Here is a 109,953-nt window from a genome sequence, read left to right as displayed (position 1 = left end):
CCCAAGAGCGGCACCGGACAGGTGTCCGGATCCCACAGGTCCCCGACCGGGACCGGCACAGCCCCAACCCGGGCCGTCGCCTGCTCGAGCGCGAGCTCACCGGTCGAGGCGTTGCCAGGCAGCAGCGAGACGGCATCACTCATCGACGCCCCCATCGGTCAGCGTAATGGCGGTGCAGTAGGCGGCCGTTTTCTTGTCGATCAAGATCGAGGCGGTGGGCGCCGTGAGCTCGACCCGCGACACGCCCGGCTGGTGCAGCGCCGCATAAATGCCACTCAGCGTCACGTCATGGCCAAGCCGGAGCTGCGCGGCCGTGTAGGCTTCGATCGCCTCCTGCGCTTGCACCATCACCACCGATCGGTCCGGACCGCTGTGGAAGTAGAGCGTCGCCAAGACGGCGTAATTCTGGATGGTGGCGCCGCGAACGGTGACGATGTCCGTCAGCGGCCGGACATCGTCCGATGACAGCAGCGCATCGACCGCCGCGATCAGGCTCGCGGGCGCCGTACCGTCTCCGGTCCGCGAGAGCACCGACACCAGCACATCGCCCGGCGTCTCGGAGAGGACCGAGGCGTCCAGCACATCCGGATCGGCCGAGAGCGCATGATACTGGTACGCCTTCACCGGCCCGGCCGTGCTGTAGCCCTCGAGCGACAGCTGGATCCGGCGCCGAAAGTCGCGGTCCGCCTCATAAGTCGGCGGGATGGGCGGGATCACGGTGTCGTCGCCCGCGCCGATCAGCAGCCGCGATACACCGAACAGCGCCCCCAGCTGGTCGAGGTCGGCGCCGGTGGCATAGGCCAACATCACCGCCTTCGCGCCATCATTCACCCGCTGCCGGATCAGCACCTCGCGGTAGGCCGCCACCTCGAGCACCTTATAGGCCGGGTCGCTTTCGAGCAGCGCGTCGAACTCGGGCGCCCGCGCGCGCAGGTCCGCCAGCATGGCAGAGAAGATCGCCTCGAAGTCGAGCGGCTCGACCGCTTGCGGCGCCGGCAGCTGCGACAGGTCAACAGGCGTGAACGAGCTCGCCATCAGGTCACCTCAATTCCATCGATCACGATCAGCTGGCCCTCGGGCACGTAGCTGGCCTCGAGCGACAGGCTGACGCGGCCCACCTCGACCTCGGCCGAGATCTGCTCGACACGAATGCGCGGCTCCCACCGCGCCAGCGCCTCGGCCGTGGCCGCATAAATCTCTAGGATGGTCGCGCGGTTCATCGGCTCATCGACCAGGCGATAGAGCCGGCTGCCGTACTCGCGCCGCATCACGCGCGTGCCGACAGGCGTCGTCAGGATGTCGCGCACCGACTGCCGGAGATGGTCAGCCCCCGCCAGCGCCTTGCCCGTGTGTGCATCAATGCCGATCATGGCGCGAGCATCGCCGCGCGGTAGCGCGTAATCCTCTGGCGGGTTCCCCGTGGCAGCCGCCTATACTCGTAGCGAGTGGCAGCGCCATTTCTCTAATTACCCAGGCGGAAAAGCGGGAAGCACCCTATCACAATCCCAAGGATCGAGCGCCTTGGATGCAGCGGTCGCGATGACGAGCAGACAGTGTGTGGAGGGGGTGGATTTGCGCAAATGGCGCCAGTCTGGAATTGTACTGCCAAAGCAGGTTCCAGATTTTACACTTCCAAGCCACGAGAACTGCATGAGAGATACGACAGCACCCACCATGCACGGCCGTGGCCCGAATTATAAGATGCGTCAGCATGTAGGCCAACCAGAAGCTAGTGAAGCTCACTGCTGGTCCGGCAGGTGCGGCCCGCCCCGGAGGGCGGGCCGCCATTTGTCTTAGCGGAACAGGCTCAGGATGTTCTGCGGCGCCTGGTTGGCGATCGAGAGCGACTGCGACGCCAGCTGCTGCTGGACCTGCAGCGCCTGCAGACGGGCCGCTTCCTCTTCCATGTTCGCATCGACCATCGCGCCGACGCCGGCGTCGAGGTTGTCGGAGAGCTTGGTCAGGAACTCCTGCTGACGCTCGATCGACTTTTCGGACTGACCCAGCGAAGTGGCTGCATCGACCGTGGCCTTCGTTGCTTCGTCGGCCTTTGCCAGGGCGGCGGCGAGGAACTCATCACCATCGACGAGGGTAGCGTCGCCGTCGGTTTTAGTTGTGTCGCCAGCGTAGGTTGCAAAGTTGGCGGCGATTGAATTGAAGGTTTCCAGCTGCTTGTTGAGATCCACCGGCGAAACGGTGATCTTCGTGGTCTGCAGCGCGCCAGCAGAGTCGCGGCTGATGCCGGTGATGATCTCGCGATCGGCAGCTTTGGAGCTGGGGGTAGCGGAAACGGTGAATACACCCACGCTATCCATAGCTTCTGCGACCGCCGGAGTCGTGCCGTCGGCGGCCTTCTTGCCGGCGTTGACTAGGTCATCGCCGTTGAAGGTCGACTGCGACATGATCGCGCCCATGTCGGCAACAAGACGCTTCAGGTCGGCTTCGATTTCGCCGAGACCGCCCTTGTTCTCCATTGCGAAGGCGACCTTGTCGCGGAATTCCGTCGCCAGGTCCGAGAACTGCTCGGCGCCGAGACGCGCGGTCGCGACCGAGTTCTTGGTCAGGGTCAGGCTTTCGTTGACCGCTTTGGTCATGCCGCTGTCGCCCTTCATCGTCTCGGAGATCGCGAAGTAGGCGGCATTGTCCTTGCCCGAAGACACTTTCAGACCGGTCGAGATGCGGTCTTGGGTGCTGTTCAGGTTCGAGTTGATGTTCCGCAGGGTCGAGAGGGCGGACATCGCGGAGCTGTTGGTGAGGATTGAAGACATTTCAGTTCTCCAGCGTTCTAACTGTTCGATCGTCTTTCTGACGAAGTCGGCATGACCGCCGCGGCGAATATCTCTAAAACCATGGAATGAGGCCTGTTTGTGGCGACATGACAACTTTCTGAGGGTGAGCAACTGCGGATGGCCAAAACCCCACATATGCCACAGTTGCCAAGGCACTCGCCTCTCTCTTCACTGGGCAGTAGTCGAGGGGTCAAACCGGTGGCGAGGTGTTCGGTTCGCCGTGCTGGTGGATGTGGGTCTTTCCGATATCGGTCCCGTCATGTTTGACGGCCCCGCCCGTCTGCGCGAGACCGGCCGACGAAAGCGTCACTGTCGTGCCCCCGGCCGAGAGCTCGATCAAGCCGTTCTTGATGACGAACCGCGCGTCGCCAACATGCACCTCGACCGCCTCCGCCTCGCTCGACGGCGCAGGCTCTGCGGCTGTGAAGGCAGAGCCCAGGATCACGCCCTGCGCGGTATCACCCGACTCGGACAGGACCCAGACGAGCTCGCCCACGATAGGCGGCGCCCAGATCTTCGCGGCGCCCGCCCGCACCGCCATGAAGGGCAGCCAAGCGGAGCGCGTCTCGCCGCCGAAGCTGACCTGCGCGCGCGCCTGCGCCGGGTTGACCGCGATCACCCGGCCCGAGCGCGCAATGCCGGCACCGCGGCGCTCGGCCTCTGCCGCCTGGAACGTCATGCCCCGCCCTCGACTGACTGATAATCCGCGACATGGTCGGGTCCGGTCTCGGGATCGATGCCGACCAGCACATCGGACGGTAGGACGCCCTCCTCGAATACAGACGCGCCGAGATGCAGCACCTGCTCCCACTCCACCGCCCAGACCTCGTATTGGTCGAGCGCGGGATCGAACGGGTCCGGCGCGATGAGCGTCACCCGCGCCGGCTCCACCGGAAGGCCCCAGCGGTTGAGATGCACCACATGCGCCAAGGAAGTCGCCGCCTTGCGGACCTGCCGCTGCAGGTCCGGGGTGGACATGCCGAGGATGACATGCGCCCGGAAGCGGGCGACCACCGCCAGCTGCTCGGTGCCGGGATCGGCATCGGGCGCCGCCTCGAAATCCTCGAGTTCGACCAGGACGGCCGGGAGCGGCAGACCGGATCGGCTCGTGGGATAGGACTGCACCGACCGGAACTGCGGCATCGCGGCCGAGACGGCACTGGCGATGGCGGTGTGCAGCGTGTCGAGGTCGAGCTCGGTGTCAGCGTTCATTTCCCGACCTCATAGATGGTCCGCGCGCGAATCTCATGGCGAAAGTTCTGCATGAAGACGCGTTCGAGTTCGCTGAACACCTCGTCTTCGACGAATGTCTCGGCTTCATCCAGGATCCCCAGCCTTGCTTCCGCGATTGGGTGGCGTGTCGGCCCGGTGCGCCGCATGACGGTGCGCCGGCCCTTCCTGTTTCGACCGACGAAGCCGCCAGTCACCTCCCGACCCGCCATCTCCGCACCGCTGGCCGTTCGTCTGGGCCGCCCCTTGAACGCCGAGGCACGCAGGTCGTTCAGGCCGAACCACATCCGCACCTCTCCGAGCTGATTGCCCTTCTTGAACCGAAAGCCATGCAGACGCTTGCGCAGCTCGGTCGCCGAGCGCAGGTCGAGCCGCTCGCGCAGGCCTTTGCGCGCCATGGTCCTCATCCGCGACGCGGTCCGCCGCAGCGCCCGGCTGTATGCGAATTCCAGCTGCTTCTCCGAAGCGCCGAACTCGTCGGCAATGCGCTTTAGGTCGGAGCCGTTGAAATCAAAATGCAGCATCGCCGGCCTCCTGCCGGGCGAGCTCAAGCACCGCCATGCCGGTGCCGTCCGTCTGCGGGCTGGTCAGCACCACGAAGCTCGCGCCATCGATCATCGCAACATCGCCCCGGCCGAGGCCCGCCAGATCCGCCTCGCGCGCCGTGAAGCGCGGCCGCGTGCTGTCGAGCTCGTACTCGCCGATCTCGGCATTCAGGAACGCCTCGTCGAAGATGCCGGTGACGGAACGGGAAACGCCTCCCTGCGGCGTGACGGTCGCCTCGGTGGCGAACTCGTCGAGCTGCAGGAAGGCGCCCAGATCGTCCCATGCGGGCCGGGTCGGCATGGATTACTCCTTGCCGCCGGCCGACTTCTGCTCGTCCGCCTTCTTGGCTGCGGGCTTGTCGGCCGCAGGCTTGTCGGCGCCGCCCTTGGCGATCTTGATCTTGCCGCGCTCGAGCAGCGGCTTCGCGTCGCGCTCCTCGAGCGTGACCTTGTTTTTCGGCGTGCGGATCTTGCCCTCGTGAACGAAGGCAGAGACGACATCGAACTGGTGGGTCTTGGACATGCAGCAGGTCTCCGGTGAGGTGGGGTATGGCGGCGGCCGGGATCATCCGGCCGCCGCAGTCAGGGATCAGCTGGCGTCGGAGCCGTAGCAGAAGCTCTCGGCGCGGCGCACGGCGAAGTCGACGTCCTGCATGGTGACGATGCGCAGACGGCCCTTCTTCGAGTTCGAGTAGGGGTCGACGGTGATGTCGAGACCGCCCCACATGCCGATGATCAGGTCGGCGAAGTTGCCGAAGAACAGATCGCCCGCTACCACCTGGTTGGTCACCTCCGAGCGGTAGCCGTTCACGGTGCCGCCGTTCTCCCAGATGAACTGGCCGGTGCCTGCCTCCTTCGGCGTGGTCTTGAAGTGACCGCGCAGGCCCGAGCCCATCACGTAGGCCATCGAGTTCACGTCCGCGTTGTCGGCCGCGATCTCGCTCTCCATCGCCACGACCTCCTGCCAGGTCGGCTTGAGGACACCGCCACCGGAAACCGCGCCGCCGAAATCGACCGCGTTGACGCCGGAGGTGTTCTTGATGCCGAGCGGCTGGTTGCCGGCGCCGGTGCCATAGAAGCCCGCCTTGTCGATGGTCAGCGCCAGGGCGGTCGCGAGATCGCGGCGCACCAGCGCCTCGACGTCGAGGCTCGACTGCTTCAGCAGCTTGCGGGTGATTTCCGAGAAAGCCGCCACGGTCTTCGGCGACATGCCGAACTGGCTGAGCTCGAGGTTGTCCTCGGGCGCATCGTCATCCTCGCCGATCCAGTAGCCGGAGGCCCCGCTCGCCTGCTTGGGGATGTCGACGTTGCCCACGAGGCCCGCCAGCGGCGTCGCCAGGCGCATCAGCACCGCGCGGTTGCGCAGCATGTCGACGAAGGACTGCGACAGCAGGTTGGTGGCCACCGCGTTGCCGCCCGTGTCGCCCGCGGCGGTGCCCGTGGTCGAGGTGTTGAGCGCACGGTTGAGCACATCGGGCGGCACCATGATGCCCTCGGCCGAGCGGCCCATCGCCTGGGCTGCGGCCTCGCTGGCCTCGAACTCGAACGCGGCGGCCTCTTGCGCGCGGCGGTTGGTCGGGTCGGCCAGCGCCTGGATGGCCCGGACGAAGGAGAACTGCCCTGCCTCGCGCTCGGTCAGGCCGATGTTCGAACGCTCCGAGAGCGGCGAGGCGGACCGCTCGCCATTCATGTGGTCGAGCAGCGCGCGCTGGAACTCGGCGGCGGACTGGCCGTCGCGCACGAAATCGCGCGCCAAGTCGGCCGCGCCATACTGCTCGCCCATATCCATGATCTCGCGAACGCGGGCGCGTTCGGCTTCCGAGCCGGTGCGCTGCATCTGGCGTTCGCCCTCACCCGCCTCTTCGAGCACCTCGAGGGTTTCGACGATGTTGCCATCGTCATCGACTTTCGCGCGCACCAGGTTGCCCGCGCCATCCCGAAGGATCTTCGTTTTCATCGCATCACTCCGCTGTTGCGACCCTGCGGCGGGCATGCCGTCCGCGTCTTCAGTGTTCCGATCATCCGACGATGCGGCGCGCCGTTCCTCTGGCGGGTTCCCCGCGCCGGCCGCACGCCCGACACCCACCGAGGCATCCGCCGGGATCGAGACGATCGACACCTCGATCGGCTCCCAGTCGGTGATGGTGACAAGGTCCGCCTGCCCGGCGCGCTCCTCGATCTCGAGCTTGTGGACCAGGTAGCCGACCGAGACGTGCTTGCGGATGCCGTCGCGGACATCATCGAAGATCTCCTGCGCCCGCGCCGACTTGCCAAAGCGAACCACCGCGCGGCCGCGCCGGTCGCCGTCAATCCGGGCGCTTTCGATCACCCCGATCTGGTCGCGGCGGTTGTGGTCGAGCAGCAGCGGCGCGCCGTCGAGCAGCCGCTCCATACGCGCCGCGCCCGGCTCGTGGCTCAGCACCTCGATGCCGAACCAGCGCTCGACCTCGATCTCGGACGAAAAGGCGAGCTCTACGGTCCGCGCCTCGGTGTCGATCTCGCGAACCTCGGCCATTCGCACCAGGGGCGCGTGCCCATCAGTACCACCGGCGTTGATCTGCTCGGGCGTGACGCCGCGCGTTAGAACCCGCCCCACGATCTCGCGGGCCGATCCCGCCTTGTCAGGCGTCGCCGCCCGGTCCGGCGCCTTCGCCGGCTGCTGCTCTCGGTCCATGGGAGCCCCCTTCCGCTTTCTTGGTAATGACGGCCGCGATCACCTCTTCGGGGATGCCGGCCGCGCGCATGTCCTCGATGTCCCGCGCGATCTCGCGCCAGACCGTCTGCGGGTCGAGCCCGCGGTCGCGGATGATCTGGCTGGGCGCGATGAGCAGGTTGTCCTTTGCCGCGACGGCCGCCTTCACGTCCGCGTTCGGGTCGATCCAGTCCCAGCGCCGTGGCTGCCAGGAGCAGGCTGCGAACTTCCCGCGCTTCGCCGCCGGCAGTGGCTTGCCCCCGATCGCGATCTGCCCCGCCAGCAGCGCCCGCGAAATCCATAGGTCATAGACCGGCTGGATCAGCGCCTCGACCAGCCACTCCTGCAGCTCCTTCCAGTATTCGCGCTCGTCGAGCGTGCCCTGCCGGATGGACGAGAAGTTCACGCCTTCGAGGTCGGAGGCGAGGTTCACGTAGGAGACGCCGAGGCCCGAGGCGATGCCGCGCAGCTGGCTCTTCGAGAACGCCGCGAACTCGCCCGAGGGATAGTTCGGATCGTGGCTCTTGAAGCGCAGGCCCGCCGGAAGCTCGTGATAGACCCCGGCCTCGCTCTCGATCTCGACATCTGCGTCGTCATCGAGCTCGGGACCGTAGCCCTCCTCCCATTCGAGGAAGCCTTGCTTGTTCGCGGCCTCGCGCGCATTGACCAGCGCCGCCTTCTCGAACTGCCCCAGCTGCTGCATCCGCCACAGCGAGGTCGCCATCCACGGGATGCCGCGCTTCTGGCCGACCATGTCGGTGACGAAACCATGGATCACCTGATCGGCCGGGATCCGGACGAAGGAGCGGCCGCCGTAGCTGTAGTCCGACTCTTCCGCCGCGGTCGTCGTGAACAGATACGCGACCGGGCGTCCCCAGCGGTTGAACTCGATCCCGTGCCGGATGAAACGCCCACCCGGCAGGCTCACCTCGTCCATGTCGACGGGGCAGCGCTGCGCATCCAGCAGGTTCACCGCGAAGCCCCACGGGCCCGCATCGCGCCCCGTCACGATCTGCACGAAGAACTCGCCATCCCGCGCCGCCGACTGGATCGCCACTTTCTGGATCTGGCGCCAAGACATGCGGCCCGTGACATCGCAGTTCTCGCGCCGCCCCCACGCTGCCCAAGACGCCTCGATCGCGTCGTTCGCCGCCCGATCGAGCGTGCCGTCGCTGTCCTTCGCCTGCGCCTGCAGCTGCACCCCGCGCGGGCCGACGATGTTCTGGCTGGCCATGCGCAGGAAGGATCGGCCGTAGTCGTTGTTCGCCGCCTGCTCGCGCGAGCGCGCCACCAGCACCCGCTGGTTGCGGCGCACCACGTCATCGGCCGTCAGCGGCATCGTGCCCCAGCTGCCGGTCAGGCGATCGGACTGGCCGGCATCATAGTGCCGCACCGCGACCCGGGCACCGCGCGAGCGACCACGGCTGACCTTCGGGATGTTGGTCGATCCCTCGACCACGGGCTCGACGCGCGCCTCGGCCTCGCGCTTGCGGAACAGCGGCATGTCAGAACCTCACGAGATGGCGGCGGGCGGCCCCGCGACCGCGCTTCGCCATGCGCTGCGCCCGCACCTCGGCGCGGTACCGGCTGCGCAGCTGCATCAGGTCGCGGATCGGCGTGCGGGTGAGCTCGCGGTTGTTGATGCGGTAAGACTGCTGGTCGATGCTGGCGCGCCCCTCGATCACCGCCTCGATGGCCTCGAGCACGCGCTCGGCATGCGACCGGCTGTCGAAGCCGGCAGCCGCGGCCGCCAGATCCTCGAGGATCCGGACCTGCCCCTCCTCGACCAGCTGCACGTCGGTGCCGTCCGTCGCCCGGACCTGGTACCAGTACGCACCCGGCACCCAGCCGGAAGTGGTCGCGGCATCGGCCGCGATGCGATGCTCCCCGCCCTCGCCCGTGCCGTCGACGTCGATCGAGGCCGGGCCGCGCAGCGCCAGCGACAGCGTCCAGCCGGGTGCCGGGTATTCGGGCACCGAGAGCACCGCCTCGAAGGTCAGCCCCGCGGAGATCTGGGAAGGAATGGACGCCACCGCCTCACCTTGTGCCTAGCTGCGGCGGCGCCTCTTGGGACGCCAGACCCGCTTTCCGGCAGTCTCGGGCACGGGCGGCGTTGCATCCTCTGGCGGGTTCCCCGTCTCGCTGCCCGCAGGCGGCACAGCGGCGGGTGCCTCGTTCTCGGTGTCTTCCTCTCCGGCGAGTCCTGCTGTCAGGCGCGCGAGGTTCGGGTTCACCAGCTTCAGCGCGGCATAGGCGTAGACCCGGCAGTCGAGCGCCTCGTTGCGGTCGCGGGTCTTGTGCCACTCCCGCACCGAGAAGCCCTTCACCTTGCGGGTGCGCAGCGCCTCGGCCGTGGCCTGGGCGAACCACTCCGGCGCGCGCGTGTCGGGCACATGGCAAAAGCCCGGGCCGGGGTCCGCGATGGCGAAGCGCTTGGCCACCACCAGCTTCGCCTCGTCGACACCCACCGGGAACAGCGGCACCGGCCGCGTGCGCCGCGACTTCTTGCGGCTTGGCGCCGAGACGATCGGCCGACCCCAGCCGCCCACGCCCTTGATGGCGAAGAGCCGGCGCGCCGTCTTGCCCCGGGCATAGTCATAGGCGGCCGAGGTCAGTCCCTCGCTGCCGCCGGTGTCGAGGCAGGCGCCGGAGATCCCGAGCTGCGCGCCGCTCTCGTGCTCCCAAGTCTCGGCTAGGACTGCGTCGAGCTCGGCCCAGACCTCCGGCCGGAGCGGGTCGCCCCAGAGCACCCGGTAGTCGATCGACCAGCTCTCCTCGCCCAGGCCCCAGCCGACGATCTCGACCTCGAGGCGATCCTGCTGCATGTCGATGCCGGCGGTGAGCATGGCCGCCCCGCGCGGCACCGGTGCCGCGAAGGCATGCGCCCGCTGCATCAGCGCGGCCCCGTCGACCTGGTCGCCCTCCTCCTCCCAGGTCTCGGCGAGCGACACGTTGACGAAGGTCTGCAGGTCCCCCTGCGCCTTCTTGTCGAGGAACGACTGCACGATGTCGCCGAGCTTGCGAAAGCAGCTGTAGAGCTCGTTGAGGTGGTAGGAGGCGTGGCCCCGGAACGGCTTCTCCGCTTTCCAGCCGGCGCCTGCGCGCTCGGCGCTCCGGATGGCCGCGATGCGCTGCGCATCGGTCCAGACGCTGCCGCAGTCCTCGCAGACATAGCCCGCGGTCTCGGGGCGGTGCTCGCCCGCCTCGTCCTTCGACCAGCTGACCTGCCCCCATTTGAGGTGCTGATGATGCCCGCAATCGGGACATGCCACGTGGAAGCGCCGGCGGTCCCCGGCCTCGAACGCATCCTCGATATGCGAGGCGCCCTTGAAGGTGGGCGTCGAGATCTCCATCAGCAACCGCTGGTCGCCGAAGGTCGCGGCCCGCTGCCACAGCAGCGACACCGGGTGACCCTCATGGGTGCGGTCGTAGCCGTCGGTCTCGTCGCAGACGATGAACGGCGCCGAGCGCCCGCGCATCGTCTTCGGCGAGCCCGACCAGGAGAACATCAGGAACCCGCCCGGGTAGGACTTCATGCGCTGGTTGTTCACCCCGTCGCGCCCGCGCGGCTTGGCGATCAGCTCCTGCAGCGCATCGTTGGCGTCGACCAGCGGGTTGAACTTGGTCTCGAGCCAGGTGTGCAGGTCGCCTTGGCTCGGCTGCATCATGATCTGGCTGACCGGGTTGTGCTCGATCCTGTAGGACTGGGCGCAGAGCGCCAGCAGCGTCTTGCCGACTTGGGCGCCCCACATCAGCGAGATCCGCGAGCAGGCCGGGTCGGCCGTCATGTCGAGCGGCTCCCGCTGGTAGGGCGCGTTGTCGAAGCGGATCGGCCCGGGCACCGCGTTGCCGATCGGGATATGCACCGCGCGCTCGGCGTATTCCGACGGGCTCAGCCGCGGCGGCGGGCGCAGGAACGCCCCGGCCCGGTGCGCCGCGCGCACCAGCGCCGCGCCGTTGGCGAAGGGCGCGAGATCCGTCACCCCCCCTCGCTCTCGTCCTCGTCCAGCTCGAGATCGTCCTCGTGGATGAGGGTCTCGTCGGCGAGCGCCGTCAGCGCCTGGTCGATCTCGTCGAGCAGCACCGCCTTGACCCGCGTCTCGTCGCTCTCGCCGATCAGCCGGCGCGCGGCGCGGCCGGGCACGACATTGCGCAGGCCGGCTCGCACCTCGCCGAAGGCCTTGGCGAGCGCGCGCTCGAACTGCTCGACCGGCACCACCAGATCCTTCGCCTTGGCGAGATCGAGCTCGACCGTCTCGGTCTCGGCCGCGAGCTTGCGCCGCTTCAGCTCCTCGGTAGAGGCGAGCCGCGTGTCGGCCATCTGGTGGCGGATGTCCTCGTCACGCCAGGTTCGCACCTCGGCCGAGTTGAACTTCCACTGCCGCCCACGCCCGCCGCGTTCGACCACCGGGCAGCCGCGCCGCACCCACTCGTCAAGGGTGGGCATGGCGACGCCGAGGTGCCGGGCCATCTCGGTGCGGTTCAGCACCTCGCCGCGCTGGATCCGGTTGCTCATGCGAGCCGCCCCCACCGGCCGATATAATAAAGACCCGCGTTTCCAGCGGGCTCGCACAAATGAATTTTGGCGAGTGCGCCTACCCTCATGGCGTCATCCCCTCGAAAGGACCCATTTTCCGGGGGGTTTGCAGCGCGGCGGGCAGCGCCTCGCGGTCGCACGCCGCGAGGAACGCATCGTAGGCAGCGCTGATCTCCGCCCGGGTCTGCTCGGTGTCCCGATGCGAGCGCGAGGGCAGCGCGCCCGCCCATGCCTCGCACAGCGCGGCCTCAGTCTCGGTAGCCACGGTGGTCCTCGGGATCGAGCACCCCGTAGTCACGGCCGCGAGCAGCATCGACGCGGCGACGAATGTCAGCCGCGCGGTCCCGGTCGATCTTTCGCGCTTCATCCTGAGCCCTTTCCCTGCCCTGCCGCGCGCCGCGCGCCCGCTCGAGGCGCAGCGCCCCAAGCACCGCCACGGCGCCGAGCACCACCGCGCCGATCCAGCTGCCGACGCGCGAGAAGATGCGCGGGATCATTCCTGCCCCGCGCGGATGGCGCGCCACGCCACGATACCGAGGCCCACGACCGCGAGGGCAGTGAAGGCCCACGACACGGCCGCATCGGGCAGCATCGGCGCCGCCTCGGTCACGACACGCTCGGCCGCCACCGCGATCGCCGCGACGCCAGTGCCTTCCGCAACCGCCTTCTTGGTGCGCTTGGGCTCGGGCTCGGAGGCAAACCGGGTCGCACGCTTGGGAAAGGGACGCCCCCAGGACCGAGGCCGCCCCGTGTCGATGTGCATGAAGCCCTTGTCGGGATAGTAGCCGAAGCCGGTGAACCCGACCGCGCGCGCCGCGGCCTCGAACTCGGCGGGATCATGGTTATCCATCCGGATATCGAAGGCTCGGCCTTTTAGGTGCTCCGAGAGCTTCGCGCCGCCTACGCGCCGGTTGTGGTCAGGGTCGCGGTAGGCGGAAGTGACAAGCATGGGGCGCCCGAGATGCGTCCGCAGCGCCTGCAGACGGTCCATGGCGTCAACGTCGAGCACCAGCGAGCCGTCGCCCTTCGACGCCATCTCGGCAGGCTTGAAGTTTTCCCACGGCCAAGACGCCGCCGACACCCGCGACCAGTGGGCGGCCTTCAACTTATCAGACATTGTCGTCTCCTTTCTCACGCGAACGCCACCGAGCCCGCAGCGCCAGCACAGCGCGCGAGAAGGCGGCACGGTCGGGGTACCAAGGCGCTTCGAGCAGCGACCAATGCACGCGCTCCTCGCGCGGGATCAGCAGCCACAGCAGCACCAGCAGGTGGTAGAGGCCGCGCAGGAACACGGCGGAAAAGGCGGCGTTGATCGCCGTGCCAGTGAGCGCGAACCATTCGGTCCACGCGCCCGGAGCAACCAGCCCCGTGGCGATCAGGGGTGCGAACTCCCAGTAGAGCGAGCGCGCCACGTAGGCCGCCACGATCAGGAACACGCCGGCCGACAGCCGGTAGGTCGCGCTCATGGCGCTACGCGCCCGATGGCCAGCCCAGAAGCCTCGCAGGATCATGCACGCCATGCCCACGCCCAGCGCCGCCAGGGCAGCTGCCAATGCCTCAATCAGTCCCAAGCTGCCGCTCCTGCTTCATCTGGTTGACGAGTTGATCGATGCGCTGGGCGCGGCGCTTGACGCCTTCCACGTCCTCGCGGCGCCCCGTGGCCAGCGCGACGCGCTCGGCTTCGGCAGCGGCCCGCTTCTGCGTTCCGATGAGACACGCCAGGAATTCACGGATCACGGCGCCCCTCCCGCTCGAGCATCCGGGTCAGGGCGTCGAGGGACGCGTTCGAGGCCTGAGCGAGCTCACGCGTCTCCCGCGAGTGCTCGCGCTGGTCCTGCAGCCGTCCCTCGTTCGAGGCGACATAGGCGGCCCACAGCTTCGCCACGGCATAGACCAGGGCGATGATCACCGCCCCGGGCAAGCCGTAGGTCTCTACGAAGGAAGTGGCGTCCACACCCGGCACCGCATGCGCCCCTGCTGCTGCATCGCGGGACGCCTACGGTCAGGCGACCCCTTGGGCAGCACCATGCCCAGCGCGCTGGGCGTGATCCTCTGGCGGTTCCCCCGTACGGAGGATCTCCCGCACCCGGTAGACCGACAGCCCGATGTACTCGGCAATCTCTGTCGCGCTCATGCGCTGGGCGGCGCGCAGGTACCGGATCGAGTGCTGACGCCAAGCGCGTTCGAGATAGCGCAGGTTCGATGTCTGAAGGATCTCGCCCCCGAAGTGCCGCACCAGGCGGCGCGCATCGGTCCACCCCAGCACCTCGACCAGCTGGTGATCGAGTGGCAGCCGCTTCGGAACGTAGAAGCAGACCCGCCAGCTGCGCCCGGTGGTGTCCCGCATGGCGCGGATCAGGCGGATGGTCTGGTCGCGGCCGATCACCTCGGCGATCTCCCCCGCCACCCCTTCCAGCGGGAGCGCAGGCGGCGGGGCAAAGGCGATGGCGGGCGCAGCGGCGCTGCTCGGATGGTTCATGTCTGTCCCTCATGGGCGCCGATCTGCGTCGGCTTTGTTTCCACCGGCTCTGTCTGCCGGCTTCTCGTTGCTCAGCCGCCCAGCGCGGCGATCTGGGCACGGTCCATGGTCTCGGCTCGGATGCGGCTGATGCTGATCCCGGGATCCAGCCGTTCCCGCACCCGGGCGATGGCGGCGCGCGTCTCAGGGTCGGCCTGGTCAACGCAGCCCAGCGCATGCAGGATGCTGGTATGGTCCCGGGCAAAGGCCTCCCCGAGCTCTGTGGTCGAGCGGCCCGTGACCTGCTTGGCGATCCAGATAGCGGCATGACGCGGGCGGACCGCGCTGGGCTTGCGGCTGTTCCCACGGATTGCGGCATCGGTGACACCCCACTCCGCAGCGCAGGCGGCGATGATGGCCGCCACGGGGTCGCGGCGCTGGGCAGCCATCGGGTTCGCCCGCTCGCCAAGGATGTTGGCCATGTAGCTCACGCTGCGCCCTCCTCGGGGTCATCCCGCATGCCGGCCCGCATCAGCGGGTTGGCGCGGCGCGCGGCGCGCAGGGCCTGCATCTCGCCACTGTCGGCGGCTACGGTCTCGGACCAGTGCCGGCGCGGGGTATCGGCGGCATCAAGGTCGAGTTCCTGGACGCTTCCCGCCATGGGGCGCTTGCCCACGGCACCGAAGCGCTTGGGTGTGAAGCCACGGCCCGCAAGGATCCGCGCGGCTTCCTCGGGGCTGCAGCGGCGTTTGCGGCGGGCACGCTCCTCGGCGGCGCGCTCTTCCTCGGCACGGCGGCGGCGAGCCAGCTCATCGGCAATCGGCTGCAGGCGGCGCTGCGCGAGCATGCGGATCTCGGCAGGCGACGGGCGGCGGGCGATGGTACGGTCGGCGTCATCGAAGCCGCCCTGCACCGCCCAGGCCGGGAGATCGCTCAGGGCGCGGGCGAAGCCGTCGAGTGTGCGGGCCATCTCGGCTTCGGAGCGCTCGGGCTGGTAGTGGAAGCCCAGCGTGGTGCGAGCACGGCGCTGGATCTCGGCCGCCTCAGCGCGCCCACGGGTCGCTCGGATCAGGTCCTCGGTCGATTTCACCCGCGGCGAGGCGATGGAGGTATTCGTCGTGGCGTTGGTCGAAAGTTCCGTCCCGGTCATGGCTGTGGCCTTTCTTGCGCTTGGGGGTGTCGGTCGGGCTGAGGGGTTCGGCAGCGAGGCGGCGGAGTTCGCCTGCAAAGCGCGCCATTGGCTTGTCGAAGAACTTGAAGCTGTTCGGAGGGCCGTCTGGCTTGCGCGCCATGGTCTCGGCGATGACGGCCAGCACTTGGTCGAGCGATATGCCGAGATCAGTCGACCAGCGCTTGGCGATGGCCATGTCGATCTCGGTGCCAATCTGGCGACCGCTCGGGCCGGTGATGCCTGAGACGGGATCGACGCCCATGGCCGCGAGCAGCTGCTCCCGGATGGAGGCAACCGAGGTCGGCTCATCCGCCTGGTCGCGTGCGCTACCACCACCATGGTTAAAGGATGGTTCTAGGGTGGTTTGGGGTTCACCCTGAACCGGGTAGGGGGTTCCCTGTGAACCGGGTTCAGGCTCACCCTGATACCGGTCGCACGGTGAACCGGGTTCACCCTGACACCGGTCCCCTTGTGAACTGGGTTCGGGCTGAGCTTTTGTCGCCGGGGTCGACCGCCCTTCCCCGCCCGATTCCGGCTTTCTGAACTTGGTGCTCGGAGCCTCGACCTCAGGCAGGTCCGAGAGCGCGTCGAGATCGATGGCATACTCGACGGTCGCGCCATTCTCGCAGGCCCGACGTCCGCAGCGACCGATCAGGCCCTCGGTCTCGAAGTCGCGCATGATGCGCTTGACCGAGGAGAGGCTGAGCTCCGTCTCGGCCGCAATGGTGCCCTTAGACGCCCAAATGCCCGAGCCGTCGTCGGAGGCCTTGTCGGCGATGTAGACGAGCACGGCCTTGCGTGATGGCGAACCCGCCACGCGGCTATAGGCTAGTGCGGAGACCTTGTTGCTCATGACCGCGCCTCCAACGTGATGATGGTTTCTTCCCGCTCGCCCCAGAGCTTGCGCTTGCGCACGTCCGCAACCTGCTGGTCATCGGCGAAGGCGATGCGGTTCAGGCCGTCGAGGATGGCCTTTTCGATGTTGTCCAGGTCGGGCTTCTGCGTGTGCAGGGTACCCAGCGCGGCGGCACGACGCTTCTTCGACCAGGACTTGGCCGGGACGAACACGGCCTCGAGCGTCATGGTGACCGGCCCTTCGAGCGGCGTCCGGATCTTCTGGGCGGCAAGCTCGCGCACGGTCTGCTCGAACGACACGGTGGCACCGGGCGTGTAGGCATGGCGCGAGCGAGGGTCGAATTTGGGGCGCTGTTTGCCAAAGGGCTTGCCGGGGATGACGATGGTGATGCGGTCAGCCATGGTCACCGTCCTGCAGCTCCATGCGGACCTCACCGCCGCACACTATGCATGCGAGGGCCCTGCCCAGCGCGAGAGGCCAGAACGCCGCCTTCGCGAAAGCCGCAACGGCGCCGCAGCCCCGCGCCCGGTGGATTTCCTCGGCTGCGACCGCGCCGCCCGTCCAGATGAGGATTGCGAGCAACTCCATCACGACATGCCCAGCGCGGCTTTGTACATGTCGAACATCGCCTCTTCCTCGGCGATGTCGTCGGCGTCGCGCTTCCTGAGCGCGATCACCTTGCGCATGACCTTGGTGTCGTATCCGCGCCCCTTGGCCTCCGCCATCACCTCCTTGATCTGCTCGGCGAGCTCCTTCTTCTCCGCCTCAAGGTGCTCCACCCGCTCGATGAACTGGCGGAACTCTTCACCTGCGGCGTTCTCCGCCCTCTCCCGCACCGCCACGTCCTCGGGCGTTTCCTTCATGCGGGGCTGGGAGGCCTTGGGATTGAGCGCAGGCGGTAGCTCGGTCAGCAAGACAGTGCGCTTGCCGATCCGATCGGCCGCGCTGACAACGCCCAGCGCTTCCAGCGAAGCGATGAGCTCGGCCGCGCGATGCGGGCCGACGACACAGTGCAGGCGCACGTCCTTCGGCGTCACGCGCCCAGCACGGATGACATGGGCGGCAGCGCTCCGGATCATCGGATCGACGACAGCGGCGGCAACGATGTCTTCCTGTGAGGGGGCGATGGAGAGGTCAGTCATGGTTCCTCCGGGGATTGGACAGTAGGCCGGGCGAGCCCCGGCCGTGGCATTGGGATGCGGTTCAGTCAGCGCGGCTCTGTTCGAGATGTCGCGCGATGGCGGTGGGGGATGCCGAGAAGACGGACACAGGCCGGCCCCTCGGCTTCACAGAGGGAGGCGCTGCGCGAACCTTTGCCTTCGGCCGGAGCACGAGCTCCCGGGCAGCGACGTTCGAATACCCGCCCTGGACGACCAGGATCTGGATGTCGGCGCGCTGCTCGTCGGTCAGATTGTCGGCCCGTTCGTTCGGACCAAGCCGACCGGGGGTGAACTCGATGCCCGCCTGGGCAGCGCGGCGGGAGACGGTGTTGTCGCCCACGCCATAGCGGCGAGCCGTTTCAATCTGGGTCAGCCCGGCCTGCGCCGCTGCGCGAAGCTCGTCGTCACTGATCTTCTGGCGTTGCGGCATCAGCGGGATCCTTTCTGCATCTGCTCACGGCGGAGCGCGAGCGCATGAAGTTCGTCGGTGGTGAGGCGGTGACCGGTCCACGAGCAGCCAAATTCAAGGCCGTTCAGTTCGGCCAGCGACTGCGCGACCTCGATCTTCGCCGTGAGAGACGGGGCGTATCCGGCATGCCGAGAGGGCATTGCGGGGTCAGCGGCCGCACCGGCCACGGGGAACAATTTTGCGCACTCAGGAGTTGAATGAGCACTGCTAGCCTTGGGAGGTAGATCCGGCAGCAGCGCATGGTGCCCCAGATCGCGTGGACCCGACCTGAGGCGACGTTCCTCCGGCCTACCGTTAGCCGGGGGAACATCCTGCATAGCACCCTTACATATGGATGCCGTGGTACCGAAGCGCCCTAAGGCAGTTCCGATGGTCATTGGCCCGCCTCGATCCCGAGTGCCGCGAGCTTCTCTTGGTAGAACGCCGCGTCGCTGTCGGCCTTGGCACGTACGTCCAACGTCTCTTTCAGGGCCCGGCGAAGCACTTCGGGATCGTTGGAGTTCTCGGCGGCCGCCTGAGCAGTCACGGCTTCGGTTGCCTCGCGAAGCGTGGAGAGGTGGCAAACCTCCTGAGGGTCCAGCGCGCCTTGGTCCTGAAGTTCGCGATTGCGCATGCGAGTAAAGCAGTAGTTGCCGGTGGCATCCTCCAAGGCCCACACCCATGCGATCGGGACGGCTAGATCGCCACTTTTGATCTTGGTCAGAGTGCCCTGCGAGATCGGACCAACGCGGGCCTCAATATGCCCGGCAGCGGCGGCCTCCTTGCGGCAAGCGCCGAGCAACTCGCAGAACATATCGGTCAGCGTATCGCAGTAGATCTGCGCGTGAAGCGGCTTACGCATTGGAAACGAATTTTCCTTGGCTGAAGCCCTGCCTCGCGCCACCATCGCGGTATGAGGCAGACGCAACCCATTGATTTGACGGGAAGGCCCCTAACCGAGCAGGGCCAAACGGTTTACGACGAAAGTCCTAGTCGCAGGGCGCAGGGTGGCGCGGGCTGGGCGTATGAGTCATGCGGGAGGCTCAGGCTTGGGCGGTGGGCATTAGTATGCGACGCGGAAGGGTACGCGGGGCGTCTTGGGGGCGGGGCCGCCCGAGCTAGTAGCCGTAGGGCCGGAGGGGTTTTCGCGCATCATGGCGCGAACCTTCTCAATTGTGCTGGGACGGGCTTCTCCGCCTGCGCGAATGCGCGAAACGAAGCCCGGATCGCAGAGATAGCTCCTGCCGAAGGTAGACGGCTTCGTGCCGGTCCGACTCAGGTAGGCTTCGATCTCGTTTCTAAACTGCTGCATCATCATAATACCCATGATGTAGGTTTTATCCTACCTGCGCAAGAGGATTTAACCTATTTGCCCTCGGATGCTGCGTGTAGGAAATTACCTACATGGATACAGGTGACATGATCGCGCAGAGAATTGAGGCCCTGATCGCTGAGCGCGGTATGAACAACCGAGCGGTAGCGTTATCCGCAGGCATGAGCGCCACGGGTGTCCGCGACATCATCACCCGGAAGACTAAGAATCCGACCTTCGCTAATCTGCTGAAGATCGCAGAAGTGCTGGGTGTCTCGGTGCATGAGATTGTGGGCGAGGCCCCTACCCGCCGCACCATCGCCATCGCCGGCAGGGTCGGCGCTGGCGCACACGTCCCGGTCTTCGACGCCTACGGCAAGGAAGGCGACGGCCCTCAGGTCGAAGCGCCGCCTGGCCTGCCGCCATCCGGCATCGTCGCGGTGGAGGTCGAGGGTGACTCGATGGAGCCAGTGTACAGCGCGGGCGACCTGCTGTTCTACACGCGGGCTGTCGCCGACGGGGTGCCGACTGAAGCCATCGGCCGCCGCTGTGTCTGCGAGTGCGAGAGAGGGCTCGGCTGGGTCAAGCAGGTGAAGCTGGGCAGCGAGCCCGGCCTGTTCAACCTGATTTCGCTGAATCCGGGTGCCGAGAACCAGCACGATGTGAGGTTGAAATGGGCAGCGCCAGTGCGGCTGCACTGGCCTGCGGATCTAGCGAGGAAATCCTAATGCAAGACCCGCCCCGGATCGAAAGTCTGCCCGCTGAGGACGTGTTCAATGGAGCCCTTAAAGTTGTGGCCTGCATCAGCGAGGCACTCGAATTGACACCGACGCAGCGGCACTACGCTGCCCTTGCCCTCGAAGCTAATGCGGGCGAACTGGACTCAGATCCAACTTATGCTCGCTTGGCCCGAGCGGTGGCGCTGCAACTGCGCGAGGACGGGCAAGAAGGCCGAGCATGACTTGGCGTCCACCTCGCCCCTTTCGCTTGGCAACGCTTGCCGGTGTCTTCCTGCTATCCGCTATGCCGGTCATCGTAGGCCTCTCGCTGATCGAGGAATGGCGCTACGTGCCGGTGTTCCCGCTCGCTCTGATTGCGTTTGGCCCGCTGACGGTGCTGAGCCTGTTCGTGGCGCTGACGCCGGTGTTGGAGGGGTGGTGGTTAAGAAAGCGGCGGGGGCGGGGTGACGGTGAAGGCGGACACCGGGTTCGGGCCCCGGACCCCATATTCCGCCTAGGCCCCGCATCCTCGAACCATCGGCGCAGGGATATCACCCGCTGCGCTGACACGGGTGGTATAGCACAGAGAAGGTCCAGAGTATAGGTTTTTTCCTATAGCTGGATTGACGTAGGAATTAACCTACACTACAACTCTCCCTAATAGCCGCACCCCGCGGCCCACAGGGAGACCCGCTCCATGATCACCCCACGCACCACCCTCCGCCGCGCCGCGTTCCTCGTCGGGGACGCCGTGTCACTGCTGGCCTTGCGACTGAACGTCGGCCTGACGGTCGCCGGACTGATCGCAATGAGGCCTGCATGACCCATATCGCCGACATCCCTCGCGTGAGCACCGCGACCCACTGGGACAACGTGCGCGAACGGATCAACGACATCGTCGCTCCGGCACCCGGCACGCCGCGCCGCGCCCTCGACGCGTTCGGGGCGCTGACCACTACGGTCCTCGCCGGGGTGCTCTGGGTTCTCGGCGTGGCCGTGGTGGCCATGGCGATGCACCACCTCGCCACCTTCGGCCTTCCCTTCGGTGGGAGGAACGGGTGATGCCCCACGCCTTCGATGAACTCCCGGCGTTGGTCGAGCGCCTCGGGCAGATGGACGAGAGCGAGCGCGCCGATGCCATCTGGCAAGCCGTGCACGAGTCCGAGGCCGGTCATTGGACGGGCAAGCGCGGCCGTGTGATCGTCGAGCTGCACGGCATTGTCGTCTCGGCCGACACCGACGCCGAAGCCGCACGTGCCTGGTACCACAAGGCGCTGATCTCGAAGCGGGTGACCGAGTGCGGGAGGGCAGCGTGATGGCCAAGAACAAGCTGTCCGACCTGAACGACCACCTATTCGCCCAGATCGAGCGCCTCTCCGACGAGGACATGACCCCCGAGAAGCTCGCGGCGGAGGCTCAGCGCGCCGAAGCCATCGTCGGCCTCGCCGACCAGGTTGTGCGCATCGCCGACACCAGCCTGCGGGCCGCCACCCTCTTCGCCAAGCACGGCAAGGAGGTGCTGCCCATGCTGCCGAAGATCGGAGGGCCGTCCGAATGAGGAGGCAACCCATCAGCTACAGCGAGTACGAAGAGGTCTGGATCAAGGTCCGCTCTCACCTCCCGCGCCACGAGCTGCATCAGCTGTTCTGCGAAACGTTCCGCCGCGAGGACGTCAGCCAGGCCAACCTCACCGCGCTCTGCAAGCGGCGCGGCTGGCTGACCGGGCGCACGGGCCGGTTCGAGAAGGGCACCAAGCCAGTGAACAAGGGCAAGACGATGCCATTCAACCCGAACAGCGCGGCGACGCGCTTCAAGAAGGGCCAGCGCCCGCATACCTGGCGCGGCGCCGGTCACGAGGCGATCGACCCCAAGGAGGGCTACGTCTGGATGATCGTGGCCGAGACCAACCCGTATACGGGCGCGCCGACCCGTCGGGTGCTGAAGCACAAGTGGCTCTGGGAGAAGGCTCACGGCCCGATCCCCGAGGGTCATGCCCTGAAGTGCCTGGACGGCGACAAGACGAACTGCGCGCCGTCGAACTGGGAAGCCGTGCCCCGCGCCCTGCTGCCCCGCCTCAATGGCCGGTTCGGACGCGGTTACGACCAGGCGCCCGAGGAACTGAAGCTCACCATCCTGGCTGTCGCCAAGCTGGAGCATGCCGCGCGGCAGGCACGGAGGAAGCGGCGCGGCACGAAGAAGGAGACCGCAGCATGAACGCCCCGACCATGCGTGTGCCTATGCAACCCCTCTACGTCCGACCATCTCGAGTGCAGGAGTGCTTCGGGATCCACCGATCGACGCTTTACCGGTGGGTTGATGCCGAAGCCGAGCGCGCAAAGCTAGAGCGACGCGAGCCGAAGCTGCGTCTCTACAAGCGAGGCGCCGCAACCTTTGTAAGGACGTCTGAGCTGGAAGACTACATCACCTACTGCGAGCTGGCGGGATGACGCCCCTCCATGCAAAAATATTCAGTACGTGAATAGTTATTGAATATTCTTGACGTAAATTGACGCGCTGGGTACATGTGATGACAGATGATCGACAGAAGGCGAATCGGACTTGGATCGAGACAATGCACTTCACACCGCGCGCGAGCTTTTCGAACCAGCCTTATGGGCCCTGCTTAACGAGCTAGAGAAAGCGACCCTTGCCGACCTCGCCCGTGTCCAACACATGGACTTGGTAAATTCGAGAGCCATAGGCTCGGTTCTTAATGGTGCGCTTCCAGCTGCCGCGGCGGCGGTGGAGCTAGAAGATCGCGGGCTGGAAGTCAGTTACGTAAAAGATGGGCACTGCAACAAACTATCTGGCACGATCACTTTTGAGGGAGAAGAGCGGAACGTTAGCTTCGAACTTCACCTATCCGGTCCGAAAGGTGGGACATCCAAGTCCTCTCATCAGTATGCGAAATGCGACTTTCAAGTATGCGACATAGAAGAGCAGAGCTCTCTGTTCCCATATGACGTCGAAGCTCCGAAAGATCTGCTGTTTTTCGTTGCATGCCATCTAAGTGGAACTGGGGCATCCATCGCACGGGCGTTCATAAAGTTTGCGGACGGTATCGATCAACGAATGTTAGAAACTCATCGCCCGTTGACGGATGCAAGAATAGAGCGCGAAGCTACTACAAAAACCGACCAACGAGTGGGCGCGAAGTTGAAACTAAAAGAAAGCAAGAGGAAAGAAAAAGAGAATGGCAGCACGACCAATCAATGGAGAGATGCTGCTCCTGGCTCGAAATAGACGCCGTATTACTCAAACGGAACTGGCTCGTGAGACTGGAGTTGCACAAGCGGCAATTTCTCGGATCGAGAATGGAACTCGAGACGGGCTATCGCAAGAAGAAATTCAGTCGATAGCTCGCTTTCTTGAATTTCCTATTAGCTTCTTCTATGAGCAAGACCCTCTCTACAGAACACCAATGAGTCTTCACGGGGCGGCATTTCGAAAAAGATCATCCGTATCAGCGAAAGACCAGAACGTAGTTGTAGCCCTCGCAAACCTATACGTAATGCACTACAGGAGACTTTTGGAGGCGGTAGATATAGAGCCACAATATCCACTACTTCAGTTTGAAATAATTAATGACAAGTCGAGCGTCAGCGAGAATGCGAACGGTGTAACATCAGCAAGTGAAGCCGCTCGAAAAATTAGATCATCTTGGCAATTGGACAGTGCACCGATCTCAAATCTGATCCAGTTAGTTGAGGCGACTGGGGTGCTGGTCGCAGAAGGCGACTTTGAAAGCGCTGATGTAGATGGCGTGACACTACGACCACCAGGAATGAAGCCAGTTATACTTCTTAACAAGAATCGACCTGTAGACCGCAAAAGATTTAGCCTAGCTCACGAATATGGACATGTTGTCCTACACACTTTCCCGCACGAAGCAATGGAACATGAGGCAAATGAATTTGCCGGGGAGCTTCTTATGCCTCGCTCCAGCATTCTACCTGACCTCAAAAGAGAATTAAGCATTCCAAGGCTAGGTCAACTAAAGTACAAATGGCGAGTATCTATGTCTGCTCTGATATATAGAGCAAAGATTCTTGGGGCAATTTCCGACCAAACAGCCACAAAACTATACAAGAAGATGAGTGCATTTGGATACCGAAAGCAGGAGCCATTAGAGTTCGACATCCCCCCTGAGTACGGAAAATCAGCACCCCAGCTTGTTGAGTTGCATTTAAAAGACCTTGCGTACTCCATCGAGGAGATCGCGAACGCTGTTAGAATAACACCTGTTGAGTTTGCCAACATGCATGGCATTCCCGTATCGGACATCCAAGGAACGCCACGCACAAAGCCAAAACTGAAGCTTGTAGCAAATAGCGGTTAGTTGCCCCGAAGCGCCTGACGTCGCCCCTAACGGGCGGCGTCACATTCCTCAAGATTGGGCGCTACGCGGATGCCAGATTGCCCCGTGGCAAGTCGGCACTTACTGTACCGAAACCGGACAATAATCCGAATACTGCAACTACTGCTCCGCCTGCTATCCCGAGGCAACCCTTCACGACGAAGTTGGATGTCCCGATGGTTTCCTCGCTCACCATCTGAAGCTCATCAAAGAGATGCCGTCAGCCTTCTATCCTTGTCGCGCTCCTTTGCTAGACTGCTCTACCATCGAAGGCCGCTTGCCCTTTCTGAATGCCCTTAGATCGCATCACGGGAAATTGTCACACTTCATCGACTCTAGAAGCTCTTGGAATTTCGGATTTTTTGAAAGGGTATACCCATCTTCAATTGCCTTCGCTGATTTGAGCGCAATTTCCGCACAGGCCTTTGCGAGAATTTGGGAGGGGGAGGTCACTTCAACCTTATCTCCAGGGATAACTGTGTCGGCCGCCATCTCACCACTAGATTCTGTGGGGGATGCAAGCAGCACCTGCATACGCGCCTCCAGAGATCGAACCCTGTCGTCGAACTGGAATACTGCATATGCTCCACCGGATACGATTCCGAGAATTGTGAGCCCGCTTGCGATATTTCCTATCGTCATAGATTTTATAAACTCCTATCTGAATTTCGCGGTCCGATGGCCCGCTTGTCGCACATGATGAACCTTCTGATCGGATGCCATGCGACGCACAATTGGTGCAGTATCTGAGCCTTGGCTCATAGCATGGTGGGAAGATCCGACCCTGACCGCAGGGGAACCTATCAAGACCGGCGTGCAGGCCGTCCTCGAAACCTTCTAACCCAAACTCAGCGTAACGAACGGCCCATCCTGACTTCTGAGCCGCTCCGCCTTCGACATCGCCCACCACAAACTGCGTGGGGGGCCAGCTGGGGGACTGGCAGCTCCCAGCGCGAAAAGTCTAAGGATTTCAGGAGATATTGGTGCGGGTGAAGGGACTCGAACCCCCACGCCTTGCGGCGCCAGAACCTAAATCTGGTGCGTCTACCAGTTCCGCCACACCCGCATGTCTCTCATGGGGAGCGGAACGGCCCCCCGGAAATCTCGGCGCTGTCTAGCAAAGCCCGAAGCGGCGCGCCACGGGAAAAAATGCCGACTGCCGCAGCGGCCTCAAAGTCCCATTTCGCGCATCACGGCGGGCAGCATCTCGGGCAGGTCCTCGGCGATCAACCCCGGGCCGAAACGGCGCGCCGCCTCGACATGCAGCCACGCCGCCTCCTGCCCCGCGGCGAAACCGTCGCGGCCGCGTGCCATCAGCCCCGCCGCGATCCCGGCCAACACGTCGCCCGCCCCTGCGGTGGCAAGCCATGGCGCGGAGCGACCATGAACCGCGGCATTGATCACCGCGCGCCCATCGGGTGCCGCGATCACCGTATCCGGCCCCTTGAGCAGCACCGTGCAGCCCAACCGCCCCGCCGCCTCGCGCGCCGCATCGAGCCGCGAGTAGGCCGGGCCGCTTGCGACCGGCCCGCTCATGCGGTCGGCGATGTCAGACACCAGACGCGCGAATTCGCCATCATGCGGCGTGAGCAGGCATCCCTCATGCAGCGCAGCCCGCAAAGCCGCATCCCCAGCCACGAGCGTGAGCGCGTCGGCGTCGAGCACCGTTGACCGCTCCGCCGCAAGCGCCCGCCCCACCAGTTCGCCTTCGCGCATGCTGGTCCCGAGACCCGGGCCGAGCAGAAGCGCGTTCAGCCTGGAATCCTCCAGCAATTGCTCCAGCGCCTCCGCATTCCGCAGCGACCGCAGCATGATCGCGTCCAGCCGGGCCGCGTTTTCCTGCAGGGCCGCAGGCGGGCAGGCCAGCGTCACCAGCCCCGCACCGCTCCTGAGCGCGGCCCGAGCCGCCATGCGCGCCGCGCCGCCGCGCCCAACCCCGCCGGACAGCACCAGGGCGTGGCCGTGACCGTATTTGTGACCTGCGCGCTTGCCGAACCGCTCAGGTCTGCGGGTAAGCCTGACGCTCCCGCCCTCCTCCGGGAGGCCGATGCCGCGAATATCCAGCATGCCGCAACGGGTCGGGCCTTCGGCAAGAATATGGCCGCGCTTCGGTGTATGAAAGCTCACCGTGAGATCGGCGTCGAAGCATCGCTCGCCGATCACGCGCCCGCTGTCGGAACACAGGCCGGATGGCAGGTCGATCGCCAGCACTCGCTGCGCCCCGGCCTTCAGCACCCGGTCGAACTCGGGGCCGAGCGGCCGCGCAAGCCCGATGCCGAACAGCGCGTCGACCACGAGGTCGGCTCCCTCGACCGACTCTCCTGCCCGGTCCCACTCCTCGATGGCCCCCATTTCCGACCAAAGCCGCGCCTGCCCGGCGGCATCCGCATGGCGTGTCGGGGCCAGCGCGTGAAGCCGGACCGTCCAGCCGCGCATGGCCAACTGCCTTGCCACCGCATAGCCGTCACCGCCATTGCCGCCCGGCCCGCACAGCACGCAGACGCGCCCTCCGGATGAGAGCTGCGGCCAATGCTCGAACAGCGCGGCAATCACGGCAGCCCCCGCCCGTTCCATGAGCACCGCGCCTGGTGTGCCGGCCGCGACGGCCCGCGCCTCTGCATCGCGCATTTCACTGGCAGTCAGAACCGCCATTCCGTCGGGACTGCTCACGGAACGAGCGGTTTCCGGGATGTCGGCCGGGCAAGAATTTTCAAACTGCATCGAATACACCCATTATGCACAAATTTTAAGCACAGATCTGGAATTTCGGCATTGGCTCCATTCCGGGCCGGGAGCGGCGATTGAGGTGGCCGGGGCGTCATGGTTTCACCCCTGAGAACGCGGATGCAAGGGAGTCGCGCGACATGAAGAAGATCGAGGCGATCATCAAGCCGTTCAAGCTCGACGAGGTGAAGGAGGCGCTTCAGGAGGCCGGCGTGCAGGGCCTCTCCGTTGTCGAGGTGAAAGGCTTTGGACGCCAGAAGGGCCATACCGAGCTTTATCGCGGCGCCGAATACGTCGTCGATTTTCTGCCCAAGGTGAAGATCGAGGTGGTTCTGCCCGACGATCAGGTCGAGCGCGCGATCGCGGCCATCGTCGATGCCGCGAAGACCGACAAGATCGGCGACGGCAAGATCTTTGTTTCGCCCGTCGAACAGGCGATCCGCATCCGCACCGGAGAATTCGGCGACGACGCGATCTGAGCCGCGCGCCGCGGGGGGCAACCCCTTTTCACGAACACGAGATAAACAAGGAAAGCATTGAGATGGACAGCTCCAAGCTTCTGAAGATGATGAAGGACGAGGAGGTCGAATACGTCGACATCCGTTTCACCGACCCCAAGGGCAAGCTGCAGCACGTCACGGTGGTCGCCGACCTCGTCGACGAGGACTTCCTCGAGGAAGGCTTCATGTTCGACGGCTCCTCGATCGCCGGCTGGAAGTCGATCGACCAGTCCGACATGAAGCTGATGCCCGCCAATGACAGCGCCTATATCGACCCGTTCTACGCCGAGAAGACGCTGTGCCTCCACTGCACCGTGGTCGAGCCCGACACCGGCGAGCCCTATGACCGCGACCCGCGCGGCACCGCGTTGAAGGCCGAAGCCTACCTGAAGTCGAGCGGCATCGGCGACACCGCCTATATGGGCCCCGAGGCCGAGTTCTTCATCTTCGACGACGTCCGCTTCGCCGTGACCTCGAACAAGGTCTCCTTCTCGGTCGACGCGATCGACGGCGCCTGGAACACCGACACCGAGTACGAGGTCGGCAACACCGGCCACCGTCCGGGCGTCAAGGGCGGCTACTTCCCGGTCAACCCGATCGACGACGCGCAGGACATGCGCGGCGAGATGCTCTCGACCATGAAGCGCATGGGCATGAAGGTCGACAAGCACCACCACGAGGTGGCGTCGTGCCAGCACGAGCTGGGGCTGATCTTCGGCACGCTGACGCACCAGGCCGACGAGATCCAGAAGTACAAATACGTGATCCACAACGTGGCCCAGGCCTACGGCAAGTCGGCGACCTTCATGCCGAAGCCGATCTCGGGCGACAACGGCTCGGGCATGCACGTCAACATGTCGATCTGGAAGGACGGCAAGCCGCTTTTCGCCGGCGACAAGTATGCCGATCTCAGCCAGGAAGCGCTCTACTTCATCGGCGGCATCCTGAAGCACGCCAAGGCGCTCAACGCGATCACCAACCCCACCACCAACAGCTACAAGCGCCTGATCCCGGGCTTCGAAGCCCCGGTGCTGCGCGCCTACTCGGCTCGCAACCGCTCGGGCTGCGTCCGGATCCCGTGGTCGGAAAGCCCGAAGGCCAAGCGCGTCGAGGCCCGTTTCCCCGACCCGGCCGCGAACCCCTACCTCGCCTTCTCGGCGCTGCTGATGGCCGGCCTCGACGGCATCAAGAACAAGATCGATCCGGGCCCGTCCTCGGACAAGGACCTCTACGACCTGCCGCCCGAAGAGCTGGCGCAAATCCCGACGGTCTGTGGTTCGCTGCGCGAGGCGCTCGAGGCGCTGGAAGCCGATCACGAGTTCCTGCTTGCCGGTGACGTGTTCACCCGCGACCAGCTCGAAGGTTACATGGCGCTCAAGTGGGAAGAGGTCTACGCCTACGAGCACACGCCGCACCCGGTCGAGTACAAGCTCTACTACAGCTGCTGATCGTTTCAACCGCCATTTCAAGACCATGCGGGGCGCCAATCGGCGCCCCGTTTGCGTTGCGATCGCGCCGGGTCGAGCGACAAGGCGGCTCGTAATGCCACGTATCGGGGCCGAATTGCGGCGGTGAGAGGGCAGTTCCAGCGTCGCGATCTTGCTAATTCCCCGGTTCGCGCTCAGCGGGAACACAATTCCTAAACATGGATGAAAGGAACCACTCACGCGGCCCACGTGCCGACTCATCTTGGAGACCGGTCCATGCCAGACCCGATCACCAGTACCGTTGCCCAGCTTCTGTTCCGCGCCGCTCCCGAACTCGACTTCCCCAACCTGGTCGACGACCTGCGCACGGCGCTCAACGACGGTCCTGCCCGCGATTGCGGGCTGAACTGGGATCACGAGGACGTCGCTGTCTTCGACCTCGACAATGCCCGCATCATCCTCGCCTACACCCAGATGCTTCCCGGCCGGTACGCCGCCTGCCTGTCGATCGGCGTCGGTGCCGCCGAAAGCGGTGATTGCCAGGTCGGCATCGCGAGCCATCAAGGCACGATCACCCGGCTGCTCGCCGACCGGATCAACGCGCGCTTCATGTCCGACCGGATGCTGTGGAAGACCAGCCCCCGCGCGGCCAGCGTCGAGATGATCGACGCGATGATCGACGAGTTGCCCGGTCTCGACCCAGCCCGGCCCGGGCTGCATGCCACCGAGCACGAGATCGACCGGATGCTGGCCCGCTTCGATGCCGAGACCGCGGAGCAGGTCTCGGAACTGGCGCCCGAAGTGCCGGAAACACGCCCGCTGCGACCGCGCCGGCCCGAGCGCCCGAGCTACCGCACCGAGCGGCCGAAGCTGCGCACCACGGCCGAGCGGGTACGGCCGGCCAACGACATGCCGGCGGCCGCGCATCCCATGGTCGAGGAGATGCAGCGCATCCGCGAGGCGCTGGAGCCCACCAAGGACGAGGCACTGGCCGAGCGTCGGCCGCGCAGCATTCTCGGGCTGTCCCTGCCGGGACTGCGCAAGCGCTCCAACAGCGCCGCGGTAGCGGGGGTGATCCTGACACTGGGCGCGCATGGCGCGGCGCTGGGCCCGGTGATCCCCGGAATCTGACTCTTCGCAGTTGGGGGCGCGCGGACAGTGCCGCCGGGTCATCCGGCGACCTTGTGCGCCCGTCCCCATGCCCCTATGACCCCGGCGTACCCTTCCCCGATCGAAGAGAGCGCCGATGATCCCCCGCTATTCCCGCCCCGAGATGACCGCCATCTGGGAACCCGCCACCAAGTTCCGCATCTGGTACGAGATCGAGGCCCATGCGGGCGACGCGATGGCGGATCTGGGCGTGATCCCGCGCGAGAATGCCGACGCCGTGTGGAAGGCGAAGGATGTCGAGTTCGACGTCGCGCGCATCGACGAGATCGAGGCCGTCACAAAGCACGACGTCATCGCCTTCCTGACCCATCTCGCCGAGCATGTGGGCTCGGACCAGGCCCGCTTCGTGCATCAGGGCATGACCTCGTCGGACGTGCTCGACACCACTTTCAACGTACAGCTCACCCGTGCCGCCGACCTGCTGATCGCCGACATGGAGCGCGTTCTGGCCGCGCTCAAGGCGCGCGCGATCGAGCACAAGGACACGGTCCGTATCGGTCGTTCCCACGGCATCCATGCCGAGCCGACCACCATGGGGCTGACCTTCGCGCGCTTCTACGCCGAGATGGATCGCGGCCTCGCGCGCCTCAGGAACGCCCGTGACGAGATCGCCACCGGCGCCATTTCAGGCGCGGTGGGCACCTTCGCCAATGTCGATCCGCGCGTCGAGGAGCATGTCTGCGCCAAGATGGGTCTCAAGCCCGAACCGATTTCCACCCAGGTGATCCCGCGCGATCGCCATGCCATGTTCTTTGCCACGCTGGGCGTGATCGCCTCGTCGATGGAGAACATCGCCACCGAGATCCGCCACATGCAGCGGACGGAAGTCCTCGAAGCGGAGGAGTTCTTCTCCAAGGGCCAGAAGGGGTCCTCGGCCATGCCGCACAAGCGCAACCCGGTGCTGACCGAGAACCTGACCGGCCTCGCCCGTCTGGTGCGCATGTCGGTGGTGCCAGCAATGGAGAACGTCACGCTCTGGCACGAGCGCGACATCTCGCACTCCTCGGTCGAGCGGGCGATCGGCCCCGACACCACGGTGACGCTCGACTTTGCTCTGAACCGCCTCGCGGGCGTGATCGAAAAGCTGGTGATCTACCCGCGGCACATGCTCGACAACATGAATAAGTTCCGCGGTCTGGTGATGAGCCAGCGGGTCCTGCTGGCGCTGACGCAGGCGGGCGTGAGCCGCGAGGACGCCTACCGTCTGGTGCAGCGCAACGCGATGCGGGTCTGGGAACAGGGCGCCGATTTCAAGACCGAACTTCTGGCCGACCCCGAAGTGACGGCGGCGCTGACACGTGAACAGATCGAGGAGAAGTTCGACCTCGGCTATCACACCAAGCATGTCGACACGATCTTCGCGCGCGTGTTCGGCTAAAGCCTCATGCGGCGGGCTTCGGCCCGCCGCCTTCTTCAGATCAGGCCGAAGCCCGAGGCCAGTGTCGCGGCCTGCGTGGCCGTCGAGGCGCCGAGCTTCGTCCGGGCATTCTTCAGGCGCTGCTTGATCGCCCCCTCGGTCACGCCCAGCGCATGGGCGATCTGCTTGAGCCGGTAGCCGTTCTTGACCATCCGCAGCACCTCGATCTCGGCTTGCGTCAGGTTGGTCGGCGGTGCCGCCCTCTCATGCAGGGTCAGCAACATGCCGTGCAGCACGCCCAGTTCGCGATCGCTGAACTCGCGGTCCTCGCGCAAGAAGATGCCGTAGGAGCGCAGCCCGCTCTCCTCGTCCGAGACCGACGCGACCGCGCCGTGACGCAGCCCCAGCCGCCAGGCCTTCGCGAAGATGCCGAGCGGGTCGTCGAGCGCGCTCCAGCGCGCGATCCCCTCGTTGGCATAGGCCCAACGGATCGCCGGATCGTCGAGCAGGAACCGCTCGGATGTATAGAGGTCAATCCAGGGCTGAGGCAAATTGTTATATTCTTCGAGCGGGAACGCGAAGCCGATCCGCAAGGCAAGGTAGTGACCAACCGGCGCCAAGCGACCGAGCAGCTCGCTATCGATCGAGACGCTCATTTAATGGACCCGTTCCAGCTGCATGGTCGCGATCGGTCCGCTCATCGTGCCAAGTTCGATCTTCAGTCCTCCCCAGGACGAGCCTCCCGGACAAGACCTCGGAAACGCGACTTCAGACTGCATAAACGAACTTGCCCAATACATACAGTATCGGTCGGGAATTGCTTCACCTCAAGTGGATTACACTACGGATCTGAACACTTCGATAGCGCCGTGGCCTATTTCGCCTGAAATGGCGACATCGTCGAGAACCTTCGGGACATCATGGCTCGGGGCCATCCTTGGAACGAACTGAGAACCACCTGTTTACCCAGATCTTCTATGACGTTCGAACCGACCGCATCAGGAGACAGCATCCGTGTCAGCCCCCCAGCCCATAGATCCTGCCGGGGCTCGCCCGGTCGGCGGCAGCCGCAACCTGAGTCATCGTCGCAAGGCCGCGATGGTGGTGCAACTGGCGATCGCCGAGGGGCGCAAGCTCGATCTGGCCGCCTTGCCGGAGGAGGTGCAGATCAGCCTGACCCGCGAACTGGGTGCCCTGCGCCTCGTCGATCGTACGACGCTGGCCGCCGTGGCGGCGGAATTCTCCGACCGCATCGAAGGGCTGGGCCTCGCTGCACCACGCGGCATGGACGGGGTTCTGGCCGCGCTCGACGGACGGATCAGCCCGGCGACGGCGGCGCGGTTGCGGGCCGAGACCGAACCGCCTTCTAGCGACGATTCATGGGCGCGACTGACGGCGCTGCCCTGCCCCGATCTGGTACCGCTGATGACCAGCGAATGCGCAGAGATCGCGGCGGTCACCCTGTCGAAGTTGCCGGTCGCCAAGGCTGCGGAACTGCTTGGGCTGCTGCCGGGGGAACGGGCCCGGCGGATCACCCATGCGATGTCGCAGACTTCGACCATCACACCTGATGCAGTCGAGCGGATCGGCGCGGCCCTAGCGGCGGAGCATTGCCGCCCGGCGCACCATGCCTTCGCAGATCCGGCACCCGACAGGCTGGGCGAAATCCTCAATTCCAGCGGCAGCGCCACACGCGACAACGTGCTGGACGGTCTCGAGGCCGATGATCCCGATTTCGCGCGCGATGTACGCCGGTCCATCTTCACCTTCGGCGACATTCCCGATCGGCTCGCGGCTGCGGACGCACCGGCCATATTGCGCCGGATCGAACAACCGGTGCTGATCACCGCTCTCGCGGCGGCACTGGCCCAGGGCGGCGGTTTCGCCACCGCCGCCGCGCATCTGCTCGACAACATCTCGCAACGCATGGCCCAAGGGCTGCGAGACGAGATCGCCGAACGCGGCGAGATTCGCCTGATCGAGGCCGAGGCGGCGATGAGCGAGATCACCGGCGCCATACGCGCCGCCGCCGATGCCGGCGAAATCACGCTCGTCTCGCCGGAACCCGACGACACCATGGGCTAGTGCCTCGCGGGGCGCATCTTGGCTTTCGGCCCTCTCCGTCCTATGGCCAATGAGGGGCAGCGTCAGGATAGCGGAGCGGCCATGGCAGGCGACACGGCAAGACCCTCGGGGCGTGGCCCCACCGACCGGGCGGTCGATCTGGCCCTGCGTGCCGCGATCGGCACCGTGATGGCCCTGCCCTACGAGCGGCGCGTCGCAGCGATGGGGTCGCTCACCGCGCGCGCGATCGGACCCCTCGCGGGCTATCGCCGCCGCGCCAGCGCAAATCTCGCGCTGATCTGGCCCGACCTTGCACCCGAGCGCCGCGCCACCTTGGCGCGCGCGGTCTGCGACAATCTCGGGCGTACCCTGATCGAGAACTACTCGGGAGCCGAGTTCGCCCGCGCCCTGCCCTCCGAACCGCAGCAATCCGACGGCATGGAAGCGGTTGCGCGTGCCCGCGCCGAAGGCCGTCCGGTGATCTTCGTCACCGGGCATTTCGGCAATCACGAAGCGCCTCGGCGTGTGCTCACCGGCATGGGCTACGACATCGGCGGGCTCTATCGCGAAATGTCGAACCGCTTCGTCAACGACCACTACGCGGCGACGATGCAGGACGTGTCGGGGCCGGTTTTCGCAAAGGGGCGTCGCGGTCTGACCGGGTTCCTGCGCCATCTCAAGGCGGGCGGCATGGCGACGATCCTGTTCGACCTGCACGATCGCAGCGGCGTCGAGATCGATTTCCTGGGTCGGCCCGCGCGCACCGCCCTGACCGCTGCCGAGCTTGCGCGGCGCTTCGATGCGCTGCTCGTGCCGTATTACGGCACCCGTCGCGCCGACGGCATCTCATTCGATGTGGCGGTCGAGGCCCCGATTCCACATGGCGCACCGCTCGACATGATGCGCGAGGCGACCGCCCGGCTCGAGGCGCGGGTGAGGCGCGATCCCGGACAATGGTTCTGGGTGCACAACCGGTGGAAGGCAGCCCGCCGCTAGGGCAGCCGCGCCGCAGCGAGGATCGCGCCCGGCCCCTCTTCCTGAACGATCACGGCGCCGGGCTGGTCGCCCTCGATCGGCGTCTCGATTTCGAGATCCTCGGTTCCGTTCCATCGCACCAGCAGACCCCACGACGTCACGATATTGGCATAGGTCAGATCGTGCCCCGCATTCTCGCCATTCTTGATCGAGACCTTTGCCTCGGGCATGAAACGCACGAGTTGCACCATCAGCGGTTCCGTATGATCGGTCATGCGTCGCGCCTTGATTCGCAGCAGCCCGCCATCGCGTTTGGCCTGCATCGTCACCGTCGCGGGCATCTCGGCGTGGTTCATCACCGCTTCCATCACCTTCATCGGCTTGGCCCCGACGATCCGCTCGACACCGCCGACCACGAATTGCGGCGTATAGACCATCCGTTCGCCCACGGCGGCAGCATAGGCCTTCTGACGCTTGGTGAAGCCCGGTTGGGCAAAGCTGTCGGCCCAGCCGATATAGTCCCAGTAATCGACATGCAGCCCCAGTGCGATGACGTCTTCCCGCGTGGCAAGGTCGCGCACCATCTGGTCGGCGGGCGGGCAGCTCGAACAGCCCTGCGAGGTGAACAGCTCGATCACCACCGGCGACTCGGCCTGGACCGGAGTGAAGGCAAGACAGGCCGCGCTGACCAAAGCCGCCAAGAATCCGCGCATGCCTTCTCTCCAATCCGAAATTACCCTGTCCGGTCTAAGCGGTTCCGCCCCTCCTTGCCAATCAAGCCGCCGCGAGAGCGACGTGCGCGAAACGCGAGGCGGCCGCATCTGGACATTTGTGTGCCGTTGTATACATAGACGGCGACGGCCTTGATCGCCTGCTGCCGTTGCGGCAGAACCGGGGCCAGACCCACAGCTCGCAGCCAGAAGGGACACTTCATGCCGATTCAAGTTGGCCAGGACAGCGCCAAGACCCGCCGGAAGCTCACGGTCGGGTCGCAGAGCCTGTCGTATTACTCGATTCCCGCCGCCACCGAGGCGGGCCTAGGCGATTTCGATCGCCTGCCGGCCGCGCTCAAAGTGGTGCTGGAGAACCTGCTGCGCTTCGAGGATGGCGGTTTCTCCGTCTCGACCGACGACATCAAGGCCTTTGCCGAGTGGGGCGCCAATGGCGGCAAGAACCCCCGCGAGATCGCCTACCGCCCGGCCCGCGTGCTGATGCAGGACTTCACCGGCGTGCCCGCCGTCGTGGACCTCGCGGCCATGCGCGACGGCATCAAGGCGCTGGGCGGCGACGCGCAGCTAATCAACCCGCTCAACCCCGTCGATCTCGTGATCGACCACTCGGTGATGATCGACGAGTTCGGCAACCCGCGCGCGTTCCAGATGAACGTAGATCGCGAATACGAGCGCAACATCGAGCGTTACCAGTTCCTGAAATGGGGCCAGAAGGCGTTCCAGAACTTCCGCGTGGTGCCGCCGGGCACCGGTATCTGCCACCAGGTGAACCTCGAATACCTCGCGCAGGTGGTCTGGTCGGACAAGGACCAGAACGGTGAGGAAGTGGCCTATCCGGACACGCTCGTCGGCACCGACAGCCACACCACCATGGTCAACGGCGCGGCCGTTCTCGGCTGGGGCGTGGGCGGCATCGAGGCCGAGGCCGCGATGCTGGGCCAGCCGATCTCGATGCTGATCCCCGAGGTCATCGGCTTCAAGCTGACCGGCAAGATGGTCGAGGGCACCACCGCCACCGACCTCGTGCTGCGCGTCGTGAAGATGCTGCGCGAGAAGGGCGTGGTCGGCAAGTTCGTCGAATTCTACGGCGACGGCCTCGACAACGTGCCACTGGCCGACCGTGCCACGATCGGCAACATGGCCCCCGAATACGGCGCCACCTGCGGCTTCTTCCCGATCGATCAGGAAACGCTGCGCTACATGGAGCAGACCGGCCGCGACAAGGATCGCATCGCGCTGGTCGAGGCCTATGCCAAGGAAAACGGCATGTGGCGCGACAAGGGCTACGAGCCGGTCTACACCGACACGCTCGAGCTCGACATGGGCACCGTCGTTCCCGCCATTTCGGGTCCGAAGCGCCCGCAGGACCACATCGCGCTCGACGAGGCCGCTCGTGCCTTCGGCGAATACGTGAAGGGCCAGCGCAAGGGCGAGGACACCTCGGCAAACTCCGAGATCCGCTGGGAAGGTGAAGGCGGCCAGCCCGAGCCGGTCGACATCCCCGGCGACGAGGGCCATCACAAGCGCGGCTTCGTGGAGACCGAGGACGGCCATTACCAGATGCATGACGGCTCGATCGTGATTGCCTCGATCACGTCCTGCACCAACACCTCGAACCCCTACGTCATGATCGGCGCCGGTCTCGTCGCCCGCAAGGCGCGCGAACTGGGGCTGAACCGCAAGCCGTGGGTCAAGACCTCGCTGGCACCGGGCAGCCAGGTCGTCTCGCACTATCTCGAAGCGGCCGGGCTGCAGGACGATCTCGACGCGATCGGCTTCAACCTCGTCGGCTACGGCTGCACCACCTGCATCGGCAACTCGGGCCCGCTCGAGACCGAGATCTCCAAGGCGATCAACGACAACGATCTGATCGCCACCTCGGTGCTCTCGGGCAACCGCAACTTCGAGGGCCGGATCAGCCCCGACGTGCGCGCCAACTACCTCGCCTCGCCGCCGCTCGTGGTGGCCTATGCGCTGGTGGGCGACATGAATGTCGACATCACCCGCGAGCCGCTGGGTCAGGACAAGAACGGCAACGACGTCTATCTCAAGGACATCTGGCCGTCGCAGTCCGAGATCGCCCAGCTGGTCGAGAAGACCGTCACCCGCGAAGCGTTCCAGGAGAAATACGCCGACGTCTTCAAGGGCGACGAGAAGTGGCAGTCGGTCGAGACCCCCGACAGCGAGACCTATGACTGGCCCGCGACCTCGACCTACGTGCAGAACCCGCCCTACTTCCAGAACATGTCCAAGGAGCCAGGCCAGATCCACGACATCGAGGACGCCCGCGTTCTGGCGATCCTCGGCGACATGGTGACCACCGACCACATCTCGCCCGCGGGTTCGTTCAAGGAGACCACCCCGGCCGGCAAGTACTTGGTCGAGCGTCAGGTTCCGGTGCGCGAGTTCAACTCGTACGGCTCGCGCCGCGGCAACCACGAGGTGATGATGCGCGGCACCTTCGCCAACATCCGCATCCGCAACGAGATGCTGGACGGGGTCGAGGGCGGCTACACCAAGGGTCCCGACGGCAGCCAGATGGCGATCTACGACGCCGCCATGGCGTGGCAGGAACAGGGCAAGCCGCTCGTCATCTTCGGCGGCGAGCAGTACGGCGCAGGCTCCTCGCGCGACTGGGCCGCGAAGGGTACCGCCCTTCTGGGCGTGAAGGCGGTCATCGCCGAGAACTTCGAGCGCATCCACCGCTCGAACCTCGTCGGCATGGGCGTGATCCCGTTCGAGTTCACCGGCGGCGACACCCGCAAGTCGCTGGGTCTCACCGGCGACGAGAGCGTGTCGATCAAGGGCCTGAGCGATGTGAAGCCGTTGCAGGAAGTGACGGCGACGATCACCATGGGTGACGGCTCGACCAAGGAGGTCACGCTGCGCTGCCGGATCGATACGGCGGTGGAGATCGACTACATCAAGAACGGCGGCGTGCTGCACTACGTGCTGCGCAACCTCGCGCAGTCGGCCGCCTGATCCGTTTCGGATCGCGGCGCGAAAACAGACCGCCCCGGCCGATGGCCGGGGCGGTTTTTCTTCGGAAATCGGCGATCACGGAATGAAACCGACCGTTTCCTTCCGCCGCTACTCCAACCCGGCGCCGTCGGGCCGCGGGGGCAACTGCCGCAGATAGGCGATGACGGCGTCCAGATCCTCCTCCGTCATCCTGGCATAGTTGGCATAGGGCATCGGTGGCGACATCCGTTCGCCGTCCGGGCGCAGTCCCTGGGTGATCATCGCCTTCAGATCCTCGTCCGAATACTCCGCGACGCCGTCCTCGCCGGAAGTGATATTGGGCGAGATCACAGTGCCCCACGGCCCATGGAATTCGAACCCGCCCGCACCGGTATGCGTGTCGGTCATCGGACCCTGCGGCCCCATCGGCGAGTGGCATTCGATGCAATGCGCCACGGGCCCCGCCAGATAGGCACCGTACTCCACCGTTGCCCCGCGGTCGGGTGCGCTCGCGCTCTCCACCGGGGGGCCGTAGCTAGGCGGGAGCGGAATGTCGTAGCGGCTTTCGCCCGGGTCGTTCTCCACGGCCGGGACCTGCCGCAGATAGATCACCATGCTCATCACGTCATCATCCGACAGCCCGCGATAAAGCGGGATCGGCATCGGCGGACCGATCACGCTGCCATCGGGACGGATGCCCTCGCGGATCGCGCGGGCGAGTTCCGCGTCGGACCACTCCGCCACGCGGCTTGCGGGCGTGATATTCGACGCGATCGCAGTGAAATCGGGCGTCTCTTCGACCAAGCGACCGGAGAGATGCATGTCGGGCAATGGCCCCTCAGGCCCCATCGGACTGTGGCAATTGCCGCAGGCGGCAGGCCCCTCGACGAGATAGGTCCCGCGTTCGAGCGTCGGTTCGGCCAGACCCCCCGTAGCGGCGAAAATGAGGGACGAACTCAGGAAACCGGAAACCTTCATGACAAACTCCCCATGACTGGCAGGGAGCGTATCACGCGGGCGTGAGTTTACCTAGAGGCAGCCTGTTCCAGCGCGGGCTGCAACCGATCGGCGATGGCGCGCTGGGTCACCGGACCGGCCATGCGTTCAAGGATTCGTCCCTCGCCATCGACGACGAAGGTTTCCGGCACGCCATAGACACCCCAATCGCGCGCCACGCGGCCGTCATCTGTGCCGATGGCCTCGTAGGGGTCGCCCAGCTCGGCGAGAAAGGCCGCCGCGTTCCGCGGATCGTCCTTGTAGTTGATGCCGTAGACCGGCAGCCCGCCCTCGGCCAGTTCCGCGAGGTTCGGATGCTCGACCCGGCAAGGCGCGCACCAGCTGGCCCAGAAGTTCACCAGCTTGACCTCGCCATCGGCGAGCACGGCCGGATCGAAAGGTGGCTTGCCGGACAGGGTTCCCGTTTCGGTCAACGGCGCCTCGCGGCCGATTAGTGCCGACGGCAACTCGTCGGGGTTGTCGCGCAGCATGCCGGCGGCGAACAACCCGGCCAGCGCCGCGAAGATCGCCGGGGGCAGGATGATCAGGGGCGAGATCCTAGCCATGGTCGCGCTCGGTCCTTTCCAGTTCGGCCCGAACCTTGCGGTCGCGCCTGACGCTCCACCAGACCAGACCTGCCAGCGCCGCGAGGCTGATGCCCCAGGCCGAGATCACCTCGGCCGCGTATTTGCCCAGATCCATCATGCGCGCACCGGCTCGACCCGGCGGGCGCGGGCCCGTAGGGCCGCGATGCGGCGGGCGCGGATCTCGGTGCCGGTGCGCAACAGCACCAACGCGAGGAACAGCAACACGAAGCCTGCCATGCAGACGAGCAGCGGCACCCAGAACACGTCGGCCACGTTCTCCTGCTTGTCGAGCGACAGCGAGGCGCCCTGATGCAGCCCTTGGTTCCAGAAGTTCACGGCGTATCGCGACAGGATCGCGAAGACCGAGCCGACGAGGCAGAGCACCGATGTCAAATCGGCGGCGCTGTCGGGGTCGGGAATCGCGGTCCAGAGCGCGATGTAGCCGAGATAGAACAGGAACAGGATCAGGAACGAGGTCAGTCGCGGGTCCCAGGCCCACCATGTGCCCCACATCGGCTGGCCCCAGATCGCGCCGGTGATCAGCGCGATCACCGTCATCACCATGCCCACCGGCGCCGCCGCACGGGCCGCAAGCGCGCTGACGTGATGCCTGCGGATCAGCCAGATCAGCGAGGCCACGAGCATCATCAGCCAGGCATTGATCGCCATCAGCGCCGAGGGGACATGCAGGTAGATGATCTTCACCGAGGAGCCGAAACGCTCGGCCTCGGGCGTGAAGAAGAATCCCCAGACCAGCCCGACCGCCAGAACGGCGGCGGCGAGCCACATGAGCCACGGCACCCAAGGGGCCGTCGTGTCGAGGAACTTCCTCGGATTGGCGTAGGACCAGATCGACATGACTTTTCCTATCCTGCCGCGCAAGACGGCTCAATGCCCGGCTGCGTCAACGCAACGTGACCCGTAGCGCGGCGGCCGTGGCGAATGGCAGCAAGGCCGCACAGCCCAGCCCGATGCCCGCGAGCAGCATGAGCGGCGTGGCCGCCGGCAGGCCCTCGGCCCCGCGTCGGGCCGCCTCGGCGCCGAAGATGAGGATCGGCACGTAGAGCGGCAGCACGATCAGCGACAGCAGGAGGCCACCCCGGCGCAGCCCCACGGTCAGAGCGGCACCGAAGGTCCCGATCAGCGACAGCGCCGGGGTACCGATGGCCAGCGACACCAGCAGCCAGGGCATCGCCTCTCCCGGCAGATGCAGCAGCACGCCCAGCAGCGGCGCCGCGACGACAAGTGGCAGCCCGGTGGTGATCCAGTGCGCCAGCGCCTTGGCCAGCGCCAGCATCTCCAGCGGCAGCGGCGCCGTGGCGAGAAGCGGCAGCGAGCCATCCTCGTGATCGAGTGCGAAGATCCGATCGAGCGACAGGAGTGCCGCGAGCAACGCCGCGACCCACAGGATGCCCGGCGCGATGCGCGCGAGTATCGCCGTTTCCGGCCCCACGCCGAATGGCACCAGCACCACCACGATGAGAAAGAAGGCAAGGCCGAGGCCGAAGCCGCCACCGGCGCGCACGGCGAGCCGCAGATCTCGCGCGAGAAGTGCTCTCACAGGAACGCCTCGTCGGAGCCACCCTGCGCCTCCAGCGCGGCACGGTGCGGCGTCAGATCCAGAACCGGGAGATCGAGGCCGAGATCGATATGGGTAGCGATCACGGCGATACCGCCACGCGCGAGATGGCGATCCCGCAGGAAAAACGCAAAGCGCTTTACGGAAAAAGCGTCGAGCGAAACGGTGGGTTCGTCGAGCAGCAGCACCTCGCGGCCGATCACCGCGAGCCGGGCAAGGCCGAGCCTGCGGCCCTGCCCGGCCGAAAGCGTCCCGGCCGGACGATCCCGCAGATCCTCGAGATCGAAGAGTTCGAACACGTCAGCGGGCAACTCGGTGCGGTAGAGATCGGCCCAGAAGCGCAGCGTCTCGGCGACGGTGAGCGCGGGCTTGATGCCGTCGGCGTGGCTGGCATATCCGGCGCGCTCCCCCGCACCCGCGATCTGGCCGGAGAGCTGTGTTTGAAGCCCCGCGATGGTTCGCAGGAGCGTCGTCTTGCCAATGCCATTGGCGCCGCGCAGTACGAGGCCCTGCCCCGGCGAGAGGCGGAACGACACGCCGGTGAGCACCGGCATGCCGCCGCGCTCGACCGCGAGGTCGGTGACGACGAGGTCGGTCAGACCGGCAGCAGCGCGACCGCGACGCGCCGCCCCTCCGACAAGAGCACGTTGTATGTGCGGCAGGCGGCCGGCGTGGCCATGGTCTCGACGCCGATCCCCGCCTCCTCCAGCCGGTCGCGGAATGTACGTGGCGCATGGGCGATCTCGGCGCCGGTGCCGACGAAGAGCACGTCGACGCGACCCACGAGCGCCAGAACGGCGTCGAGGTCCTCGTAACCGCCCCAGCTCCTGAGACCGGTCGGCGCGAGCGTCACCGCGCCCTCGACCACCTTGCCGCCGATCCGGAAGAAGCCCGGACCGTAGCCGTCGATGGGCATCGAGTCGTCGTAGTCGATCTCGGTCAACCGCATGGCCGCGCCTCCCCCTTCATCTTTCCCAAAATACGCAGATCCGACGCCGCGACCTGCTCAGGCGTCGATATTCGCGAACTGCGTCCCCGCCTTCGGATCGTCCTTCTTGTCCCAATCGCGCTTCACGCCGAGCATCAGCACGATGTTCTTGGCGACGTAGATCGAGGAATAGGTCCCGACCAGAACGCCCCAGAAGATCGCGAAGACAAAGCCACGGATCACGTCGCCGCCCAGCACGATCAGCGCCAGCAGCGCCAGAAGCGTGGTGCCGGAGGTCATGACGGTCCGGCTCAGCGTCTCATTGGCCGAAAGGTTGAGCAGGTCGCGCAGCGGCATGGTCTTGTATTTGCGCAAGTTCTCGCGGGCCCGGTCGAACACTACCACGGTGTCGTTGATCGAGTAGCCGACGATGGTCAGCAGCGCCGCGATGATCGCGAGGTCGAACTTGATCTGGATCGCCGCGAACAGGCCGATGGTGAGTACCACGTCATGCACCAGCGCCGCGATGGCGCCCACCGCGAACTGCCACTCGAAGCGCAGCCAAATATAGAACAGGATCGCCACGAGCGAACCCAGAACGGCGAAGATCGCGGACTGGATCAGCTCGCCCGAAACCTTCGGGCCGACGCTTTCGACGCTCGGAAAGGTGATGGTCGGATCGACGCCTTGCAGCGCCGTCTCGACCGCGCCGATGGTCTCGGCGCTGACGGCCTCGGCGCCTTCCTGCGCCTGGATCCGTACCGAGGCCACGTTCTTGTCGTCGCCGAAGGACGGGTCGAACACCTCGGTGATGATGACGTCACCGAGATCCAGCGGCGCGATCGCCTGGCGATAGGCCGCGACGTCGACCGGGCTCTCGGCCTCGGTGCGGATCGTGGTTCCGCCCTGGAAATCGATGCCGAAGTTCAGCCCCATCGCGAAGAACAGCACGACGCTGACGATCATCGCCACGATCGAGGCGCCAAAGGTGATCCGCGCGGCGCGAAAGAAATCGATCTTGGTGTCGTCGGGTACGATGCGCAACCGCATGTCAGACCTCGATTGTTTTGGGACGACGGCGTTCGAACCAGATCACGATCAACAGACGCGTCACGAAGATCGCGGTGAAGACCGAGGTCAGGATGCCGAGGCCGAGGGTGACGGCGAAACCACGCACCGGGCCGGAGCCCACGAGAAACAGGATCAACGCAGTGATCAAGGTGGTGACGTTGCCGTCGAGGATCGCCGAAAGCGCCTTCTCATAGCCCAGATCGATGGCACGGGCCGGTCCACGCGCGGTCTTGAGCTCCTCGCGGATCCGCTCATAGACCAGCACGTTCGCGTCCACCGCCATGCCCATGGTGAGCACGATGCCGGCGATGCCCGGCAGGGTCAGCGTGGCCCCTAGGATCGACAGCACCGCGAAAATCAGGATCATGTTGATGGTCAGCGCGACGGTGGCGAAGACGCCGAACAGGCCGTAGGTCAGGATCATGAAGACGACGACCGCGAGCGCACCGACGATGGCCGCGATCTTGCCGGCGGCGATGCTGTCGGCACCAAGCTCGGGCCCGATCGTCCGCTCTTCGAGGAACTCGAGACCGGCGGGCAGCGCCCCGGCCCGCAGCAGCACCGCGAGCTGGGTCGATTCCTCGACCGTGAAGTTGCCGGTGATGATGCCAGATCCGCCGGGGATGTGGCTCTGGATGACGGGGGCGGAGATCACCTCCTCGTCGAGCACGATGGCGAAGGGCGAGCCGATGTTCTCGGCCGTGTAGTCACCGAAGGCGCGGGCGCCGGTCGGGTTGAACCGGAAGTTCACCGCCGGGCGGCCGTTCTGGTCGAAGGCGGGCTGGGCATCGACAAGTTCCTCGCCCGACACCACGGGGTTGCGCTCGAGGATGTAGTAGACGCCCTCTTCGTCGAGCGACGGCAGGATCTCGTTATTGGGGCCGGGGCTTTCATTGGCGTCGCCCGTCCGCGACACGACCGGCTGGAAGGTCAGCTGCGCGGTCGTGCCGATGATTTCCTTGACCTCCTCGGCCGAGCCGACGCCCGGCACCTCGATCAGGATGCGGTCCTCGCCCTGGCGCTGGATCGTCGGCTCGCGGGTACCGACCTCGTCGATCCGGCGACGCACGATCTCGAGCGCCTGGCGGATGGTGCGGTCATCGGTGGCGGCGCGCTCGGCCTCGCTCAGAGTGACGATGATCTCGGCGCCATCGGCGCGTACCTCGATATCGTCGGCGCCGCCGCCGGTCAGGCTTTGGATCGGTGTGGCGAGGCCGCGCACGATCTCGAGCGCGGCGGCCGCCTGATCGGCATTGGAGATACGCACCCGCAGCTCGGTCGGATCGCCGCCCTCTTCGCGGGTTACGAAGCCCACCGTGTCGCGCCGGGCCGCGAGCGCGTCGCGCACCTCGGGCCACATCGCCTCCATGCGCGCGGCATAGACCTCTTCGACCTGCACCTCGGCCAGAAGATGGGCGCCGCCCCGCAGGTCGAGCCCGAGATTGACGAGGCCCGAGGGCATCCATTCGGGCCAGAGGCCGGCATCGGCCTCGAGCTCGGCATTGGTCTGGCCGGTCTCGATCACGGCACGGGCGTCGTTCGCGGTCTCGACCCTGTCGTAGAACAGGTTCGGCAACGCGAAGAACAGCCCGCCCAGGCAGACCAGCCAGATCAGCACCCGGCGCCAGGTGGAGATGTGCATCATGTCGTTCGTCCTCTGGCGCGGGGCCGGATCGGGAAGATCAGGCCTTGGCCGGTTCGGTCTTCGAAGTCACGGTGGCGATGGTCGAGCGGACCACGCGAACGTTCACGCCCTGCGCGATCTCGACCTCGATCTCGTTGCTGTCGTCGCGGACCTTGACCACCTTGCCGATCACGCCGCCCTGGGTGATCACCTGGTCGCCGCGGCGCAGCGCCGCCACCATCTTCTGGTGTTCTTTCAGCTTCTTCTGCTGCGGGCGGATCAGGAAGAACCACATGATCGCGAAGATCAGGATCAGCGGGATGAAAGATTCGATGCCTTGCATGGCGGTCCTTTGCGTCGGTCCGGGGCGCGCTCTGTTTGCGGGCCTTTGAAAAAGTCGCGGCACCCTACTGCCGGGTCCGGTGATTGTCCACCGCGGCCCCGGCGTCGCGCGGGGCCGGTTTCGCGGTTCACAAGCGCGGGCGTTTCGGTCCATATGGGCGCGGCCCCCGGGCCCTGAAACCCCCTATCACGGACGAGACAATGCACGACATCCGCGCCATCCGCGACAATCCCGACGCCTTCGACGCCGCCCTGGCCCGCCGCGGGGTGTCTCCGGTGTCGTCGCAGATCCTGGCGCTCGATGACGCGCGCCGGGCCAAGATCCACGCCGCCGAGACCGCCAAGGCCGATCAGAACCGCGCCTCGAAGGAAGTCGGCGCCGCCAAGGGGCGCGGCGACGAGGCCGAGTTCGAGCGGCTGCGCGCCCTGGTGGCCGAAAAGAAGGCCGAGATCGCCCGGCTGAACGACGAGGCGCAGGCCGAGGACGAGGCGCTGCGGCAGCTGCTGCTGACCATTCCCAACCTACCTGCCGATGACGTGCCCGCCGGCACCAGCGAGGACGACAACGTCGAGATCAAGCGCCACGGCACGCCGCGGCAGTTCAACTATGCCCCCAAGGAACATTACGAGTTGCCCGCCGTGCGGGACGGCATGGATTTCGAGGTCGCGGCCAAGCTCTCGGGCTCGCGCTTCGTGGTGCTGTCGGGCGGGGTCGCGCGGCTGCACCGGGCCCTGGCGCAATTCATGCTCGACACCCATGTCGAGGAGCACGGGCTGACCGAGACGATGACCCCGGTGCTGGTCCGGGAAGAGGCGATGTACGGCACCGGCCAGCTGCCGAAATTCGGCGAGGACAGCTACCAGACCACCACCGGCTGGTGGCTGATCCCGACCGCCGAGGTGACGCTGACCAACCTCGTGGCCGATGCGATGATCGAGGCCTCCTACCTGCCGCGCCGCTACGTGGCCGACACCCAGTGTTTCCGCTCGGAAGCCGGCAGCGCCGGGCGCGATACCTCCGGCATGCTGCGCCAGCATCAGTTCGAGAAGGTCGAGATGGTCTCAGTGACGCATCCCGACGAGTCGGATGCCGAGCAGCAGCGGATGCTGGGATGCGCCGAGGCGATCCTCGAGAAGCTGGGCCTGCCCTACCGCACCATGCTGCTCTGCGCGGGCGACATGGGCGCCGGCGCGCGGCGCACCTATGACATCGAGGTCTGGCTGCCCGGTCAGGACCGCTACCGCGAGATCAGCTCGGTCTCGACCTGCGGCGATTACCAGGCGCGGCGGATGAACGCGCGGTTCCGCCCCGAGGGCGGTGCCAAGCCCGAATTCGTTCATACGCTGAACGGGTCGGGCCTCGCGGTGGGGCGCACCCTGATCGCGGTGCTTGAGAACGGTCAGGAAGAGGATGGCTCGGTGACGCTGCCCGAGGTGCTGCATGGCTATCTCGGTGGGCGCAACCGGCTCTCGGCGACCGGTGAACTGATCCGCGACTGATTGCCTCTTGCTGCCGAAATTCGCGCCGCCCGGTTGAACCACCGGGCGGCGCGATGCGTAGTGAGGGCATGAAAACCCTCATCTCATGGGCCGTTCTCGCCCTTTCCCTCGCCTTCGCGGCGGCGCCCCTCGTGACATCGCCCTTCACCGGCTTCACCGCCGACCAGCTGCCCAACCCGCAGATCGACCCGCCGGTGCAGCCGGCTGGCTGGGCCTTCTCGATCTGGGGGCTGATCTATCTCTGGCTCATCGTCTCCGCGGGCTACGGTCTGTGGCGTCGCGCGGCAGCCGAGGACTGGCACAGCATGCGGCTGCCGCTTCTGGTGGCGCTCGCGGTGGGTGTGCCGTGGCTCGCCATCGCGAATGCCAGCGCGATCTGGGCCACGACCACGATCTTCATAATGGCAGCCGGCGCCATCGGTGCGTTTCTGGCCGCGCCGGAGCGGGACGTCTGGCTCGCCCGGGTGCCGATGGGGCTCTTCGCCGGCTGGCTTTCTGCCGCGAGCTTCGTGTCGCTGGGCTCCACGGCGGCAGGCTACGGCCTGTTCATGGGGCAGACCGGCTGGGCGATCCTGTGCGTGATCCTCGCCACCTTGCTCGCGCTCGTCGTACAATCGCGGCGGCCGCGCGCGGCCTCCTACGGGCTTACGGTCTCCTGGGCCCTGTTCGCGATCGTCGTTGCCAATGGGCTGAACATTCCGGGCCTGATCGCCCTCGCGAGCCTCGTGGCCATGCTCGGGGCACTGGCCCTGGCAAGGCGCGTCGCAAGCTAGCACCACCTCGCCCAGCCGAATAGGCCAAAGAAAAGAGCGCCTTGCGGCGCTCTCTTCACATCAATCCTTGAGATGTTTCCGTAGCCTAGAAGGCTGCGCCTTCTTGCGGTTCTGATACGGGTTCTTCTTGCCCTGATCGCGCAGGAACAACCGGATCGGCGTTCCCGGCATGTCAAAGTCGTTCCGCAAGCCATTGACGAGATAACGGGAATAGCTTTCGGGCACCGCGTCGGGATGCGAGGTCATCACCACGAAAGCGGGGGGCCGGGTCTTGGCCTGGGTGACGTACCGCATCTTGATACGGCGGCCGCCCGGCGCGGGCGGCGGGTGCTGCTCCAGCATGCCGACCAGCCAGCGGTTGAGCTGCGCGGTCGAAACACGACGATTCCAGACTTCGTGCGCTCGCAGGATCGCATCGTGCAGCCGCTCGAGCCCCCGGCCGGTCTTGGCCGAAACCGTCACCAGCGGCGCGCCACGCAGCTGTGGCAGCAGCCGCTCGAAGCTTTTCTTCAACTCGCGCAGCTTGTCCTGCTTCTCGTCCTCGAGGTCCCACTTGTTGACCGCGATCACCACGGCGCGGCCCTCGCGTTCGGCCAGATCGGCGATGCGAAGGTCCTGCTGCTCGAAGGGGATTTCCACGTCGAGAAGCACCACCACGACTTCGGCGAACTTCACCGCGCGCAGGCCGTCGGACACCGAAAGCTTCTCGAGCTTTTCCTGAACCTTGGCCCGCTTTCGCATGCCTGCCGTGTCGAAGATCCGGAACGGCGTGCCGTTCCAGTCGATGGCAAGCGAGATCGCGTCGCGGGTGATCCCGGCCTCCGGTCCGGTGAGCAGCCGCTCCTCGCCCAGGATCTTGTTGATCAGCGTCGACTTCCCGGCGTTGGGGCGGCCCACCACGGCCACCTGCAGGGGGCGATCGACGGTCGGCGCCCAAGGCGCATCCTCGTCGGTTTCGCCCTCTTCGTCGACATCGACATCCATTACCGGCGCGTCTTCTTCCGCGCGGGCCTCGAATTCACCGGCCAGCGGCTCCAGCATCGCCAGAAGCTCGCTCATCCCCTCGCCATGCTCGGCCGAAAGGCCCAGCGGCTCGCCCAGCCCTAGCGCATAGGCCTCGAGCAGACCGCCCTGACCGGCGCGGCCTTCGGCCTTGTTGGCAGCAAGGATCACATGCTTGGCCCGCTTGCGCAGGATGTCGGCAAAGATCTCGTCGGCCGGCAGCACGCCGGCGCGGGCGTCGATCATGAACAGGCAGACATCGGCCATGTCCACCGCGCGCTCGGTCAGGCGCCGCATCCGGCCTTGCAGGCTTTCGTCCGTGGCGATCTCGAGGCCGGCGGTGTCGATCACGGTAAAGCGCAGCGGTCCGAGCTTCGCCGGACCCTCGCGCAGGTCGCGGGTGACGCCGGGCTGGTCGTCCACCAGAGCCAGCTTGCGCCCGACGAGGCGGTTGAACAGCGTGGACTTGCCGACATTGGGCCGTCCGACGATGGCGAGGGTGAAGCTCATCTCAGGGTCTTTCGCGTGCGGAAGAGGGCCCCATACACCGATTGCGCGTCAACGGAAAGCGGCAAGCGACCCGTCGGAGGTCACGACGTAGAGGATCCCCCCCGCGACCACAGGAGCCGAGGCCGCGCCGCCTTCGAGCGGCGTCTGTCGCATCAGCTGCCCGGCCAAGGGATCGAACTCGCGGATCAGGCCATCGGAACCTGCGACGATCAGGCGGCCACCGGCCAAGAGCGGGCCGTAATGGGCGATCCGGGTGTCACGACGCAAGAAACCCTGCGGCGCGCCTTCCGGAAGGTCGACCCGCCACAGCGCAGCGCCGGTTGCGGCGTCGAGCCGCACCAGCTGGTTCACGTCGTTGAGCAGGAACAGTGAGCCGCCGGCGGGAACCACGGGCGAGATCGCTCCGTCGGGTGCGCTCCACAGAGTCTCACCGGTGAAATCGTCGATTGCCGACATTCGGCCAGAGGCATTGCCCACATAGACCCGCCCGTCCTCGAGCACCGGATCGCCCGAAATGCCGTTCGCCGCGAGTGCGGCGGCGGCGCCGGGGCGGCGGCCCGCGACAACGGCGGACCAGCGCTGGCGACCGCTTTCGGGGAAGGTGCCGACGACCTCGCCCGAGGTGAAGGGAAACACCGCGAGGTCACCATCCACGGCGGGGCCGGCGCCGCCATCGTAGCGCTGCAGGTCTTCGACCCCCGAAATCTGCCATTTGACCCGGCCCGTCCGTGTGTCGAGCGCGAGGCCGCGCCCGTCGCGCGATACGGCATAGACGGTGCCGTTCGCCACGGCTGGCGCTCCTGCGCCCGGCGCACCGAGATCCTGGGTCCAGAGCCGGGCCCCGGTTTCGGCGTCGAGCGCCACCAGCTCGCCGAAACCGGTGACAGCGTAAAGCCGTGCCCCGTCCGTGGCGAGACCGCCGCCCGAGGCCTGCCCCGCCGCGTCGGCGGCCGGTACGAGCGCACGCTGCCAAAGCAGGGCCCCGTTTGTGCCCAGCGCCGCAACGCCGGCCTCGGCATCCATGACGAAGACGCGGCCGCCCGCGACGACCGGCTCGGCGGTGATGCGCAGGCGCCGCGTCTCGGCGGCACCGAACCTGGTATTGAACAGCGGTGTCAGCTGCGCGCCGAGCGCCGGGTGGGCGATGTCGCGATCCGCGCCGCCACCGCGCTGCGGCCAATCGGCATTGGCGACGGGGGCCGTAAGCGAAAGGGCCGCAGCGGTGCCGCCTGCCGCTTCGGCAGCGCCGGGGATCGCCACGCCGATGCGCGTGCCGGGCAGCCGTACTTCCGGCTGGCTACAGGCCGCAAGAAGGGCCAGCGCCCCCGCTCCGATGACTCCGCTGCGACGCATGACTGCCCCTCGCCCCTATTCGTGGTTACCTGCGACCTGTCCCGGTCGCTTTTCGATCATTCGGCCGGGGCCGCCGTTGCGGCCGCGTCCTCGGGCGGGACGCCCAGCGCAACCATCAAGCTTGCGGCGCGGTCGCGCAAGTCCGGTGTCGTCTCGGCATCTTCCATGATGGCGCGCAGCTGGTCGAGGGCCGCATCCTGCTCGCCCTGCGCGAGCCGGACGAGGGCGATCTGCTCGAGCGCGAGCATGCGGAACGGCGCGCCGGGCGCCGACAGCGCCTCGAGCGCCAAGAGCTTGTCCTCGGGCGAGCGGCCGGCATCGATCAGGACCGATTTCAGCGCCGCGAGATCGCGGTAGATCTCGGCGACCTCGCCATTGCCGGCCAGCGCATCGAGCGTGGCCACGGCGGCCTCTGCATCACCCGCGGCCTGCTGCTCTGCGGCGAGCGCCAGTTGCGGGACCACGGCATCGCCGGATTGCGCCGCGATCGGTGCCAGCGCCTCGGCGCGGGCGGCGGCCTCCGGCTCGGCCAGAGCGGCGAGGAGCGCGTCCCCCCGCGCCTGCGCCTCGGCGGCGATCTGCGACTGGCGCCATTCATAGACCGCCGCGCCGCCGACGATCAGCACGACGATGGCGAGACCGATCCAGCCATAGCGCCGCAGCAGGTGGAACAGCCGGTCGCGCCGGACTTCTTCGCTGACCTCGTCGATGAAGCTGTCGGGATTGCTCACGCCTCGTCTCCCCTTCGGGTTGCGCCTGGGCGCCATGTCGGATCGGGCCTGTCTTATCGTGAAGCCATGCGCGGGGACAAGGGCCGCGCGGCGACGGCAACTTGCCCCCGTGACCCCATGTCGCGTCTACGAAATGTGCATTGAGTAGGATGCCGCCGAATCGTAGTTTGAACCGGACAGTTCAGTGCGTCGCGACGCTTCGTGCTTTCCCGGCACCAAGCTATCATCGCCTCGTCGACAGGGCGTTCGGGCGCCCCGAAAGGAACCTGATGAAACTGATCCCTGCCCTCACCGCGATTCTGGTGGCTGGCTTTCTCTATCTCCTGATCGTCGATCGCGATCGGCTCTACGCAATTGCTCAGATCGACGGCGCGGCTGCCGAGGATACCGATCTGGCAAAAGCCGAGGACGGCACGCCGCAGGTGGGTGTCGTGGCGTTGCGCAGCAGGGCGCGGGAGGTCGACGACACGGTCGTTCTGCGCGGTCGCACCGAGGCGGCGCGACAGGTCGAGGTGCGTGCCGAGACCTCGGGACGGGTGATTTCTGAGCCGTTGCGCAAGGGCGCCTTCGTGGAAACCGGCGAGGCGCTGTGCGAGCTCGACCCCGGCACCCGCGAGATCCAGCTTGCCGAAGCGCAGGCCCGGCTGAGCGAAGCCGAGAGCCGCGTGCCCACCGCGCAGGCCGGCAAGGCCGAGGCCGAGGCGCGACTGCGCGAGGCCGAGATCAACCTCAGCAATGCGCGACGCCTGAGCCAGGGCGGATACCAGAGCGAGACCTCGGTGATCAGCGCCGAGGCGGCGCTCGAGGCGGCGACCGCACAGGTGCAGAGCGCGGAGTCCAACCTCGTCTCGGCCCGCGCCGGCATCGAGGCGGCGCAGGCCGCCGTGGCCTCGGCCGAGCGCGAGATCGACCGGCTGATCATCCGTGCGCCATTCGACGGACTGCTGGAGACCGACACGGCGGAGCTGGGCCTGCTGATGCAGACCGGCTCGCCCTGCGCGACCATCGTTCAGCTCGACCCGATCAAGCTCGTGGGTTTCGTGCCCGAGGTTCATGTCGACGAAATCCGCGTCGGCGCCCGGGCCACCGGCCGCCTCGCCTCGGGGCGCGCGCTTTCGGGCGAGGTGAGCTTCGTGTCGCGCTCGGCCGACGAGACCACCCGCACCTTCCGGGTCGAGGTCGACGTGCCCAATGCCGATCTCGAAATACGCGACGGCCAGACCGCCGAGATCCTCGTCGATACCAACGGCACGGAGGCGCATCTGCTGCCGCAATCGGCGCTGACGCTCGACGATTCGGGCCAGCTCGGGGTCAGGACCGTCGGCGGTCCGGAGGCGGCGCCGGTGGCGCGCTTCATGCCGGTGGAGTTGCTGCGCGACACGCCCGAGGGCGTGCTGGTGGCAGGGCTCGACCCGGTGACGTCGGTCATCGTCGTGGGTCAGGAATACGTGACCGACGGGGTCCGCGTCGCGCCGCGCTACAGGGAGCAGGCGCAATGACCGGCATCGTCGACTGGGCCGCCTCGCGCGCCCGAATGATCATCGCCTTCATCGTGCTCAGCCTCACGGCGGGCATCGCCGCCTATATCGGCCTGCCGAAGGAGGGCGAGCCCGATATCGAGATCCCGGCGCTCTTCGTCTCGGTGCCCTTCCCCGGCATTTCGGCCGAGGATGCCGAACAGCTTCTGGTCAAGCCGATGGAGACGCGGCTCGCCGATCTCGACGGCCTCGACACGATGATCTCCAACGCCTCCGAAGGCTATGCAGGCGTGGCGCTCGAATTCGCCTTCGGCTGGGACAAGACGAAGATCATGGCCGATGTGCGCGACGCGATGAACGCGGCCGAGGCCGAGTTTCCCGATGGCGCCGATGCCTGGTCCGTCACCGAGATCAACTTCTCCGAGTTTCCGATCATCATCGTCAACCTGACCGGCCCTCTGCCCGAGCGGACGCTGATCCGTGTCGGAAAGTCGCTTCAGGACCGGCTCGAAGGGCTCGACGCCGTGCTCTCGGCCAATCTCACCGGCCAGCGCGACGAGATGCTCGAGGTGGAGATCGACCCGCTCCGGCTCGAGGCCTACAACGTCACCGCCGCCGAGCTCTTGCAGGTGGTCACCAACAACAACCTGCTGATCGCCGCGGGCGAGGTCGAGACGGCGCAGGGCGCCTTCTCGGTGAAGATCCCGTCGAGCTTCGACGAGCCGCGCGACATCTACGACATCCCGGTGAAGACCAATGGCGACCGGGTGGTGACGCTGGGCGATCTTTCGACGATCCGCCTGACCTTCGAGGATCGCACCTCCACCGCGCGCTACAACGGCGAAACCACGGTGGCGCTGCAGGTGGTCAAGCGCAAGGGCTACAACCTGATCGATACAGCCGCACTCGTGCGGGACACCGTCGAGGCCGAGCGCGCCTCGTGGCCCGAGGACCTGCGCGCGGCGATCGAGGTCGGCACATCCAACGACCAGAGCAGCAACGTCGCCTCGATGGTCAGCCAGCTCGAGGGCTCGGTGCTCACCGCGATCGCTCTGGTAATGATCGTGGTGCTGGCAACCCTCGGGCCGCGCCCGGCGCTGCTGGTCGGCTTCGCGATCCCGACATCCTTCCTGTTGTGCTTCGCGCTCTTGGCGGTGATGGGCATCTCCATCTCCAACATCGTGATGTTCGGCCTGATCCTCGCCGTGGGCATGCTGGTCGACGGCGCCATCGTCGTGGTCGAATATGCCGACAAGCGGATCTCCGAGGGCGTCGGTCCGATGCACGCCTATGTCGAAGCCGCCAAGCGGATGTTCTGGCCGGTGGTCTCCTCGACCGCGACCACGCTTTGCGCGTTTTTGCCGATGCTGTTCTGGCCCGGTGTCGCGGGGCAGTTCATGGGCATGCTGCCGGTCACGCTGATCTTCGTGCTCTCGGCCTCGCTGGTGGTGGCGCTGATCTACCTGCCGGTGATGGGCGGCGTGCTGGGCCGGATGAGCCGTGGTTTCCTGCATGTGTCGGAGGGACTGCGGAGGCGTCTGCCATGGGTGGTGCGCGCGGCGCTGGTGCCGCCGGCGGCGGGGCTCATCTTCGTGGGGCTGATGCTGGCGCTGAACCCAGGCTACCTGACCGGCGAGGCGCGCCCCTCCCGCAGCCTGATCGAGGCGGCCCCGGGGCTCGGCCTCGCGCTTGCCGGGGCGATCGCGACCACGATCTTCGGTGCGGCGGCCAAGATCCGACGCGCCCCGAAACGTCTGCGCGCGGGCTATCGCCGTTCGCCCTTCGGGCGGCTGATCGCGCTGATCGCGGGCAACCCGGTGATGCCGCTCGTGACCATCGCCGGCGTCGGCGCCTTCGTTTTCACGACCTTCACCTATTTCGGCACCCACAACAACGGCGTCGAATTCTTCGTCGAGACCGAACCCGAGCAGGCGATCATCTACGTGCAGGCGCGCGGCAACCTCAGCCTTGCCGAGAAGGACGCTATGGTGGCCGAAGCCGAGGAGGTGGCGGTCGGCTTTCCCGGCATCCGCTCGGTCTTTGCCTTCGCGGGCGAAGGCGGGCTCAACTCCAACACCGCGGGTGCCGGTGGTCCGGCCGACGCGGTCGGCCAGCTGCAGATCGAGCTGGTACCATGGGACGAGCGCCCCGCCTATGCGAGGGAGAACGGCTACGACCTCGCCGATCTGGATGGCGACGTGGTGCTCGAACGGCTGCAGGCCGAGCTCGACGGCATTCCCGGCATCCGCATCGAGATCCTCAACCTCGCCCAGGGGCCGGGCGCGTCGAAACCGGTCAATCTGCGCCTCACCGGCGAGAATTTCGACGTGTTGCGCGCCGCCACGGCGCAGGCACGCGAGCGGTTCGAGGAGACGCCGGGACTGACCCTGATCGAGGACACGCTGCCCCTGCCCGGGATCGACTGGCAGATCGATGTCGATATCGAAAAGGCCGGTCGCTACGGCGCCGACGTGGCGACAGTGGGCGCGATGGTCCAGCTCGTCACCCGGGGCATCATGCTCGACACGATGCGCGTCGAAACATCCGACGAGGAGATCGAGATCCGGGTGCGCCTGCCTGAAGAAGATCGCGTGCTGTCCACGCTCGACAGCCTGCGGGTACGGACGCCCGCCGGACTGGTGCCGCTGTCCAACTTCGTCACCCGTACCCCAGTGGCCAAGCTCGCCGAGATCACGCGGGTCGGCCAGCAGCGCTATTTCGAGGTGAAGGCCGACGTGTTGCCGGGCTTGGTCAAGCTGGTGGAGGGCGACGACAGCCGGGTCGTCCGCGAGGATGAGATCGGACCCGAATTGCAGGAACGCATCGACGCGGGCGAAGTCACGCGCGTCAGCGTCAACGCCAACGAACGCATCGAGGTGCTGACCGAGTGGCTTGAGACGTCGCCCCTGCCCCAAGGGATCGGCTGGGAGTGGACCGGCGACCAGCAGGACCAGGCCGAGAGCCAAGCCTTCCTGCAATGGGCCTTCACCGGCGCGCTGGGGCTGATGTTCATCATCCTGCTGGCGCAGTTCAACAGCTTCTACAACGCGGTGCTGGTGCTCCTCGCGGTGGTGATGTCCACCGCCGGGGTGCTGATCGGCATGCTGGTGATGGAGCAGACTTTCTCGATCATCATGACCGGCACAGGCATCGTCGCGCTGGCGGGGATCGTGGTGAACAACAACATCGTTCTGATTGACACCTATCAGGATTACGAGCGCTACATGCCGCGCACCGAGGCGGTGATCCGTACCGCCGAGGACCGCATCCGCCCGGTCTTTCTTACCACCGTCACCACCATGGCGGGCCTCGCGCCGATGATGTTCGGGCTGAGCCTCGACTTCTTCGGCGGTGGCTACACGATCGACAGCCCGACCGCCCTGTGGTGGAAGCAGCTCGCCACTGCCGTGGTCTTCGGCCTCGGCATCGCCACGGTGCTGACGCTGGTCTTCACGCCGGCGATGCTGGCTCTGCGGATCTGGGCCGCGCGCTACGCGCATTGGATGTCACGATTGCTGGCCCGGCTCTCGATGGGACGCGGCAGCCGGGCGGCGCGCGACTGGGCGCTCCGGCGCGAGGCCCGCCGGATCAAGGCGCCCGAAATCCTGTGGGAGGACGAGGACGGACCGGTGCCGCCCGTGGCGGCGACGCTGCGCGCCGCCGAGTGAGCATCGGAAAAAAGGCCGCCCCGGGAGGGGCGGCCCTTTCGGCATCAGGCTTGGAGGGATCGTCAGGCCGGTTGCGGCGTTCTCTCGCCCCGGCCCAGCGCCACGAGCGCGAGACCCAGCGCCATCACCGCGCAGCCCGCGATCACCGCGACCATCGGCAGCGCCGTACCGTTGAAGAACGGCCCCGTGAGGGCGACCATCAGCCCGCCCGTCATCATCTGCAGCGTGCCCCCCAGCGACGAGGCGAGACCGGCGATCTCGCCATGCGGGTCGAGCGCCATGACCTGGCTCGTCGGAATGACGAGGCCGAGGCAGGCGTTGCCGCACAGAAGCAGCCCCATCAGCACCGGCAGCGAAGCGTAGCCCGCCGCCGTGATCGACAGGAGCGTCAGGCTGAAGATGGCAAAGCCCGCCAGCGCCAGCCGCAGCATCCGCAACAGGCCGATGCGGCGGCCCAGCGTCGCGGCGAACTGGCTCGCGCCGAAGAAGCCCACCGCATTGGTCGCGAAGGCGAGGCTGAACTGTAGCGGCGTCAGCCCGTATTGCTGCGTGTAGACGAAGCTGGCGGAGGCGATGAAGACGAAGAAGCTCGCCATGCCGAAGCCCGACACGAAGGTCAGCGCCATGAAGGTCGGGTCGCGGAACAGCCGCTTGGCCGAGACCGCAAGCAGGCGCGGACGCACCGGGCGGCGGCGCTCCGCAGGCAGCGTTTCCTTGAGGGCGAAGACCGACAACAGCAGCGCCAGTGCCGCCACGACCGCAAGCGCCCAGAAGATGCCGCGCCAGCCGGTGAAGGTCATCATGATCGCGCCAGACAGCGGCGCCAGCATCGGCGAGACCGAGATCACCAGCATGATCATCGCCACCAGCCGCGTCGCTTCGTGGCCGGTATACATGTCGCGCACCATGGCGCGCGGCACCACCATCAGCGCCGCGCAGCCCAGACCCTGCAAGGCGCGGAACGCCACCAGCCAGGGCAGCGACGGTGCCAAGGCGCAGCCGATCGTCGCCACGAGGAACACGCCGACGCCGATATAGACCGGCGCCTTGCGGCCTGCCGCGTCGGCGAAGGGCCCGTAGAAGAGCTGCGCCAAGCCGAAGGCTAGGAAATAGGCGCTGATCGTCGCCTGCGCCGCCGCCTCGTCGACGCCCAGATCGGCGGCAAGCCCCGGCAGGCCGGGCAGATACATGTCGATCGTGAAGGGACCCACGGCAGAGAGCAGGCCCAGCACCAGCGCGGTGCGGAACATCGGCGAAAACATAGGGCTGTCCTTGAACTCCGCGCACGGGGCACGCGAAACGGCGATTGGCCCACGCGCGGCGGGCGACTCGCGCGCAGGCTAGACCGATCGGTTCAGAAGCGCAATCACGCGGCTTCGGCCTCCTCGGCCTGCTGGCGGGACCAGAGCTGCGCATAGCGGCCTTCCTGCGCCAAAAGATGCTCGTGGCGCCCGGATTCGACCACTTTTCCGGCTTCCAGCACGACGATCCGGTCGGCATCTGCAATTGTGGACAGCCGATGTGCGATGGTGATCACCGAGCGCCCCTGCCCCATGGCGCGTAGCTGGCCCTGAATTTCGCGCTCGGTATCGGTGTCGAGCGCGCTCGTGGCCTCGTCCAGAAGCAGGATCGGCGGGTCCTTGAGCAAGGTGCGAGCGATACCGACCCGCTGCTTCTCGCCGCCCGACAGCTTCAGCCCGCGTTCGCCGACCGTCGTGTCGTAGCCCTCGGGCAGCGACATGATGAAATCATGGATCTGCGCGGCGCGCGCCACTGCCTCGATCTCCTCGCGCGTGGCGCCGTCACGGCCATAGGCGATGTTGTAGAGGATCGTGTCGTTGAACAGCACCGTGTCCTGCGGCACCACGCCGATCTGCGCATGCAGGCTATGTTGGGTCACCTCGCGCAGGTCCTGACCGTCGATCCTGATCGCGCCCTCGGTCACGTCGTAGAAGCGGAACAGCAGCCGGCCGATGGTCGATTTTCCGGCCCCGGATGAACCGACGATGGCGACGGTCTCGCCGGGCTTCACGGTGAAGGACACGCCCTTCAGTATACCGCGCGCCGCCTCGTAACCGAAGCAGACATCGTCGAAGACGATCTCGCCGCGCGGCACCGCCAGCGCCTTGGCGTCCGGCCGGTCGGTGACCTCCGGCGGCTGGTTCAGCAGGTCGAACATCTCGCCCATGTCGATCAGCGCCTGCCGGATCTCCCGGTAGACGGTGCCGAGGAAGTTCAGCGGCATGGTGATCTGGATCATGTAGGCGTTGACCATGACGAAATCACCGACGCTGAGCGCGCCGCGCTGAACCCCCACGGCGGCCATGATCATGACCACGACGAGGCCGGTGGTGATGATCAGCGACTGTCCGAAATTGAGGAAGGCCAGCGAATAGTTGGTGCGCGTCGCGGCGGCGGCGTATTTCTCCATCGCGGAATCATAGCGCGCGGCCTCCCGCCCCTCGGCCCCGAAATACTTCACCGTTTCGAAGTTGAGCAGGCTGTCGATCGCCTTCTGATTGGCGTCGGTGTCCTGATCGTTCATCTGCTTGCGGATCCGGACCCGCCACTCCGTCACCTTGAAGGTGAAGGCGACGTAAAGGATGATCGTGCCCAGCACCACGACGAGATACCACACGTCGAACAGGAAGAAGAGCACCACCGCGACCAGCAGCAATTCCAGGATCAGCGGACCGATCGAGAACAGCAGGAAGCGCAGCAGGAAATCCACGCCCTTCACGCCGCGCTCGATGATCCGGCTGAGACCGCCGGTCTTGCGACTAATGTGATAGCGCAGGCTCATCGCGTGGATATGCTGGAAGGTCCTGAGCGCGAGCTTTCGAAGCGCCCTCTGCCCCACCGGCGTGAACACCACGTCGCGCAGCTGCTGAAATCCGACATTGGCGAGACGCGCCAGCCCGTAGATCAGCGTGAGCCCCGCCGCGCCGATCGCCAGCAGCATCGCCGCGCTCTCGCCCTCGCCCGCCAGCGCATCGACGGCGGCCTTGTAGAAGAGCGGCGTGGCGACGGCGATCAGCTTGGCGAAGACCAGAAGCGATACCGCCAGCACGACGCGGCGCTTCACCCACCCCTTACCTTCGGGCCACAGATAGGGGATCACCTGCCGGATCGTGTCCCATCCCCGCACGGGCTGGCCCGAAAGATTGGCGTCGGTCTTGGACAGGCGTCGCATCGGCTGGCTCCGGGCTGGCGGCGGCCGCCCCAAACTAGGATGCACGCTGCCGGATGGCCAGAGCACGGCGCCGAACCCCGCGCTTGAGCGGAGGGGGGCTGCGTTCTACGAGTGATGGGACACAACCCGGAGTTCCCAGATGCCCCTACCCGCCTTTTCCAACTCGGTCTGCGTCTATTGCGGCTCGCGTCCCGGCCTGCGCCCCGCCTACGAGGTCGCGGCCCGCGAAACCGGCGAGATGCTGGCGCGGCGCGGATGGCGGCTCGTTTACGGGGCCGGGGATGTCGGCCTGATGGGCGCGGTGGCGCGCGCGGCGCAGGGCATGGGCGGGTCGAGCTTCGGGGTGATCCCGCGCCATCTCGTCGATGCCGAGGTCGGCAAGACCGATCTCGATACCTATGTCGTCACCGAGACGATGCACGAGCGCAAGAAGGTCATGTTCATGAACGCCGAGGCGATCGTCATGCTGCCCGGCGGCGCCGGATCGCTCGACGAGTTCTTCGAGGTCCTGACCTGGCGCCAACTCGGCCTGCACGGCAAACCGATCCTGCTCCTGGACATCGAAGGTTACTGGCAGCCGCTGCGCCAGCTTCTGAACCATGTGATCGACGAAGGTTTCGCGGATGAAAGCCTCAAGGCGTTCATCCAGTACGTTCCGAGCGTGAAGGGGCTGGAACGGGCGCTGGAAGTGGCCCTGCCGGGGTGAAAGGCCGCCCCGGGGGGGGCGGCCCGCAGCCGTTCACCCGGCGATTTCGTCTGCCACGGCCTTTTCGATTTCGGCGACGGGGTGGTTGGTGAGCGTCTTCGGGACCTCGGCCACTACGGTGTCGGCCACCTCCTTGTGCAACTCGCCCCGCAGCGCCCCGAGCACCTGAGGGCTGGCGACCACGACCAGCTTCTCGAAACGGCCCTTATGGACGTTGCGGTACAGGATGTCGGCGAGATCGGCGGCGAACCGATCCTTCGCGAGCTGATGGAAATCCGTCTCGGCTAGCGCGGTGCGCTGTCCGGGACCGGTATCGGCAAGCCGGCCCGCCTTGTCGGTGGCCTGCTCGCGGTCCGGCGGGTTCTCCTGTTCCTCCTTGCGCACGACGCGCAGGTTCGGGTGCTGGTCGTCGGTGACGTTCTCGAGGATCAACGCCTTCTCGCCATCGGCGACGAGAACCCAGGTTCCGTTGTCGATCTTCGCCATCACTCGGTATCCTTCTCGTCGCTCTTGCGCACGCGGGTAACGCCGGGATCGTCCTGCTCGGCACGCTTGAGATCGTCTCGAGTACCGACCTTGCGGGTGAGATCCCCGCCTTCGCGGCCGGGCTGGTTACCGGCGCCGCCTTGGTCTTCTTCGCTCACATAGGCGTCGGTTTCCTTCACGCCGTCCTTGGATCGTGCCCTGTCGGCCATGGGAGCCTCCTGTCTTGCGTTCGCGAGACCAACGATTCATGAGAGGCGGGGTTCCGGCGCGGAGCGGTACGGCGGCGCATGAGAAAGGCCCCCGCGATCGCTCGCGAGGGCCGGTTTCAAGGTCGATAGCCTTGCAGCGCCGGGCGCTTACATGCGCGAGGCGACGTTCTCCCAGTTCACCAAGTTGTCGAGGAAGTTCGAGATGTAGGCCGGGCGCTTGTTGCGGTAGTCGATGTAGTAGGAGTGCTCCCATACATCGAGGCCCAGCAGTGCAGTCTGGCCGAAGCAGAGCGGGTTCACGCCGTTCTCGGTCTTGGTGACCTTGAGGCCGCCATCGGCGTCCTTGACCAGCCAGGCCCAGCCCGAGCCGAACTGACCGGCACCGGCAGCGGCGAACTCTTCCTTGAACTTGTCGACCGAGCCGAAGCTGTCGGTGATCGCCTTTTCCAGCTCGCCCGGCATCTTGCTGTCGTTCGGGGTCATCATCTCCCAGAACTGGTTGTGGTTCCACAGCTGCGAGATGTTGTTGAAGATGCCGTTCTGCGCCACCGCCGACTTGTCATAGGTGCCGCGGATGATCTCCTCGAGCGACTTGCCGTCCCACTCGGTGCCGGCGATCAGCTTGTTGCCGTTGTCGACATAGGCCTTGTGGTGCAGGTCGTGGTGGTATTCGAGCGTCTCCTTCGACATGCCCTTGGAGGCGAGCGCGTCGTGGGCGTAGGGGAGGTCGGGAAGTTCGAAAGCCATGTCGGTCTCGCTTTTCTGCCAGTGGTGGATTTGCGCCACATAACAGAACCTCCGGCCGCCAAAGGTCAATGGGACCAGCGGGAAATTCGGGGCTTGCAATCGAACGCGGCGCGCTGGTCGCGGTTGCTCGGGCATCGGCGGCGACAGGAAGCCTGTCGCGCGCCAAGCAGAAGCGACAGGAGCCGCGGCCGGGGGCCACGGCTCCTGCGATGTGGGACGCGTCAGGAACTCGTCCCTCAAGAACTACACCGGCCTCGGGGCCGGAACGGGTCGTTTACTGGACCACCTCGGCGTCGCCCTCGACTTCGATCGTGTCGGTCGAATCGGCCGGCGCCTCTTCGATCTCGGCTTCGGCCTCGGCGGCCTCTTCCTCGATCTCGGCCGCACCTTCCTCGACCTCGGTCTCGATGGCGGCACCCGCATCCTCGACCTCTTCGACCACGGCGGTGCCGGCATCCTCGATGCTTTCGGCGGCGCCTTCGGCCTCGGTCTCGACGCTGATGTTGGTTTCCTCGCCGACGACGTCGGCGTTATCGACCTCGCTGCCACCGGCGAACAGCCAGTAGAGGACGATCACGGCCACCACGAGGCCGCCGACGATCAGCGCGATCGAGCTGCCACCGCTCTTCTTCGGCGGCGGATTCACGTTGTTGTTGTTGATGTTCGGGTCGGACATGCGAGATGCTCCGTCAATGTGTCATTCGTCGGCCAACGTCACCCGGACGGGCGGGTTCCGGCCGTGAGTAAATTTTTTGCGATGTTTCGGGAGGGCTGCGGCGACGCCACAGTAGCTTTGGCGCCAGCCTGCTCGCGCGGACGTGGCCGGGTGCGACCCTCGCGGGGGTTTCGGGGCCGGGCTCCGCGCTGTAGTGACGACACAAGACAGGAGTGACGCATGCTGTTCTGGATCATCGCGCTGGCCCTTAGCGGGGTCGTGGCCCTCGCCTTGGCGGCACCGCTGCTGCGGCCGGGCCACGAGGCCGGCAGCAATGCGGATCTCGATTTCTATCGCAACCAGCTCGCGGAGATCGAGGCGGACCGCGCGCGCGGGCTGATCGGTCCCGACGAGGCCGAGCGCGCCCGGGCCGAGATCGGCCGGCGGCTCATCGCGGCCGACCGCGCCGCGTGCGAACCCCGCCAACAGTCGCGCGGGCCGGTATGGCCGGTGGCATTGTTCGGCGGCATCGTGGTGATCGGCGGCGCCATCTGGCTCTACGCGGATCTCGGGGCCCCGGGCCGCCCCGATGCGCCCTTGTCCGAACGGTTGGAGATGGCGCGCGAGCGGCGCGCCGATCGCCCGAGCCAGGCCGAGGCCGAGGCCGTCACGCCCGCCATTCAGGCGGCCGCCCCCGAGGAATACCTCGCGATGGTCGAACAGCTGCGCGAGGCGGTGCCCGGACGGCCCGACGACCTGACCGGCTGGCAGCTTCTGTCGCGGCACGAGGCGGCCTTGGGCAATTACGCCGCCGCCGCCCGCGCACAGGAGCGGGTGATCGAAATCAAGGGCGACGACGCCAGCTTCGAGGATCGGCTGGCGCTGGTCGACCGGATGGTCGCGGCCACAGGCGGTCTCGTCACGCCCGAAAGCGAGGCGTTGCTGGCACGGCTGCTCGACGCCGATCCGGATGCGGCGGGGCCGCTTTACTACATGGGCCTGCTGCAGGCGCAGATCGAACGGCCCGACCTCGCCTTCCGATATTGGAAACGCGTGATCGAGCGAGGCGATCCTGCCTCGCCGCATGTGGAGTTGGCCCGCGCGCAGATCGGCCGCGCCGCGGCGCTTGCCGGGGTCGACTACACGCCGCCCTCGGCGCCCGGCCCATCGGCCGCCGATATCGCGGCGGCGCAGGACATGGATCCGGCCGCGCGCGACGAGATGATCCGGGGCATGGTCGATGGCCTGGCCGCGCGGCTGGCCGAGAGCGGCGGCGCGGCGCCGGACTGGGCCCGGCTGATCGGGGCCCTCGGCGTGCTCGGTGAAACCGACCGCGCCGAGGCGATCTGGACCGAGGCGCAACAGCTTTTCGCCGGCACGCCCGATCTCGAGCAGATCCGGGACGCGGCACGCAAGGCGGGGGTGGCGGAATGATCTTCGAGACGGCCGAAGACTTTGCCGCTGCCCTGCCCCGAGCCGGTGCCCTCGCCGGTCTCGACTTCGGCACCAAGACCATCGGCGTCGCCGTCTCCGACGGACTCCGCTCCGTCGCCACGCCGCTCGAGACGGTGAAGCGCAAGAAGTTCACCGAAGATGCAGCTCGGCTTCTGGCCATCGCCGAAGGTCGCGGCATCGCCGGCTTCGTGCTTGGGCTGCCGCGCAACATGGACGGCTCCGAGGGGCCGCGCGCCCAGTCGACCCGCGCCTTCGCACGCAACCTGTCACGGCTGACCGAGATCCCGATCGGCTTTTGGGACGAGCGGCTCTCGACCGTCGCGGCCGAGCGCGCGCTGCTCGAAGCCGACCATTCGCGCAAGCGCCGGGGCGAGCTGATCGACGCGGTCGCGGCCGGATACATTCTGCAGGGTCTCCTGGACCGTCTGAGCTACATGGGACGCTCATGAGCGACGAGGTTTGGAGCCGGGCCGAGATCGAAAGCCCCTGCGTGAAGCTCTGCACGATCCACCCCGAAACCCGGCTCTGCCTCGGCTGCGCCCGCTCGATCGACGAGATTGCCGCCTGGGGCCGGATGAGCGCCGAGGAGCGCCGCGCGGTGATGGCCGAGCTGCCCGGGCGCGAGCCTACGCCGAAGGGCCGGCGCGGCGGCCGCAAGGCACGGCTGGAGCGCTAGATCAGCGCCTTGCGCAGCATGTTGAGCGCGACGAGGATCAGAAAGGCGCCGAACACCCGCTTGAGCCGCTTGGCATTCGTCCGATGCGCCAGTGCGGCCCCGAGCGGCGCGGTCAGCAGCGTCATCGCGATGACCAGAAGAAAGGCCGGCAGGTTCACCGAGCCCAGCGTCATCGGCGGCGCGACACCGGCGGCGAGCGGCGTCAGCAGGAAACCCATCACCGAAGGCAGCGCGATCAGCAGGCCGAACCCGGCGGCCGTGGCCACGGCGCGGTGCATCGCCATGCCGTGCAGCGTCATGATCGGCACCCCGAAGCTGCCACCGCCGATCCCCATCAGCACCGACAGGAGGCCGACCGCCGGGGCCATCGCGGCGCGGCGCCAGCCGGAGGGCATGGTTTCGCCCAGTCGCCAGTGGCTGCGACCCAGCACCATGTAGAGCGCCACGCTCAGCGCCAGCCCGCCGAAGATGAGCTGGAGCACCGTGGTACGCAGCTGCGCCACCACTAGCACTCCCACCAGCGCGCCCACGGCGATGCCGGGGGCCCAGCCGCGCAGGACGGCCCAATCGACCGCGCCCTTGCGATCGTGACTCAGGACCGAGCGGGCCGAGGTGACGACGATCGTGGCAAGCGAAGTGGCGAGGCAGATCTGCATCAGCTGCGGCGTCTCGTAGCCGAGGGCGGCGAATGCGTAGAAGAAGGCCGGCACCAGAACGATGCCGCCGCCGACGCCCAAGAGCCCGGCCAGCACGCCCGCGAAGGCGCCGATGGCGAGCAGCATCGCCCCCATGGACAAAAGCAGCGTGGTTTCAGGCATCTGGCGCTCCCGCTTGTTTCGCGACAGCGATGCCCGCCCCCCGTCTTGGCCACAAGGGGCCGTTTGGTGGGAAATAGTGCTCAGGCTGCCTGCTGCAGGTCCTCGACCCGGCCCAGCGCTTCGATCACCAGTTCCGGCCCGGCGCCCGGGCGCGACGCACCCTCGGACAGAACCCGCCGCCAGCCCCGCGCCCCCGGGCGACCCGCGAAGAGGCCGAGCATGTGCCGCGTCACCTGGTGCAACCGCCCCCCCGCCGAGAGATGCGCCTCGATATAGGGCAGCATGTCGCGCACCGCCGCTTCGGCGCGGCTCGTGCCCGGATCGGCCCAGATGCGCCGGTCGGCCTCGCACAGGATATCGGCAGGCGCATGATACGCGGCCCGGCCGATCATCACCCCGTCAAGACCGGCCTCCAGAAAGGTTTCGGCCTCGTCGAGCGAGCCGACGCCACCATTCACGGACAGGTGCAGATGCGGAAACGCGCGCTTCATCCTCGCCACCAGATCGTAGTCGAGCGGGGGAATGTCGCGGTTTTCCTTGGGGCTCAGCCCCTGCAGCCAAGCCTTGCGCGCATGGATGGTGAAGCGGCGAACGCCCGCCGCCGCGACCGTTTCGAGAAAACGGGGCAGAACCGTCTCGGGCTCCTGCTCGTCGACGCCGATGCGGCATTTCACCGTCACTTCGACCGGGCTCGCGGCGATCATCTCTGCGCAGCATTCGGCTACCAGATCAGGCCGCGTCATCAGCACCGCGCCGAAGGCACCGGACTGCACCCGGTCCGAGGGACAGCCGCAGTTGAGATTGATCTCATCATAGCCGAATTCGGCCCCGATCCGCGCTGCCTCGCGAATTTCGGTCGGGTCCGACCCGCCGAGCTGCAGCGCCACGGGATGTTCGGTATCGCCAAAACCCAGAAGCCGCTCGCGATCGCCGTGGATCACGGCGGGCGCGGTCACCATCTCGGTATAAAGCAAGGCCCGCCGCGACAGCAGACGGTGCAGATGCCGGCAATGGCGGTCGGTCCAATCCATCATCGGGGCGACGGACAGGCGGGCGGCGTCTGGCAATGCGGTCTGGCCTGAGGTCATGTCTCGATCCGGGCTTCGGTTGGAAGAAGCGCTGTCTAGCATCAGGTTGCACGACGGGCAAATCCGATAGGTTCCGCTTTGCCTCGCTTCCCTATGCTGGCAAAGCCGCATGTGCGACTGCGACAACGTGCTGCCGAAGTCTCGACGCCGTGCGAGCGAGGAAAGGTCGGCACAGGCGTCTCTCTCGGATGGTCCCGGGTGCATTCTCTGCTTCGATCCCATGGAAAATGTCATCCTCGACCGTCCGCGGCACCGGCCGCGACATCGAAGGTCGGAGCCGTGTGATTCGTACCGAGACCTGATAACGCCGCCAAATGGAGATGCTCGGCCCCGGCCTCTCCACCGATCGACGCCACCCAGCGAGCCGCTACGACAGCGCCATGCGTCGCTGCGACAGAATAAAGCACCCCGGGGCGTCGTAAATTTCTGCCCGAGTCTGGTCGCCGCGCTTCGTCTCCGCGATAGTGCGCGCCATGTCGCTATTCATCATCGCCCTCCTCCCGTTCCTCGGCGCGCTGCTGCCCGGTCTTATGATCCGGGCCGGTCGCCAGGCCTGTTTCACCGCCACCTTCCTCGTCACGGCCTCGGCCGCGGTGGGGCTGCTCACGCATCTGCCCGCCGTGCTGCGGGGCGAGACGGTCTCGGCCCGGCTCGACTGGATGCCGGGGCTGGGGCTCAACGCGAACCTGTTCCTCGACCCGCTGGGCTTCATGTTCGCGGCGCTGATCCTCGGGATCGGGCTGCTGATCATCGCCTATGCGCGCCACTACCTGTCGCGCGACGACAACATGGGCGAGTTCTTCAGCTACCTGCTGCTGTTCCAAGGCGCGATGGTGGGCATCGTGATTTCCGACAACATCCTGCTCCTGCTGATCTTCTGGGAGCTGACCTCGCTCTCCTCCTTCCTGCTCATCGGGTTCTGGAAACACCTGCCCGAAGGCCGCCAAGGCGCGCGCATGGCGCTCGCCGTGACCGGCATGGGCGGGCTGGCGCTGATCGGCGGCATGCTGCTTCTGGGCCAGATCGTCGGCAGCTACGACCTGAGCGTCATCCTCGAACAACGCGACGTGGTACAGGCCTCGCCGCTCTATGTCCCGGCCCTGCTGCTGATCCTGCTGGGCTGCTTCACCAAATCGGCGCAGTTCCCGTTCCATTTCTGGCTGCCGCACGCGATGGCGGCCCCGACCCCGGTCTCGGCCTACCTGCACTCGGCCACCATGGTGAAGGCCGGGCTGTTCCTGCTGGCGCGGCTCTGGCCGGTGCTCGCGGGCACCGAGGAGTGGTTCTACATCGTCACGACGGCCGGCCTCGCGACCATGGTGCTCGGCGCGTTCATCGCGATCTTCAAGCACGATCTGAAGGCGCTGCTGGCCTTCTCGACCGTGTCGCATCTGGGGCTGATCACCTTCCTGCTGGGCACCGGCACGGCCTTCGGCGCGATGGCGGCGGTGTTCCACATCCTCAACCATGCAAGCTTCAAGGCCGCGCTCTTCATGACCGCCGGGATCGTCGATCACGGCGTGCATACCCGCGACATGCGAAGGCTGGGCGGGCTGCGACGCCTGATGCCGATCTCGTTTGCCATCGCGACCTTGGCGGGCCTGTCGATGGCGGGCATTCCGCTGCTCAACGGTTTCCTGTCGAAGGAGATGATGCTTGAGGAGGCCGCGCATACGACGCTGTTCGGCATGCCGATGCTGGTCACGATCGTGGCGACGCTGGGGGCGCTGTTCTCGGCCGCCTATTCCTTCCGGTTGATCGCCCATACCTTCTTGGGCGCCGAACGCGACGATTACCCGGCGCATCCGCATGATCCGAACCCCGGCATGTGGCTGCCGCCGGCGCTGCTGATCATCCCCGTCGTGGTGATCGGTCTGTTTCCGGCGCTGGCCGAGCCCTTCGTGAAGCTCGTCACCGGCGCGGTGATCGGCTCGGCCGCCGAACTGCCCGACGCCCATCTCAAGCTCTGGCACGGCCTGACCCCGGCGCTGTTCATGTCGGCGATCGCGGTGATCGGCGGCGCGCTGCTGCTGATGGGCTTCGCGCCGCTGTCGCGGATCTGGGAAGCGGCGCGGCGGCCAGAGGCCAAGGACATCTTCGACCGGATCATCGCGGGCTGCGTCGCGCTGGCGCGCCCGGTGACGCGTGGCCTGCATGACGGGGCCTTCACCCGCTATGCCGCGATCATGGTGCTGACCGTGGTGGCGGTCGGCGCGCATGCATGGTTCTCGGGCACGACCGGCGCCGAGATCCGGCGCCCGCTCCTGCCCGTCACGCCCATCGCCATAGCGGCATGGGCGATGCTGATCGCCGCCACCGGTTTCCTCGTGGCGGTGCATCGCAACCGTCTGGCGGTGCTGATGCTCATGGGGGTCATCGGCCTGATGGTCTCCGTCGGCTTCAACCATTTCTCCGCCCCCGATCTCGCGCTCACGCAGATCTCGGTCGAGGTGGTGACGATCATCCTGCTGTTGCTGGCGCTGAACTTCCTGCCCAATACCACGCCCAACGAATCCGGAGCGGCGCGGCGCACCCGCGACGCGATCATCGCCGGGGCCGGCGGCATCGCCGCGGCGGGTCTGATCTGGTCCATTCTCTCGACCGAGTTCCCGATCGCGCCGATCTCGGACTACCATCTCGCCAACTCCTACAAGGGCGGCGGCGGAGACAACGTGGTCAACGTGATCCTGGTCGACTTCCGGGGCTTCGACACCTTCGGCGAAATCATCGTGCTCGGCATCGCCGCGCTGGTGATCTACGCGCTGACCGAAACCCTGCTCTCGGGCAAGGTGCGCCGCAAGCTGTTGAACCGCGGGCACGAGGAACCGCAGGCCGGCGACGCCCACCCGCTGATGATGGTGGTGCTGACGCGGGTGATGATGCCTCTGATCCTGATGGTCGGCGTCTACATCTTCCTGCGCGGCCACAACGATCCCGGCGGCGGCTTCGTCGCGGGCCTCGTGGTCGCGATCGCCGTGGTGACGCAATACATGGCTTCGGGCTTCGCCTGGGCGGCGCGGCGCCAGCGCTACCCCTATCACGGGATCATCGGCGCCGGCGTCTTCGTGGCCGGTCTCACCGGCATCGGCGCCTGGTTCGTCGGACAGCCCTTCCTGACCTCGGCCTTCGGCTATTTCCGGATCCCGCCGATGGAGGAGTTCGAGCTGGCCACCGCCATGGGCTTCGACCTCGGCGTGTTCCTCGCCGTGCTCGGCGCGGTGATGCTATCGCTCGAAAGTTTCTCGCGGCTGGGTTACAGGGCCGGCACCGAGACCTCCGATCACGCGATGGACATCGATCCGTCGCGCGGCGAGGAGCTCGATCCGGTCGTGGATGCAAAGCGCGAGGGCAGCTGAGATGGAACTACTGATCGCGTCGGCCGTCGGCGTCCTGACCGCCGCCGGCATCTACCTGGTGCTGCGCCTGCGAACCTTTCCCGTCATCATCGGCACCTCGCTGCTGAGCTATGCCGTCAACGTCTTTCTCTTCGCTTCGGGGCGGCTGGCGATGGATGCGCCACCGGTTCTGCGGGACGGTGCCGAGCGCTATACCGATCCGCTGCCGCAGGCGCTGGTCCTGACCGCCATCGTGATCTCCTTCGGGATGACCGCCGTGGTGGTGATGATCGCGCTGGGCAGCTGGCTCTCGTCCGATGACGACCGGGTCGAACGGCCCGCGCTCACCGAGGACGACACCAACGCACCCTCTGTGACCGAAGGAGGTGCACGATGAGCCACTGGATCATCACCCCCATCGTGCTGCCGGCGCTGCTGGCGGCGATCCTCGTGCTGATGGTGCGCGAACACCTCGTGGTGCAGCGTGCGCTATCGATGGCGGGAACCCTGGCGATCACGGCCATTGCCATCGGCCTGTTCTGGCAGGCCTCCGACGGCACGATCACGCTCTACCAGCTCGGCAACTGGCCCGCGCCATTCGGCATCGTGCTGGTGGCGGACCGGCTTTCGACGCTGATGGTGCTGCTGACCGCGCTGCTCGCGCCCCTGGTGCTGCTCTACGCCATGGGCTCGGGCTGGGACGGGCGGGGGCGGCATTTCCACCCGCTGTTCCAGTTCCAGCTGATGGGCATCCTCGGCGCCTTCCTCACCGGCGACGCCTTCAACCTCTTCGTTTTCTTCGAGGTGCTGCTCATCGCCTCCTACGGTCTGATGATCCATGCGGGCGGCAAGGACCGGCTGCGCGCGGGCACGCAATACGTGCTCTACAATCTCCTCGGCTCCACGCTCTTCCTCTTCGCCCTGGGCACGATCTACGCCCAGACCGGCACGCTCAACATGGCCGATCTGGCGGGCCGTGTGGCCGAGCTCGACGCCGGGGCTTCGGCCGGCATTCGCGTCGCGGCGGTGCTGCTTCTGATGGTCTTCGCGATCAAGGCCGCTGTGCTGCCGCTCCATTTCTGGCTGCCCGACAGCTATGCCTATGCCCCTGCCCCCGTGGCCGCGCTCTTCGCGATCATGACCAAGGTCGGCGCCTACGGCATCATCCGCGTCTACACGCTGGTGTTCCCGCCCGATCTCGAGATCACCCAAGGTCTCTTCGACGTCTGGCTGATGCCGGCGGCGCTGCTGACGCTCGCGCTCGGCATGATCGGCGTGCTGGGCGCGCGCCGCATCGACCGGCTGGTGGCGTTTTCGGTGATCGGCTCGATGGGACTCTTGCTCAGCGCGGTCTCGGTCTTCACCCCCGAAGGCATCGCCGCCGCGCTCTACTATGCGATCCACTCGACCTTCGCGACGGCGGCCCTGTTCCTGCTCGTCGACCAGATCCGCGACCGGCGCGGAGCGGCCGGGCCCGTGCTGGTGCATGCCCAGCCGATCGAAGGCGGCGCACTGCTGGCGGGCATGTTCTTCGTCGCGGCGATCGCCATGACCGGCCTGCCCCCGCTCTCGGGTTTTCTCGGCAAGCTGCTGATCCTCGACGCCGCGGGCTCCAGCCCGCTGGTCTGGTGGGTCTGGGCGGTGGTGCTCACGGGCTCGCTCGTCGCGGTGGTGGGCTTTTCGCGCGCGGGCTCGCTCGTCTTCTGGAAGGCACATCAGGAGGGCCCGGACATCGAGCCGATCGATTGCGAGACCGCACCTGAGGTCGAGGACGATACCGCGCAGCCCGGCTCGACCCGTGGACCGCTGGTGCCGCGCCCGGTTCTGCCGATGATCGCGATCGGCGGGCTGATCGCGATGCTGGTGGCACTCACCGTCTTTGCCGGGCCGGTCAACCGGACCCTGTCCGCGACGGCGGCGCAGCTCTTCTCGCCCGAACCCTATATCGAGCTGGTGCTGACCACGCCCGGCAAGCAGATCAAGGATGATCCGCATGCGGGCGAGGACGACCACGGAGGCGAAGCCGCCGCTGACGCTGGGGAGGATCACTGATGTCGATGCGTCTGACCCGAAAGCTGTTGCCGCACCCGCTGCTCTCGGCGCTGCTGGTGCTGGTGTGGTGCCTGCTGATCAACGATCTCAGCCTCGGCACCGTCGTCTTCGGCGCGCTGCTCGGGATCGTGATCCCGATGGCGACCCGCGCCTTCTGGCCGGACCGCCCCAAGATCGGCAGGCCGGGACGCCTCGTCTCCTACCTCCTCATGGTGATCTGGGACATCTTGGTCGCCAACGTGCAGGTGGCGATGATCGTGCTGTTCAAGCGCAACGAGGACATGGCCCCAAACTGGGTGGTGATCCCGCTCGAGATTCGTACGCCCGAAGCGATCGCGATGCTGGCCGGGACCATCACCCTGACCCCCGGCACCGTCAGCGCCGATCTCTCGGCGGACGGGCACGCGCTGCTGGTCCATGCGCTCGACGCGCCCGACCCGGAGGCGGTGCGCGACGACATCAAGACCCGCTACGAGCGCCGGTTGAAGGAGATTTTCGAATGATCGACACCGCCCTCTTCATCGCCATCGGCGCGCTCGGGCTGGCGCAGATCCTCGCCATGATCCGGCTGGTGATCGGGCCGCATACCGGCGACCGCATCCTCGCGCTCGACACGATGGTGATCAACGCCATCGGCCTGATCATCCTGCTCGGGCTTTATCTGGGCACCCAGATCTACTTCGAGAGCGCGCTGATCTTCGCCATGCTGGGCTTCGTCTCCACCGTGGCGCTGGCGCGCTTCGTGCTGCGCGGGGACATCATCGAATGACCGGGGGGATGATGCTGGAGATCCTCGTGGCCGCGCTGCTGATCATCGGCGCCGCCTTCACGCTGATCGGCTCCTACGGGCTCCTGAAGCTCGATCAGCCGATGAAGCGGCTGCACGCGCCGACCAAGGCCTCGACGCTGGGGGTGGGATCGCTGCTGCTGGCTTCCATGATCCATGCCTTTGCCTCGGGCGACGCCTCGTTGCACGAGCTCCTGGTGATGGCCTTCCTCTTCGTCACCGCGCCGATCTCTGGAAATTTCATCGCCAAGGTCCATCTGCATCGGCAGCGCGGCGGCAAGGAGCTTCCTCCGCCGCCCGAGGAAAAGAACTGGGCGACCTACGCCGAGCAATAGCGCCCGGCGTCGACCGGGCTCGAGGAGCCACGCCGTGACCATGAGCCCTGCCCCTCGCCATGCCGGTCCGATCCTGCATCTGCGGGGCCATGACCCCGACGGCCTGCGCCTTGCCGCGATCCTCATTCGACCCGAGGGCGAGGCTTGCGGAACACTGCTGGCGGGCGCCACCGAGCACCAGCCGCACCGTATCGCCACGCTGGAGGGGCTCGCGGTCTGGCGTTTCGATATCCGGCTCGACAACACCGATCGCGGCTACCGCTTCGAAGATCGCGACTACCCGGTCGAAACCGATCTCTCGGGCGATCTGAGGTTCGCCTTCCTCTCCTGCAACGGCGAGGAGAACGGCGACATGGATCGCGATCCGGCCGAGCGCGACGCGATGTGGGAGAGGATGCGCGCCGAGCACGAGGTCCGGCCCTTCGCGGCACTGCTGCAGGGTGGGGACCAGATCTATGCCGACGAGGTGACGCAGGGCCATCCGCTGAGCGATGGCTGGCCCGAGGATCTGCCCGAGGGCACGAGTGCGGCCGATCTCGAAGGGCTGGCGGCGCATCTGCGCCGGGGCTTCGTCGCGCGCTACATGCGCGGCTTCGCCGGGCCCGCCTTCGGCGCCCTCGCCGCACGGGTTCCGACGCTGGCGATCTGGGACGATCACGACATCTGCGACGGCTGGGGATCTCTTCCCAGCGAGGCCACCGACAGCGCCGTGGGCCAGACGCTGTTCCGGGTGGCGCGCGAGATGTACCTGCTGTTCCAGCACGGTGCGGTCGAGGCCGACATTCCGGAGATCTTCATCGATCCGGCCGGCGCCCAACTTGGCTGGCGCCGCAGCCTGCCGGGCGTCACGCTGATGGCCCCCGACCTGCGTTCCGAGCGCCGCCGCAGGCGGGTCATGGGCGAAGCGGGCTGGCGATTATTGGAATCCCCGGTACCCGAGCCCGAGCGTACCTTCATCGTCTCTTCTGTGCCGATGCTGGGGCCCCGGCTGTCGCTGGTCGAGGCGGTGATGTGGCTCTGGCCCGGCATGCAGAAATACGAGGACGATCTGCGCGACCAGTGGCAGAGCCGTGCGCATCGCGCCGATTGGCAGCGGGCGCTGCGCGCGGTGCTGAACCTGCGCGCCCGCGGCCCGGTGACGGTGCTCTCGGGTGAAATCCACCTCGCCACCCGGGCCGAGATGGCCGCCGAGCCCGGCGCTATTCATCAACTCGTGGCCTCCGGCATCGCCCATCGCGCGCCGCCCAAGGGCTATGCGCGCGGCCTCGGCTGGCTCGGCAGCCTTGGCGAAGGGCCGCTTTCGGGTCACCCGATCCGCATCCTGCCGCTGCCGGGGATGCGACGGCGCTACGTGGCCGAGCGCAATTTCCTGACGCTGGAACGGCGTGACGGAGCGTGGAGCGCGGTCTGGCATCTTGAGGAGAGCGGCAAGACCCGGCCGCTGCCGATCTAGCCCGCAGGCAGTTCGACACGCGCCTCGAGCCCCCCCTCCGGGCGGTTCGACAGGCGGATCTCGCCACCATGGGCGCGGATGATGGTGCGGGTGATCGACAGGCCGAGCCCGGCCCCGCCGGTGTCGAGACTGCGACTGTCCTCGCCCCGTACGAATGGCTCGAACATGCCCTCGAGGCGTGCCTCGGGGATGCCCGGCCCCTCATCCACAACGCGCACCACCGCCATGCCGTCCTCCTGCATCAGCCGCACCCTTGCCGAGCCGCCATAGCGGATCGCATTGTCGACCAAGTTGCCGAAGGCCCGCGACAGCGCCACGGGGCGGCCGCTCACCGGCGGAGCGCCACCGCCCTCGAACCGCGCACCGCGCTCCTCGCAAAGGCGCGGCAGCAGCGCCGCCAAATCGATCCTGCCGCTGGGTTCGGCCTCGTGGCCACTCTTGGCGAAAGTCACGAGCCCCTCGGCCATCACCGCCATCTCGTCGAGGGTGCGGATCATCGGCTCCCCCTCCTCCTCGTCGAGCATCTCGGCGCGAATACGCAGGCTGGTGATCGGCGTGCGCAGATCGTGGCCTACGGCGGCGAGGGTACGGGTCCGCTCGGCTTCGAATCGGGCGATCCGTCCCTGCATGTCGTTGAAGGCCGCTGCCGCCGCCCGCATCTCGCGGGCACCGGTCTCAGTCACCCGCACGCCGCGATCGCCGCGACCCGCGGCATGCGCAGCCTCGGCCAGGGCGGCCAGCGGACGGGTAAGCTGGCGCACGAACCACAGCCCCACCGCAAGCACGGTGAGCAGCGACAGGCCGAGCACCAGCATGAAGACCTCGCCCCGGACCCCGTCGGGTGGCCGCAGCCCCGCCGCCGTGACGTTGAGCCAAGCCGCCTCCTCAGCCTGCAGAGCGATCGACACGGCGATGGTGCCGCCGCGCGGTGCGGCATGGCCACCGGAACTACGCCTGGAAGCGGCGCGCTCCGAAATCGCGACGCGCACCTCGCGCTCCTCGAGCGCCGCGCCGATGCGCGCCTCAAGTGCCCCGGCCCGGCCACTGCGCGCTGGCGCCGCGACGGCCGGCACCGGCTCGACCGAAATTCGCGCGAGCCGGGTCGAGGCCTGGCGTGCCAGTTGCTGTCGTGCCCGCGGCGGCAGGGCCTCCATCGCCGGCACCAGCGCCACGATCCGCTCCAGCTCCCGCGCGGCCCCCGCCTCGCGGTCGAGCCGGTCGCGCTCGAAGGCCAGAAGCCCCAGCGCCACGAGATTGGCCGTCACCAGCGCCGCTGCGAGCAGCAGAGCAAAGCGCGCGGCCAGCCCCGCGGGCAACAGCCTCTTGATCACGGGGCCACCTCGACATCTGCGGCCAGCAGGTAACCGCCGCCCCATTCGGTAACGATCAGGCGCGGCTGCTTGGGGTCGTCCTCGATCTTGCGCCGCAACCGGCTGATCTGGTTGTCGATCGCGCGATCATAGGCCTTGGCCTCGCGGCCCGCCATCAGGTCGAGCAGCCGCGCCCGATCGAGCACCGTGCGCGGCGAGTCCAGAAACAGCGCCAGCAGCCGGCTTTCGCCCGAGGTCAGCTCGGCCGCGCGCCCATCCTCGTGCCGCAGCGACTTGGTCGCCGGATCATGGGTCCAGCCCGCGAAGCTGCGGCGCGTGGTGTCGAGCGTCGGTGCCGCCGGCGGCGCCCGGCGCAGCACGGCGCGGATGCGCGCCAGCAATTCACGCGGGTTGAAGGGCTTGGTCACGTAATCATCGGCCCCCAGCTCCAGCCCGACGATGCGGTCGGTCTCGTCGGCCATCGCGGTAAGCAGGATCACCGGCGGCCCACCCCGCGCCACCAGCCAGCGGCACAGACTCAGCCCGTCCTCGCCAGGCATCATCACGTCGAGCACGACGAGACCGATCCGCGCCGACTCGACGATGCCTCGCGCATCGGCGGCGCTGGCAGCGAGGCGGACGCGGTAGCCCTGCTTCTTGAGATACTGGCCCAGCGGCTCACGGATATCGCGCGCGTCGTCGACGACGAGGATCTGCTCTGCGGTCTCGGTCATGGGCGGGTCTCCTGCGGACTGGCGGCTTCCCTTCTAGGGCGCGCGCGCCCCTTAAGGCCAGCACCTGGCCCCTTGCGAGAACGTGAAGTTTTGTCGCCGGATGTAACACGCGCCACCGCCAAGCCGCTTGCCTCCCCCGCGCGGTCTGGCTACATCGGGCCCTGGGGCCGGCATAGCTCAGCTGGTAGAGCGTCTGATTTGTAATCAGGGGGTCGGGGGTTCGAGTCCCTCTGCCGGCACCACAAGATTCCCCAACGCATTGTTTCGCCTAGGCTTTCGATTGAATCAAACCAAGGTGTGGCACATGTCGGAGTCCATTTCCGCCCACACACCTTCAGCAAAGACGGCATCTTCCAATTCCGTAGGCACGTGCCGGTGGAGCTAAGGCGTCACTATTCCTCACCAAAGATCTCGTATTCGCTGCGTACGAGGTCAGCCCGAGTAGCGGCAGTCAGAGCCGTGCGACCTGCGAACCAGGTAGACGAATTCTGATAGCACCTGCGTTGTCGGGACGTAGATCTGCCGGGCAAGCACATGCTGCGGATGGGTGTCGCCGGTCCGGGACTGCAGCCATCGGGGGCAGCAACGTCAACGCCGACTGCATGAGCCTTTCCGAGGGTGTAGTGACGTATCTTCGCCTCAAGGGCGATGGGAAGGGCATCAGCTTCCTCCAGGCGGCAGAACGGGCCGGTGGCTACGTCATTGATGCGTGCGGCAACAAGACTTGGTAGCGGTCGACAAGCCGACATGCTGAATACGTTTGTGCGGACGGCTCACATCGTCCTCGAATTGGCGCCTGCACCGGGGCGGATCATACGTTTGGGCTAGCCGCCCCAAAGGTGAGCGCGGATACCGATGCTGTCTATCCTTTGCCGGGTACTGGGCACGGCTCCGTTCCGATTGAGGCTTACCATGATCTTTTCTCATAGCCTCAATAGCGTCCGGCGCCGGAACGGTCGGTAAGCGCTCGATCATTTTCGGAATACTTCGAACCGAACGCACTAGAAGTGCCCAGTCCGGCGATTCATATTTTTCCATTGAAAACTCACCAATGATCAGGTGGCTTTCGTAAACTGATGGCGCGAAAAACGAAGACAAAAAAGCCAAAAATGCAACGTCTTTTTGTCTGACGTTACGTCTCATGCCTAGCCGATCCCCGCCGCAGGGCCCCTTAGAACTTAGTCATTAGACCGTGCGGATAGTTTCTCCCGATGTGAACTAAGGCAAAATGATTATGAGCCCCTCCTAGCGCGTTGATTCATCTAATTCGTTCGCATCATGATCCACCTTTTGCCTTAGGGACTTTGCTGGATTGATGCGACCGGCACTATCAAATCATTATCCTCATGGATGCGTGGAGTGCTCTGCGTGATCGCCGGCTTTTGAGAGTATTATGGCTTTCCGTTCGTCGTGTTTCGGCAAAGCCTTTTTAGGAGAGTTGTTATGGCGAACTACATCAAATCCGATCTCGATTTCATTCTGGCGCAGATCAAGATCGCAGAGGCACATACCGAAGCCATGAAATCCGGCGCCGATCCCCGGACGAGTCTTCTCCAACTGATCGGCAACGCGCCCAATCTGAGCTTCGGCTTGCGCACCGTCGATGGCAGCCTGAACAACCTCGTCGCGGGGCAGACCGACTTCGGCCAAGCCGATCAGGCTTTTCCGCGTCTGACCACGCCCTACTACCTCGACGAGCAAGATGGCGACATGATGTCGTTCGGGCCGGGCGGCACGATCACCAACAACGATTACGGGACGAACGGGGATGTCGCCGACGCCGATCCCCGGACCATCTCCAACCTGATCGTCACCCAGGACGTCTCCAACCCCGCTGCGATTCGCGCGGCGCTGAAGGCCGCAGGCGTCGAGGGCACCGCCCAGACGGCGGCCACGAACGCGATCAGTGCCGCCTACAAGGCCACGCTGAACGCCAATGGCGCGAATGCCGAGGTCGAGGCCGCCACGGCGGTCGTCTCCGGGGCCAGCGCCGATGCCTCGGCTGCCGTTGCCGCCCTGAACGCGGCCACGGCGCTGCAGCTGAGCTACACGGCGGGTGTGACCATGGCCACCGGGGTTCCCTCGGCCATCTCCGCCGCCCAGACTGCGGCCGGGAACCTGATCACCGCCCTCAACGACATGCCCGGCGAACCGGTTCCGGTCCCGCCATTCACCCTCACCGAGCCGGTGCAAGCGGATTACGTCGTCACGGCCGATTTCAATACGGCATATGCCCAGTGGGTCGATGCTGCGCCCACCGACCCCGAGCCCCTTGCCACCGATTTCCCGGGTGTCGCGGCGTTCGAGACGGCACATGCCCTGTGGGTCGAGGCGCAAGTGGCCCATGCCGCTAACGAGCCCGATCCCGCCGATTTCCCGGATCCCGCGGACTACGATACGGCACTTGCCGAGTGGGACGCCGTTGCGCCCATCGAGCCCCTTGCCACCGATTTCCCGGATGTCGCGGCGTTCGAGACGGCATATGCCCTGTGGGTCGACGCGCAAGAGGCCCATGCCGCCGCCGAGCCCCTTCCCGCCGATTTCCCGGATGTCCCGGCGTTCGAGACGGCACATGACCAGTGGGCCACCGCGCAAGCCGCCCATGCCGCCGCCGAAACGCAGTACCAGGCCGATCTGGTCGCCTTCAACGACGCCACGACCGCCGCGACCAACGCCTTTGACGCGGCCATGGCTGCGGCTGCCAATGCCGTCACGGCGGCCGGCGCCGTCGTGACCGCGCTTGGCGACAACCCCACAGATGGCGCTCAGGCCCTCGAGACCTTGGCGAACGACCTCCGGACAGCGATCGAAGGGATCGAAGAAGGCGGTTTCCTTCCGACCGACGCGGCGACAGTCACGTCTGCCCTTGACGCCTTCAGCGGCGCGCCCGCTCTCGCGCAGTCGAACATCGGTGAACTCACGACGCTCAGGAACAATGCCGGTGTAGACCGGGCCACGGCCCAGGTGGCGGCGGATAATGCCACAGCCGCGCTCGACGCGGCCAATGACGACCTCGCAATCGCGCAGGCCGCCGCCAACACGGCAGGTACGCCCGAGGAAACCGCGGCGGCCCTACAGGGCCTGCTCGACGATTTCGGCCTTCAGACCGATGAGAATGGGGGGCTGGTCATCGAGAACCGGGCGCCCGACGAAGGCCTCTCGGCACCCTTCAACTCGTGGATGACGCTGTTCGGCCAGTTCTTCGACCACGGGCTCGATCTCGTGACCAAGGGAGGCAACGGCACCATCTACATGCCGCTGCAGCCCGACGATCCCCTCTATGTCGAGGGCAGCAATACTAATTTCATGGCACTGACCCGCGCGTCGATCGACCCCGAGAACCAGACGACGCCGCATGTCGACCAGAACCAGACCTACTCTTCGCACCCCTCGCATCAGGTGTTCCTGCGTGAGTGGATTCTCGACGCGAACAACAAGCCGGTCGAAACGGGCAAGCTCATCACCGGCAGCAATGGCGGCATGGCCACCTGGGCCGACGTCAAGGCACAGGCCCGCGACATTCTCGGCATCGAGCTCGACGATGCCGACGTGCTGGCGGTTCCGGCGCTGATCACCGATCTCTACGGCAACGCCGAGATGGGGCCGAACGGCTTCCCGCAGGTGGTGATGGCCGATGGCACGATCATGGAGGGCAACCCTAACGCCCGGGTGGACGCGACGTTCGCGGCGAAAACCGGTCACGCCTTCCTCGTCGACATCGCCCATAACGCCGTGCCGGGCACGGTCGACCATGACCGCAACCCCGCCACGCCGGACATCCAGATCACGCCGGACGATGACGGCATACCCAACAGCGTGCTGATCGCGAACGGCTTCGGGATCAACGAGCAATACGACAACGAACTGCTGGACGCGCACTTCATGGCCGGCGACGGGCGGGTGAACGAGAATATCGGCCTGACCGCGGTGCATCACATCTTCCACTCCGAGCACAACCGTCTGGTCGATTACTCGATCAACCAGGTGATCATGCCGGCCATGGTGAACGAGAGCGGGACGCCCGAAGAGGCGGCGGCCGATCTCGCCTTCCTCAACGAGTGGCTGCGGGTCAAGCTGCCGGACGGGACCGATCCCTCGACCGTCGACTTCTCCACGCTGCAATGGGATGGCGCGCGGCTGTTCCAGCTCGCCAAGTTCGGCACCGAGATGCAGTACCAGCACCTCGTCTTCGAGGACTTCGCGCGCAAGATGCAGCCGCAGATCGACGTGTTCCTGGCCCCGGTCGGCTATGACACCACGATCGACCCGTCGATCCTCGCCGAGTTCGCGCATACGGTCTACCGCTTCGGCCACTCGATGCTGACCGAGACCATCGACCGGCTCGACCCGTCCTTCAACGCGGTCGGCACCGATTGGAGCACGCAGGACGCCGAGCAGATCGGTCTGATCGAAGCCTTCCTCAACCCGATCGAGTACAACAAGGGCGGCGAGATCCATGCCGACATGGCCGCCGGCGCGGTGGTGCGCGGCATGACCCGCCAGGTGGGCAACGAGATCGACGAGTTCGTCACTGACGCGCTGCGCTCGAACCTGCTGGGCCTGCCGCTCGATCTTGCGGCGATCAACCTCGCCCGCGGCCGCGACACGGCGATACCGACGCTGAACATGGCGCGGGAGCAGTTCTACACCATGACCGGCGACACCCAGCTCAAGCCCTATGACAGCTGGTTCGACTTCACTCTCAACATCAAGAACCCGGCCTCGGTCGTGAACTTCATCGCGGCCTACGGCACCCATGCCACCTTGGACGCCGCGCAGACCCTGGCCGAGAAGCGCGATGCCGCGATGAAGCTGGTCTTCGGCGGTGAAGGCGCGCCGCTCGACCGGCAGGCCTTCCTGAACGCCACCGGCAGCTATGCCAGCGACAAGGGTGGCCTCGACAAAGTCGATTTCTGGATCGGCGGTCTCGCCGAGGCGATCGCGCCCTTCGGCGGCATGCTCGGCTCCACCTTCAACTTCATCTTCGAGACCCAGCTCGAGGCGCTTCAGGACGGCGACCGGTTCTACTACCTGGCGCGCACGGCGAGCATGAACTTCCTGGCGGAACTCGAGAACAACTCCTTCGCCAGCATGATCGTCGAGAACACCGACGCCACGCACCTGCCGATCGACGTCTTCGCGACGCCGAGCTACGTCCTGGAGGTCGACCAGACCAAGCAGTACAACCACGGGATGGGCAGCGATGACCCATTCGAGGCGTCGCTCTTCGACCCGCAGGTGAACAAGCTGGTAATCCGCGCCAACGAGAACTCGTTGCAGTTCACCGGCGGCGACCACGTGGTGCTCGGCGGCACCGACAACGATGACACCCTGATCGCCGGCATCGGCGACGACTCGATCTGGGGCGACGGCGGCAATGACCGCATCGAAGGCGGCCATGGCAACGACAACATCGACGGCGGCGCCGGCGACGACATCATCACCGATCTCGGTGGCGACGACGTCATCAAGGGCAATGACGGCAACGACGTCATCCATGGCGGCCCGGGCGAGAACCTGATCATCGGCGGCCGCGGCTCCGACTTCATCATCACCGGCGAGGATTTCTCGGAGGTCTTCGCGGGACCGGGCAACGACTTCATCCTCGGCACCACCACCAACGAGGCGCCGATCGGCGGTGAAGGCGACGACTGGTTCGAGGGCGGCAGCCAGGACGGCGCGATGGGCGACAACTCGGATGCCTTCGGCGCCGACACCATCGCCGGCCACGACGTCTTCTTCGGCCGCGACGGCTTCAACGAGTTCGTCGCCGAGGGCGGCGACGACATCATGGTCAGCGCCGTCGGCATCACCCGCAACGAGGGCATGTCCGGCTTCGACTGGGTCAGCTACATCGGGCGCAGCTCGGTCTATGCCGATCTGAACCTGCCGGCCTTCGACGAAACGCCGATCCCGCCGGACGAGAACACGGCCCTGGATCGCTACGAAGCGGTCGAGGGCCTGTCCGGCTCGCATGGCAATGACGTGCTGATCGGTTCCGAAGAGACCGATCTCGGCGCGATCCCGCCAGCCGAGCCCGTCGAAGAGGAAGAAGGCGGCGTAGTCGAGGAGGCACCGCTTGAGCCGGCCGCCAACGGCCAGCAGGGCAGCGTCCTGACCGCGGAGGGCATCGCCCGGATCAACGGGCTGCAGGAGTTGCTCGGGACGGGCGTGACCGAGTTCCGCACCGGCAACATCATTCTGGGCGGTGGCGGCAGCGATCGGATCGAGGGCTTGGGCGGCGACGACATCATCGACGGCGACAGCTATCTCAACGTCCGCATCGCCCGGCAGGGCACCAACGAGACCTGGACAACCATGGTCGGCGACCTGCAGAAAAGGATGCTGGCGGGCGAGATCAACCCGAGCGAGCTCTACATCGTGCGCGAGATCCTCGATGGCGGCAAACCGGGCGACATCGACACCGCCGTCTATGCGGGACAGGCCATCGACTACCAGGTTTTCACAAATGCCGCCGGTGGCCTCACGGTCCTGGACATGAACCCCGATGACGGCGACACGGGATCCGACCAGCTCCACAATATCGAGCGGATCGAGTTCACCGATCAGACGATGATCATTCAGGGCGATCCTCCGGTACCAGTCGACGTCGTTCTGTCAATTGCGGATGCGCCGACGCGGATTGAGGCCGGCGACACCGGGTCCACCAACCTGGCCTTCGGCCTGAGCCTGGACGACACCAGCTTCAGCGGTAGTCTGCGGGTGGTCTTCGACGTCGGTGCGGTGACTGGTCAGGCCCAGATCGTCAACTTCGTCGACGGGCTCGGCACGCTGACGGTGCCGGTCGTCAACGACAACGTGCCCAACGGCACCGATACGAGGATGGTCACCCTGACCGGGGCCACTGGAATCGGCGCGACGGTGACGCTCGGCACCGCCACCGCCAGCGGCATGGTCACCGAGGACGACGTCACTGCCATCCTTCTCTCGATCGCCGACGCGCCAATGCTGGTCGAGAACGGCGATACCGGCGCCACCACCCTGGCCTTCGGCCTGAACCTGAACGATACCGGCTTCAACGGCGATCTGCAGGTGGGCTTCGACACCAGCACAGCGACCGGTCAGAGCCAAACCGTCACTTTCACGGGAGGCATCGGCACGCTGAACGTGCAGGTCCCCAATGACGACCTGGCCAACGGCACCGAGATGGTGGCGGTCACCCTGACCGGCGCCACAGGTACCGGCACGACGGTGGCGCTCGGCGCCACGACGGCCAGCGGCATGGTCACCGAAGACGACGGCACGGCCATCGTCCTCTCGATCGCCGATGCGCCGATGATGACCGAGGCCGGCGATACGGGGGCCACCAACCTGGCCTTCGACCTGAGCGTGGACGACACCGCCTTCAGCGGCACTCTGCAGGTGAGCTTCAGCGTCGGCACAGCGGCCGCCCAGACCCAGGACGTCATCTTCGTCAATGGCCTCGGCACGCTGATCGTGCCGATCGACAATGACAATGTCGACGACGGCGCCGAGATGGTGGGGGTCACCCTGACCGGGGCCACCGGCACCGGCGTGGTGGCGACGCTCGGCACCGCGACCGCCAGCGGCACGGTCACCGAGGACGACGTCGTTCCCGTCATACTGTCGATCGCCAATGCGCCGACGATGGCCGAGAGCGGCGACACCGGAACCACCGATCTCGCCTTCGGCCTGAGCCTGGACGACACCAGCTTCAGCGGCGCTCTGCAGGTGAGCTTCGACACCGGCACGGCGACCAACCAAACCCAGACCGTCAACTTCACGAACGGGGTCGGCACGCTGACCATGTCGGTCGCCAATGACGACGTCGACGACGGCGACGAAATGGTGACGGTCACCCTGACCGGGGCGACCGGGACCGGTGCGGCGGTGACGCTCGGCACCGCCATGGCCACCGGCATGGTCACCGAGGACGATGTGGCGCCCCCGCCTGTCGACGTCCTTCTGTCGATCACCAACGCGCCGATGCAGGTCGAGACCGGCGACACCGGGACCACCGACCTCTCCTTCGGGCTGAGCCTGAGCGACACCGGCTTCACCGGCACCCTGACGGTGACCTACGACACCGGCACGGCGACGGGCCAGAGCCAGGACATCAGCTTCGTCAACGGGGTCGGCACGCTGACCATGTCGGTCGCCAATGACGACGTCGACGACGGCGACGAAATGGTGGCGGTCACCCTGACCGGGGCGACCGGAACCGGTGTGGCGGTGACGCTCGGCACCGCGAGCGCCAGCGGCACGGTCACCGAGGACGACGTCGCGGCGCCACCGCCGGGTGGCAGCGTGCTGCCGATCGACTTCAACGCCAACCCGCTCCTGAGCTACAGCGGCCAGGACAAGACGCCGCAGGGCTTCCAGATCGACCCCGACGGCGCCGGCATCACGCTGAGCGGCAACATCTGGAAGAAGACCCTGCTGCCCGGCGGCACCTTCACCGTCGGCGCCGACACGGTGCTGCGCTTCGACGTGACGATGGAGAACGGCACCGCCGAATTCGTCAGCATCGGCCTCGAGAACGACGACAACTACAAGACCACCGACGACCTGCTGTTCCAGGTGTTCGGCTCGATCAACATCGCGAGGTTCGACCAGTCGGTGCGCAACGACTACACCACCGTGGGCCAGACCGTGAGCTACGAGATCCCGCTGGCGGCGCATGCCGGACGGACCTTCGACTACCTGGCGCTGATCAACGACGACGACGCCGCGCAGAGCTCGATCGTGCGCTTCTCGAACGTCGAGCTGGTGCAGGGCAGCGCGCCGCCGCCACCCCCGCCGACCGGGCCGGTGCTCTCGATCACCGATGCCCTGACGGTGGCCGAGACCGGCGACACCGGGACCACCGATCTCGACTTCGGGCTGAGCCTGAGCGACACCGGCTTCACCGGCACCCTGACGGTGACCTACGACACCGGCACCGCAACGAACCAGAGCCAGGACGTCAGCTTCGTCAACGGGGTCGGCACGCTGAGCGTGCAGGTCGCCAATGACGACGTCGACGACGGCGACGAAATGGTGGCGGTCACGCTGACCGGGGCCAGCGGCGCCGCCGCGCCGGTGACGCTCGGCACCGCGAGCGCCAGCGGCACGGTCACCGAGGACGACGTCGCGGCGCCGCCCGATCCCGGCAGCGTGCTGCCGATCGACTTCAACGCCAACCCGCTCCTGAGCTACAGCAACCAGGACCAGACGCCGCAGGGCTTCCAGATCGACCAGGATGGCGCCGGCATCACGCTGAGCGGCAACACCTGGAAGAAGACCCTGCTGCCCGGCGGCACCTTCACCGTCGGCGCCGACACGGTGCTGCGCTTCGACGTGACGATGGAGAACGGCACCGCCGAATTCGTCAGCATCGGCCTCGAGAACGACGACAACTACAAGACCACCGACGACCTGCTGTTCCAGGTGTTCGGCTCGATCAACATCGCGAGGTTCGACCAGTCGGTGCGCAACGACTACACCACCGTGGGCCAGACCGTGAGCTACGAGATCCCGCTGGCGGCGCATGCCGGACGGACCTTCGACTACCTGGCGCTGATCAACGACGACGACGCCGCGCAGAGCTCGATCGTGCGCTTCTCGAACGTCGAGCTGGTGCAGGGCAGCGCGCCGCCGCCACCCCCGCCGACCGGGCCGGTGCTCTCGATCACCGATGCCCTGACGGTGGCCGAGACCGGCGACACCGGGACCACCGATCTCGCCTTCGGGCTGAGCCTGAGCGACACCGGCTTCACCGGCACCCTGACGGTGACCTACGACACCGGCACCGCAACGAACCAGAGCCAGGACGTCAGCTTCGTCAACGGGGTCGGCACGCTGAGCGTGCAGGTCGCCAATGACGACGTCGACGACGGCGACGAAATGGTGGCGGTCACGCTGACCGGGGCCAGCGGCACCGCCGCGCCGGTGACGCTCGGCACCGCGAGCGCCAGCGGCACGGTCACCGAGGACGACGTCGCGGCGCCGCCTGCAAGCGTCGTTCTCTCGATCGCCGACGCGCCGACGGTGACCGAGGCCGGCGACACCGGGGCCACCGATCTCGCCTTCGGGCTGAGCCTGAACGACACCGGCTTCACCGGCAGTCTGCAGGTGGCCTACGACACCGGCACGGCGACGAGCCAGAGCGTCAGCTTCGTCAATGGGATCGGCTCGCTGGCCGTGTCGGTGGCCAATGACGATGTGGACAACGGCACCGAGACGGTGACGGTCACCCTGACCGGGGCCAGCGGCGCCGGCCCGACCGTGACGCTCGGCACCGCGAGCGCCAGCGGCATGGTCATCGAGGACGACGTCACCACCGGCGGCGGGACCGTGTCGACGGTCGTCACGCCGATCGGCGCCTCCTCCGACGACTGGGAGCAGTTCGGCGGCGGCGGCAGCGGCGACCTCGAGTTCGGCCTGAACGGCAGCCGGGCGCAGGCTGTCGGGATGCGCTTCGAGGGGATCGACATCCCGCAGACGGCGACCATCACCGACGCCTACCTGCAGTTCACCTCGCTCGAGACCTCCTCGGGGGCCGCGAACCTCACCATCGGCATCCAGGGCAGCGAGACCGCCGCCACCTTCTCCTCCGGCGCGCCGCCGCAGTCGCGCGTCGCCGTCGACGAGTTCGCCTGGTCGAATGTCGAGCAGTGGACCGCCGGGGGCACCTACCGGACGCCCGACATCAGCGCGCTGATCGAAACGGTGATCGGCGCCGACGGGGCCACGAACGCCGCCCTGGCCTTCATCGTCGAGGGCAGCGGCAGCCGGGTGGCGAGCAGCTTCGACAGCGGCGCCGGGCCCGAGTTGGTCCTCGTGCTCGACGACGGAAACACGCTCACGATGTGAGCTCACGCATGCGCCCCCGGCCGGAAGAGCGGCCGGGGGCGTATGCCATTCCATGTTCCTCGGCACTGCGAAGCATTGGGAATGGCCCTTAAGTGATCGGCGGTTTGCCCCGTATTACCCATAGGCTTCTAATCCGCTTACTGCTCATGTCGCGCGGTCGTGATGATTTGAGGGCTTTAGCAGGCGATCAGTCGAAAACCTCACGAATTTCAAAACCATGGCAAGGTAGGGCACGGCACCGACGAACAGGGCGAATTCCTACCCTGCCGCCTGATCTATTCCATAGGTTCAGAGCCGATACGGCGAGAGTTCAGGCACGACCGAGCCAATCGATCGGATCCCGCCCTTTGGCTTCGGCAAGCAGTCACTGATCCGCCAACCTATGCCTTCGCTGCCAGATCCCACCTCTCGACGACAATCATGGGCGCTTTGACGCAGCGTGTGTGAAACTCTCTGTCGAGACAGCAGCGCAGCCAAACGCTGGCGCAATCACAATATTATCCTGATAGAAACGACCTGACGGAATCGGCTGGCAGTCGATGAGCTCCCGCCACCATCCGTCCAGTTGCCCCTGCCCGACCTTTGCAGGCCAGCGAAGTACGGACCAGAGCACATCCAAGGCCCCGATCCGAAGTCTCAGAACCGGGTCCAATTTACCGAGCGGCAATGGACATGGTCGAGCAACGAGCCACAGCCCTCCGCCGCCGCTGAGAAATGCACCCTTGTCAGCGGTTGGCCCGTGCCAGAAATCCGACCGCGACCAATCCGACGGCTGTGATCATCAAAGCCGCCGGGGCCGCCTCGGCAATGTTCTCGAGGCTGGCCTTGGCGTGGACCCGCGTCGCCAGAGTGTCATAGCCGAACGGCCGCAGCAGCAGCGTCGCCGGCAGTTCCTTCATGCAGTCGACGAAGACCAGCAGCAGCGCCGAGCCGACGCTGGCGCGGATCAGGGGGACATGGATCCGCCGCAAGGTCCCCCCAGCGCTCTGGCCGAGCGAACGCGCGGCCATCGGCAGGCTGGGCGACACCCGGCCCAAGGCCGCGTCGGCGGTGCCTTGCGCGATGGCGAAGAAGCGCACGCAATAGGCCAGGACCAGCGCCGCCGCGGTGCCGGTGAAGATCAACCCGGGATCGCGGCCGGTGAGATCGAGGACCGCATCGGCCAGGGCGTTGTCGAAGAACGCGAGCGGAATCAGGATGCCGATCCCAAGCACCGCACCCGGAGCCGCATAGCCGATCGCCGTCACCGGCAGCAGCAGCACCGGCAGGCGGCGCCCCGAGAGCCGGGTGCCGTAGACCATGAAGAGCCCCGCCAGAACGGTTAGGAACGCCGCGGTACCGCCCGTGGCCAGCGTGTGGAACAGCGCCCGGCTCAGCCCCGGCGCCGCCCATTCGCGCGCGTCGAGCGCGTGGCTCGCCAGCACCGCCACCGGCAGCACGAACCCGGCGAGGAAGGGCAGCAGGCAAGCGATGAATGCCAAGATGCCCTGCCCGCCACTCAGTCGCATCGGTGTCACGGGGCGCGGCTGGCGGGCCGAGCCGAAGAAACGCAGCCGCCTGCGGCTCAGCTTCTCCAGGGTCACCAGGAAGACGATCATCGCCAGCACCAGCGTCGCGATCTGCGCAGCACCACCGAGATTGCCCGCCTGCAGCCAAACGGTGAAGATGCCGGTGGTCAGCGTCTGCACCGCGAAATAATCGACCACGCCGAAATCATTGACCGTTTCCATCATCACCACCGCGACGCCCGCCGCGATGGCCGGCCGGATCAGCGGCAGCCCGACCCGGAAGAACCGGCCCCATGGCCCCACGCCCAGCGCACGGGCCACCTCGAAACCGGCGCCGGACTGTTCGCGCAGCGCCGCGCGGGCGAGCAGATAGACATAGGGATATAGAGCCGCCGAAAGCACGAGGATCGCCGCCCCGCGCGAGCGGATCTGCGGAAAGGCATAGTCGCGCGCGTCCTGCCAGCCCATCAGGCCACGCAGGCCGGTCTGCACCGGACCAGCATATTCGAGGAAATCCACCAGCGCATAGGCGCCGACATAAGCCGGCACCGCGAGCGGCAGCAGCAGCGCCCATTGCAGCCAGGAATGACCCGGAAAGCGGTACATCACCACCAGCCATGCCGCGCCCGCTCCCACGGCCGCCGTGATCGCGCCGACCGACAGCATCAGCAGCACCGTGTTGCCCAGATAGCGCGGCAGCGTCGTCGAAAGCAGATGCGGCCAGATGTTGTCTTCGGGATGGAAGGCAAGCCAGACCACCGAAATCACCGGCAAAAGCACCAGCGCCGCGATCGACACCGCCCCGACCGACCACGGATCGAAGCTGCGCCACGCGCCGCCGGGAGCGATTGTCTGACTGGTTTTATCGGACATGGATGCGGCGGTAGCTCATAGCGGTTTCGCTGTCCAGACAACTCATTATATTGGCCGGACCAAGGGCGGAGGGTCTGGCGTCGCAACGCCCGGACCGGCCCAGGGATGATGACCGCCCCGGCGGAAGAAAACAGCCCTGCAACAGGCGGGAGAGGGACCACGCGCGCATGGAGATCGCCTTTCACATCGGCGCCAACTGCACTGATGACGACCGGCTGCTGAAGTCGGTGACCAAGAACCAGCCGGCGCTGGCGGAACGGGGCATCCGCGTGCCGGGACCCGCGCGCTACCGGCGCCTGCTGCGCGAGACGATCCAGCACCTGCGCGGCGCGGCGCCGGAGCCCGGCACGCGCGACGTGCTGGTCGATGCGATCATCGATCACGGCGAAACCACAGAGCGGCTGGTGCTGGGCAATCCGGCCTTCATCTGCACCCCGGCCCGCATCTGCGACGCAGGCTGCTTCCACGAGCTCGCGGGCTTCAAGGCACGCGCACTCGCGGCGCTGTTTCCCGACGACCGGATCGAGCTGTTCCTCGGCATCCGCAACCCGGCGAGCTTTCTCCCCGCCTGCTGGGAGCAGACGCGCGGCCGAGCATTCGACGAATTCATGGCCGATCTCGATCCGCGCACGATTCTCTGGTCGGACGTGCTGGCGCGGCTGCGCGAGGCGGCGCCCCACGCGCGGCTCACGGTCTGGTGCGACGAGGATTCGGCCCTGCTATGGCCCGAATTGGTCCGGGCTCTGGCCGGGATGGCACCCGACAGCCCGATCGAGGGCGCGCATGACCTGGTGGACGAGATCATGCGCCCCGAGGGGGCGGCGCGGCTGCGCGCCTATCTCGACAAGCACCCGCCAGGTAATGCCGCGCAGCACCGGCGTATCGTCTCGGCCTTTCTCGACAAATACGCCCGCGACGATGCGGTCGAGACGGTGATCGACCTGCCGGGCTGGGATGCCGCGCTCGTGGCGGAGCTGACGTCGATCTACGAAACCGATCTGGAGCGCATCGCGGCCATGGAGGGGGTGCGCTTCATCTCACCCTGAGATGCGATGGCGCCCCCGTCGGGCTCAGCTCATGCCGAGCGCGGCCTTGTACATGTCGAGCACCGCCTCTTCCTCGGCGATGTCGTCGGCGTCGCGCTTCCTGAGCGCGATCACCTTGCGCATGACCTTGGTATCGTAGCCGCGGCCCTTGGCCTCGGCCATGACTTCCTTGATCTGCTCGGCGATGTCCTTTTTCTCGGCCTCGAGATGCTCGACGCGCTCGATGAACTGGCGCAGTTCCTCGCCTGCCGCGTTGCTCTGCACGTCGATCACGGATGCGTCGCTCATGTGGGTCTCCTGATGGGCCGATGGTCGGGCCTTCTCCCTAGCGCCGGGCCGGGGCGGCATCAAGCGCCCGGTCCAGCCTGCCGCGACGGCGCGCGGGCTTGTGCCGTATCGCCGCTGGCGCTAGTCCGATCTGCGAATAACGGGGAGTGCTGGCATGGACATCGTCATCTGGATCGGGGCGGCGATCACGCTGGCAGGTTTCGCCGCCATCCTGTGGAGCCTGCTCGCGGTGATGCGACTGCGGCGTCAGGGCCTCGACGACGCGCAGATGCGGGCGCGGCTGGCGCGGGTGGTGCCGCTCAACATCGGGGCGCTGATGCTGTCGATGCTGGGGCTGATGATGGTCGTGGTCGGCATCATCCTGTCCTGATCTCGGCCACCCGGCCGCGTCGCAGCGCCGCATCGAGATCGCCATCCGTATCGACCGAGGCGCGCAGCAACGGCGGCACCTCGAACACCGGGTTCGCCCCGGCCCAGCCCTCCATCATGGCCACGAGTTCGGCCATGCCGAAGCTCCGCGCCGCGTGGAACGGCCCGCCTGACAGCCGCGACCAGCCGAGGCCATGTACCGCCAGCGCATCGAGATCGGCGCTGCGCGCCACGCGTCCGGCGGCCAGGAGCCGCGCGCCCTGCGCCACAGCTGCGGCGAGCCGCATCTCGCCCTCCAGCCCCTCGCCGCCACGGCCCAGCGCAGCCAGCAGGCTGCGCCCCTGAGCGGTCGGCGCAGGGGTTCCGCCGTCCCGTTCGAGCAGCGACGGCGAAATCCGCCTCTCGGCAAAGTAGACATGGCGCAGCGCCGCGAATTGCGGGTCCGCCAGCGCATCCAAATGCGCCGTCCGCTCGAAACGAAGGGCCGACGCCGCCGGCAGCAGTAGCGCCGCCTCAATGCAATCGACGACGCGCGAGGCGCTGCGCAGCGGCGCTCCGTCGGTGGCGTGGCGGCGGCGCTGCACCGCATCGAGCCAGGCCATGCCATCGGCCATGAGATCGCGGCGCCCGGCGACCGGCCGGGGCCGGATGCCCGCCGCGGCGAGCTGCGCCGCCAAGGCGCGGGCCGAGGCATCGATATCCTCCTCCACCACCCCGTCGATCAGACCCGCCTGCCGCGCCATCTGCGCCGTGATCGGCCGGCCCCGCAGCAACATGTCGAGCGCCGTCTCGGCGCCGCACAGGGCGGCGAGCCTCTGTCCGCCCCCCGCCCCGGGCGGCAGGCCCAGAACGATGTCCGGCAGACCGATCCGGGCCGAGGGCACGGCCAGTCGGTAATGCGCGGCGAGGGCCAGCTCGGCCCCGCCGCCGATGGCGCTGCCCGGCAGCGCCGCCACGACGGGGATCGGCAAGCGTTCGATCCGCGCGCAGATCTCGTGCAAGGCGGGCGTCCCGGCAGCAGCTTCGGCATCGATCTCGCGGAGGTCGAGACCGACCGAGAACACTCCGTTGGCGCTGCCGAGCACCATGCCGCGCGGGGCCTCCGTGGTGTCGAGAGAGCCCTCGATCCCGTCGAGCGCCGCCGCGAGACCGCGCAGCGTATCGGCGCCGAGCGCGTTGCCCGGCGGGAGATCGAGCGTCACCGCCGCGATCTGGTCGGTGATCCGTGTCGTGACCGGCCCGCCACCCATCGCCGCCATCCCTCTCTGCCCAGTTGTGGCCATGATCGGCGGCGGACCGCCCATGCGCAAGGCCCCGCGCGGTCGCCGTCTCAAGGGGATGGCCAAGGCGCAACGCCGCTGGACGCGCGCGTGACGGCGCGGTAATCATCCGCCATGGATATACGCCGCATCAGCCCCGACTACGCCGTCAGCCCGCAGATCGAGCCGGAGGACATTCCCGCCATCGCCGAGGCCGGCTTTGCCACGGTGCTTTGCAACCGTCCGGATGAAGAGGTGCCCGCCGAGTTGCAGGCCGAGACGCTGCGTATCGCCGCCGAGGCGGCCGGCCTGCGCTTTGCCACGAACCCGGTGACTCACCAGGGGCTGAATCGCGAAATCATCGACCGGCAGATGCAGGTGCTCGATAGCTCCGACGGCCCGGTTCTGGCCTATTGCGCCTCCGGCACCCGTTCCTCGATCGTCTGGTCCCTGGGCCAGGTCGGACGGCGGGAAACCGACGAGATCATCGCCGCCACGGCCAAGGCCGGATATGACCTCGAACGGCTGCGCCCGCAGCTGGAAGCCCTGCGCGAGGACGAGGGCGAAGACGACGCCGCACCCGAAGAGTGAACTCTTCCGGTCATCCCGGCAGCCGCGGCGGGATCTCTGGCAGGTCTTCCTGAGGCTCCGGCGGGGCGAGGCGCACCGCCCGCAACCCTGCCCGCTGCCCCAGCCTCACCTTGGCGATCTCGCGCCCCCGGGCGTCTTCGAGCCGCACCGCGGACAGGTCCACGCCCGGCAGCATCACGAGATCGCCCGGAGCGAAACCCTCCGCTTCCCGCGCGGAGACACGCCATCGGTGTAGCACCGCTTCAAGCTCGGCCGGGGCCTGCAAGACGCTGTCTCTCAGGGCCCTCCGCCACCGCTCGGCCCCGGTATCATCGGCGGCCTTGGCAGGTTCCGACAGCGCCAGCAGGAGACGTCCGACGCGACCGCTTCCCGGACCGATCTCCATCTCGAAACTCAGTCGCTCGTAGCGCGCATCCGGCAGAATCAGCCCCGCCGCCCGGGCATCCGGCAACCGCTGGCCGGGTCGTAGGTCGCGCATCGGCGGCAAACTCGGCATGTCGAGCGCTGCCAGACGGCCCAATAGCCCTTGCAGCAATGGCGCCATCATTGCCGCCTCCGTGCCGGTGACGGGACCGGGCGTGACCGTGCTGGGGCGAGGCGCCCCGAGGGTCTGGCTCTCAACCACGGCACAGCGCAGTTGCGGCTCGATCACGGCCAATCCGGTTATCGCCCCCGGTGGCCCCAATCCGATCAGCAATTCCGTCGCATCGAGCCCGGCCACGAGTTGCGCGCGCTCCTCGGAGCCGCGCGCGACGCCAAGCGCGACGAGCGGCAGGCCGATGCTGTCCTGTGCCGCGCGCGCCAGCGCCAGTCCCAGCGCACCCTCGGAAGCAGAAGACGACGCGGTGCCGGTTTCGCCGCCCACCAACCTGCGCAACACGCTCTCCAAAATCATGCGGTCATCCCGTTTCGCGGCAGCAGCGAAACGAACCGCCACCAGGCGCAGATCTACACCGCGACCGGTTGATCGATCGCTAATGCCGCGGTGTTTCGGGGCAGCTCGACCCGAAATGTCGTGCCCTCAGAGCCCGGCAAATGCCGCACCGCGCCGCCCAGGCGCGTCATGATCTCGCGACAGATCGCCAAGCCAAGCCCGGCGCCACCGGCGCGGCCGGGGTCGCTCAACCGCGAAAACTTTTCAAAGATCACCCGCCCTTGCTCGGCCGGAATGCCGGAGCCGTTGTCGATGAAATCGACGGCGCCCGGTTCGGGCCGCCAGACGATACGCAGTTCGGGCTCTGCCGCGTCACAGTATTTTCGGGCATTGGCGATCAGGTTGATGAAAACCTGAGCCAGCCGGTCCGGGTCGGTCTCGATCTCCACGGCCTCGGTGGCACGATCGCGAAGAAGCCGCAGCCCGCCGGGATCGGGCAAGGCGGCGGCTAATGCCCGATCCAGCACCTCTGACAGCACCACCCGGCGCATATCGAGCCGCCCCTGCCCCGCCTCCAGCACCGCGAGATCGAGCAGATCGTCGAGCAGCCGCGTGAGCCGCCCCGCCTCGTCGCCGATGATCGCCGCGAACCGCGCCTGCTCGTCGGGGGCAAGCCCGCCCTCCCGCAGGATCTCGGCAAAGGCGCGAATCGAAGTCATCGGCGTGCGCAACTCGTGGCTGACCTGGCTCAGGAAGCCGTCCTTCTGCACCGAGAGCGCGGTGAGGTTGGCATTGGCCTCGCGCAGCGCCATGGCGGTGCGTTCCAACTCGGCCGACTTCTGTTCGAGGCGACCGGAATATTCCATGATCTGTGCGGTTTCGTCGGCCACGGCGATCAGTTCCTCGACCGTCACGCTCGCGCCTTCGGTCATCTGGCCGATCATCGCATGGGCCGTCGCCGCGCCGACCGAGCCGGCAAGCTCGCGCTCGAGCGCACGGATGAATTCAGGCGTCACGTCCGGCAGGGCACCGTCGCGCCCCTGCGCCGCAGCGGCGCGCGCGAAGATCGCCTGTGCCTCGGCGGATCCGAGGATGCGCTGCGCCATGACCAGCAGGGTTTCGGCATCCGCGGCGCCGCGAGCCCATCCGCCGGGCCCGCCGGAATGGTCGAACACGCCGACGAACTGCGCCCCCTGCAGCCGCTCCACCGGGCCCGGAAAGCTCGCTAGCGACACCGCCACGAAGGCCATGCTGTTGAGCACCAGCGACCACAACGCCGCGTGCAGAACCGGGTCGAGCCCTTCGGACCCGAACAGCGCCTGCGGCCGCAACCAGGCCAGCCCGAATGGCCCCTGCGTCATCACGGCGGCCGGGATCGCCGTGCCGTCGCCGACGCTGGGCAGGAACATGCTCCAGAGCCAGACCGCGAAGCCGATCACGAGCCCCGCCGCCGCCCCGTTGCGGGTAGCGCCGCGCCAGAACAGCCCGCCGAGCATCGCCGGAAGCACCTGCACCACGCCGACGAAGGCCACCAGACCGATCGACGCCAAGGCGGCACCGCCGCCCGAGAGCCGAAAGTAGAGATAGCCCAGCCCCAGCACGCCGAGGATCGACAGCCTGCGCGAGATCAGCACCATGCCGCGCACATCGCCGGACATCACCGCGCCCTGCGCCCGCGCATGCAGCCAGAGCGGCACGACGATGTGGTTCGACACCATGGTCGCCAAGGCGATGGTCGCCACCATCACCATGGAGGCGGCCGAGGAAAAGCCGCCGAGAAAGGCCCAGGCCGCCAGCCCGTCGCGCCCCTCGGCCAAGGGTAGCGTCAACACGAACATGTCCGGATTTGAGCCGTCGGGCAAACGCTCGAGCCCCATCACGGCGATCGGCACCACGAAAAGGCTCATCAACAGCAGATAGAGCGGAAAAGCCCAGCTCGCCGTACCCAGATGCGATTCATCGGCGTTCTCGACGACCAGCACCTGGAACATGCGCGGCAGGCAGAGCAGCGCGGCCGCCGAAAGCAGGGTGAAGCCGACCCATCGCCCGCCCGACTGCTCCCAGGCGGCGATGGGCGAGGCATCGATCCGCGCCAGCATCGCCGAAGGGCCGCCGCCCAGATCCCAGACCACGAAGATGCCCACCGCGAGCAATGCGCCGATCTTGACGACCGCCTCGACCGCGATCGCCATGACGATGCCGTGGTGGCGTTCGTTTGCGTCGAGATTGCGGGTGCCGAAGAGGATGGTGAACAAGGCCAGCCCGATGGCCGACCAAAGGGCCACCGAACCGCCATCCGCCGCCGTGTCGCCGGGTCCGGCGAAGACATCGAGCGACTGGGCGATGGATTGCAACTGCAGCGCGATATAGGGGGTGACACCGACCACCGCGAGCAAGGTGACGATGACGCCCAGCAGCGTCGACTTGCCGAAACGCGAGGAGATCAGGTCGGCGATCGAGGTGATCCGCTGCGCCCGGCCGACCCGCACCAGCTTGCGCAGGAGCCACCACCAACCGAGCATCACGAGGCTCGGGCCGAGATAGATGGTCAGGTATTCGAGGCCGGAGCGCGCGGCGTAGCCGACCGCACCGTAGAAGGTCCAGGCAGTGCAGTAGATCGACAGCGACAGCGTGTAGATCCAGGGGCTTCGCAGCCAGCCATCTCGGCCCTGCGCGGCACGGCGCTCGGCGGCAAAGGCGACACCGAACAGGAAGGCCACGTAGAGCAGCGCGATCCCGACCAGCCCGTTGAAGCCGAGCATCTCAGCTCTCCTCGGCGCGGGCGGCGCGGCGCAGCGCGCGCGCCAGCAGCACCGCGACCAGAACGCTCAGCGCCCATGTCGCGAAGAGATAGACGAGCACCCGCGAGGCCGGCGTATCGCCGCGTGGCCACAGGAGCGGCAGGGCCCAGAGAAAGCCCGCCGCGAGCGGCGCCAGCAACGCCGCGTCGCGCAGCCTTCGACGGCGATAGGAGGCGCGGGCGAGAAAGATCGGCCGTCGCCCGGGGCGCGTGTCCTCACCCCCCGGCAAGGGCACGGACCCGGTCGAGCACCTCGGCGTTCGAGAAGGGCTTGGTCATGAAATGCGTGGCGCCGAGGCTGAGCGCCAGTTCGCGATCGCGGGCCTGACCGCGCGCGGTGAGCATCATCACCGGAATGCCGCGCGTTTCCTCGGCATCGCGCAGCTCCTGAAGGATGTCATAGCCCGAACGTCCGGGCAGCATCGCGTCGAGGATCACGAGATCGGGAGGATGCGCGCGGACCCGCTCCGCGGCGCTGGCGCCGTCGGAATGGGTGTGCACGGTCCAGCCGTCGCGCGACAGGATGAAGCTCACGGCCTCGATGATGTTCGGTTCGTCCTCGATCAGCAGGACACGTCTGGCCATGAACGACCCCTCCCCCGGGCCACGCCTCTCCCCCGGAGCGCGGCCGCGAGGATACTATCGTCACCCGGCGTGGCGGTGTCAAAGCATGCGCGACGGTGTCGGCAGAAGCGACGGCTCGCGGCGCGCCGGACAGTTGTCGCGCGGGCACAGGCTGCAGCCGGGACCGACGGCACGGCGCGTGGTCTCCGCAGGAGCCGTGTCCGAGGGCAGCATCAGCATCACCGCCACCATACGCGGCGGCGCCATCCAATCCGGGCCAACCTCGATCGTGGAGACCGCATAGCACAGGGCGGCCGAGGCCGTCTCCCCGGGCATCATCGCCAGGGCGCGCAAGGGCCGACCCGGCTGGGACAGCGACTCGTATATCGGCCAGAGCGGGCAGGCCACGGCGCCGCGCTGCAAGGTGAGCCCGTCGAGCGCACGGCGCGGCCCCAGCGCGCCGCCAGCGTCGCTGATGACGAGCCCTGCGCGTGCCGGCCCGGCCCCCGGCGGCAGCGCGGCGAGGCGGCGCAACAGTCGCGGCAAGGCGCAGCCCAGCCGCGACGCGAGCGCCAGCGGCTCCGGCGTCTCGCGCCAGCCCCGCGCCACGGTCTCGACCGGCAGGGCGGCCGCATCGGCGCGATAGGTTCTCAGCCAGACGGTGAGGATATCCTGCGCGGCCTCGTCCAGTCCGGGCACCCCCTTCGCCACCTCTTCCGGGCTCATCGCGGGGTCGGGGCCTTCGAGCGCCGGGAGGTGATGCCCGAGCCGGTCGAGCGCCGCTTCGACCTGGTCGAGCGGCGAGAGCGCCGCGACGCCTGCCCCGTCACCCTCGCCCGGCGCTTCCAGATAGCCGGCCAATCTGCGGCTGCTTTCGGCCAGCCGCAGGCTCTCGGCATGGATGTTGCGGTGGAACCGCGCCTGCCAGTCGCGGTCGAGGGCCTCGTTCCCCGCGAGGATCGAGGCGGTCGAGCGGATCGCCGTGGCGGCGGTGATGACCTGATGCAGCGAGGCCGAAAGCTCCGGATCATGCGCCAGCCGGTCGCTCAGACCCGCGACCTGCGCCTTGAGCGTTTCGATCATCTCGGCTTGCGTCTCGACCAAGGCCGCCCAGTCCGGAAAGCGGCTCGCGAAAGCCTCGGCATCCGACGTCGGACGCCCGCGTGCCAGGGCCGCCGCGCCGAGCCGCTCGACACGCGCGCCCCCCGCGCCTTCGGCGATCTGCGCCGGTTCGAGATCGAGCGCCCGGGCCAAGGCATTGAGAAGCCGCCCGCCGATCCGCCGTCGGTCATGCTCGATCAGGTTGAGATATGAAGGCGAGATCCCGACCTGCCGCGCGAGTTCGGCCTGCGCCAGCCCGGCATCGAGCCGCCGGGCCCGGATCCGCCCGCCTGCCAGAGTGCGGCGCGAGGATGGTTCAGCCATAACAAGAGCCTAGCCCGATCAAGGACTTGCTGCGTTCGCGAGAAAAGGAATTTACAGCCTTTTGCACTTTCATGTCGATCAATTTACAGAAAAACCCCCTATCTCCAAGGATTTGTTGCCTCGTTTTCAGTTTCGCCCCGATACTCGGGCTGCACTGATAGGTGTGGCGGCGCGCGGGGGCGGAGGAGGTCCCGGTCGCGTCGACCGGAACTTCAGGGAGGAGACTACATGAGACGACAGAACTTCTCGCGGCGCGGGCTGCTGAAGACCGGCGCGGTGGGTGGCGCCGGCCTGGCCTTGCCGACGATCTTCACCTCGAGCGCATCGGCCTTCACCAACGAACCGACCGGGTCGAGCGTCACTCTCGGCTTCAACGTCCCGCTGACCGGCGCCTATGCCGACGAGGGCGCCGACGAGTTGCGCGCCCTCGAACTCGCGGTCGAGCACCTCAATGGCGGCGGCGATGGCGGCATGCTGCAGACTTTCTCGAGCCAGGCGCTCGACGGCACCGGCATCCTTGGCAAGAAGGTCGAATACGTCACCGGTGACGACCAGACCAAGTCCGACGTCGCCCGTGCCACGGCGCAGTCGATGATCCAGAAGGACGGCGCGGTGATGATTACCGGTGGCTCGTCCTCGGGCACGGCGATCGCGGTACAGGGCCTGTGCCAGGAAGCCGGCGTGATCTTCATGGCCGGCCTCACCCATTCGAACGATACCACCGGCAAGGACCGCAAGGCCAACGGCTTCCGGCACTTCTTCAACGCCTACATGTCGGCGCAGGCGCTGGCCCCGGTGCTGCAGGGTCTCTACGGCACCGACCGCAAGGCCTACCACCTGACCGCCGACTACACCTGGGGCTGGACCCAGGAGGAATCGATCGCTGCGGCGACCGAGGCAATGGGCTGGCAGACCGCCGAGAAGGTGCGCACGCCGCTCGGTGCCGGCGATTTCTCCTCCTACATCGCGCCAGTGCTGAACTCGGGCGCGGACGTGCTGGTGCTCAATCACTACGGCGGCGACATGGTGAACTCGCTGACTCAGGCCGTGCAGTTCGGCCTGCGCGACCGGCAGGCAAACGGCAAGGATTTCCAGATCGTGGTGCCGCTCTACTCCGAACTGATGGCACGCGGCGCCGGCCAGGCGATCAAGGGCATCCCCGGCTCGCAGAACTGGGACTGGAAACTGGAGGATGCCGGCACACAGGCCTTCGTGAAGAGCTTCGGCGAGAAATACGGCTTCCCGCCGAGCCAGGCCGCCCATACCTGCTACGTGCAGACGCTGCTCTATGCCGATGCCGTGGCGCGGGCCGGCGATTTCAACCCGTGCGCGGTGGTCGAGGCGCTGGAGGGCTACGAGTTCGACGGGCTTGGCAACGGCCCGACGCTGTACCGCGCCGACGATCACCAATGCTTCAAGGACGTGGTCGTGGTGAAGGGCGCCGAGACCCCGCAGGACGAGTTCCACCTCGTGGAAATCGTCGAGGTCACGCCGACCGAACAGGTCACCTACCCGCATGACCACCCGATGTTCGCGGGCGGTGCGCTGGGCGAGTGCAACCCGGGGGCCTGAGACCTCCCTTCGACACCGCCGGCCGCGCGGCGCGCGGCCGGTCCCTCCCGACGCGTGCCCCTGACCCGCGCGCGACCGGGGGCGGCTTGACCATCCTCACATATGGACGGGGACCATGGACGCCATACTCATCCAGATCCTGAACGGGCTCGACAAGGGCTCGGCCTACGCGCTGATCGCGCTCGGCCTGACGCTGATCTTCGGCACGCTCGGCGTGGTGAACTTCGCGCATGGCGCGCTGTTCATGATCGGGGCCTTCTGCGCCGTGACGCTGCAGAAGATCCTGACGATCAGCGTCACCACCATTGACCCCGAACGCACCGACTTCCTCGGCAATCCGCTGAAGGTGCAGACCCCTTATGTGGAAAACTGGTTCGGCCCCGAGATCGGCGCCGCCATCGTCGACTGGGCAGTGCCCCTGGCGATCCTGCTGGCCATCCCGGTGATGATCCTCGTCGGCTTCGCGATGGAGCGCGGCCTGATCAAGCATTTCTACAAGCGCCCGCATGCCGACCAGATCCTCGTCACCTTCGGCCTCGCCATCGTGCTGCAGGAAATCATCAAGTATTTCTATGGCGCCAACCCGATCCCGACGCCCGCGCCCAGCACCTTTCGCGGCAGCCTCGACATCGGCGTCTGGCTCGGCTTCGACCCGTTCACGATCATCTATCCCTACTGGCGACTGGTCTATTTCTTCTTTGCCGGCACCATCATCGCCGCCGTCTTCGCCTTCCTGCAATTCACCACATTCGGCATGGTGGTGCGCGCCGGTATGGCCGACCGCGAGACGGTGGGGCTCTTGGGCATCGACATCGACCGCCGTTTCACGCTGATGTTCGGCCTCGCGGCCGCGGTCGCGGGTCTTGCGGGGGTGATGTACACGCCGATCCTCAGCCCGAACTACCACATGGGCATGGATTTCCTGGTGCTGAGCTTCGTGGTCGTCGTGGTCGGCGGCATGGGATCGTTGCCCGGCGCGGTGCTGGCCGGGTTCCTGCTCGGCATCCTGCAGAGCTTCGCCTCGATGAACGAGGTCAAGTCGCTGCTGCCCGGCATCGACCAGATCATCATCTACCTCGTCGCCATCGTCATTCTGCTGACCCGCCCCCGCGGCCTGATGGGCCGCCGTGGCGTGATGGAGGACTAAGCCATGCTCGGATTGGAGCGCAAAGACACCTACCTGATGCTGGCAGTGGCCTTCATCACCCTGTTCGCGCCGATCATCCTGAATCCGTTTCCCGCCGGATCGGCGCTGGCGCAGTTCAACGCGGGCTATCCCGACCTGATGCAGCGCTTCGTGATCTTCGGGATCTTCGCGATCGGCTTCAACATCCTGTTCGGCCTCACCGGCTACCTCTCCTTCGGCCACGCGGCCTTCCTCGGGATCGGCTCCTATTCGGCGGTATGGATGTTCAAGCTGCTGAGCATGAACGTGATCCCGGCGATCCTCCTGTCGATCGTCATGGCCGGCCTGTTCGCTCTGGTGATCGGCTTCGTCAGCCTGCGCCGCTCGGGCATCTACTTCTCGATCCTGACGCTGGCCTTCGCGCAGATGAGCTACAACCTCGCCTACTCGGTGCTGACGCCGGTGACCAATGGCGAGACGGGGCTGCAGATCAGCCTGAACGATCCGCGCATCCTCGACGGCCCCTCGAACGGTGGCCTGCCCGTCACCTCCCTGTTCGGCGCCGAGATGCGCGACAGCACGACGCTCTTCGTCGGGCCCTGGAGCTGGGATTTCTCCGTCGGCTACTATGTCTGCGCGGCGCTGATGCTTCTGGCCTTCTACCTCTCGGTCCGAATTTTCCGCTCGCCCTTCGGGATGATGCTGCGCGCGGTGAAATCGAACCAGCAGCGGATGAACTACACCGGCCTCAACACCCGCCCCTACACGCTGGCGGCCTTCGTGATCTCGGGCATGTATGCCGGTCTCGCCGGTGGGCTCCTGGCGGCGATGGACCCGCTCGCCGGTGCCGATCGGATGCAGTGGACGGCGAGCGGAGAGGTGGTGCTGATGACCATCCTGGGCGGCGCCGGCACGCTGATCGGGCCGGTGCTCGGCGCGGGCTTCATCAAGTATTTCGAGAACATCTTCTCGAAGATCAACGACGGCATCCTGCACCAGTGGTTCGCCTTCATGCCCGACGGGCTGGAGAACGTCATGGTGACACTCATCCATCCCTTCATCGGCAAGGGCTGGCACCTCACGCTGGGCATCATGTTCATGCTGGTCGTGATCTTCCTGCCGGGCGGCTTGGTTGAGGGGGCGCAGCGGACGGGGCGGCTGTTCCGCCGCCGCGACCGCAACGCCGGCCACGTGGAATCCGACGCCGCGCGTCAGCGCGCCGCCGCGGAATAAGGAGGCCGATATGGGCATTCTCGAAGTAAAGGGCGTCAACAAGCGCTTCGGCGGGCTGCAGGCGCTGGGAGACGTCAACCTCTCGGTCAAGGAGAACTCGGTCCACGCGATCATCGGCCCGAACGGGGCCGGCAAGTCGACGCTGCTCAACTGCCTCGTCGGCAAGCTGATCCCGGACTCGGGCAGCGTGATGTTCGACGGCAAGTCGGTGCTCGGCCGCAAGCCGCACGAGATCAACCAGATGGGCATTTCCAGGGTCTTCCAGACGCCCGAGATCTTCGGCGATCTCAGCGTTCTGGAGAACGTGATGATCCCCTGCTTCGCGCGGCGCGACGGCGCGTTTCGGCTGCACGCCTACGAGACGGTGCGCAAGGAGGCGGACATCCGCGAACAGGCCGAGGCGATGCTCGAGGACGTCGACATGCTCGACAAGCGGCACATGACCGCCTCGAGCCTGTCGCGCGGGGACAAGCGACGGCTGGAAATGGCGATGTGTCTTGTGCAGGCGCCCAAGCTCCTGCTGCTCGACGAGCCGACCGCGGGGATGGCGCGGGCCGACACCAACAACACCATCGACCTATTGAAGGAGATCAAGGCCAAGCGCGACATCACCATGTGCATCATCGAGCACGACATGCACGTGGTGTTCTCACTCGCCGAGCGGATCACCGTGCTCGCACAGGGCACGCCGCTGGTCGAGGAAACGCCAGAGAACATCAAGGGCCACCCCAAGGTGCGCGAAGCCTATCTGGGCGAAGCGCAGGTCTGAGGCGCAATTTCCTTCGAAGGAAATTGCAAAACTCTTCGAAGAGTTTTGCGGGAGAACGACATGAACGAGACAGCGACTTTCGACCGCGATCGCAGCAGCGCCGCGACCCACCCCAAATTCCTCTCGATCTGGGACATCCAAGCCTATTACGGCGAGAGCTACATCGTCCAAGGCGTGAGCTTCGACATCCACGAGGGCGAGATCCTGGCGCTGCTGGGCCGCAATGGCGCCGGCAAGACCTCGACGCTCAGGACCATCGCCCGGCTCGACAACCCGGCGCTCAGGCATGGCGAGATCTGGCTCGACCACAAGCCGCTGCACAAGATGAGGTCGCACGAGGCGGCGGCCAATGGCATCGCCCTGGTCCCCGAGGACCGGCGCATCATCCCCGGTCTCACGGTCGAGGAGAACCTGCAGCTCGCGCAGATCGCGCCGCCTGTCGGCTGGTCGCTGGAACGGATCTACGGCCTGTTCCCGCGGCTCAAGGAGCGCCGCCGGCAGGAAGGCGTCACTCTCTCGGGCGGCGAGCAGCAGATGCTGGCCATCGCCCGCGCGTTGGCACGCGACATCAAGGTGCTGCTGCTCGACGAGCCCTATGAAGGGCTCGCACCGGTGATCGTGCAGGAGATCGCCAAGACGCTGAACATCATCCGCGATCAGGGGATCACCACCATCATCGTCGAGCAGAACGCCGTGGCCGCGCTCAAGCTCGCGGATCGGGCCGTGATCCTTGACACCGGCTCCGTGGTCTATGACGGATCGGCACAGGAGGTGCTCGAGGACGAGGCGCTCAGGCAGCGCTATCTCGCGATCTGAGCACGAGGGAGAGAATGAAGGATCCGCTCATGACACCGCAGCTTCACGAGCCGAGCGAGGAGACCCGCGCCCGCGCCCATCTCGACCGCGCCGGCTATGATCGCATGTACGCGCAATCGATGCAGGACCCCGAAGGGTTCTGGGCCGAACAGGGCAAGCGGCTGGACTGGATCAAGCCGTTTTCCAAGGTGAAGAACACCAATTTCGAGCTGGGCCGGGTTTCGATCGAGTGGTTCGAAGATGGCGCGCTCAACGTCGCGGCGAATTGCATCGACCGGCACCTCGCGACCCGCGGCGCCCAGACCGCGATCATCTGGGAACCCGACGACCCGCAGGCCGAAGCGCAGCACATCACCTATCAGCAGTTGCATGCCCATGTCGGCAAATTCGCCAACGTGCTGAAGAAGATGGGCGTCGGAAAAGGCGACCGCGTCGTCATCTACATGCCGATGATCCCCGAGGCGGCCTATGCGATGCTGGCCTGCGCCCGGATCGGCGCGATCCACTCCGTGGTCTTCGCGGGCTTCTCGCCGGACGCGCTCTCGGCGCGGGTGTCGGGCTGCGACGCCAAGGTCGTAGTCACCGCCGACGAGGCCCCGCGCGGGGGCCGCAACACCCCGCTCAAGACCAATGCCGACAAGGCTTTCGAGAAGTGCCCCGAAGGCACGCAGATGCTGGTGGTCAAGCGCACCGGCGGCGCGGTCGAGATGGTCGAGGGCCGCGACCATTGGCTGCACGAGATGGAGGACGGCGTCTCCGAGGACTGCCCAGCGGAGGAGATGGGCGCGGAGGATCCGCTCTTCATCCTATACACCTCCGGCTCCACCGGACAGCCCAAGGGCGTGGTGCACACGACCGGCGGCTATCTCGCCTATGCCGCGATGACGCATCATTACGTCTTCGACTACCATGACGGCGACGTGTTCTGGTGCACCGCCGATGTCGGCTGGGTCACCGGGCACAGCTACATCGTTTACGGGCCGCTCGCCAATGGCGCGACCACGCTGATGTTCGAAGGCGTGCCGACCTATCCCGACGCTTCGCGCTTCTGGGAGGTCTGCGAGAAGCACAAGGTGAACCAGTTCTACACCGCCCCCACCGCGATCCGGGCCCTGATGGGCAAGGGCGAGCATTGGGCCGAGGGCCGCGATCTGTCCTCGCTCAAGGTGCTGGGCACGGTGGGCGAGCCGATCAATCCGGAGGCCTGGGAGTGGTACGACCGGGTCATCGGCAAGGGTAAGGTGCCGATCGTCGACACTTGGTGGCAGACCGAGACCGGCGGCCACATGATCACCTCTCTGCCCGGCGCCATCGCGACCAAGCCGGGCTCCGCCACCCTGCCCTTCTTCGGGGTCGAACCGGTGGTGCTCGACCCGCAATCGGGCGCCGTGATCGAGGAAACTGAGGCCGAGGGTGTGCTCGCCATTGCCGACAGCTGGCCCGGGCAGATGCGCACCATCTGGGGCGATCACGACCGGTTCGAGCAGACCTATTTCTCGCAATATCCGGGCTACTACTTCTCCGGCGACGGCTGCCGTCGCGACGCCGACGGCTATTATTGGATCACCGGTCGCGTCGACGACGTGATCAACGTCTCCGGCCACCGCATGGGCACCGCCGAGGTCGAGAGCGCACTGGTCGCGCACAAGGCGGTCTCCGAGGCCGCCGTCGTCGGCTATCCGCACGAGGTGAAGGGCCAGGGCATCTATGCCTATGTGACGCTGATGGAGGGGGTCGAGGCGAGTGACGCGCTGCGCAAGGAACTCGAGAATTGGGTCCGGCAGGAGATCGGCCCGATCGCCAAGCCCGATTGCATCCAGTGGGCGCCCGGCCTCCCCAAGACCCGCTCGGGAAAGATCATGCGCCGCATCCTGCGCAAGATCGCCGAGAACGATTACGGCAGCCTCGGCGACACCTCGACGCTGGCCGAACCGCAAGTCGTCGAGGATCTGATCCAGAACCGCATGAACCGCGGCTGAGCCTGTATCACGCGCTGCTGGCCGGTTTTGCGCCGGCCCGCAGCGAAACCCCGGGGCTTCATCCTTTTTCCATAATCTGCCGGGATCATCGCTTCGTGGGGCTTCTGATTCGGGAGCATGAGATGGATCTTGTCAGACAGATGCCGCCGATGTCCTGGCTGGCGACCGGGGATATCGCGCAGTCACGACTCGAGCCGGCCTCCGCGGCGCGACCGCGACCTGACCTGCCGCCCGTGACCGCCTCCGAGCGCACGGATTTCGTTGCCCCGCGCCCACCGGATCAGAGTCGCTTCGGTCTCGTGCGAGCGGGGCTCATGTCGCCGTCCACCTCGATCAAGGAATATTCGCCCGAGCGGGCGCTCAAACCATGGGGCGTCGCCATGCTGCCCGACAGCGCCCGCCAGGAGGAACTCCGCGAAGCGAGAGTTGCCCTCGAAGCGAAGGCGGATTCCCGAATTTCAGAACCGGCGCCCGCCCCGCTGCCCGAGGCGCCCCCCGTGCCGACAGCCATCGATCTGGCCCCGGCGCCTCTGATACCGCTGCGCGACAACGATCCCATCGAACCGATCCCCACGGACCCCGGCACCGGCGACGCCTGACGCGGCACCGCTTTGCGCCCCTTGGTCGGGGGCTGCTTTCCTCGCCCTTCGAACCGGCGTATAAGCCCCCGGAACTGCAGCCCGGACGGGCGTGATACGAGGGGCCCAGAGCTATGAGCGACAAGACCAGCCACGACAGCGATGTCAGCTTCATCCGCGCGCTGGCGGAACTGCTGAACCAGAACGATCTGACCGAGCTTCAGGTGAAGCGCGATTACGGCGAGAATGACAGCCTGAACGTCCGGGTCAGCCGCGCCCGCGAAGTCGTGCAACAGGTCGCCATGCCCGCGCAGCAGAGCCAGCCCGCCCCGATGGCCGCCGCAGCGGCCCCGAGCCCGGCCGCGGCTCCCGCCGCCGCCGTCTCCGACGACCCCGCGAGCCATCCGGGCGCCGTTACCTCGCCCATGGTCGGCACCGCCTATCTGCAGGCCGAGCCCGGCTCGCCGCCCTTCGTTTCGCCGGGCGCGCAGGTGAAGGAGGGCGACACCGTCCTCATCATCGAGGCGATGAAGACCATGAACCAGATCCCCGCCCCCCGCTCCGGCACCGTCAAGCGCATCCTCGTCGAGGATGGCAGCCCGGTCGAGTTCGGCGCGCCGCTGATGATCATCGAGTGAGCCCCATGTTCGACAAGATCCTCATCGCCAACCGCGGCGAAATCGCGCTGCGCGTCGTGCGCGCCGCGCGCGAGATGGGCATCAAGTCCGTCGCCGTACACTCCACCGCCGATTCGGATGCCATGCATGTGCGCATGGCCGATGAGGCGATCTGCATCGGCCCGCCCCCCTCGGGCCAGTCCTATCTCTCCTTCCCGGCCATCCTCTCGGCCTGCGAGATCACCGGTGCCCAGGCGATACATCCGGGCTACGGCTTCCTCTCCGAGAACGCCGCCTTCGTGCAGGCGGTCGAGGATCACGGCCTGACCTTCATCGGCCCGACCGCCGAGCATATCCGCGTCATGGGCGACAAGATCACCGCCAAGGACACGATGAAGGCGCTGGGCGTTCCTTGCGTGCCGGGCTCGGATGGCGGCGTGCCGACCGTCGAGGCGGCCAAGAAGATCGGCGCCGAGATCGGCTACCCGGTGATCATCAAGGCCACCGCCGGCGGCGGCGGACGCGGCATGAAGGTCGCGAAGTCCGAGGCCGAGATCGAGCGCGCCTTCCAGACCGCGCGCTCCGAGGCCAAGGCCGCCTTCGGCAATGACGAGGTCTATATCGAGAAGTACCTCACCACGCCGCGCCACATCGAGATCCAGGTCTTCGGCGACGGCAAGGGCGGCGCGGTGCATCTGGGCGAGCGCGACTGCTCGCTGCAACGGCGTCACCAGAAGGTGCTCGAGGAGGCCCCCGGCCCCTGCATCACGCAGGAGCTGCGCGACCGGATCGGCAAGGTCTGCGCCGACGCGGTGTCGAAGATCAACTATGCCGGCGCCGGCACGATCGAGTTCCTGTTCGAGAATGACGAGTTCTACTTCATCGAGATGAACACCCGCCTGCAGGTGGAGCATCCGGTGACCGAGGCGATCTTCGGCGTCGATCTCGTGCGCGAGCAGATCCGCGTTGCCGCCGGGCTGCCGATGTCCTTCGCGCAGGAGGATCTGCAGATCCGCGGTCACGCGATCGAGGTCCGGATCAACGCCGAGAAGCTGCCGAACTTCGCGCCCTGCCCGGGCCGGATCACGCAGTATCACGCCCCCGGCGGCCTTGGCGTCCGGATGGACAGCGCGCTCTATGATGGCTACCGCATCCCGCCCTATTACGACAGCCTGATCGCCAAGCTGATCGTGCATGGCCAGGACCGGGCCGAGGCGCTGGCCCGTCTCAACCGGGCGCTGGGCGAGCTGATCGTCGATGGCGTCGACACCACCGTGCCGCTGCACCACGCCCTCTTGGGCGAACCCGACATCCTCAAGGGGGATTACAACATCCACTGGCTCGAGCGCTGGCTCGACCAGACCCTGCAAGGATAAGGCGGGGGCCGCGCATGGTCTCGCGGCCCGAGCCTCGGCTGACGCCGGAACTGCTGCTGCACGGCTATGCGCAGGGCGTGTTTCCCATGGCCGAAAGCCGGGACGACCCGGAGATATTCTGGGTCGACCCGCAGCGGCGCGGCGTCCTGCCGCTCGACCGCTTTCGGATCTCGCGCAGTCTTGCCCGGCGGATGCGCCGGGGTGCCTTCGAGATCGCCGTGAACGGTGATTTCCAGGCAGTACTGGAAGGCTGCGCCGACCGGCCGGAGACCTGGATCAACGACGAGATCTTCGATCTCTACACCGCGCTGCACCGCATGGGCTTCGCCCATTCGGTCGAGATACGCCATGACGGTGCGCTGACCGGCGGCATCTACGGCGTCACGCTGGGCAGCGCCTTTTTCGGCGAAAGCATGTTCTCGCGCCGCACCGATGCGTCGAAACTGGCTATGGCATGGCTGGTGGACCGGTTGCGCCTCGGCGGTTTCACCCTGTTCGATGCACAGTTCCTGACCCCGCATCTCGCCAGCCTCGGCTTCGTCGAGATCCCGCGCGCCCGCTACAAGGCGGCGCTGGCCGAAGCGCTGGCGCTACCGGGCGATTTCATCGCTCCTGGCCCGCCCGCGCCGGCTCAGGAGGTTCTGCAGCGCAGCGCCCAGACGTCGTAGCGCGGGTGATCCATCGCGTTGAGCGCGGGTGCAGAGGCAATGATCCAGCCCTGGAACACCGGCTCCTCGATCTTCTGGTAGCGCACGACGAGATGCTCGTAGGCGTCGCCCGCCGGGTTGTCGGCGGGATACCGGCACTCGTCCAGTTCGATCGAGAGATGCCCCACCGTGCCGGTCTCGCCCGCCGCGAGATCGAGATCGGTGACGATACCGGTGATCTTGTCGAGCACGCGCAGCACGCCACCGGGGGCCACGGCGGCCTCCTGCGCGACCACCGGCGTGGCGACGAGCGCCAGCGCAAGGCTCGCGGCGCGGATCACTCGGGCTGCCACGCGTCGTAATCCTTCATGTCGGTCGGTGCCGCGCGGCGGATCGAGCCCTTCGGCGCATAGGCCATCTCTGTACCGGTATGGTTCGGCTCG

At 66.7% G+C, this 109,953-nt stretch carries 114 protein-coding genes and 2 tRNA genes (2 of these 116 cut by a window edge); 48 read left to right on the top strand and 68 right to left on the bottom strand.

Going from position 1 to position 109,953, the window contains the following annotated elements:
* From ACRAQ3_RS06490 to ACRAQ3_RS06350, 29 genes are all read right to left on the bottom strand, one after another.
* On the bottom strand, positions 1 to 143 hold the 5' end (the start) of the coding sequence (locus tag ACRAQ3_RS06490; RefSeq protein ID WP_432256076.1) for a phage tail protein I. The gene continues 394 nt to the left of window position 1, outside the view; the window shows 143 of its 537 coding nt (coding positions 1-143); the start codon lies at positions 141 to 143; its stop codon lies beyond the left edge, outside the window.
* On the bottom strand, positions 136 to 1,035 hold the full coding sequence (locus ACRAQ3_RS06485; protein ID WP_432256075.1) for a baseplate assembly protein: 900 nt from the start codon (positions 1,033 to 1,035) through the stop codon (positions 136 to 138). The genes ACRAQ3_RS06490 and ACRAQ3_RS06485 overlap by 8 nt, the downstream gene beginning before the upstream one ends.
* Positions 1,035 to 1,370, bottom strand: a complete 336-nt coding sequence (locus ACRAQ3_RS06480; RefSeq protein WP_432256074.1) for a GPW/gp25 family protein — start codon at positions 1,368 to 1,370, stop codon at positions 1,035 to 1,037. The genes ACRAQ3_RS06485 and ACRAQ3_RS06480 overlap by 1 nt, the downstream gene beginning before the upstream one ends.
* Before the next feature lie 423 nt (positions 1,371 to 1,793).
* Entirely contained in the window at positions 1,794 to 2,768 is a 975-nt protein-coding gene (locus tag ACRAQ3_RS06475) for a flagellin (RefSeq protein WP_432256265.1), read from the bottom strand.
* Between the two features lie 211 nt (positions 2,769 to 2,979).
* The gene (locus ACRAQ3_RS06470) at positions 2,980 to 3,468 is read right to left on the bottom strand and encodes a phage baseplate assembly protein V (protein ID WP_432256073.1); all 489 of its coding nucleotides are present in this window, start codon (positions 3,466 to 3,468) and stop codon (positions 2,980 to 2,982) included.
* Positions 3,465 to 4,001, bottom strand: coding sequence for a hypothetical protein (locus ACRAQ3_RS06465; protein ID WP_432256072.1), 537 nt, complete (start codon positions 3,999 to 4,001; stop codon positions 3,465 to 3,467). Before ACRAQ3_RS06465 ends, ACRAQ3_RS06470 begins: the two co-directional genes overlap by 4 nt.
* Positions 3,998 to 4,543, bottom strand: a complete 546-nt coding sequence (locus ACRAQ3_RS06460) for a phage tail protein (RefSeq protein ID WP_432256071.1) — start codon at positions 4,541 to 4,543, stop codon at positions 3,998 to 4,000. The genes ACRAQ3_RS06465 and ACRAQ3_RS06460 overlap by 4 nt, the downstream gene beginning before the upstream one ends.
* Complete coding sequence (locus tag ACRAQ3_RS06455; protein ID WP_432256070.1) at positions 4,530 to 4,865, bottom strand: head-tail joining protein; 336 nt, start codon at positions 4,863 to 4,865, stop codon at positions 4,530 to 4,532. The genes ACRAQ3_RS06460 and ACRAQ3_RS06455 overlap by 14 nt, the downstream gene beginning before the upstream one ends.
* A 3-nt stretch (positions 4,866 to 4,868) precedes the next feature.
* Entirely contained in the window at positions 4,869 to 5,087 is a 219-nt protein-coding gene (locus ACRAQ3_RS06450; protein WP_432256069.1) for a hypothetical protein, read from the bottom strand.
* Between the two features lie 66 nt (positions 5,088 to 5,153).
* Positions 5,154 to 7,238 carry a phage major capsid protein gene (locus ACRAQ3_RS06445; protein ID WP_432256068.1) on the bottom strand — a complete coding sequence of 695 codons (2,085 nt, stop codon included), beginning with the start codon at positions 7,236 to 7,238 and terminating at the stop codon, positions 5,154 to 5,156.
* Entirely contained in the window at positions 7,186 to 8,760 is a 1,575-nt protein-coding gene (locus tag ACRAQ3_RS06440; protein WP_432256067.1) for a phage portal protein, read from the bottom strand. Before ACRAQ3_RS06440 ends, ACRAQ3_RS06445 begins: the two co-directional genes overlap by 53 nt.
* 1 nt (position 8,761) lies before the next feature.
* Positions 8,762 to 9,289, bottom strand: a complete 528-nt coding sequence (locus tag ACRAQ3_RS06435; RefSeq protein ID WP_432256066.1) for a hypothetical protein — start codon at positions 9,287 to 9,289, stop codon at positions 8,762 to 8,764.
* A 15-nt stretch (positions 9,290 to 9,304) separates the two neighbouring features.
* Positions 9,305 to 11,239: a phage terminase large subunit family protein gene (locus tag ACRAQ3_RS06430; protein ID WP_432256065.1), complete on the bottom strand. Its 1,935-nt coding sequence runs from the start codon at positions 11,237 to 11,239 to the stop codon at positions 9,305 to 9,307.
* Complete coding sequence (locus tag ACRAQ3_RS06425) at positions 11,236 to 11,772, bottom strand: terminase small subunit (protein ID WP_432256064.1); 537 nt, start codon at positions 11,770 to 11,772, stop codon at positions 11,236 to 11,238. The genes ACRAQ3_RS06430 and ACRAQ3_RS06425 overlap by 4 nt, the downstream gene beginning before the upstream one ends.
* Before the next feature lie 85 nt (positions 11,773 to 11,857).
* Positions 11,858 to 12,058: a hypothetical protein gene (locus ACRAQ3_RS06420; protein WP_432256063.1), complete on the bottom strand. Its 201-nt coding sequence runs from the start codon at positions 12,056 to 12,058 to the stop codon at positions 11,858 to 11,860.
* Positions 12,042 to 12,290, bottom strand: coding sequence for a hypothetical protein (locus tag ACRAQ3_RS06415; protein WP_432256062.1), 249 nt, complete (start codon positions 12,288 to 12,290; stop codon positions 12,042 to 12,044). Before ACRAQ3_RS06415 ends, ACRAQ3_RS06420 begins: the two co-directional genes overlap by 17 nt.
* Positions 12,287 to 12,910 (bottom strand): YcbK family protein, encoded by a 624-nt coding sequence (locus ACRAQ3_RS06410; RefSeq protein WP_432256061.1) that lies wholly within the window; start codon positions 12,908 to 12,910, stop codon positions 12,287 to 12,289. Before ACRAQ3_RS06410 ends, ACRAQ3_RS06415 begins: the two co-directional genes overlap by 4 nt.
* Positions 12,903 to 13,364, bottom strand: coding sequence for a hypothetical protein (locus ACRAQ3_RS06405; protein WP_432256060.1), 462 nt, complete (start codon positions 13,362 to 13,364; stop codon positions 12,903 to 12,905). Before ACRAQ3_RS06405 ends, ACRAQ3_RS06410 begins: the two co-directional genes overlap by 8 nt.
* Positions 13,351 to 13,530, bottom strand: coding sequence for a hypothetical protein (locus ACRAQ3_RS06400; protein ID WP_432256059.1), 180 nt, complete (start codon positions 13,528 to 13,530; stop codon positions 13,351 to 13,353). Before ACRAQ3_RS06400 ends, ACRAQ3_RS06405 begins: the two co-directional genes overlap by 14 nt.
* Complete coding sequence (locus ACRAQ3_RS06395) at positions 13,520 to 13,747, bottom strand: hypothetical protein (RefSeq protein WP_432256058.1); 228 nt, start codon at positions 13,745 to 13,747, stop codon at positions 13,520 to 13,522. The genes ACRAQ3_RS06400 and ACRAQ3_RS06395 overlap by 11 nt, the downstream gene beginning before the upstream one ends.
* Before the next feature lie 48 nt (positions 13,748 to 13,795).
* Entirely contained in the window at positions 13,796 to 14,272 is a 477-nt protein-coding gene (locus ACRAQ3_RS06390; RefSeq protein ID WP_432256057.1) for a hypothetical protein, read from the bottom strand.
* Between the two features lie 71 nt (positions 14,273 to 14,343).
* Entirely contained in the window at positions 14,344 to 14,733 is a 390-nt protein-coding gene (locus ACRAQ3_RS06385) for a helix-turn-helix domain-containing protein (protein ID WP_432256264.1), read from the bottom strand.
* A gap of 5 nt (positions 14,734 to 14,738) precedes the next feature.
* The gene (locus ACRAQ3_RS06380; protein WP_432256056.1) at positions 14,739 to 15,341 is read right to left on the bottom strand and encodes a hypothetical protein; all 603 of its coding nucleotides are present in this window, start codon (positions 15,339 to 15,341) and stop codon (positions 14,739 to 14,741) included.
* Positions 15,295 to 16,275, bottom strand: a complete 981-nt coding sequence (locus ACRAQ3_RS06375) for a hypothetical protein (protein ID WP_432256055.1) — start codon at positions 16,273 to 16,275, stop codon at positions 15,295 to 15,297. Before ACRAQ3_RS06375 ends, ACRAQ3_RS06380 begins: the two co-directional genes overlap by 47 nt.
* Positions 16,272 to 16,679 carry a RusA family crossover junction endodeoxyribonuclease gene (locus ACRAQ3_RS06370; RefSeq protein WP_432256054.1) on the bottom strand — a complete coding sequence of 136 codons (408 nt, stop codon included), beginning with the start codon at positions 16,677 to 16,679 and terminating at the stop codon, positions 16,272 to 16,274. Before ACRAQ3_RS06370 ends, ACRAQ3_RS06375 begins: the two co-directional genes overlap by 4 nt.
* 186 nt (positions 16,680 to 16,865) lie before the next feature.
* Complete coding sequence (locus tag ACRAQ3_RS06365) at positions 16,866 to 17,141, bottom strand: DUF2312 domain-containing protein (RefSeq protein WP_432256263.1); 276 nt, start codon at positions 17,139 to 17,141, stop codon at positions 16,866 to 16,868.
* A gap of 340 nt (positions 17,142 to 17,481) precedes the next feature.
* The gene (locus ACRAQ3_RS06360) at positions 17,482 to 17,868 is read right to left on the bottom strand and encodes a hypothetical protein (RefSeq protein WP_432256053.1); all 387 of its coding nucleotides are present in this window, start codon (positions 17,866 to 17,868) and stop codon (positions 17,482 to 17,484) included.
* Positions 17,868 to 18,083 (bottom strand): hypothetical protein, encoded by a 216-nt coding sequence (locus tag ACRAQ3_RS06355; RefSeq protein WP_432256052.1) that lies wholly within the window; start codon positions 18,081 to 18,083, stop codon positions 17,868 to 17,870. The genes ACRAQ3_RS06360 and ACRAQ3_RS06355 overlap by 1 nt, the downstream gene beginning before the upstream one ends.
* Positions 18,084 to 18,280: 197 nt before the next feature.
* The gene (locus tag ACRAQ3_RS06350) at positions 18,281 to 18,748 is read right to left on the bottom strand and encodes a hypothetical protein (RefSeq protein ID WP_432256051.1); all 468 of its coding nucleotides are present in this window, start codon (positions 18,746 to 18,748) and stop codon (positions 18,281 to 18,283) included.
* 542 nt (positions 18,749 to 19,290) lie between these two features.
* On the opposite strand from ACRAQ3_RS06350, the gene ACRAQ3_RS06345 reads away from it, so the two are divergent.
* From ACRAQ3_RS06345 to ACRAQ3_RS06300, 10 genes are all read left to right on the top strand, one after another.
* Positions 19,291 to 19,926 carry an XRE family transcriptional regulator gene (locus ACRAQ3_RS06345; RefSeq protein WP_432256050.1) on the top strand — a complete coding sequence of 212 codons (636 nt, stop codon included), beginning with the start codon at positions 19,291 to 19,293 and terminating at the stop codon, positions 19,924 to 19,926.
* Complete coding sequence (locus ACRAQ3_RS06340) at positions 19,926 to 20,159, top strand: hypothetical protein (RefSeq protein WP_432256049.1); 234 nt, start codon at positions 19,926 to 19,928, stop codon at positions 20,157 to 20,159. Before ACRAQ3_RS06345 ends, ACRAQ3_RS06340 begins: the two co-directional genes overlap by 1 nt.
* 455 nt (positions 20,160 to 20,614) lie before the next feature.
* Positions 20,615 to 20,740, top strand: a complete 126-nt coding sequence (locus ACRAQ3_RS06335; protein WP_432256048.1) for a hypothetical protein — start codon at positions 20,615 to 20,617, stop codon at positions 20,738 to 20,740.
* Entirely contained in the window at positions 20,737 to 20,979 is a 243-nt protein-coding gene (locus ACRAQ3_RS06330; protein ID WP_432256047.1) for a hypothetical protein, read from the top strand. The genes ACRAQ3_RS06335 and ACRAQ3_RS06330 overlap by 4 nt, the downstream gene beginning before the upstream one ends.
* The gene (locus tag ACRAQ3_RS06325) at positions 20,979 to 21,233 is read left to right on the top strand and encodes a hypothetical protein (protein WP_432256046.1); all 255 of its coding nucleotides are present in this window, start codon (positions 20,979 to 20,981) and stop codon (positions 21,231 to 21,233) included. Before ACRAQ3_RS06330 ends, ACRAQ3_RS06325 begins: the two co-directional genes overlap by 1 nt.
* The gene (locus ACRAQ3_RS06320) at positions 21,233 to 21,475 is read left to right on the top strand and encodes a hypothetical protein (RefSeq protein WP_432256045.1); all 243 of its coding nucleotides are present in this window, start codon (positions 21,233 to 21,235) and stop codon (positions 21,473 to 21,475) included. The genes ACRAQ3_RS06325 and ACRAQ3_RS06320 overlap by 1 nt, the downstream gene beginning before the upstream one ends.
* Positions 21,472 to 22,131: an HNH endonuclease signature motif containing protein gene (locus ACRAQ3_RS06315; protein ID WP_432256044.1), complete on the top strand. Its 660-nt coding sequence runs from the start codon at positions 21,472 to 21,474 to the stop codon at positions 22,129 to 22,131. The genes ACRAQ3_RS06320 and ACRAQ3_RS06315 overlap by 4 nt, the downstream gene beginning before the upstream one ends.
* Positions 22,128 to 22,364 carry a hypothetical protein gene (locus tag ACRAQ3_RS06310; RefSeq protein WP_432256043.1) on the top strand — a complete coding sequence of 79 codons (237 nt, stop codon included), beginning with the start codon at positions 22,128 to 22,130 and terminating at the stop codon, positions 22,362 to 22,364. Before ACRAQ3_RS06315 ends, ACRAQ3_RS06310 begins: the two co-directional genes overlap by 4 nt.
* Positions 22,365 to 22,476: 112 nt before the next feature.
* Positions 22,477 to 23,160, top strand: coding sequence for a hypothetical protein (locus tag ACRAQ3_RS06305; protein ID WP_432256042.1), 684 nt, complete (start codon positions 22,477 to 22,479; stop codon positions 23,158 to 23,160).
* Complete coding sequence (locus ACRAQ3_RS06300; RefSeq protein ID WP_432256041.1) at positions 23,111 to 24,256, top strand: XRE family transcriptional regulator; 1,146 nt, start codon at positions 23,111 to 23,113, stop codon at positions 24,254 to 24,256. The genes ACRAQ3_RS06305 and ACRAQ3_RS06300 overlap by 50 nt, the downstream gene beginning before the upstream one ends.
* A gap of 324 nt (positions 24,257 to 24,580) precedes the next feature.
* Here the strand turns inward: ACRAQ3_RS06300 and ACRAQ3_RS06295 are convergent, their stop codons facing one another.
* The 3 genes from ACRAQ3_RS06295 to ACRAQ3_RS06285 all read right to left on the bottom strand — a co-directional run bounded on the left by ACRAQ3_RS06295 (position 24,581) and on the right by ACRAQ3_RS06285 (position 26,926).
* Positions 24,581 to 24,808, bottom strand: a complete 228-nt coding sequence (locus ACRAQ3_RS06295; RefSeq protein WP_432256040.1) for a hypothetical protein — start codon at positions 24,806 to 24,808, stop codon at positions 24,581 to 24,583.
* 447 nt (positions 24,809 to 25,255) lie between these two features.
* Positions 25,256 to 25,340, bottom strand: a tRNA-Leu gene (locus tag ACRAQ3_RS06290).
* Positions 25,341 to 25,444: 104 nt separating this feature from the next.
* Positions 25,445 to 26,926, bottom strand: coding sequence for an NAD(P)H-hydrate dehydratase (locus ACRAQ3_RS06285; protein WP_432256039.1), 1,482 nt, complete (start codon positions 26,924 to 26,926; stop codon positions 25,445 to 25,447).
* Positions 26,927 to 27,138: 212 nt separating this feature from the next.
* On the opposite strand from ACRAQ3_RS06285, the gene ACRAQ3_RS06280 reads away from it, so the two are divergent.
* From ACRAQ3_RS06280 to purB, 4 genes are all read left to right on the top strand, one after another.
* Positions 27,139 to 27,477, top strand: coding sequence for a P-II family nitrogen regulator (locus ACRAQ3_RS06280; RefSeq protein ID WP_021693083.1), 339 nt, complete (start codon positions 27,139 to 27,141; stop codon positions 27,475 to 27,477).
* Positions 27,478 to 27,539: 62 nt separating this feature from the next.
* Positions 27,540 to 28,946 carry a type I glutamate--ammonia ligase gene (gene glnA, locus ACRAQ3_RS06275; RefSeq protein WP_085897459.1) on the top strand — a complete coding sequence of 469 codons (1,407 nt, stop codon included), beginning with the start codon at positions 27,540 to 27,542 and terminating at the stop codon, positions 28,944 to 28,946.
* A gap of 255 nt (positions 28,947 to 29,201) precedes the next feature.
* Positions 29,202 to 30,056: a hypothetical protein gene (locus ACRAQ3_RS06270; RefSeq protein WP_269398104.1), complete on the top strand. Its 855-nt coding sequence runs from the start codon at positions 29,202 to 29,204 to the stop codon at positions 30,054 to 30,056.
* A gap of 115 nt (positions 30,057 to 30,171) precedes the next feature.
* Positions 30,172 to 31,473, top strand: a complete 1,302-nt coding sequence (gene purB, locus ACRAQ3_RS06265; protein WP_432256038.1) for an adenylosuccinate lyase — start codon at positions 30,172 to 30,174, stop codon at positions 31,471 to 31,473.
* 35 nt (positions 31,474 to 31,508) lie between these two features.
* Here the strand turns inward: purB and ACRAQ3_RS06260 are convergent, their stop codons facing one another.
* On the bottom strand, positions 31,509 to 32,108 hold the full coding sequence (locus tag ACRAQ3_RS06260) for a helix-turn-helix transcriptional regulator (protein ID WP_085897462.1): 600 nt from the start codon (positions 32,106 to 32,108) through the stop codon (positions 31,509 to 31,511).
* Between the two features lie 358 nt (positions 32,109 to 32,466).
* Between ACRAQ3_RS06260 and ACRAQ3_RS06255 the strand changes: the two genes are divergently transcribed.
* On the top strand, positions 32,467 to 33,537 hold the full coding sequence (locus ACRAQ3_RS06255) for a FliG C-terminal domain-containing protein (protein ID WP_432256037.1): 1,071 nt from the start codon (positions 32,467 to 32,469) through the stop codon (positions 33,535 to 33,537).
* A gap of 81 nt (positions 33,538 to 33,618) precedes the next feature.
* Positions 33,619 to 34,512, top strand: coding sequence for a lysophospholipid acyltransferase family protein (locus ACRAQ3_RS06250; RefSeq protein WP_432256036.1), 894 nt, complete (start codon positions 33,619 to 33,621; stop codon positions 34,510 to 34,512).
* Here ACRAQ3_RS06250 and ACRAQ3_RS06245 read toward each other — a convergent pair.
* Complete coding sequence (locus ACRAQ3_RS06245) at positions 34,509 to 35,204, bottom strand: DUF1223 domain-containing protein (protein ID WP_432256035.1); 696 nt, start codon at positions 35,202 to 35,204, stop codon at positions 34,509 to 34,511. The two genes, ACRAQ3_RS06250 and ACRAQ3_RS06245, sit on opposite strands and share 4 nt — an antisense overlap.
* Positions 35,205 to 35,423: 219 nt before the next feature.
* Between ACRAQ3_RS06245 and acnA the strand changes: the two genes are divergently transcribed.
* Positions 35,424 to 38,204 (top strand): aconitate hydratase AcnA, encoded by a 2,781-nt coding sequence (gene acnA / locus ACRAQ3_RS06240; protein ID WP_432256034.1) that lies wholly within the window; start codon positions 35,424 to 35,426, stop codon positions 38,202 to 38,204.
* 108 nt (positions 38,205 to 38,312) lie between these two features.
* On the opposite strand, the gene ACRAQ3_RS06235 is transcribed toward acnA, so the two are convergent.
* Genes ACRAQ3_RS06235 through yajC form a run of 10 tightly spaced genes read right to left on the bottom strand, consistent with a single transcriptional unit; the run spans position 38,313 to position 45,311 of the window.
* Complete coding sequence (locus ACRAQ3_RS06235) at positions 38,313 to 39,161, bottom strand: c-type cytochrome (RefSeq protein WP_432256033.1); 849 nt, start codon at positions 39,159 to 39,161, stop codon at positions 38,313 to 38,315.
* Positions 39,162 to 39,208: 47 nt separating this feature from the next.
* On the bottom strand, positions 39,209 to 39,745 hold the full coding sequence (locus ACRAQ3_RS06230) for a DsbE family thiol:disulfide interchange protein (protein ID WP_432256032.1): 537 nt from the start codon (positions 39,743 to 39,745) through the stop codon (positions 39,209 to 39,211).
* Positions 39,738 to 39,884, bottom strand: coding sequence for a heme exporter protein CcmD (gene ccmD, locus ACRAQ3_RS06225; protein ID WP_242665620.1), 147 nt, complete (start codon positions 39,882 to 39,884; stop codon positions 39,738 to 39,740). The genes ACRAQ3_RS06230 and ccmD overlap by 8 nt, the downstream gene beginning before the upstream one ends.
* A complete protein-coding gene (gene ccmC, locus ACRAQ3_RS06220) occupies positions 39,881 to 40,624 on the bottom strand; it encodes a heme ABC transporter permease CcmC (RefSeq protein WP_269398096.1) in 744 nt (247 codons plus the stop codon). The genes ccmD and ccmC overlap by 4 nt, the downstream gene beginning before the upstream one ends.
* Positions 40,625 to 40,670: 46 nt before the next feature.
* Positions 40,671 to 41,327: a heme exporter protein CcmB gene (gene ccmB, locus ACRAQ3_RS06215; protein ID WP_085897470.1), complete on the bottom strand. Its 657-nt coding sequence runs from the start codon at positions 41,325 to 41,327 to the stop codon at positions 40,671 to 40,673.
* Entirely contained in the window at positions 41,324 to 41,944 is a 621-nt protein-coding gene (gene ccmA, locus ACRAQ3_RS06210; RefSeq protein WP_432256262.1) for a heme ABC exporter ATP-binding protein CcmA, read from the bottom strand. Before ccmA ends, ccmB begins: the two co-directional genes overlap by 4 nt.
* Positions 41,941 to 42,294: an Mth938-like domain-containing protein gene (locus tag ACRAQ3_RS06205; protein WP_432256031.1), complete on the bottom strand. Its 354-nt coding sequence runs from the start codon at positions 42,292 to 42,294 to the stop codon at positions 41,941 to 41,943. Before ACRAQ3_RS06205 ends, ccmA begins: the two co-directional genes overlap by 4 nt.
* A 57-nt stretch (positions 42,295 to 42,351) precedes the next feature.
* Positions 42,352 to 43,323 carry a protein translocase subunit SecF gene (gene secF, locus ACRAQ3_RS06200; RefSeq protein WP_432256030.1) on the bottom strand — a complete coding sequence of 324 codons (972 nt, stop codon included), beginning with the start codon at positions 43,321 to 43,323 and terminating at the stop codon, positions 42,352 to 42,354.
* Between the two features lies 1 nt (position 43,324).
* Positions 43,325 to 44,989 carry a protein translocase subunit SecD gene (gene secD, locus ACRAQ3_RS06195; protein ID WP_432256029.1) on the bottom strand — a complete coding sequence of 555 codons (1,665 nt, stop codon included), beginning with the start codon at positions 44,987 to 44,989 and terminating at the stop codon, positions 43,325 to 43,327.
* A gap of 37 nt (positions 44,990 to 45,026) precedes the next feature.
* Positions 45,027 to 45,311 (bottom strand): preprotein translocase subunit YajC, encoded by a 285-nt coding sequence (gene yajC / locus ACRAQ3_RS06190; protein WP_085897475.1) that lies wholly within the window; start codon positions 45,309 to 45,311, stop codon positions 45,027 to 45,029.
* 200 nt (positions 45,312 to 45,511) lie between these two features.
* Between yajC and serS the strand changes: the two genes are divergently transcribed.
* Together serS and ACRAQ3_RS06180 are read left to right on the top strand one after the other, a co-directional pair.
* Positions 45,512 to 46,810, top strand: coding sequence for a serine--tRNA ligase (gene serS, locus ACRAQ3_RS06185; RefSeq protein WP_432256028.1), 1,299 nt, complete (start codon positions 45,512 to 45,514; stop codon positions 46,808 to 46,810).
* A gap of 68 nt (positions 46,811 to 46,878) precedes the next feature.
* Positions 46,879 to 47,583 (top strand): hypothetical protein, encoded by a 705-nt coding sequence (locus tag ACRAQ3_RS06180; RefSeq protein ID WP_432256027.1) that lies wholly within the window; start codon positions 46,879 to 46,881, stop codon positions 47,581 to 47,583.
* Between the two features lie 60 nt (positions 47,584 to 47,643).
* Here ACRAQ3_RS06180 and der read toward each other — a convergent pair whose 3' ends face one another.
* From der to ACRAQ3_RS06165, 3 genes are read right to left on the bottom strand one after another with little or no spacing between them, the layout of a single operon-like run.
* Positions 47,644 to 49,095 (bottom strand): ribosome biogenesis GTPase Der, encoded by a 1,452-nt coding sequence (gene der / locus ACRAQ3_RS06175; protein ID WP_432256026.1) that lies wholly within the window; start codon positions 49,093 to 49,095, stop codon positions 47,644 to 47,646.
* Positions 49,096 to 49,143: 48 nt separating this feature from the next.
* Positions 49,144 to 50,448 carry a PQQ-like beta-propeller repeat protein gene (locus ACRAQ3_RS06170; RefSeq protein ID WP_269398089.1) on the bottom strand — a complete coding sequence of 435 codons (1,305 nt, stop codon included), beginning with the start codon at positions 50,446 to 50,448 and terminating at the stop codon, positions 49,144 to 49,146.
* A gap of 56 nt (positions 50,449 to 50,504) precedes the next feature.
* Positions 50,505 to 51,179 (bottom strand): hypothetical protein, encoded by a 675-nt coding sequence (locus ACRAQ3_RS06165; protein WP_432256025.1) that lies wholly within the window; start codon positions 51,177 to 51,179, stop codon positions 50,505 to 50,507.
* Positions 51,180 to 51,448: 269 nt separating this feature from the next.
* Here ACRAQ3_RS06165 and ACRAQ3_RS06160 point away from each other — a divergent pair, with 269 nt between their 5' ends.
* Both ACRAQ3_RS06160 and ACRAQ3_RS06155 read left to right on the top strand, forming a co-directional pair.
* Positions 51,449 to 52,678: an efflux RND transporter periplasmic adaptor subunit gene (locus ACRAQ3_RS06160; protein WP_432256024.1), complete on the top strand. Its 1,230-nt coding sequence runs from the start codon at positions 51,449 to 51,451 to the stop codon at positions 52,676 to 52,678.
* Positions 52,675 to 56,325, top strand: a complete 3,651-nt coding sequence (locus ACRAQ3_RS06155; RefSeq protein WP_432256023.1) for an efflux RND transporter permease subunit — start codon at positions 52,675 to 52,677, stop codon at positions 56,323 to 56,325. Before ACRAQ3_RS06160 ends, ACRAQ3_RS06155 begins: the two co-directional genes overlap by 4 nt.
* Positions 56,326 to 56,387: 62 nt before the next feature.
* On the opposite strand, the gene ACRAQ3_RS06150 is transcribed toward ACRAQ3_RS06155, so the two are convergent.
* Together ACRAQ3_RS06150 and ACRAQ3_RS06145 are read right to left on the bottom strand one after the other, a co-directional pair.
* A complete protein-coding gene (locus ACRAQ3_RS06150) occupies positions 56,388 to 57,587 on the bottom strand; it encodes a multidrug effflux MFS transporter (RefSeq protein WP_432256022.1) in 1,200 nt (399 codons plus the stop codon).
* A 104-nt stretch (positions 57,588 to 57,691) separates the two neighbouring features.
* Entirely contained in the window at positions 57,692 to 59,518 is a 1,827-nt protein-coding gene (locus tag ACRAQ3_RS06145; RefSeq protein WP_269398084.1) for an ABCB family ABC transporter ATP-binding protein/permease, read from the bottom strand.
* Between the two features lie 139 nt (positions 59,519 to 59,657).
* Here ACRAQ3_RS06145 and ACRAQ3_RS06140 point away from each other — a divergent pair, with 139 nt between their 5' ends.
* On the top strand, positions 59,658 to 60,224 hold the full coding sequence (locus ACRAQ3_RS06140) for a TIGR00730 family Rossman fold protein (protein WP_432256021.1): 567 nt from the start codon (positions 59,658 to 59,660) through the stop codon (positions 60,222 to 60,224).
* Between the two features lie 33 nt (positions 60,225 to 60,257).
* Here the strand turns inward: ACRAQ3_RS06140 and ACRAQ3_RS06135 are convergent, their stop codons facing one another.
* From ACRAQ3_RS06135 to ACRAQ3_RS06120, 4 genes are all read right to left on the bottom strand, one after another.
* Positions 60,258 to 60,710 carry a host attachment family protein gene (locus ACRAQ3_RS06135; protein ID WP_432256020.1) on the bottom strand — a complete coding sequence of 151 codons (453 nt, stop codon included), beginning with the start codon at positions 60,708 to 60,710 and terminating at the stop codon, positions 60,258 to 60,260.
* Positions 60,710 to 60,919, bottom strand: coding sequence for a hypothetical protein (locus ACRAQ3_RS06130; RefSeq protein WP_269398081.1), 210 nt, complete (start codon positions 60,917 to 60,919; stop codon positions 60,710 to 60,712). The genes ACRAQ3_RS06135 and ACRAQ3_RS06130 overlap by 1 nt, the downstream gene beginning before the upstream one ends.
* A gap of 147 nt (positions 60,920 to 61,066) precedes the next feature.
* Positions 61,067 to 61,666, bottom strand: coding sequence for a superoxide dismutase (locus ACRAQ3_RS06125; protein WP_269398080.1), 600 nt, complete (start codon positions 61,664 to 61,666; stop codon positions 61,067 to 61,069).
* A 274-nt stretch (positions 61,667 to 61,940) separates the two neighbouring features.
* Positions 61,941 to 62,342 (bottom strand): hypothetical protein, encoded by a 402-nt coding sequence (locus ACRAQ3_RS06120; RefSeq protein WP_269398079.1) that lies wholly within the window; start codon positions 62,340 to 62,342, stop codon positions 61,941 to 61,943.
* A 219-nt stretch (positions 62,343 to 62,561) separates the two neighbouring features.
* Between ACRAQ3_RS06120 and ccmI the strand changes: the two genes are divergently transcribed.
* Genes ccmI through ACRAQ3_RS06105 form a run of 3 tightly spaced genes read left to right on the top strand, consistent with a single transcriptional unit; the run spans position 62,562 to position 64,452 of the window.
* Entirely contained in the window at positions 62,562 to 63,755 is a 1,194-nt protein-coding gene (gene ccmI, locus ACRAQ3_RS06115) for a c-type cytochrome biogenesis protein CcmI (RefSeq protein ID WP_432256019.1), read from the top strand.
* Positions 63,752 to 64,225, top strand: coding sequence for a Holliday junction resolvase RuvX (gene ruvX, locus ACRAQ3_RS06110; RefSeq protein WP_085897489.1), 474 nt, complete (start codon positions 63,752 to 63,754; stop codon positions 64,223 to 64,225). Before ccmI ends, ruvX begins: the two co-directional genes overlap by 4 nt.
* Positions 64,222 to 64,452 (top strand): DUF1289 domain-containing protein, encoded by a 231-nt coding sequence (locus ACRAQ3_RS06105; RefSeq protein ID WP_269398076.1) that lies wholly within the window; start codon positions 64,222 to 64,224, stop codon positions 64,450 to 64,452. Before ruvX ends, ACRAQ3_RS06105 begins: the two co-directional genes overlap by 4 nt.
* Here the strand turns inward: ACRAQ3_RS06105 and ACRAQ3_RS06100 are convergent.
* Together ACRAQ3_RS06100 and dusA are read right to left on the bottom strand one after the other, a co-directional pair.
* Positions 64,449 to 65,270, bottom strand: coding sequence for a sulfite exporter TauE/SafE family protein (locus tag ACRAQ3_RS06100; RefSeq protein WP_432256018.1), 822 nt, complete (start codon positions 65,268 to 65,270; stop codon positions 64,449 to 64,451). The genes ACRAQ3_RS06105 and ACRAQ3_RS06100 overlap by 4 nt on opposite strands.
* A gap of 80 nt (positions 65,271 to 65,350) precedes the next feature.
* On the bottom strand, positions 65,351 to 66,301 hold the full coding sequence (dusA, locus tag ACRAQ3_RS06095; RefSeq protein ID WP_432256017.1) for a tRNA dihydrouridine(20/20a) synthase DusA: 951 nt from the start codon (positions 66,299 to 66,301) through the stop codon (positions 65,351 to 65,353).
* A gap of 530 nt (positions 66,302 to 66,831) precedes the next feature.
* On the opposite strand from dusA, the gene ACRAQ3_RS06090 reads away from it, so the two are divergent.
* Genes ACRAQ3_RS06090 through ACRAQ3_RS06060 form a run of 7 tightly spaced genes read left to right on the top strand, consistent with a single transcriptional unit; the run spans position 66,832 to position 74,320 of the window.
* Positions 66,832 to 69,714 (top strand): monovalent cation/H+ antiporter subunit A, encoded by a 2,883-nt coding sequence (locus ACRAQ3_RS06090; protein WP_432256016.1) that lies wholly within the window; start codon positions 66,832 to 66,834, stop codon positions 69,712 to 69,714.
* A gap of 1 nt (position 69,715) precedes the next feature.
* Complete coding sequence (locus tag ACRAQ3_RS06085) at positions 69,716 to 70,090, top strand: Na+/H+ antiporter subunit C (RefSeq protein WP_269398072.1); 375 nt, start codon at positions 69,716 to 69,718, stop codon at positions 70,088 to 70,090.
* Positions 70,087 to 71,745 carry a monovalent cation/H+ antiporter subunit D gene (locus ACRAQ3_RS06080; protein WP_432256015.1) on the top strand — a complete coding sequence of 553 codons (1,659 nt, stop codon included), beginning with the start codon at positions 70,087 to 70,089 and terminating at the stop codon, positions 71,743 to 71,745. Before ACRAQ3_RS06085 ends, ACRAQ3_RS06080 begins: the two co-directional genes overlap by 4 nt.
* 5 nt (positions 71,746 to 71,750) lie before the next feature.
* Complete coding sequence (locus tag ACRAQ3_RS06075; RefSeq protein WP_269398138.1) at positions 71,751 to 72,248, top strand: Na+/H+ antiporter subunit E; 498 nt, start codon at positions 71,751 to 71,753, stop codon at positions 72,246 to 72,248.
* Positions 72,245 to 72,514, top strand: a complete 270-nt coding sequence (locus tag ACRAQ3_RS06070) for a K+/H+ antiporter subunit F (protein WP_085897496.1) — start codon at positions 72,245 to 72,247, stop codon at positions 72,512 to 72,514. The genes ACRAQ3_RS06075 and ACRAQ3_RS06070 overlap by 4 nt, the downstream gene beginning before the upstream one ends.
* On the top strand, positions 72,511 to 72,867 hold the full coding sequence (locus ACRAQ3_RS06065; RefSeq protein ID WP_432256014.1) for a Na+/H+ antiporter subunit G: 357 nt from the start codon (positions 72,511 to 72,513) through the stop codon (positions 72,865 to 72,867). The genes ACRAQ3_RS06070 and ACRAQ3_RS06065 overlap by 4 nt, the downstream gene beginning before the upstream one ends.
* 40 nt (positions 72,868 to 72,907) lie before the next feature.
* Positions 72,908 to 74,320 (top strand): alkaline phosphatase D family protein, encoded by a 1,413-nt coding sequence (locus ACRAQ3_RS06060; protein WP_432256261.1) that lies wholly within the window; start codon positions 72,908 to 72,910, stop codon positions 74,318 to 74,320.
* Here the strand turns inward: ACRAQ3_RS06060 and ACRAQ3_RS06055 are convergent.
* Both ACRAQ3_RS06055 and ACRAQ3_RS06050 read right to left on the bottom strand, forming a co-directional pair.
* On the bottom strand, positions 74,317 to 75,651 hold the full coding sequence (locus tag ACRAQ3_RS06055) for an ATP-binding protein (RefSeq protein ID WP_432256013.1): 1,335 nt from the start codon (positions 75,649 to 75,651) through the stop codon (positions 74,317 to 74,319). The genes ACRAQ3_RS06060 and ACRAQ3_RS06055 overlap by 4 nt on opposite strands.
* Complete coding sequence (locus tag ACRAQ3_RS06050) at positions 75,648 to 76,364, bottom strand: response regulator (RefSeq protein WP_432256012.1); 717 nt, start codon at positions 76,362 to 76,364, stop codon at positions 75,648 to 75,650. The genes ACRAQ3_RS06055 and ACRAQ3_RS06050 overlap by 4 nt, the downstream gene beginning before the upstream one ends.
* Positions 76,365 to 76,530: 166 nt before the next feature.
* Between ACRAQ3_RS06050 and ACRAQ3_RS06045 the strand changes: the two genes are divergently transcribed.
* Together ACRAQ3_RS06045 and ACRAQ3_RS06040 are read left to right on the top strand one after the other, a co-directional pair.
* A tRNA-Thr gene (locus ACRAQ3_RS06045) sits at positions 76,531 to 76,606 on the top strand.
* A 55-nt stretch (positions 76,607 to 76,661) separates the two neighbouring features.
* Positions 76,662 to 76,856: a DUF6538 domain-containing protein gene (locus tag ACRAQ3_RS06040; RefSeq protein WP_432256011.1), complete on the top strand. Its 195-nt coding sequence runs from the start codon at positions 76,662 to 76,664 to the stop codon at positions 76,854 to 76,856.
* A 207-nt stretch (positions 76,857 to 77,063) separates the two neighbouring features.
* Here ACRAQ3_RS06040 and ACRAQ3_RS06035 read toward each other — a convergent pair whose 3' ends face one another.
* Positions 77,064 to 77,507, bottom strand: a complete 444-nt coding sequence (locus tag ACRAQ3_RS06035) for a hypothetical protein (RefSeq protein WP_432256010.1) — start codon at positions 77,505 to 77,507, stop codon at positions 77,064 to 77,066.
* A 300-nt stretch (positions 77,508 to 77,807) separates the two neighbouring features.
* Here ACRAQ3_RS06035 and ACRAQ3_RS06030 point away from each other — a divergent pair, with 300 nt between their 5' ends.
* Positions 77,808 to 87,200, top strand: coding sequence for a peroxidase family protein (locus ACRAQ3_RS06030; RefSeq protein ID WP_432256009.1), 9,393 nt, complete (start codon positions 77,808 to 77,810; stop codon positions 87,198 to 87,200).
* 725 nt (positions 87,201 to 87,925) lie between these two features.
* On the opposite strand, the gene ACRAQ3_RS06025 is transcribed toward ACRAQ3_RS06030, so the two are convergent.
* Entirely contained in the window at positions 87,926 to 89,581 is a 1,656-nt protein-coding gene (locus tag ACRAQ3_RS06025) for an ABC transporter permease (RefSeq protein ID WP_269397957.1), read from the bottom strand.
* A gap of 167 nt (positions 89,582 to 89,748) precedes the next feature.
* On the opposite strand from ACRAQ3_RS06025, the gene ACRAQ3_RS06020 reads away from it, so the two are divergent.
* Positions 89,749 to 90,627 carry a hypothetical protein gene (locus tag ACRAQ3_RS06020; protein WP_432256008.1) on the top strand — a complete coding sequence of 293 codons (879 nt, stop codon included), beginning with the start codon at positions 89,749 to 89,751 and terminating at the stop codon, positions 90,625 to 90,627.
* A 24-nt stretch (positions 90,628 to 90,651) separates the two neighbouring features.
* On the opposite strand, the gene ACRAQ3_RS06015 is transcribed toward ACRAQ3_RS06020, so the two are convergent.
* Positions 90,652 to 90,915 (bottom strand): DUF2312 domain-containing protein, encoded by a 264-nt coding sequence (locus tag ACRAQ3_RS06015; RefSeq protein ID WP_085894874.1) that lies wholly within the window; start codon positions 90,913 to 90,915, stop codon positions 90,652 to 90,654.
* A gap of 154 nt (positions 90,916 to 91,069) precedes the next feature.
* Here ACRAQ3_RS06015 and ACRAQ3_RS06010 point away from each other — a divergent pair, with 154 nt between their 5' ends.
* A complete protein-coding gene (locus ACRAQ3_RS06010) occupies positions 91,070 to 91,285 on the top strand; it encodes a hypothetical protein (RefSeq protein WP_085894873.1) in 216 nt (71 codons plus the stop codon).
* On the opposite strand, the gene ACRAQ3_RS06005 is transcribed toward ACRAQ3_RS06010, so the two are convergent.
* Entirely contained in the window at positions 91,272 to 92,534 is a 1,263-nt protein-coding gene (locus ACRAQ3_RS06005; protein WP_432256007.1) for an enoyl-CoA hydratase-related protein, read from the bottom strand. The two genes, ACRAQ3_RS06010 and ACRAQ3_RS06005, sit on opposite strands and share 14 nt — an antisense overlap.
* Before the next feature lie 144 nt (positions 92,535 to 92,678).
* On the opposite strand from ACRAQ3_RS06005, the gene ACRAQ3_RS06000 reads away from it, so the two are divergent.
* Positions 92,679 to 93,134, top strand: coding sequence for a TIGR01244 family sulfur transferase (locus ACRAQ3_RS06000; RefSeq protein ID WP_432256006.1), 456 nt, complete (start codon positions 92,679 to 92,681; stop codon positions 93,132 to 93,134).
* Between the two features lie 10 nt (positions 93,135 to 93,144).
* On the opposite strand, the gene ACRAQ3_RS05995 is transcribed toward ACRAQ3_RS06000, so the two are convergent.
* The 5 genes from ACRAQ3_RS05995 to ACRAQ3_RS05975 all read right to left on the bottom strand — a co-directional run bounded on the left by ACRAQ3_RS05995 (position 93,145) and on the right by ACRAQ3_RS05975 (position 98,797).
* Positions 93,145 to 94,029, bottom strand: coding sequence for a hypothetical protein (locus ACRAQ3_RS05995; protein ID WP_432256005.1), 885 nt, complete (start codon positions 94,027 to 94,029; stop codon positions 93,145 to 93,147).
* Positions 94,030 to 94,082: 53 nt separating this feature from the next.
* Complete coding sequence (locus tag ACRAQ3_RS05990) at positions 94,083 to 96,770, bottom strand: ATP-binding protein (RefSeq protein ID WP_432256004.1); 2,688 nt, start codon at positions 96,768 to 96,770, stop codon at positions 94,083 to 94,085.
* A 1-nt stretch (position 96,771) separates the two neighbouring features.
* Positions 96,772 to 97,044, bottom strand: coding sequence for a hypothetical protein (locus tag ACRAQ3_RS05985; RefSeq protein WP_432256003.1), 273 nt, complete (start codon positions 97,042 to 97,044; stop codon positions 96,772 to 96,774).
* The gene (locus ACRAQ3_RS05980) at positions 97,025 to 97,393 is read right to left on the bottom strand and encodes a response regulator transcription factor (RefSeq protein ID WP_085894867.1); all 369 of its coding nucleotides are present in this window, start codon (positions 97,391 to 97,393) and stop codon (positions 97,025 to 97,027) included. The genes ACRAQ3_RS05985 and ACRAQ3_RS05980 overlap by 20 nt, the downstream gene beginning before the upstream one ends.
* Positions 97,394 to 97,471: 78 nt before the next feature.
* Positions 97,472 to 98,797 carry a short-chain fatty acyl-CoA regulator family protein gene (locus ACRAQ3_RS05975; protein WP_432256002.1) on the bottom strand — a complete coding sequence of 442 codons (1,326 nt, stop codon included), beginning with the start codon at positions 98,795 to 98,797 and terminating at the stop codon, positions 97,472 to 97,474.
* 228 nt (positions 98,798 to 99,025) lie between these two features.
* Here ACRAQ3_RS05975 and ACRAQ3_RS05970 point away from each other — a divergent pair, with 228 nt between their 5' ends.
* The 10 genes from ACRAQ3_RS05970 to aat all read left to right on the top strand — a co-directional run bounded on the left by ACRAQ3_RS05970 (position 99,026) and on the right by aat (position 109,531).
* The gene (locus ACRAQ3_RS05970) at positions 99,026 to 100,369 is read left to right on the top strand and encodes a substrate-binding protein (protein WP_269397949.1); all 1,344 of its coding nucleotides are present in this window, start codon (positions 99,026 to 99,028) and stop codon (positions 100,367 to 100,369) included.
* Positions 100,370 to 100,484: 115 nt separating this feature from the next.
* The gene (locus ACRAQ3_RS05965; RefSeq protein WP_269397948.1) at positions 100,485 to 101,516 is read left to right on the top strand and encodes a branched-chain amino acid ABC transporter permease; all 1,032 of its coding nucleotides are present in this window, start codon (positions 100,485 to 100,487) and stop codon (positions 101,514 to 101,516) included.
* A gap of 3 nt (positions 101,517 to 101,519) precedes the next feature.
* The gene (locus ACRAQ3_RS05960; protein ID WP_085894863.1) at positions 101,520 to 102,728 is read left to right on the top strand and encodes a branched-chain amino acid ABC transporter permease; all 1,209 of its coding nucleotides are present in this window, start codon (positions 101,520 to 101,522) and stop codon (positions 102,726 to 102,728) included.
* 10 nt (positions 102,729 to 102,738) lie between these two features.
* Entirely contained in the window at positions 102,739 to 103,497 is a 759-nt protein-coding gene (locus tag ACRAQ3_RS05955) for an ABC transporter ATP-binding protein (RefSeq protein WP_269397947.1), read from the top strand.
* A 60-nt stretch (positions 103,498 to 103,557) separates the two neighbouring features.
* Positions 103,558 to 104,313 (top strand): ABC transporter ATP-binding protein, encoded by a 756-nt coding sequence (locus ACRAQ3_RS05950; RefSeq protein WP_269397946.1) that lies wholly within the window; start codon positions 103,558 to 103,560, stop codon positions 104,311 to 104,313.
* A 29-nt stretch (positions 104,314 to 104,342) separates the two neighbouring features.
* Positions 104,343 to 106,292 carry an acetate--CoA ligase gene (gene acs, locus ACRAQ3_RS05945; protein WP_432256001.1) on the top strand — a complete coding sequence of 650 codons (1,950 nt, stop codon included), beginning with the start codon at positions 104,343 to 104,345 and terminating at the stop codon, positions 106,290 to 106,292.
* A gap of 140 nt (positions 106,293 to 106,432) precedes the next feature.
* The gene (locus tag ACRAQ3_RS05940; RefSeq protein ID WP_432256000.1) at positions 106,433 to 106,891 is read left to right on the top strand and encodes a hypothetical protein; all 459 of its coding nucleotides are present in this window, start codon (positions 106,433 to 106,435) and stop codon (positions 106,889 to 106,891) included.
* Between the two features lie 113 nt (positions 106,892 to 107,004).
* Complete coding sequence (gene accB / locus ACRAQ3_RS05935) at positions 107,005 to 107,508, top strand: acetyl-CoA carboxylase biotin carboxyl carrier protein (protein WP_432255999.1); 504 nt, start codon at positions 107,005 to 107,007, stop codon at positions 107,506 to 107,508.
* 5 nt (positions 107,509 to 107,513) lie between these two features.
* On the top strand, positions 107,514 to 108,863 hold the full coding sequence (accC, locus tag ACRAQ3_RS05930) for an acetyl-CoA carboxylase biotin carboxylase subunit (RefSeq protein WP_269397942.1): 1,350 nt from the start codon (positions 107,514 to 107,516) through the stop codon (positions 108,861 to 108,863).
* Between the two features lie 14 nt (positions 108,864 to 108,877).
* Positions 108,878 to 109,531: a leucyl/phenylalanyl-tRNA--protein transferase gene (gene aat / locus ACRAQ3_RS05925; protein WP_432255998.1), complete on the top strand. Its 654-nt coding sequence runs from the start codon at positions 108,878 to 108,880 to the stop codon at positions 109,529 to 109,531.
* Here the strand turns inward: aat and ACRAQ3_RS05920 are convergent.
* Together ACRAQ3_RS05920 and ACRAQ3_RS05915 are read right to left on the bottom strand one after the other, a co-directional pair.
* On the bottom strand, positions 109,495 to 109,863 hold the full coding sequence (locus tag ACRAQ3_RS05920) for a DUF2155 domain-containing protein (RefSeq protein ID WP_373568041.1): 369 nt from the start codon (positions 109,861 to 109,863) through the stop codon (positions 109,495 to 109,497). The two genes, aat and ACRAQ3_RS05920, sit on opposite strands and share 37 nt — an antisense overlap.
* Positions 109,848 to 109,953 carry the 3' portion of an NADH:ubiquinone oxidoreductase subunit NDUFA12 gene (locus ACRAQ3_RS05915; protein WP_432255997.1) on the bottom strand. The gene runs 278 nt beyond the window's last position, so the window shows 106 of its 384 coding nt (coding positions 279-384); the start codon falls outside the window, past its right edge; its stop codon occupies positions 109,848 to 109,850. The genes ACRAQ3_RS05920 and ACRAQ3_RS05915 overlap by 16 nt, the downstream gene beginning before the upstream one ends.

The organism is Limimaricola sp. AA108-03 (genome assembly GCF_050847355.1).
In the GTDB taxonomy this organism is placed as follows: domain Bacteria; phylum Pseudomonadota; class Alphaproteobacteria; order Rhodobacterales; family Rhodobacteraceae; genus Limimaricola.
This window is presented reverse-complemented; position numbering and strand designations above follow the sequence as displayed.

Excerpts from the sequence above, each read along its gene's own strand:
- ACRAQ3_RS06485 (WP_432256075.1), bottom strand. The coding sequence starts at position 1,035 with ATGGCGAGCTCGTTCACGCCTGTTGACCTGTCGCAGCTGCCGGCGCCG.
- ACRAQ3_RS06480 (WP_432256074.1), bottom strand. The coding sequence starts at position 1,370 with ATGATCGGCATTGATGCACACACGGGCAAGGCGCTGGCGGGGGCTGAC.
- ACRAQ3_RS06475 (WP_432256265.1), bottom strand. The coding sequence starts at position 2,768 with ATGTCTTCAATCCTCACCAACAGCTCCGCGATGTCCGCCCTCTCGACC.
- ACRAQ3_RS06470 (WP_432256073.1), bottom strand. The coding sequence starts at position 3,468 with ATGACGTTCCAGGCGGCAGAGGCCGAGCGCCGCGGTGCCGGCATTGCG.
- ACRAQ3_RS06465 (WP_432256072.1), bottom strand. The coding sequence starts at position 4,001 with ATGAACGCTGACACCGAGCTCGACCTCGACACGCTGCACACCGCCATC.
- ACRAQ3_RS06460 (WP_432256071.1), bottom strand. The coding sequence starts at position 4,543 with ATGCTGCATTTTGATTTCAACGGCTCCGACCTAAAGCGCATTGCCGAC.
- ACRAQ3_RS06455 (WP_432256070.1), bottom strand. The coding sequence starts at position 4,865 with ATGCCGACCCGGCCCGCATGGGACGATCTGGGCGCCTTCCTGCAGCTC.
- ACRAQ3_RS06450 (WP_432256069.1), bottom strand. The coding sequence starts at position 5,087 with ATGTCCAAGACCCACCAGTTCGATGTCGTCTCTGCCTTCGTTCACGAG.
- ACRAQ3_RS06445 (WP_432256068.1), bottom strand. The coding sequence starts at position 7,238 with ATGGACCGAGAGCAGCAGCCGGCGAAGGCGCCGGACCGGGCGGCGACG.
- ACRAQ3_RS06440 (WP_432256067.1), bottom strand. The coding sequence starts at position 8,760 with ATGCCGCTGTTCCGCAAGCGCGAGGCCGAGGCGCGCGTCGAGCCCGTG.
- ACRAQ3_RS06425 (WP_432256064.1), bottom strand. The coding sequence starts at position 11,772 with ATGAGCAACCGGATCCAGCGCGGCGAGGTGCTGAACCGCACCGAGATG.
- ACRAQ3_RS06415 (WP_432256062.1), bottom strand. The coding sequence starts at position 12,290 with ATGATCCCGCGCATCTTCTCGCGCGTCGGCAGCTGGATCGGCGCGGTG.
- ACRAQ3_RS06410 (WP_432256061.1), bottom strand. The coding sequence starts at position 12,910 with ATGTCTGATAAGTTGAAGGCCGCCCACTGGTCGCGGGTGTCGGCGGCG.
- ACRAQ3_RS06390 (WP_432256057.1), bottom strand. The coding sequence starts at position 14,272 with ATGAACCATCCGAGCAGCGCCGCTGCGCCCGCCATCGCCTTTGCCCCG.
- ACRAQ3_RS06385 (WP_432256264.1), bottom strand. The coding sequence starts at position 14,733 with ATGGCCAACATCCTTGGCGAGCGGGCGAACCCGATGGCTGCCCAGCGC.
- ACRAQ3_RS06375 (WP_432256055.1), bottom strand. The coding sequence starts at position 16,275 with ATGAGCAACAAGGTCTCCGCACTAGCCTATAGCCGCGTGGCGGGTTCG.
- ACRAQ3_RS06370 (WP_432256054.1), bottom strand. The coding sequence starts at position 16,679 with ATGGCTGACCGCATCACCATCGTCATCCCCGGCAAGCCCTTTGGCAAA.
- ACRAQ3_RS06365 (WP_432256263.1), bottom strand. The coding sequence starts at position 17,141 with ATGAAGGAAACGCCCGAGGACGTGGCGGTGCGGGAGAGGGCGGAGAAC.
- ACRAQ3_RS06360 (WP_432256053.1), bottom strand. The coding sequence starts at position 17,868 with ATGCCGCAACGCCAGAAGATCAGTGACGACGAGCTTCGCGCAGCGGCG.
- ACRAQ3_RS06350 (WP_432256051.1), bottom strand. The coding sequence starts at position 18,748 with ATGCGTAAGCCGCTTCACGCGCAGATCTACTGCGATACGCTGACCGAT.
- ACRAQ3_RS06345 (WP_432256050.1), top strand. The coding sequence starts at position 19,291 with ATGGATACAGGTGACATGATCGCGCAGAGAATTGAGGCCCTGATCGCT.
- ACRAQ3_RS06340 (WP_432256049.1), top strand. The coding sequence starts at position 19,926 with ATGCAAGACCCGCCCCGGATCGAAAGTCTGCCCGCTGAGGACGTGTTC.
- ACRAQ3_RS06335 (WP_432256048.1), top strand. The coding sequence starts at position 20,615 with ATGATCACCCCACGCACCACCCTCCGCCGCGCCGCGTTCCTCGTCGGG.
- ACRAQ3_RS06330 (WP_432256047.1), top strand. The coding sequence starts at position 20,737 with ATGACCCATATCGCCGACATCCCTCGCGTGAGCACCGCGACCCACTGG.
- ACRAQ3_RS06325 (WP_432256046.1), top strand. The coding sequence starts at position 20,979 with ATGCCCCACGCCTTCGATGAACTCCCGGCGTTGGTCGAGCGCCTCGGG.
- ACRAQ3_RS06320 (WP_432256045.1), top strand. The coding sequence starts at position 21,233 with ATGGCCAAGAACAAGCTGTCCGACCTGAACGACCACCTATTCGCCCAG.
- ACRAQ3_RS06315 (WP_432256044.1), top strand. The coding sequence starts at position 21,472 with ATGAGGAGGCAACCCATCAGCTACAGCGAGTACGAAGAGGTCTGGATC.
- ACRAQ3_RS06310 (WP_432256043.1), top strand. The coding sequence starts at position 22,128 with ATGAACGCCCCGACCATGCGTGTGCCTATGCAACCCCTCTACGTCCGA.
- ACRAQ3_RS06300 (WP_432256041.1), top strand. The coding sequence starts at position 23,111 with ATGGCAGCACGACCAATCAATGGAGAGATGCTGCTCCTGGCTCGAAAT.
- ACRAQ3_RS06295 (WP_432256040.1), bottom strand. The coding sequence starts at position 24,808 with ATGCAGGTGCTGCTTGCATCCCCCACAGAATCTAGTGGTGAGATGGCG.
- ACRAQ3_RS06285 (WP_432256039.1), bottom strand. The coding sequence starts at position 26,926 with ATGGCGGTTCTGACTGCCAGTGAAATGCGCGATGCAGAGGCGCGGGCC.
- ACRAQ3_RS06280 (WP_021693083.1), top strand. The coding sequence starts at position 27,139 with ATGAAGAAGATCGAGGCGATCATCAAGCCGTTCAAGCTCGACGAGGTG.
- glnA (WP_085897459.1), top strand. The coding sequence starts at position 27,540 with ATGGACAGCTCCAAGCTTCTGAAGATGATGAAGGACGAGGAGGTCGAA.
- ACRAQ3_RS06270 (WP_269398104.1), top strand. The coding sequence starts at position 29,202 with ATGCCAGACCCGATCACCAGTACCGTTGCCCAGCTTCTGTTCCGCGCC.
- purB (WP_432256038.1), top strand. The coding sequence starts at position 30,172 with ATGATCCCCCGCTATTCCCGCCCCGAGATGACCGCCATCTGGGAACCC.
- ACRAQ3_RS06260 (WP_085897462.1), bottom strand. The coding sequence starts at position 32,108 with ATGAGCGTCTCGATCGATAGCGAGCTGCTCGGTCGCTTGGCGCCGGTT.
- ACRAQ3_RS06250 (WP_432256036.1), top strand. The coding sequence starts at position 33,619 with ATGGCAGGCGACACGGCAAGACCCTCGGGGCGTGGCCCCACCGACCGG.
- ACRAQ3_RS06245 (WP_432256035.1), bottom strand. The coding sequence starts at position 35,204 with ATGCGCGGATTCTTGGCGGCTTTGGTCAGCGCGGCCTGTCTTGCCTTC.
- acnA (WP_432256034.1), top strand. The coding sequence starts at position 35,424 with ATGCCGATTCAAGTTGGCCAGGACAGCGCCAAGACCCGCCGGAAGCTC.
- ACRAQ3_RS06235 (WP_432256033.1), bottom strand. The coding sequence starts at position 39,161 with ATGAAGGTTTCCGGTTTCCTGAGTTCGTCCCTCATTTTCGCCGCTACG.
- ACRAQ3_RS06230 (WP_432256032.1), bottom strand. The coding sequence starts at position 39,745 with ATGGCTAGGATCTCGCCCCTGATCATCCTGCCCCCGGCGATCTTCGCG.
- ccmD (WP_242665620.1), bottom strand. The coding sequence starts at position 39,884 with ATGATGGATCTGGGCAAATACGCGGCCGAGGTGATCTCGGCCTGGGGC.
- ccmC (WP_269398096.1), bottom strand. The coding sequence starts at position 40,624 with ATGTCGATCTGGTCCTACGCCAATCCGAGGAAGTTCCTCGACACGACG.
- ACRAQ3_RS06205 (WP_432256031.1), bottom strand. The coding sequence starts at position 42,294 with ATGCGGTTGACCGAGATCGACTACGACGACTCGATGCCCATCGACGGC.
- secF (WP_432256030.1), bottom strand. The coding sequence starts at position 43,323 with ATGCGGTTGCGCATCGTACCCGACGACACCAAGATCGATTTCTTTCGC.
- secD (WP_432256029.1), bottom strand. The coding sequence starts at position 44,989 with ATGATGCACATCTCCACCTGGCGCCGGGTGCTGATCTGGCTGGTCTGC.
- yajC (WP_085897475.1), bottom strand. The coding sequence starts at position 45,311 with ATGCAAGGCATCGAATCTTTCATCCCGCTGATCCTGATCTTCGCGATC.
- serS (WP_432256028.1), top strand. The coding sequence starts at position 45,512 with ATGCACGACATCCGCGCCATCCGCGACAATCCCGACGCCTTCGACGCC.
- ACRAQ3_RS06180 (WP_432256027.1), top strand. The coding sequence starts at position 46,879 with ATGAAAACCCTCATCTCATGGGCCGTTCTCGCCCTTTCCCTCGCCTTC.
- der (WP_432256026.1), bottom strand. The coding sequence starts at position 49,095 with ATGAGCTTCACCCTCGCCATCGTCGGACGGCCCAATGTCGGCAAGTCC.
- ACRAQ3_RS06170 (WP_269398089.1), bottom strand. The coding sequence starts at position 50,448 with ATGCGTCGCAGCGGAGTCATCGGAGCGGGGGCGCTGGCCCTTCTTGCG.
- ACRAQ3_RS06160 (WP_432256024.1), top strand. The coding sequence starts at position 51,449 with ATGAAACTGATCCCTGCCCTCACCGCGATTCTGGTGGCTGGCTTTCTC.
- ACRAQ3_RS06155 (WP_432256023.1), top strand. The coding sequence starts at position 52,675 with ATGACCGGCATCGTCGACTGGGCCGCCTCGCGCGCCCGAATGATCATC.
- ACRAQ3_RS06150 (WP_432256022.1), bottom strand. The coding sequence starts at position 57,587 with ATGTTTTCGCCGATGTTCCGCACCGCGCTGGTGCTGGGCCTGCTCTCT.
- ACRAQ3_RS06145 (WP_269398084.1), bottom strand. The coding sequence starts at position 59,518 with ATGCGACGCCTGTCCAAGACCGACGCCAATCTTTCGGGCCAGCCCGTG.
- ACRAQ3_RS06140 (WP_432256021.1), top strand. The coding sequence starts at position 59,658 with ATGCCCCTACCCGCCTTTTCCAACTCGGTCTGCGTCTATTGCGGCTCG.
- ACRAQ3_RS06135 (WP_432256020.1), bottom strand. The coding sequence starts at position 60,710 with ATGGCGAAGATCGACAACGGAACCTGGGTTCTCGTCGCCGATGGCGAG.
- ACRAQ3_RS06130 (WP_269398081.1), bottom strand. The coding sequence starts at position 60,919 with ATGGCCGACAGGGCACGATCCAAGGACGGCGTGAAGGAAACCGACGCC.
- ACRAQ3_RS06125 (WP_269398080.1), bottom strand. The coding sequence starts at position 61,666 with ATGGCTTTCGAACTTCCCGACCTCCCCTACGCCCACGACGCGCTCGCC.
- ACRAQ3_RS06120 (WP_269398079.1), bottom strand. The coding sequence starts at position 62,342 with ATGTCCGACCCGAACATCAACAACAACAACGTGAATCCGCCGCCGAAG.
- ccmI (WP_432256019.1), top strand. The coding sequence starts at position 62,562 with ATGCTGTTCTGGATCATCGCGCTGGCCCTTAGCGGGGTCGTGGCCCTC.
- ruvX (WP_085897489.1), top strand. The coding sequence starts at position 63,752 with ATGATCTTCGAGACGGCCGAAGACTTTGCCGCTGCCCTGCCCCGAGCC.
- ACRAQ3_RS06105 (WP_269398076.1), top strand. The coding sequence starts at position 64,222 with ATGAGCGACGAGGTTTGGAGCCGGGCCGAGATCGAAAGCCCCTGCGTG.
- ACRAQ3_RS06100 (WP_432256018.1), bottom strand. The coding sequence starts at position 65,270 with ATGCCTGAAACCACGCTGCTTTTGTCCATGGGGGCGATGCTGCTCGCC.
- dusA (WP_432256017.1), bottom strand. The coding sequence starts at position 66,301 with ATGGATTGGACCGACCGCCATTGCCGGCATCTGCACCGTCTGCTGTCG.
- ACRAQ3_RS06090 (WP_432256016.1), top strand. The coding sequence starts at position 66,832 with ATGTCGCTATTCATCATCGCCCTCCTCCCGTTCCTCGGCGCGCTGCTG.
- ACRAQ3_RS06085 (WP_269398072.1), top strand. The coding sequence starts at position 69,716 with ATGGAACTACTGATCGCGTCGGCCGTCGGCGTCCTGACCGCCGCCGGC.
- ACRAQ3_RS06080 (WP_432256015.1), top strand. The coding sequence starts at position 70,087 with ATGAGCCACTGGATCATCACCCCCATCGTGCTGCCGGCGCTGCTGGCG.
- ACRAQ3_RS06075 (WP_269398138.1), top strand. The coding sequence starts at position 71,751 with ATGCGTCTGACCCGAAAGCTGTTGCCGCACCCGCTGCTCTCGGCGCTG.
- ACRAQ3_RS06070 (WP_085897496.1), top strand. The coding sequence starts at position 72,245 with ATGATCGACACCGCCCTCTTCATCGCCATCGGCGCGCTCGGGCTGGCG.
- ACRAQ3_RS06065 (WP_432256014.1), top strand. The coding sequence starts at position 72,511 with ATGACCGGGGGGATGATGCTGGAGATCCTCGTGGCCGCGCTGCTGATC.
- ACRAQ3_RS06060 (WP_432256261.1), top strand. The coding sequence starts at position 72,908 with ATGAGCCCTGCCCCTCGCCATGCCGGTCCGATCCTGCATCTGCGGGGC.
- ACRAQ3_RS06050 (WP_432256012.1), bottom strand. The coding sequence starts at position 76,364 with ATGACCGAGACCGCAGAGCAGATCCTCGTCGTCGACGACGCGCGCGAT.
- ACRAQ3_RS06035 (WP_432256010.1), bottom strand. The coding sequence starts at position 77,507 with ATGAGACGTAACGTCAGACAAAAAGACGTTGCATTTTTGGCTTTTTTG.
- ACRAQ3_RS06030 (WP_432256009.1), top strand. The coding sequence starts at position 77,808 with ATGGCGAACTACATCAAATCCGATCTCGATTTCATTCTGGCGCAGATC.
- ACRAQ3_RS06025 (WP_269397957.1), bottom strand. The coding sequence starts at position 89,581 with ATGTCCGATAAAACCAGTCAGACAATCGCTCCCGGCGGCGCGTGGCGC.
- ACRAQ3_RS06020 (WP_432256008.1), top strand. The coding sequence starts at position 89,749 with ATGGAGATCGCCTTTCACATCGGCGCCAACTGCACTGATGACGACCGG.
- ACRAQ3_RS06015 (WP_085894874.1), bottom strand. The coding sequence starts at position 90,915 with ATGAGCGACGCATCCGTGATCGACGTGCAGAGCAACGCGGCAGGCGAG.
- ACRAQ3_RS06010 (WP_085894873.1), top strand. The coding sequence starts at position 91,070 with ATGGACATCGTCATCTGGATCGGGGCGGCGATCACGCTGGCAGGTTTC.
- ACRAQ3_RS06005 (WP_432256007.1), bottom strand. The coding sequence starts at position 92,534 with ATGGGTGGCGGGCCGGTCACGACACGGATCACCGACCAGATCGCGGCG.
- ACRAQ3_RS06000 (WP_432256006.1), top strand. The coding sequence starts at position 92,679 with ATGGATATACGCCGCATCAGCCCCGACTACGCCGTCAGCCCGCAGATC.
- ACRAQ3_RS05995 (WP_432256005.1), bottom strand. The coding sequence starts at position 94,029 with ATGATTTTGGAGAGCGTGTTGCGCAGGTTGGTGGGCGGCGAAACCGGC.
- ACRAQ3_RS05990 (WP_432256004.1), bottom strand. The coding sequence starts at position 96,770 with ATGCTCGGCTTCAACGGGCTGGTCGGGATCGCGCTGCTCTACGTGGCC.
- ACRAQ3_RS05980 (WP_085894867.1), bottom strand. The coding sequence starts at position 97,393 with ATGGCCAGACGTGTCCTGCTGATCGAGGACGAACCGAACATCATCGAG.
- ACRAQ3_RS05975 (WP_432256002.1), bottom strand. The coding sequence starts at position 98,797 with ATGGCTGAACCATCCTCGCGCCGCACTCTGGCAGGCGGGCGGATCCGG.
- ACRAQ3_RS05970 (WP_269397949.1), top strand. The coding sequence starts at position 99,026 with ATGAGACGACAGAACTTCTCGCGGCGCGGGCTGCTGAAGACCGGCGCG.
- ACRAQ3_RS05965 (WP_269397948.1), top strand. The coding sequence starts at position 100,485 with ATGGACGCCATACTCATCCAGATCCTGAACGGGCTCGACAAGGGCTCG.
- ACRAQ3_RS05960 (WP_085894863.1), top strand. The coding sequence starts at position 101,520 with ATGCTCGGATTGGAGCGCAAAGACACCTACCTGATGCTGGCAGTGGCC.
- ACRAQ3_RS05955 (WP_269397947.1), top strand. The coding sequence starts at position 102,739 with ATGGGCATTCTCGAAGTAAAGGGCGTCAACAAGCGCTTCGGCGGGCTG.
- ACRAQ3_RS05950 (WP_269397946.1), top strand. The coding sequence starts at position 103,558 with ATGAACGAGACAGCGACTTTCGACCGCGATCGCAGCAGCGCCGCGACC.
- acs (WP_432256001.1), top strand. The coding sequence starts at position 104,343 with ATGACACCGCAGCTTCACGAGCCGAGCGAGGAGACCCGCGCCCGCGCC.
- ACRAQ3_RS05940 (WP_432256000.1), top strand. The coding sequence starts at position 106,433 with ATGCCGCCGATGTCCTGGCTGGCGACCGGGGATATCGCGCAGTCACGA.
- accB (WP_432255999.1), top strand. The coding sequence starts at position 107,005 with ATGAGCGACAAGACCAGCCACGACAGCGATGTCAGCTTCATCCGCGCG.
- accC (WP_269397942.1), top strand. The coding sequence starts at position 107,514 with ATGTTCGACAAGATCCTCATCGCCAACCGCGGCGAAATCGCGCTGCGC.
- aat (WP_432255998.1), top strand. The coding sequence starts at position 108,878 with ATGGTCTCGCGGCCCGAGCCTCGGCTGACGCCGGAACTGCTGCTGCAC.